Source organism: Acinetobacter higginsii (assembly GCF_000369525.1).
In the GTDB taxonomy this organism is placed as follows: Bacteria; Pseudomonadota; Gammaproteobacteria; order Pseudomonadales; family Moraxellaceae; genus Acinetobacter; species Acinetobacter higginsii.
On sequence record NZ_KB850073.1, the window covers coordinates 1 to 115,343 of the forward strand.

Consider the following 115,343-nt stretch of genomic DNA (forward strand, 5'->3'; position numbering starts at 1 on the left):
GTTTGGGTATCTGTTACATTGCTGCTGTTTCCTGCTGCATCTGTAAACGTGACATTGGCATCAATGGTTTTATTACTATCAGCCAATAAACCGCTACCTGGCACACTCACACTCCAAGTGCCATTCGATGAATTGACTGTCGCTGTATAAGTCACACCATTGACTACAACCGTGACCACTGTAGTTGCCGCATCTGCAGGCACACCTGCCAAGGTTCCAGTTAAGGTTACATTGCCCGCTGATTCTGCCGCATTCAAAACATTGTCTGCTGTCACAGAGTCAATATTGAGGGTTGTACCTGAAACATCTGGCCCAACTGTATCCACAGTCTCTGTGCCTGGTGTAGATGGATTACCTGCTGGATCTGTTGCTACTGCTGTAACGGTACTGCCGTTTGGTAAATTACCTGGATTTGGTGTGGTCCATACCCCTGTGGTTGGATCAGTTGGTACTTGAACTGTACTACCATCTGGGAATGTCACCGTCACCGTCGAACCTGGTTCTGCAGTCCCTGTAATTGGGTCTGTGCCATTGATTGGATTAATCTCTGGCGCATTTGGTGCAGTTGTATCAACTGTATACACTTGAGTATCTGTTACATTGCTGCTATTGCCTGCCGCATCTGTAAACGTAACTTTGGCATCAATGGTTTTATCGCTATCAGCCAATAAACCGCTACCTGGCACACTCACACTCCAAGTGCCATTCGCTGAATTGACTGTCGCTGTATAGGTCACACCATTCACTACAACCGTTACCACTGTGGTTGCTGCATCTGCTGGCACGCCTGTCAAGGTTCCAGTTAAGGTTACATTGCCCGCTGATTCTGTCGCATTCAGGACATTGTCTGCTGTCACAGAGTCAATATTGAGGGTTGTACCTGAAACATCTGGGCCAACTGTATCCACCGTTTCTGTACCAGGTACAGATGGGTTACCTGCTGGATCTGTCGCAACCGCAGTTACTGTACCTCCATTTGGTAAGTTACCTGGATTTGGTGTGGTCCATACCCCTGTGCTTGGATCAGTTGGTACTTGAACTGTACTACCATCTGGGAAGGTCACCGTAACCGTCGAACCTGGTTCTGCAGTCCCTGTAATTGGGTCTGTGCCATTGATTGGATTAATCTCTGGTGCATTTGGTGCTGTGGTATCAACCGTATACACTTGGGTATCTGTTACATTGCTGCTATTGCCTGCTGCATCTGTAAACTTAACATTCGCATCAATCGTTTTATCCCCATCAGCCAATAAACCGCTACCTGGTACACTCACACTCCAAGTACCATTCGCTGAATTGACTGTTGCTGTATAAGTCACACCATTCACAACAACGGTTACAACAGTGCTCGCTGCATCTGCAGGTACGCCTGTCAAGCTTCCAGTTAAGGTTACATTGCCTGATGATTCTGCCGCATTCAGGACATTGTCTGCAGTGACTGGATCAATATTAAATTTTACGGCATCCGTATTTGGTGGTGTGGTATCTGTATTGTTGTCATTATTGCCCCCACCTCCACCGCCGCCACTTGCTGCTGCGGCTATCCCGCCAATCGCAAGTACAGGTAAAGCCCACAACCATGGACTAAAACCACTCGATGCTTCACCTGCATAAAGTAATGGTTCTACTGCCTGAATTGGCTGCAATGTTGCTGCTTCAACAGGTGCCGCTGCCGCTTCGGGTACTACCGCTGGTGTTTCTTCTAAAAAGACAGCCCCTTCATGATCATCATCATCCGAGTCAGCATCTGCATCTGCGTCCGCATCGGCATCAGCATCCGCATCACTTTCCATATCCTTAAAGTGTGCCCAGACTAATTGATTATCATCACCCTGTAGTACAAGGCTGTTATCTGCTACCTCACTATTATTAAAGAAATTATGAATAACGATTGTTTCGCCATTTTTTAATACTACAACAGCATTTTCACCATCTCTCTTAACAACTGAAATATCATTTGCAGAGACCTTAATTAATACAACTGAAGGTTCAGAGGGTAATGTTGCTGTTTTTCCCGTCGTATTTACAAGGGTTTGATGACTTTCCTTGGAAATAATCTGTATTTGAGACATGGTTATATTCCTCATTATAAATTATTAATTCTTAATCAATTCTTAATTACATTATTAACTTAAGTTTAAATTATTGTTTCTAAGTGATAGAGTTCACAGCAACACTTTAAATCAAACAAAATAAATGTTAAATAGCGCACAAAATAAAAAAACAAACTTACATTGTAATATTTTTTTACAACAAAATAAGATCATGATTTAAAAGATTAAAAAATAAAAAAGCTTTTCTTAATAATTATAAAAATTACACTTCTAAACAAATATGACAAAATAAGCCATTAGATTCCTAAAAGGTATTTAAATTTAATTTAACAAACTTTTTAAATATATTATTTAAATAACAAAATACAAATTAAATTTTCAAATTGTTATTTAATTAAAATTCAAATATAGTTTAACTTTTATTTACCTAATAAAATAAAAAGCCTTTTTTATAAAAAAGGCTTTTTTAACAAAAAACAAAAATATGCAATTAAAAATTATCAGGATTCTCTAATCGCTTAACTTCTTCTCTCTTATTTGGATGGTGCATGGTTGCTACACCATCTTCAGTTTTCTGATCCAATAAAATTTCAGGATTATAGATAGTAATCGTTTCTCTCCCCAAGCTATCCTCACCAACAATATATTTAAAACCACGACGATTCATCTTATTACACATCCGCTGGTAGAACCCCTTCAGCCCTTGTGTCTCTTCACTCGGATTGTAATAGAAAGCATTCATCACGGCGGGTAAACCAAGACCACAAACCACACCTGACAGTAGTACACTAATAAAGGTATAGCCAATCAAGATACTACTGTATTGGCTCAATTCTGGAATATTCGCCACAGCAAGGATCAACGCCAGTGAAATCCCTCCGCGGACACCGCCCCACGAAAGAATAGCTAAACTGCCGTTGTAACTTTTATTACGGAAGGATGGAAATAGGGCAAAAGCAGCGAAGTTTGCTGCAAAACGAGATAAATGAAGAATAATAAAGGCAATGATGCCACCAATAATTAAGTTGGCACTTAAATCCAGAATAAACAGCTCTAAACCGATCAAAGTAAACAGGAATGAATTGATAATCCCTTCAACAGTATGCCAAAAATGGTTCACTTCACGAATTTCTCTTTGTTCGCGAATTTCCTGCCACTTGTTACCGACAATCAAACCACCAATGACACAGGCAATCGGAGCAGATGCATGCGCAAATAAAGCAACGAGATAAGAACCACTTGCAAGTAGTGCAGTAGTTAAAATCAAAGACTCCATCTCATGTTTACCTCTTAGTAAACGTAAGATCGCAAAACCAAATGCAAAACCAATAATCACTGCAACAAAGATTTCATATAATAACGTTTCAATTGTTGCCAGTAATGAAAAATGCTCCCCCTGTAAAACTTTTAATAGCGTCATAAATAAGGCAATACACATTGCATCATTAAATAAAGACTCACCTTCTAGTTTTACAATCAAATGGTGCGGTGCCCGAATAGAACTTAATACCCCTTTAACGCCAATTGGATCTGTTGCTCCAAGTGCAGCTCCTAATAATAGTAAAACACCAATTGGAACTGGATAACCAACCAACCATTGAAATAAATACAATAATCCTGCGTAAAATCCTGCACATAACACCAGTGCAATCGTGGCTAAAATACCAATTGGCTTCCAGTAACTCCTTAAATCTGAAATTCTAAATTTCAGCGCAGATGACGTTAAAATAAAACAAATCACACCATTGATTAGAAAATCATAAAAATCAATATTTCTTACAGCAGCTTCAATATTATGAATATTAATGGTAATAAATTGATTACCATTTAATAAACTTGCACCCCACTGCAAAATAAAGACAAAAATAGCCGAGACAATTGGAACACCAATGGCCTGAGGAAAACCCAAAATTCGTTTATTAAAAATGGTCGTCGCAATGGATAAGGCAAAAACAACCGTCAATGCTTGTAAAAGAAAAAAGTTACCCATATGACCTCTTTATTTATTCAATTTTAACAACATAAACTTTATTTAAATTTTAAAATTTTAATCAATGATAAAATTCAAAATACTGTGCAATTGAATAAAGAGTGAAGGCCTATGCTGCAATTCATCCATCTTATTATTTAATTTATATTAACAAATGGTTTAGGCACAACAATAAACCAATCATCCTCAATTCAGCATAGACGCTCTTATTTTACGTTAATTGTTCTTCTGATTCGTATATCTTCCGTATAAAAATCAAGGAGCAACGCTCCTTTTTTGTCCTATTTAAAGGTATTACACTGATTCACGTCACCTGATTTCAAACCGATCTGAAACCATTGCATCCGCTGTTCACTAGTACCATGAGTAAAACTATCTGGCACAACTTGTCCAGTCGCACGGCGTTGTAAATAGTCATCACCAATTTTTTCGGCTGCATCCATTGCTTCTTCAATATCACCTTGTTCAAGGAACTGCGTACGTTTTTGATTCTGATGCGCCCAGATTCCTGCAAAACAATCTGCCTGTAATTCTAAACGTACAGAGAGTTGATTACCTTGTGCTTGACTGGCCTGTGCACGTGCTTGCTGCACCTGACCTGAAATACCTAATAGGTTTTGGATATGATGCCCCACCTCATGCGCAATCACATAGGCCTGAGCAAAATCCCCAGCCTGATCCTGACGAGAAAGTTCTGTTTGATTTTGTTCTCCAGAAATACCCATTTGCTGACGCATATCTTTAAAGAATGAGGTATCAATATAAACTTTCTGATCAGCCGGACAATAAAAAGGTCCCATCGCAGCCTGTGCAGTACCACACCCTGAACGTACAACGCCACTGAAGAGTACTAAGCTTGGCGGCTTATAAGTCATCCCCAGCTGCTGAAAGATTGGTGTCCACGTATCTTCGGTATCTGCCAACACCGTTCCAACAAACTCACTGGCCTCTTTTTGTTCAGCAGTCAAGTTCTGTGGTGCACTGCCTTGTTGAGAAGACTGTGCGGTTACAGCTTGTGTCGCTTGATAGGCTTGTTGAGGGTCAACCCCAAAAAATTTCCAAGCCACAAAGGCGACCACTAGCCCAATAATACTAATACCACCTGCTTTCGCACCGCCACCACCACGACGGTCTTCTACATTGGTACTGACTCGACGACCTTTCCAACGCATAATTACCTCACATAATTCTGATGATGACGACCTAGGTTTAAGTAGATGCTTTTTTTGGCCAGAGTTTCTTAATCAAACTGACAATCATCAACACAACAGCGCCTGCAAGCAAACCAATACCTAAGTTAATCAAGGTTGGTGTTAAAGCACCAATGATTGAACCGACACTTGGAATGAGCTCTAAATGATCAACCGTTTCTTCAGTAAAATGATGCAATAAAGGAATGGTATGCGAAATAATCCCCCCACCCACTAAAAACATTGCAACCGTTCCAACAATTGAAAGTGTTTTCATTAAAATTGGAGCAAAACCAAGTAAACCACGACCGATTTTATTTTTTAATTCAGAAGCTTGTTGTGTAAGATATAAACCTAAATCGTCAATTTTTACGATCATTGCAACCAGGCCATATACCCCGACAGTCATGACGATTGCAATAATACTTAATACTGTCACTTTAGTCATAAATGCAGCTGTTGCAACTGTACCTAACGAAATCACCACAATTTCAGCAGAAAGAATAAAGTCTGTTCGAATCGCTCCCTTTACTTTTTCCTTTTCAAATTTGGCTAAATCGACTTCGACGTGTTGTAAGTTTTCACTGGCCTCCTCTGCTGTTTTGGCTTTTTTATGAAACAGCATATGCACAACCTTCTCCACCCCTTCATAACAGAGAAATAGACCTCCGATCATAAGCAACGGGTTAATCAACCAAGGGGCAACAACACTAATCAATAAGGCCAATGGAACGAGAATTAATTTATTAACAAATGAACCTTTTGCAACACTCCAGACCACTGGTAATTCTCGATCTGAACGTACACCACTGACTTGTTGGGCGTTAAGCGCTAAGTCATCACCTAAAACACCAGCAGTTTTTTTGGCTGCCATTTTACTCATGACTGCAACATCATCTAAAATTGTTGCAATATCATCTAGTAATAGTAATAAACCACTCGCCATTTTTATTTCCTGATTTGTATTTATACAGCCATTGTAGAATCACGCAGTGAAATCACAATATGATTTTAAGAAAAAGTTAAAATTATCGCTGACGAAAAAAATTTATTTCTCGTACAATAATATCAATCTTATATCTATGAAATTACTGAATCTTGGAACATATCATGAGTAATATTGATCAACGTCCCATCATTTTGACAGGCGACCGTCCAACGGGACAACTCCACCTCGGACATTTTGTCGGTTCATTACGTTCTCGTGTAGGTCTACAAGATAGTCACCATCAACATCTGTTATTGGCAGATGCGCAAGCAATGACAGACAATGCTGATAATCCAGATAAAGTCCGCAATAACATCCTGCAAGTTGCACTCGATTATCTTGCTGTCGGGATTGACCCAAGCAAAACCACAATTTGTGTACAGTCTTGCTTACCTGCGTTGAATGAATTGACCATGATTTACCTCAATTACGTGACTGTTGCACGTTTAGAGCGTAACCCTACTGTAAAAGCTGAAATTCAATTACGTAATTTTGAGCGTGATATTCCAGCAGGCTTCCTGTGCTACCCAATTGCACAAGCAGCAGACATTACCGCATTTAAAGCGACTGTCGTTCCTGTTGGTGAAGATCAACTCCCAATGATCGAACAAACCAACGAAGTGGTACGTCGTATTAATCGTCAAATTGGTCATGATCTATTACCAGAATGTAAAGCCCTGTTGTCAAATATGGCACGCTTACCTGGTTTTGATGGCAAAGCGAAGATGTCGAAATCTTTGGGCAATACCATTGTGTTGAATGCTACAGATAAAGACATCAAAAAAGCTGTCAATGCAATGTATACCGATCCAAACCATCTTCGTATTGAAGACCCAGGTCAGGTTGAAGGCAACATCGTATTTACCTATCTTGATGCTTTCGATCCAAACAAAGAAGAAGTGGAAGAATTAAAAGCACATTATCGTCGTGGTGGTCTCGGTGATGGTACTGTGAAAAAACGCTTGGAAGGTGTCCTACAAGAATTGATTGCACCGATTCGTGAACGTCGTGCCGAGCTGGAAAAAGATCCAGATTACATTATGGATGTATTGAAACAAGGTACCGAAAAGTGCCGCATCATTACTCAACAAACGCTAGATGAAGTGAAGGCGGGAATTGGATTATTTAAATTCTAATTTACGTTACTTTTCACATAAAAAGCCCTTGATTGGGCTTTTTATGTTTTAAACATTTGATTTAAGTTTAATTTTAGAACTCTTCCAAACAATCCAAAACTAACAATTATCGTCACTTCTTAACATCTATTAACAGTAGTTAACATGAATACCGATGAACTTAGTCAGGTTTTTAAATACTATGGCGTTGTAGGTTAGTTCACACTAATCTCATGACATTTCTCCTTTCAACCGAAACTGTTTTAAACAGATTCGTTGTTCAACGCAGTGATCACCCCAATCATTGCGTTTTTTTTCGTCTGCAAGAATGTGGTCAATTTAGGTTGAAATTTAGACGTGTTGGCTTTACTCTTATAACTGTTTTATTTTTATAAAAAATTTATTAATTAACGCTAAAAGAAATAAGAGTAATTACGATGATCTGGGATCTTTTAACACATCCTTCTAACCTTGTTTTTAGCATTGCTTTAATGCTATGCCTGTTTATTGGCCTACTCGAATTCATTCTATTATTATTCGGTGGTAGTTCTAGCTTTTTGGAACAATTTTTACCTGATAGTCTGAGCGATATTGATCATGCAGATGTCTCTGTAGAACAATCTGATTCTGTTTTGATCCAGTTTTTGGAATGGCTGTATTTAGGTAAAGTCCCTTTACTGATCTGGCTGATCATCTTCTTAACCGTCTATGCACTCACAGGTTTAATCATCCAAGACCTGTTTTATCAATTTACAGAACATTATCTTTCTGCGTGGATCATTGCCCCTGCCTGCTTATTTCTCTGTATGCCATTGGTACGTTATAGCGCTGCATTAATTGCCAAGATTATTCCTAAAGATGAAACCACAGCAATTCAAGCAGACGATCTAATTGGCAGAACAGCACATATTATTTTAGGGGATGCTAAACCCAACTCCCCTGCACAAGCCAAAGTTAAAGACCAATTTGGCCAAACCCATTACGTCTTGGTTGAACCCGAACTTGATCTGGTTTTCCATCAAGGACAAGACGTGATTTTAACGCAAAGAACCAAAATTGGATTCCAAGCGATTGCTGCTTAATTTTTATATTTATGACTACATGAGGGTGTTTACATGTTGAATTCAGCATTGACTGAAATTTTAATTATTACTGGTGTTATTTTTGCAGCACTGATTTTTATTGGCATTATTATCGCCCGTCTCTATACCCGTTCAAGTAAAGAAGTGTCTTTTGTGCGCACTGGTTTTGGTGGCGAAAAAGTCATTTTAAATGGCGGTGCAATTGTCCTCCCTGTCTTACACGAAATTATTCCTGTAAATATGAATACTTTACGTTTAGAGGTAAAACGTGCTGCAGACCAAGCCCTGATTACCCGTGACCGTATGCGTGTCGATGTCATGGCTGAATTCTATGTTCGTGTTAAACCGATTGCAGAGTCAATTGCAACCGCGGCCCAAACCTTAGGACGTAAAACCATGTCCCCACCAGAGCTTAAAGATCTGGTCGAAGGTAAATTTGTCGATTCACTTCGTGCCGTTGCTGCAGAAATGGCAATGGAAGAACTACATGAAAAGCGTGTCGACTTTGTCCAAAAAGTTCAACAAGTGGTATCTGAAGATTTATCCAAAAATGGTCTAGAACTTGAAACCGTATCTTTAACGGGTCTCGACCAAACTAGCTTTAAATTCTTCAATCCGCAAAATGCGTTCGATGCGGAAGGCTTAACCAAGCTGACCGAAACCATTGAAGACCGTCGTAAAAAGCGTAATGACATTGAACAAGATGCTGACCTTGCGATTCGTGCAAAGAACTTACAAGCAGAACGTGCTCGTTTAGAAATTTCGCGTGAAGAAGAATATGCAAAGTTACAGCAAGAGCGTGAAATCTCGATTCGTAAAGCTGAACAAACTGCAGAAATCGCCTCTCAAGAAGCAGGTAAAAAACGTGAGGCTGAAGAAGCTCAAATTGCTGCTGAACGTGAAGTGGAACTAAAACGAATTGCTTCTGCGCGTGATGTAGAAAATGAGAATATTCAAAAAGCACAATTGATTCAAAAAGCACAAGTTGAACAAAAGAAAACCATCGAACTGGCTGAGCAAGATCGTGCCATTGCCATTGCTGAAAAATCTCGCGCTGAATCAGAAGCCAAAGCGCAAGCTGACAAGGCCCGTGCCGAAGCGGTAAAAGCAGAGGAAGAAGTTGTGACGGTACGTGAAACACAACGTGCTGAGCGTCAAAAAGCAGTCGAGCTGGTTGCAGCTAAACAAACCGCTGAGAAAGAAGCCATTGCGATTACGGTTGCTGCGGATGCGGGTAAAAAAGCCGCTGCTGATGAAGCAGAAGCAGTACGTATTGCAGCAGAAGCAGATGCTGAAAAGATTCGCTTAAAAGCGAAAGGTGAGGCGGATGCAAAAATCCTACTTGCTCAAGCGTTGGAAAAACAATATCAGGTTGATGCGGAAGGTGCTCGTGCCGTCAATGAAGCAGCCAATACGCTTTCTGCTGAACAGGTAGAAATGCAAGTGCGCTTGGCACTATTAAAGCATTTACCAGAGATCATTCGTGAAAGTGTTAAACCAATGGAAAACATTGATGACATCAAGATTTTACAAGTGAATGGTTTAAATGGATTTGCAGGTGGCGGTACTGTCGGTAGTGATACGGTTGAAAATGGTCAAACCTCTTTATCTGATCAAGTAGTAAATAGCGCCCTACGCTACCGCTCACAAGCACCACTCATTGATAGCTTAATGAATGAACTTGGCTTACAAGGTGGTGATATTAATGGTTTAACGCAAGGGTTAAAACCTAAAGAGTAGACCAACAATCTTATGGCTAGAGAGCCGTAAGTCATTTCAAAAATCGGTTGTCTTGCAGCCGATTTTTTATTTTTATAAAGTGAATCAGCACTTCTCGCTTCTGCAAAAATTCAAATGATGTTGATGTCATCATTCATTCACTTAGGCTTCTCATACTGCAAAATCCCCACCTCAGTAAATAAATGAGATGCCAATATGTCGCAGTTTATTCAAAGCCGTCGTCGTTTCTTAATTAATAGTGGAAAATTGGCTGTCGGTGTTGCATCTATTTCAACCTTGGCTGCCTGCGGCCTAAATGACAACAAAGCCCCAGCAATTATTCTTCCAGAGCATGCCAGACCCAAACTCCCGTCTGGTATTCAAATTGGTGATGTCCGTAATGGCAATGCAACCATTTGGGCACAATCAGATCGAGCTTCGAAACTACGTGTAGAATATGACTTTACTGATCACTTTAAACAACCCAAAGTCGTATCAGGTCCAGTGGTAACCGCAGCCAGTGACTATACAGGGCGAGTGAACCTGACAGGTTTACCAAATGATCAGCATATTTTTTTGCGGGTTAGCTTTGAAGATGCGACACAAAATAATGTCACCAGTGAAATCTATACAGGTAGCTTCCGCACCATATCAACAGGCACCTCCCCCATTCGCTTTGTTTGGGGTGGCGATGTTGTAGGACAAGGTTGGGGTATTAACCCCGATATTGGAGGCATGAAAATCTGGGAAACGATGCGGCTACGTCAACCAGACTTTTTTATTCATAGTGGTGACACCATTTACGCAGATGGTCCGATCCAAAATACGGTGACTTTACAAGCAGGACAATCATTAAAGCCCGATGAGCTGCGCATCTGGAAAAATATTGTCACAGAAGAAGTCAGTAAAGTCGCTGAAAGCCTAAAAGAATTCCGTGGTCGCTATCGTTATAATTTTATGGATGAGAACTTACGAAAATTCGCTGCAGAAGTACCGCAAATTTGGCAATGGGATGACCATGAGGTGACCAATAACTGGTCTGCTACCAAAGATCTAAGCAAAAATAATGCTTATGCTGAAAAAGACATCAATACGCTGAGTTATCGTGGCAAGCAAGCATTTTTAGAATACTCTCCAATGCCATGGACAACTGAGGCATTCAGCGATCAGCGTATTTACCGTAAAATCAGTCATGGTCCATTACTAGATGTATTTGTACTCGATATGCGGTCGTATCGTGGAGGTAATAGTACCAATTTACAGACCAGTCTAAATGCAGACACGGCCTTTCTCGGTGAAACTCAAGTCAACTGGCTGGTGGATGAATTGTCTAATTCAAAAGCCGTATGGAAAGTGATTGCTGCAGATATGCCGATTGGTTTAAATGTGCAAGATAATTTTGGCGTCGCTGACGGTATTGCTAAAACATGGGAAGCGATTGCCAATGGCAACAATGGCACACCTCTCGGGCGTGAACTGGAAATTGCAGGCTTACTTCGTCGTATTAAGTCAGTAAAAAACATGATATGGCTAACAGCCGATGTTCATTATTGTGCCGCACATTATTATGATAATACCCGGGCTCAATTTACTGATTTTTCACCCTTCTGGGAGTTTGTAGCAGGTCCTTTAAATGCGGGTACTTTTGGTCCTAATCAAATGGATGCAACCTTTGGTGGACAAGTGATCTTTGAAAAAACTCCACCCGCAGGTAAAGCAAATCTCTCGCCTTTAGATGGGTACCAGTTCTTTGGTGAAGTGAATATTGATCCCCAAAGTAAAGCGTTAAAAGTTGAATTTTTTAATCTGGACGGTATTTCCCAATATACTCAAGAATTAACAGCGGTGTTGGGTTAAAGCTCAATCCTTAAAACAAAACTGAATAATAACCTAATAAAAAACCCCAATGTCTCCATTGGGGTTTTTTAAAGATTAAAATCTAACGTATTACGCTAAACCTTTCTCTTTTAAAACTTGCAACATAGTAGAACCAAGCTCAGCTGGGCTACGCGTGTAAGCCATTCCTGCACGTTCAAATGCAGCGAATTTCTCTTCAGCAGTACCTTGACCACCAGAAATGATCGCACCAGCATGACCCATACGTTTACCTTTAGGTGCAGTTACACCCGCGATGTAACCGACTACAGGCTTAGTCACGTTAGATTTGATGAATTCAGCAGCTTCTTCTTCTGCTGTACCACCGATCTCACCGATCATGATGATTGCATCAGTATCTGGATCGTCTTGGAACAATTGAAGCGCTTCAATCTGGTTCATACCTGGGATTGGGTCACCACCAATACCGATACAAGTAGACTGACCTAAACCAAGCTTAGTTGTTTGAGCAACAGCTTCATAAGTCAATGTACCTGAACGTGAAATGATACCAATACGACCTGGTTGGTGGATGTGACCAGGCATAATACCGATCTTACATTCACCTGGAGTGATCACGCCTGGGCAGTTAGGACCAACTAAACGAGTACCGTTACCGTTAGTTTCTAAGTAGCGTTTCGCTTTAAGCATGTCGATTGTTGGAACACCTTCAGTGATCACAACGATTAGGCCAACTCCTGAATCAACTGCTTCAACGATTGAGTCCAAAACGAATGGCGCTGGTACATAGATAACAGATGCATCTGCATTTGTTTCACGTACCGCTTCTTTCATTGTGTTGAATACTGGTAGGTCAAGGTGAGTTGTACCACCTTTACCTGGAGTAACACCACCAACAACTTTTGTACCGTAGTCTAAAGCTTGTGCAGAGTGGAAAGTACCGTTTTTACCAGTAAAACCTTGTACCAATACTTTAGTGTCTTTATTAATTAATACGCTCATGATTGATACTCCTTACGCTTTAACTGCAGCTACAACTTTTTCTGCGGCATCAGATAAACCGTTCGCAGAAATTAATTTCAAACCTGATTCATCAAGTAATTTAGCACCTAACTCAGCGTTGTTACCTTCTAAACGAACAACAACTGGTACAGTTACATTTACTTCTTGAACCGCTGCAATAATTGCTTCAGCAATCATGTCACAACGTACGATACCACCGAAGATGTTGATTAAAACACCTTGTACAGAAGTATCAGCAAGGATGATTTTGAACGCTTCGATTACGCGCTCTTTCGTTGCACCGCCACCAACGTCAAGGAAGTTTGCAGGCTGACCACCATAAAGTTTGATGATGTCCATCGTTGCCATTGCAAGACCAGCACCGTTCACCATACAACCGATGTTACCTTCTAAAGCAACATAGTTAAGGTCAAATTCAGATGCTTTTAATTCACGCTCATTCTCTTGAGACTTGTCACGTAAAGCAGCAACTTTAGGTAAACGGTAAAGCGCGTTAGAGTCGATACCTACTTTCGCATCTACACATAAAATATCGCCATTTTCACGAACTGAAAGTGGGTTAATTTCGAATAATGCAAAGTCATTTTCAACAAATGCTTGGTAAGCAGCAGCCATAATTTTTACAAATTGGCTGATTTGCTTGTCTTTCAAACCTAAAGCAAACGCAACTTCACGTGCTTGGAATGGTTGTAAGCCAACTAATGGATCAACTTCAACTTTGATAATTTTTTCAGGCGTTTCTTCTGCAACTTTCTCGATTTCTACACCACCTTCGGTAGAAGCCATGAAAGTAATACGACGGCTAGAACGGTCTACAACCGCGCCCAAGTAAAGCTCACGCTCAACTGGATAAACGTCTTCAGCAACGATAATGCTGTTAACTGGTTGACCGTTTGCATCTGTTTGATACGTTACAAGACGAGTACCAATGATATTGTTTGCAAATTCGATAACATCTTCTTTAGATTTTGCAACTTTAACGCCACCAGCCTTACCACGACCACCAGCATGAACTTGCGCTTTCATTACAGCGAATTTACCACCAAGCTGTTCAAATGCAGCAACTGCTTCGTCTGCATTTGTTGCCAAGATACCTTCTTGTACTGGCATGCCATATTCTTTCAATAACGCTTTAGCTTGATACTCATGTAAGTTCATTTAGTTACCTACTATGTTGTTTGTAGTGATACAGCCTTGATCTTCTTAAAATCAGACTGCTACATATTGAATCAATGATTGTCTAAATAAGACAATCATCATCATTCAAAAAAAGTGTGGCGAACCACACTTTATATTTATTTACGCTTACGTTGAATCGCGTGGATTGCACGACCGTCAACAGAAAGCGCTGCTTCATGTACAACTTCAGAAAAAGTCGGGTGACCGAAAGTCATCAATTGTAAATCTTCAACAGAAGAAACAAATTCAAGCGCGATCATACCTTGGTGTACGATATCAGATGCATTAGGACCCACAACGTGCATACCTAACAGACGATCTGTTTTCGCATCAGCAACGAATTTCACAAAACCAGCAGTATCACCAGCAGCCAACGCACGACCATTCACCGCAAACGGGAATTGACCTGCTTTAACTTCATGACCTTTTTCAGCGGCTTGTTCTTCAGTTAAACCGACCCAAGCTGCTTCTGGGTGTGTGTAAATAACGCTAATGATCGTGTCATAGTTCACTTGAGCTGCGTGACCGTGAATACGTTCAACAGCCATTACGCCCTCTTCCATTGCTTTATGTGCAAGCATTGGACCGCGTACCAAGTCACCAATCGCGTAAACACCTTCTACAGATGTTTGACATTGGTCATTTACATCAACCAAACCACGCTCAGTCAATTTAATGCCTGAATCTTCAGCCAATAAACCTTCTGCATAGGCTTTACGGCCTACACAAACGATAAGCTTGTCAAAAACTTGTTCTTTGTCTTCGCCAGCTTGGTTGTATTTAACCGTTACTTCTTGACCATTGGTTTCAGCACCAGAAACTTTTGCACCGATACGGATATCTAAACCTTGTTTTTTCAAGATTTTTTGATATTCCTTCGCCAATGCTTTGTCTGCCATTGGTAAGAATGCATCTAATGCTTCAAACACAACAACTTCTGATCCAAGACGACGCCATACAGAGCCAAGTTCTAGACCGATAACACCAGCACCAATTACACCAAGACGCTTAGGAACTTCTGAGAATTTCAATGCGCCAGTCGAATCAACAATTAAGTCTTCATCAACAGGTGCGACTGGAATATTTACAGGTACAGAACCGGTCGCAAGAATTACGTACTTTGGTTCTAAAACTTGTACTTCACCTTCAAAAGGTGTGAATTCTACTTTTTTACCTGCAAGTAATTTACCCGTACCTTGTAACCACTCGATACCATTACCTTTTAGTAATTGAGCCACACCACCCGTCAATTGATCAACAACTTTGTCTTTACGTGCCAACAAAGTGTCTAAATCAAATTTAACTTCACCCGTCGTAATACCGTGTTCAGCAAGTTCGTGAACAGTTGCTTCGTAACGGTGAGAAGAGTCAAGCAATGCTTTAGAAGGGATACAACCCACGTTTAAACAGGTACCGCCTAAAGATGGCTTACCATTGTGAATACGTTTTTCGATACAAGCGACTTTGAAACCAAGTTGAGCTGCACGAATCGCCGCTTCATAACCACCAGGTCCACCGCCAATGACAACAAGATCAAACTGTTGAGACATTTTTCTATTCCTTAAATCTCCCCCTAACCCCTCTTTACAAAGAGGGGTAGCCCTCTTTATCAAAGGACTATTTAAGGGGATTTAAATATGTTAAAGATCAAGAATGAGTTTAGCTGGCTCTTCTAACAATTCTTTGATTGTTACCAAGAAACCTACTGCTTCTTTACCATCGATTAAACGGTGGTCATAAGAAAGTGCTAAGTACATCATTGGCAAGATTTCAACTTGACCATTTACCGCCATAGGACGTTCTTGGATTTTATGCATACCCAAGATTGCAGTTTGTGGCTGGTTTAAAATAGGGGTTGAAAGCAATGAACCGAAAGTACCGCCGTTCGTGATTGTGAACGTACCGCCAGTCATGTCTTCGATACCTAACTTACCGTCACGTGCTTTGAAAGCATAGTCACGGATACCGTTTTCAACTTCCGCATAGTTCATACGGTCAGTATCACGAAGTACAGGAACAACCAGACCACGGTCAGAAGAAACTGCTACACCGATGTCATAGAAACCGTGATAAACAATATCATCGCCATCAATAGATGCGTTTACAGCTGGGTAACGCTTTAATGCTTCAGTCGCTGCTTTAACAAAGAAAGACATAAAGCCTAAACGCGCACCATGACGTTTTTCGAAAGCGTCTTTATATTGCTTACGCATTTCCATGATTGGCTTCATATTAACTTCGTTAAACGTTGTTAACATTGCAGTTTGTTGTGTCGCAGCCAATAAACGCTCAGCAACACGTTTACGTAAACGTGTCATTGGAACACGTTTCTCGATACGCTCGCCTACAGCAACGCTTAATGGTTGAACTGATGCAGCAGGTTTAGCTTGATGGCTAGCAACATCTTCTTTAGTGATGCGACCACCACGGCCTGTACCTTGTACGTCAGCAGCATTGATACCAGTTTCAGATAATGCTTTACGAACCGCAGGCGCTTGGTTTGAATCAACAGCTTGAGTTGATGCAGCCGCAGGCGCAGATGCAGCAGGAGCCGCTGCGGCTGGAGCAGCAGCTTCAGGAGCAGCTGCAGCAACAGCACCAGCTTCGAATTGAGCAATCACTTCGTCAGAAAGAACTGTATCGCCTTCACCTTTGATGATTGCAACTAAGCTACCATCAGCTGGAGCAACCACTTCTAAAACAACTTTATCGGTTTCAATGTCACAGATCACTTCATCACGTGATACAGGTTCACCTACTTTCTTGTGCCAAGTTGCGATCGTACCGTCAGCAACTGACTCTGGAAATACCGGTGCTTTAATTTCGGTTGCCATTATTTAGAATCTCCTGATTGTTCAACTTCAATCGCAAGTGCGTCATTGATAAGCTGAGCTTGTTGTTTTGCATGCAAGTATGGCGAGCCACAAGCAGGTGCGGCAGATGCTTCACGACCAGCATAGCTAATACGGATTTGTTTACCAGATTTAAGAACATCTTCATACAAACGAGGAACGATGAACAACCAAGCGCCTTGGTTCTTCGGCTCTTCTTGTGTCCAAACAAGTTCTTCAATGTTTGGATAAGCTGCCATTACTTCAGCTAAGCGTTGTTCTGGGTATGGATATAACTGCTCAATACGAACAATCGCGATATGGTTTAAACCAAGCTCACGACGTTTTTCGAGTAAATCGTAATAAACCTTACCGCCACAAAGCACTAAGCGAGTTACGTCAGCTTTGTTGATTTGATCAATTTCATCGATCACAGTTTGGAATGAACCGTTTGCTAATTCATCTAAAGTTGAAGTCGCAAGTTTATGACGCAATAACGATTTTGGCGACATCACGATCATTGGCTTACGAATCGGACGAACTGCCTGACGACGTAATGCATGGAAAATCTGTGCAGGTGTCGTAGGTGTCATCACTTGCATGTTGTCTTCAGCACATAGCTGTAAGAAACGCTCTAAACGTGCAGATGAATGCTCTGGACCTTGACCTTCATAACCGTGTGGTAACAACATGGTTAGACCACAAACACGCTCCCACTTGGTTTCACCCGAAGCGATAAACTGGTCAATTACAACTTGTGCACAGTTAGCGAAGTCACCAAATTGAGCTTCCCAAACGATCAAGCTTTTTGGCAATGTCGTTGAATAACCGTATTCAAATGCAAGTACTGCTTCTTCTGACAGTAAAGAGTCATAAACCGCAGTACGTGGCTGATTTTCTTTGATATGGCAAAGTGGAATATAAACAGAACCATCAACTTGGTTATGTAATTTGGCGTGACGATGCGAGAATGTACCACGACCCACGTCTTCACCCGTAATACGAACCAAGAAACCATCATCAAGTAAAGTCGCATACGCTAAAGTTTCTGCAGCACCCCAGTTGAGTGGCATTTCACCTGTTTGCATTTTCACGCGATCATCAATGACTTTTTGAACTTGACGCTGTAATACAAAACCTTCTGGCAATGTATTCATTTTCAAACCAAGTTCTTTCAAACGATCAATGCTGAACGTTGTATCCCAAAGATCGGTGTATTCATGGCCCAAATAAGGTGTCCAATCGACGAACATCTTTTTATTTGGTTCACGAACTAAAGCATTGGCAACGTGGTTTCCTGCTTCTAAATCAGAGCGGTAGCCTTCAACCATGGCATCAGCACTTGAACGATCAAGTACTTTCTCTTGAACCAATTGATCTGCATACAAGGTACGCGTAGTCGCTTTCTTGTTGATCACTTGGTACATCAATGGTTGAGTTGCAGATGGTTCATCTGCCTCGTTATGACCACGACGACGGTAGCAGAACAAGTCTAAGATCACATCTTTACGGAACTCATGACGGAAGTCATGGGCAATTTGAGTCGCGAAAATAACAGCTTCAGGATCATCACCATTCACATGGAAAATTGGCGACTGAATCATTTTTGCAACATCAGTACAGTATTCGGTAGAACGTGTATCGCGTGGATCAGAAGTCGTGAAGCCCACTTGGTTATTAATCACGATATGAACGGTACCGCCCACTGTGTAACCACGTGTTTGTGACATTTGGAAGGTTTCTTGGTTTACACCTTGACCTGCAAATGCAGCATCACCATGTACAATCACAGGAAGTACATCATCACCGCCAATGTCTTTACGACGAACTTGACGTGCACGTACTGAACCTTCCACCACAGGACCAACGATTTCTAAGTGGGATGGGTTAAACGCCAATGCTAAGTGAACTTCGCCACCTGGAGTCATGACGTTTGAAGAGAAGCCTTGATGATACTTAACGTCACCAGAACCTTTTTTATGTAGGCTCTTGCCTTCGAACTCACCAAACAGATCAGCTGGGTTTTTCCCCATGATGTTAACAAGAAGGTTGAGACGGCCACGGTGTGGCATACCAATCACAACTTCTTTACAACCGACACTACCTGCACGTTGAATGATTTCGTTCATCATTGGAATAAAAGACTCACCGCCTTCTACACCGAAACGTTTTGCACCAACGAATTTGTTACCAAGATACTTCTCTAGGCCTTCAGCAGCAGTTAAACGCTCCAAGAAACCTTTTTTCTGATCATTGGTATAATTGAATTTACCGCGAACACCTTCCAAACGCTGTTGAATCCAACGCTTTTCTTTAGTGTCAACGATATGCATGTATTCTGCACCAATTGAACCGCAGTAAGTTGCTTCCATGGCATCAACCATTTCAGACAATGTTGCTTCTGCTTTACCAATTGCGAGGTTGCCTGTATTAAATACAGTATCGAGATCAGACTTAGTTAAACCGTGTGCAGATAAATCGAGGTCAGGAACGTCTTCGCGTTTCGCAAGACCTAATGGATCGAGTTTAGCTTTTTGATGACCACGGTTACGGTAAGCAGCGATGAGTTGTAATACACCAATTTGACGACGCTCATGTTCTGTACTTACAGTGCTTTGTACGACAGGTTGAACTCGGCTTGCATTACGTCCCAAAAGGAGGAATTGCTCGCGCACACTGCCGTGTGGTTGATCACCTTTAGGGTATTTATCGAAATATTCACGCCAATCCTCTGACACTGAGGTTGGAGAAGTTAGGTACTGCTCGTATAGCTCTTCAATATACGCTGCACTATCAGCGGAAAGTTCAGTGTCAAGACGCGATGCGTCAGCAACTTCTTGCATTTTTGGACCCATTTCCTATTGCAAAAAATAATACAGGCTGCCTTTTAAGCACACCCATGATTCATAGTGTCAAATTGGTAAACACGACACTACTACTCAAGATCATCCAACCTTGAGACATTATTACTACACATCAGGAGTATTCCCTTTGATGTAACAAATGAGCTACGCACCTTCAATTCAAGGCACATAACTCATTTTTCATACTCGATGAAATCGAGCAATTTTTTGCAAATCATTTTAGAAAAATTAACTGGATTTTTAACTTTTCTAAATTGACTTTTTCCATGAAATCTGTACAAATCTCTAAGGCATTATCGATCGATAACATCCAGAATCTGTTTATTTTTTGATTTCATTTGTGGCAGAAATCCTATCATGTTCTCAAGCAGGGATTGATTTTTTTGACACATACCATCTATAAAGCAGCGAAATACACACATCAAATTATATTCTAATATACCGCCCTTTTGATAAAAGTTGCACTCCAATCGATCAAAAATAAACATTCTCTACAAATCTTGCACAAACCTTATTCAGTTTGATGAAAAATAAATCAATATATTTATCATATCGATTCCCATGATTTGGTTTAACAGCAAAATCTATAAATATTTAAGGCCTCATTTCTAAAATTCAAGCCCAACTTTTGCAAATAGATATTTTTTAAGCAGTCAGGAATTACAGCAACCATAAAAAAAGAAGCCCCTTTCGGAGCTTCTCTTTTTTACGCTAGAAAAAGCAGATTAACCCGCTTGATCCAACAGCATATTACGAATGTGACCAATGGCCTTTGTCGGGTTCAAACCTTTAGGACATACTGATACACAGTTCATGATCCCTTTACAGCGGAACAAAGAGAATGGATCGTCTAAACGAGCCAAACGTTCTTGTGTTGCCGTATCACGAGAGTCAATGATGAAGCGGTATGCATTTAACAATGCAGACGGCCCAAGGAACTTATCAGGGTTCCACCAGAATGATGGGCATGACGTTGAACAACATGCACAAAGAATACATTCATATAGACCATCTAAGTGTTCACGTTCTGCTTGAGACTGTAAACGCTCTTTTGCCGGTGCTGGCTGATTATTAATCAAGAATGGTTGGATCTTGTCATATTGATCATAGAACTGATTCATGTCTACAACCAAGTCTTTTACCACTGGTAAACCAGGTAAAGGACGGATCACAATCTTCTCTGGCAAGTCGTTCAAGTTCCACAAGCACGCTAAACCATTTTTACCATTGATGTTCACACCATCCGAACCACAAATACCTTCACGGCAAGAGCGACGGAATGTTAATGACTCATCTTGCACTTTCAACGCAAGTAACGCATCAAGCAACATACGATGCTTATCGGTTAACTCAAGTTTGAAAGTTTGCATGTACGGCGCTTTATCCTTATCAGGATCATAGCGGTAGATTTCGAATGTACGAGTGCCTCTACTCATCTTTGTTCTCCCGATTAGAATGTACGTGGTTTAGGTTCAATTGCTTCAACCGTTAATGGGCTGAAACGTACCGGCTTATATTCAAGACGGTTATCTGATGAATACCATAAAGTATGCTTCATCCACTCATCATCACGGCGACCGTAAGAATAAGTTGGGTGATCAGGTGCTAACTCATAGTCAACAACTGTATGCGCACCACGACATTCTTTACGTGCAGCAGCAGAAATCAGAGTCGCTTTCGCAACTTCATACAAGTTTTCAACTTCTAACGCTTCAACACGCGCAGTGTTAAATACTTTAGATTTGTCTTTCAAATGAATGTTACGAACACGCGGCTCAATCGCAAGAATTTCTTTTACGCCCTTATCAAGCAATGCTTGAGTACGGAATACACCGGCGTGATCTTGTACGATGTCACGGATTGCATCAGCAACTTCTTGTGCATTTTCACCCGTTGTTGAATCATCAAGCTTACGGATACGCGCTAAAGTGTTCACCAAGACATCAGTTGGAAGCGGTGCATAATCATCGCCATGATGTTTAGTTACATAGTCAATGATGTGCTCGCCCGCTGCTTTACCGAATACCACAAGGTCAAGCAATGAGTTGGTACCTAAACGGTTTGCACCATGTACTGACACGCAAGAACATTCACCAATTGCATAGAACCCTTTCACAGGTTTTACGTAATCACGAGTACCTTTATAAGAATACTCTTTAGTGTCTTTGTTGTAGCTTGCAGAGAATTCACCTTCTTCTACACCATGTGGTACAACCACTTGGCCATGAATATTGGTCGGAATACCACCCATTTGATAATGGATTGTTGGTACCACTGGAATTGGCTCTTTAGTACAGTCAACGTTTGCAAACTTCTTACCAATCTCAAATACAGACGGAAGACGTTTCATAATCGTTTCAGCACCCAAATGCGTCATATCCAATAAGATATAATCCGCTTTAGGGCCACAACCACGACCTTCTTTAATTTCTTGGTCCATAGAACGTGATACGAAGTCACGTGGCGCCAAGTCTTTTAAAGTTGGTGCATAACGTTCCATGAATGGTTCGCCGTCTTTGTTACGAAGGATACCACCTTCGCCACGACAACCTTCAGTCAACAATACGCCTGCGCCAGCAACACCCGTTGGGTGGAATTGCCAGAATTCCATATCTTGCAATGGAATACCTGCACGAGCAGCCATACCAAGACCGTCACCAGTATTGATATAAGCATTGGTTGATGCGCGATAAACACGACCCGCACCACCTGTAGCGAATAAGGTTGCTTTGGCTTGGAATACAGCAATGTTACCTGTTTCTTGGTCAATCGCCGTTACACCAAGTACATCACCTTCTTCGTTACGGATTAAATCTAATGCAATCCATTCAACGTAGAACTGAGTACCCATTTTCACGTTGCTTTGATACAAGGTATGCAATAACGCATGGCCTGTACGGTCAGCAGCAGCACACGCACGTGGAACTGCTTTTTCACCATAGTTTGCAGAGTGACCACCAAATGGACGCTGATAGATCGTACCATCTTCGTTACGGTCAAACGGCATACCCAAGTGTTCAAGCTCATACACAACTTTTGGCGCTTCACGTGTCATGAACTCGATTGCGTCCTGATCGCCTAACCAGTCAGAACCTTTCACCGTGTCATAGAAGTGATAATGCCAATTATCTTCTTGCATGTTACCTAACGACGCACCAATACCACCTTGAGCGGCAACTGTATGCGAACGTGTTGGGAATACTTTGGTCAATACAGCAACTTTTAAACCCGCTTGAGCAAGTTGGTAAGCAGCACGCATACCAGAACCACCACCACCAACGATAACTGCGTCGAAAGTGAGGTTTTGAATATTTGAATAATCTTCTTTAGGGTTAATTGCGCCCATGATCTCTTCCTATCAATTTGCCCAGAAAATCTGGATACCCCAGATTGCGTACACGAACACTGAAATAATGACAGCAGAAGTGAGTACAAGGCGTAAACCTGAAGCTGAAGGGCCCATTTGACGAGTCGTTACATAATCAGTAAAGACTTGCCACATACCAATCCAAGCGTGTGCAACCAGCGATAACACTGCTAATAAAGAGAAAATCTTCATTGGCAAAGTCAGCATAAAGCCAGCCCACTGTTCATAACCAAATCCGCTATTGCAAAGGATCCAGCCAAACAACACTACAGTGTATGCAGCTAACACTACAGCACTGACACGTTGGATATACCAGTCGCGAGAACCTGAACCTGTTAAACCTGTAGCACTTTTCATCAGAACATAATCCATACGAATGCTGCGACAATACCAACCGCAGACAAGATCAATGAAACTGTAGCAGCGATACGACCGCTTTGAAGTTCTTCAGCAAAACCGAGGTCAGCAAGTAAATGCTTCACACCTGCAATAAAGTGAAAAATCAAGCCAGCTACAAATACCCATACGATGAAACGTACAATGATATTTCCGAAAACGACATTTTTAACGTAGTCAAATCCTTCTGGTGAAGATAAAGATTTATCCAAAATCCATAAAAGAACTGCGACTAATAAGAATACGATTACACCTGATAGACGGTGTAGAATTGATGCAATAGCCACGGGTGAGCGTAAATTTACCGCTAACACCTGACCCATGGACAAATTGACAGGTCTGTTGCTTTTCACAGCGGGCATCCTGTAGGTAGAAACTCCATCCGGAGTTTGTTTGAATTAATTCAAAGGAAAGCTGGCATTGTTAGGCAAGCACAGCACATGCCTAACCTATAAACGACATCGAATTATAAAACGTGAAATATCAAAATACAAACAATCAACTTTCGCTTTAGTCGAAAAAAACTTTAAATAAGAATCATTCACACGCATAATAGCGGCGATTAATGCATCAAGTTTAAGCAAAAACAACTATCTGATTGTTTTGTAATGATAAAAATAAAATACTATTTTTTATAGATACTTTTTAATTTTATAAATTCTTTTCTTCATATTTCACAAAAAATGCCCTTTTCAGCGTCAAAGCAGCGCAATTTTTCAACCTTTATATATAGCCCCAAATAATACTGCTCATTTATATATTAAATATAATTAATTAATAATCTATTTTTAAGATTCCTTTTGCCAAATTCAATGAGTCATTTTTTAGGCAATTAATCGCACCAAAATGCACCAATAATGAATTTACCTAGAGCGCTTTTGATTGCTTTTTGAATGAACAGTTCACGGCAAAGTATGGCCGTTATAGGGCTTGCAGACGGGATAAGTATTTATTTTATAAGCAGCAACATCTGACCCAAATAAAAATTTACTTACAATTGGACTGATGCTTCATTTTTTTTATGCACCTGAAACTTGATTTGACATATTATACTCGACCGGTGCTGTGATTTTACTCAGTTTTTTCTTCGATACTGAATGACTAATTGACTGTAGCAACGTCATTTTTTATCCCTAAGTATAATTGACAAAATTTTAGTAACCACTAATCTTATAGCAAATTTTGACACCGTCTGATTCGCACATGACAAGATTAGTATTTCGAGTCAGATAATCATTCACCAGGACAGGAGATCTATTGAATGTCTGCAGCAACTGGCAAAAAAGCCGTATTACAGCTTGATGGCAAAGAAATTGAATTACCAATTTACAGCGGCACATTAGGCCCAGATGTAATTGACGTTAAAGATGTATTGGCATCAGGTCACTTTACTTTCGATCCTGGTTTTATGGCGACAGCGGCTTGCGAATCTAAGATCACATTCATTGATGGTGACAAAGGTGTGTTATTACACCGTGGCTATCCAATTGATCAATTAGCGACTCAAGCAGACTACTTAGAAACTTGCTACTTACTACTTAATGGCGAGCTTCCAAATGCTGAACAGAAAGCAGAATTTGATGCGAAAGTACGTAACCATACGATGGTTCACGATCAAGTAAGCCGCTTCTTCAATGGTTTCCGTCGTGACGCTCACCCTATGGCAATCATGGTTGGTGTTGTTGGTGCATTATCTGCGTTCTATCACAACGGTTTAGACATCGAAGATGTTAACCACCGTGAAATTACTGCAATTCGTTTAATCGCGAAAATCCCTACACTTGCAGCGTGGAGCTACAAGTACACTGTAGGTCAACCATTCATTTACCCACGTAATGACCTTGGTTATGCAGAAAACTTCTTACATATGATGTTTGCTACGCCTGCTGACCGTGATTATAAAGTAAACCCAGTTCTTGCTCGTGCAATGGATCGTATCTTCACGCTTCATGCTGATCACGAACAAAATGCGTCTACGTCTACCGTTCGTCTTGCTGGTTCTACTGGCGCGAATCCATATGCATGTATCTCTGCAGGTATCTCTGCACTTTGGGGACCTGCTCACGGTGGTGCAAACGAAGCTGTACTTAAAATGCTAGATGAAATTGGTAGCGTAGAAAACGTTGCTGAATTCATGGAAAAAGTAAAACGTAAAGAAGTTAAACTCATGGGCTTCGGTCACCGTGTTTATAAAAACTTCGATCCACGTGCGAAAGTCATGAAAGAAACATGTGACGAAGTTCTTGCTGCATTAGGCATCAACGATCCACAATTGCAACTTGCAATGGAACTTGAGCGTATTGCACTGAACGACCCGTACTTCGTTGAGCGTAAGCTTTACCCGAACGTAGACTTCTACTCAGGTATCATCTTAAAAGCGATTGGTATCCCAACAGGTATGTTTACGGTGATCTTCGCGCTTGCACGTACAGTTGGTTGGATCAGCCACTGGTTAGAAATGCACAGCGGTCCTTACAAGATCGGTCGTCCACGTCAGCTTTACACAGGCTCGACACAGCGCGACATCAAACGTTAATCTCGATTAGCGTTAATAAAAAAGGATGCTTCTGCATCCTTTTTTTGTTTTATCGGTTATGCTCTTGAAATAAAACTTAAACAACTTTCATTTTGCAGAACTCATTTTATCAAGCCAATGATCAAAAAAACCACTGTTTTGATGCAAGTCACACTGCCCGTCTTTCAAATAAAAATGGCGTCTTTCGCATTATTTCTATTAATGATCATACTGACTTGGCTGCTACTGGTTTACTTTAGTTATGATTTAAGCCTGTACTATCTTTATCAATTCCTGCCTTTCTTTGCCCAACTGCTCAGCATTGCTTTGATGTTTGCTTTATTGATAGCAACGCTTTACCTGTATAACCAGCTTTATCAGAAATACTTTAGCCATCCCATCACCTTTAAGTTATATCAGCAAGGCATCGCTCTGGAAGATTCCAAGCAATCTACTTTTTTCTGTTGGCAAGATTTGATCCAGATACAACTTCGACAACAGCAGGCGCAAATCCACAGTCTCAATCTACTCAGTAAAACCCAACCTTATCAGCAGTATTTTTATTTTAATTCATGGATGTGGCCTGCCACATTAACCCAGCAACATTGTGAGTTTTTACCGTTCTGGAAAAAACTGGAAGCGCTGGCAAAACAGCAACAATTGCAACGGATCAGCAATACAAGTACCCACAAGAAAACCCATATTGATATCATTCGCCTCATTGCAGATCAGCAAGCGCTAGACAGTTTTCAACAAAAACAGAGATGGTCTGCTATCGGATTAACGCTTGGTATTTTAGTCAGCTTTAGCCTATTTATTGCCTACCTACTCTGGCATGAATTTAACGATGGCAGCATTGATCTGCCCCATCAACAAACCCAGTCAATCTCTGGCACAAATTTTGAAAGCTATCAAAATCAGGTCTATATTTTTAAACAAGGCCAAGGTACTTTTTTAGTTCCCCAAGTAAAGGCTAATCAATTTACAGGTTTAGCTCTGAGTAATCTCCCTAATCGTGCAGATGAGCTATATAGCAATGTCGGTAAAACACCGCAACAGGTTTACTGGCAAGACCACATCTTGTCTCAATTAAATCCTGCGCAAACACGCTATTTAGGTAATGATTTCACCAAAGATCATCAACAGGTTTACTTTCGCGATATAGGTTTAACCAACGCGAATGCCGCTCATTTCTCGGCAATACTACATCCAAGATTCAATACACTTAGCTATTTTTACGCCAAAGATGATCAACAGGTCTATTACAAAACAAAAGCATTAACAGATTTAGATCCGCAACAGAGCCAAGCATTTCCAAATAGTAGTCAATATATCCACGATCACCGCTATGTTTATTATCAAGACAAAAAGCTGGGCAAGTTAAATGCGCAACAGACGCAAATTTTTAGTAGAAGTAACCGTTTTAGTCAGAACTTAAATCTAGCAACAGACGGTCGATCTTTTTATTTAAATGAACATCCATTACCACATATTGCTGAGCACAAGTTTTGGGGAACAACACCTGTTGATTTATCACACCTGCAACTCATTGGTAGCCAAAGCAGTGAGCCCTATCCAGGAAATTTCAGCTATCTTTTTGCAGATCAGCAATACATTTACATTTATGACGAATTTTATCAACGATTAAAAGTACTCTATCGATTTCCTCAACCAATACAGTTACAGGTTCTGGAGGATCGGCGCTTTAGTGATGGAAAAAATATGTACATCATCACTGAAAAGATCTACCGATCTAAGGGGCGCTCTTCAGGAACGACCACACATGGCTTTAAAATCAGCCTGATTCGTGAACAAGATCAACAGATCATCGCTCAATATTTTGCCCGTAATCCAAGTGCCTTAAAACTATCTAACCTGCTTCATGACAGGGAGATCAACGGATCTCAGAATTAACAAGATCAGCTGGAAGTCGATCAACACCTTGCATCATCAACAAGATTATCTACAACATGTGATTGCTTAAATCTCATCTTCTTCTAGTTCTAGCGCGCGTAATAAAGTGTTGCTAATACCATCGGCACGTAACCAAGCCAATTCATAACTCGCCTTTGCCAAGGCTAGTACACGACGTTCAAACTCATCCCAGATCGGTTTAACCTGAGCATCGCTAATCCCCAGCCCACTATCATGTGCCAAGTGTTTGTTTTTTTCACAAATCTTCAAAGCATGATAAAGCTTACGTCCTTTACTGGCACTTTCTAATACGCGTGTACGCTTGTTCTGAATAAAGCCTTCAATATGCGGTAAATTTGCATGAGGCAGCAAGGGCACCAAAATTTGATCCAGTTGCGCATCTAAGCGCTTCCACACCATCAATCGCTGCTCTGCAGTATAGGTATTCCACTGAATCACTTCATGATTAAAACGGCGACAGCCACGACAGACCAGATCACCAAATACCGTTGAACAACGCCCTGCACATGGGGTCAATGATGGGATTCGACGATCATTACTCAAAACCAACTCCTCTAAAACCATATTTATTTTATGGTTTTCTCGCTTATTTTCAGATTTCGCGCTAAAATGTGCGCCTCATTTTTCTATCTTAATACATTTGGAGTTATCCATGAACGCTACTGTAGAACAGCTTGCACCTGTAGAACAGCAAGCGACCAATAATTGGGTTGTTGCGGCACTATATCAATTTAAAGAAGTTTCAGATGCAGCAGATCTGCAACAACGTCTTTTGACCTTAGTGAATAGCATCAATTTATGTGGAACTCTGATTGTAGCGTCTGAAGGAATTAACGGAACTGTTGCTGGTGACCGTGCCGCGATTGATGCAGTTCATCAATTCCTTCTCAACGAAGGTTTTAACGCAATGGAATATAAAGAGTCTGAAAGCTCTGAAAAGCCATTCCGTAAAATGAAAATTAAACTTAAAAATGAAATTGTAACTTTAGGTGTAGAAGTCAAGCCACGTGATTTAGTTGGCCACTATCTTGATCCTAAAGAATGGAATGATCTGATTAGTCGTGATGATGTAATCCTGATCGATACTCGTAATGATTATGAATATAAAGCAGGCACATTCAAAGGTGCAATCGACCCTAAAACAGAATCATTCCGTGAATTTCCTGAATACGTAAAACAAAACCTTGAACAGCACAAAGACAAAAAAATTGCGATGTTCTGTACTGGTGGTATTCGTTGTGAAAAATCAACCTCTCTCCTTCTTCAAGAAGGTTTCAATGAGGTTTATCACCTGAAAGGCGGTATTCTTAAATATCTAGAAGAAACCCCTGCCGAAGAAAGCATGTGGGAAGGTGAATGTTTCGTTTTTGATGGCCGTACTGCTGTTACCCATGGTGTTGAAGAAGGTGAAAACATCAAGTGTCATGCTTGCGGTTGGCCATTGACCAAAGTTGAAGCTGAACTGCCAAGCTATGAACATGGTGTCTCTTGTGTGTACTGTATTGATAAAACCACAGACAAACAAAAAGCAGGCTTCCGTATGCGTCAGTCACAGATTGCTGCTGCAAAACGCAAACGTCTGTAAGCTTAACAAGTCGATTAAAAGCCATAGTTAAACTATGGCTTTTTTATTGTCTTGATAAAAATCATGTAACGATTCAACCCTTGAGCATTGCTCTCCACTTCTCTATGCTAAAAACAATAATCAAATGAACGATATAAGGGCATTATGGGACTTGAAGAGTGGGTCTTATCGATCATGGAAAAACTTGGGTATTTAGGTATCGCATTTTTAATGTTCCTAGATAATATCTTCCCGCCTATTCCCTCAGAAATCATTATGCCATCGGCTGGCTATACCGCTTCAAAAGGTGAACTCACCCTGATCGGCGTCATTATTGCAGGAAGTGCTGGTTCAATTTTAGCTGCGATGTTGTTCTATTGGATCGGTCGAAAAGTTCCACAACAACGACTGTTTCAGTTTATCGAACGTTATGGCAAATATTTACGCATTCAGGTTGCTGATTTAGACAAAGCACTGACATGGTTTAACAAACATGGGCATCGCATTGTTTTCTTCGGGCGAATGATTCCAGCAGTCCGTTCCTTGATTAGTATCCCTGCAGGGATCAGCCGGATGCCTTTTAGTAAATTTATGCTCTACAGTAGCGCTGGAACGCTGATTTGGACCAGTTTCCTTGCCTATCTGGGCTATCATTTTAGTGAAAATCAGGCACTCATGCTGGCGATTCTACAACGCATCAGCTATCTGATCTTCGCCCTAATTGCCTTGTATATCATCTGGTGGGCAATTAAAAAGTTTTACCCATCTAAATCAAATCACAACCAATAACACCAACAAAGCTTAGACCTGAGATAAAACTGCGTTAAATCCCAGTTGGCTTTTATGCATTTCATCCCTTAACCAGTCTCTCAGCAATACTTTACGAATATCCGCCTCAAAAGGCTGGGCAGACAATAAATGATAGGCCGAACCATCCGCATAAGTCGTGGTGAGTGGTTCCAGCATCTGATATTCCATTTCTCGTTCAACCATATAGGCTGAAACCACTGTTGCACCTAAACCCGCCAAGCAAGCCTCAATACAGAGATAAAAATGCTCAAGCGAAGATCGTTTTAAATCACTGAGTTGTGCTGGATGCCGACGTTTAAACTGTTGCCATAGCTGAGGTCTGGACTTGGAAATAAACAGCTGTGTCATTGCCGCATGATCACTCTTCGCCCGCACAGCGAGCATCTGTTCATCTGCAATTTTTTCACTATACAGGGCAGCGCCCCAATCAAAATCATCTCTTCTCAGCGCCACGTCGATATGCTGTGCAGTAAAATCCACCGCTCCACCACCGGTTAACAAGCTCACCTCAAATTCAGGATAGCGCTGTTTAAATTGCGCTAAACGGGGAATCAGCCATTTCATGGCCAGTGTCGGTTCACAAGAAAGTATCAGGTTCTTTTGCACTTTATTGTGTTGTTGTAATTGCACTACGCACTGCTCGATCTGTTGAAAGATCTGTTGACAGCAATCAAACAGCACTTCACCTTCTGAGGTCAAAGTTAATTTTCTGGCTTCACGTACAAATAACAGCAAGCCTAAACCTTCTTCCAAGTTTTTAAGTTGCTTGCTTACCGCACTTTGCGTCACAAATAGCTTTTCCGCAGCAAGCGTCACACTTTCATAACGGGCCACGTAATAAAAAAACTTGAGTGAATTCAAAGACAATCGCTCAATCATTCCAAAAACTCATGCATAACAAGAATTAAATTCAATTTTAAATATAGCAAGAATATGAAAAATATAAAAAATCTTTAATGATTCAGTTTAGGAATAGATGAGTGAATGAAATCATTGCCGTCGGCATCGTCACCCTGCTTGCAGTCATCAGCCCAGGTGCTGACTTCGCCTTGGTGACCCGAAACAGCTATCTCTATGGTCGCCATTTGGGCATGTGTACCGCCTACGGCATTGCAATCGGTGTCTGGGTCCATATCAGCTACAGCTTGATTGGACTCAGCTTTTTACAGCAACACCTCCCCAGTTTAATTCATCTAATTCAATATATTGGTGCAGCTTATTTGATCTATATTGGCTACAAAACCTTTACCCAAGCCCCCATTCTGTTTGATGACAATAGCCATCAAATCACACGTTGGCAGGCCATCAGGCATGGTTTTCTCACCAATAGTCTCAACCCCAAAACTACACTTTTTGTCATGAGTATTTATGCACAAGTCATGCCCAGCACCAACAACCTGCACACACTAATCGGCTATGGTTTTTTTATTTCTAGCAGTCATTTGGTTTGGTTTTGTCTTGTTGCACTTTTTTGTTCTGCTCCTTTGATTCGCAATAAAATTCTCGCTCGACAAATCAGCATTAATCGAGTGATTGGTTGTATCTTGAGTGCTTTAGGACTGAGTCTATTTTTCGCTCATTTTTAAATAATATTGATCTTTAAACGATCTAAATGTAAAGCAACAACGCCAACTGTCGGCAATAAAAAAACGCCTTCTAGAGGCGTTTTAATATTCTATTTGTTTGTCATTCTTCAACCGCAATGATCACAGTATCCGAGGTATCCTTATGCTGGCGTATGGTACATCAGATAGAGTTCATTTAAATTATTTGGAATTTCTTCCGCTAATTCATCCATCAACTGACCATTGCGACGGAAAGATTCCATTTGTGGATCTTCTTCATCAATTCCGCTAAACACCATAATTGGTAATGTTAAATCGATAAGCTGTTCTTCAAACTCAGGTGCAAACCACGCATCTTCATTAAGGAACATGGCATCAACAAAACCAACACTCCAATCACCTAAGCTCGATTCAACGTCCGCTTCTTCGATTTCAAATGGAAACTCGATTCCATTTTCATTGGCTAAATCTTGACGAATAGACTCCAACCAAAGCTTAACCTGCTCAAGCACTTCAGCAGGAAGTTTCTTTTGATTACTCTCGAAAAGCTCATCTAACCAACGATCAAATTGTGGACCAACTGCAATCGCACACAAAAAGCCATGAGTCGCTGCAAAATCTAGACCATATTCATTTTGATCGCCGTCAAGATAGTTACTCAATAAGTCTAAATCTAACGTGCTCATTCTTTAATCCAATTTTAAAAATACATCGTCAACAGCATAACATTTTCGGACATAAAGTCTTAGCAATTTTGCTTAGTCTTCGTCATCAAGATCATCGTCGTCGAAATCGTAATCAAAATCTTTGAGTTCTCGCTCTAAACGACGTTGCGCCAGAAGCTCATCAATCAAACGGCGCTTTTCTAATGATTCTTTGGCAGTAATTTTTCCAGATGACTCATCAAAACCTGCATCATCTTCACCATAGTTATCATCATCTAATTCAAAATCTGTAGAAGACACTAAGTACCTCTAATGAAAAAATATAAATGGGTCTAGCCGCTATTTATCGGTCTTAGCCAACCTTGTCAAGTTTTATTTGTTTTTTTTGTGATAAAACGATGTTTTGTACTTTTTTTCATCAGTTTTTTTGTGTATTTATAATCTAAGAACAATTGTAATTAAAAAACATCTTTAATCAGGACTGACTGCTTGAAAATTTATGACTCAACCCCATATTCAAGAAACGAACGTGAAATCAAAGCTATTTTTATTTTAAAGTTAACGGATCGAATCCAAAACATTCATCGTGAATTGTGCTATCATGCACGGTTTTTCACCGCCCCAGATTCAACAAAAGAGTAAGCAAAGATGAGCGATATGAATTCCCCTACTTCGCAAGTAGCGGCTCTGATTAGCCGAGGCAAAGAGCAAGGTTATTTAACTTACGCTGAGGTTAACGATCATCTACCAGACTCAATTACGGAAAGTGAGCAGATTGAAGACATCATTCAGATGCTTCAAGACGTTGGTATTCCAGTGCATGAACGTGCACCAGAAACTGATGACACCATGTTTGGTGAATCAACTGAAGCGGCTGACGAAGTTGCCGAAGAAGAAGCTGCTGCCGTATTAGCATCGGTTGAAAGTGAGCCTGGTCGTACCACAGACCCTGTACGTATGTATATGCGTGAAATGGGTACGGTTGAACTTCTTACACGCGAAGGCGAAATTAGCATTGCAAAACGCATCGAAGAAGGTATTCGTGACGTTTTACATTCGATTGCTTACTGGCCAAATGCTGTTGAAGTTGTTTTACAAGAATATAATGACTTTTTAACTGGTGAGCGTCGTCTTGCCGATATTCTCTCTGGTTATTTAGACCCAGAAACTGACGAAGATATTCCAGAAGTTCTTGAAGAAGAAGCTGAGCTTGAAGAAGACGAAGATGCTTCACCTAAAGCAAAAGACGTCAAACTCGATGATGATGACGAAGAAGAAGAATCTGAAGGTGATGATGATTCTGAAGGTGAATCAGGTCCAGACCCTGAAGTTGCCAAAGTTCGTTTCTCTGAATTAGAAGCGGCTTGGAATGAAACTAAATCGGTTGTAGCGAAACACGGTCGTGATAGTGATGAAGCAAAAGCTGCGCTTGAAGCGCTTGCTGCTGTGTTCATGATGTTCAAATTTACACCACGCTTATTCGACATCATTTCAGAAATGATTCGTGGCACACATGACCAAATTCGTTCAAATGAACGTGAAATTATGCGTTATGCAGTCCGTCGTGGTCGTATGGATCGTACTCAGTTCCGTATGACCTTCCCTGAGCAAGAATCAAATCCAGCTTGGTTAGACGAACAAATTGCCAAAGCACCGGCTGAAACCAAAGCACATTTAGAGAAAGTACGTCCTGACGTATTGGCATTCCAGCAAAAAATTGCAGATATTGAGAAAGATCTTGGTTTAAACGTTAAAGATATCAAAGATATCTCGAAACGTATGGCTGTTGGTGAAGCAAAAGCACGTCGTGCCAAGAAAGAGATGGTTGAAGCGAACTTACGTTTGGTCATTTCGATTGCGAAAAAATATACCAACCGTGGCTTACAGTTCCTCGACTTGATTCAAGAAGGTAACATCGGTTTGATGAAAGCCGTGGACAAGTTTGAATATCGTCGTGGTTATAAATTCTCGACTTATGCAACGTGGTGGATTCGTCAGGCGATTACACGTTCGATTGCCGACCAAGCACGTACCATTCGTATTCCAGTACACATGATTGAAACGATTAACAAGATCAATCGTGTTTCTCGTCAACTTCTTCAAGAAATGGGCCGTGAACCGACTCCTGAAGAATTGGGTGAGCGTCTGGAAATGGACGAAGTTAAAGTTCGTAAAGTACTTAAAATCGCAAAAGAACCGATTTCGATGGAAACACCGATCGGTGATGATGAAGATTCGCATCTTGGTGACTTCATTGAGGACTCAAACATCACTTCACCAGTGGATGCTGCGACCTCAGAAGGCTTAAAAGAAGCGACACGTGAAGTACTTGAAAACTTGACTGAACGTGAAGCAAAAGTATTGAAAATGCGTTTTGGTATCGATATGCCAACCGACCATACTTTAGAAGAAGTAGGTAAACAGTTTGATGTAACACGTGAACGTATTCGTCAGATTGAAGCGAAAGCGTTACGTAAGCTTCGTCACCCTTCTCGTTCAGAACACTTACGTTCATTCTTGGAAAACGACTAATCTTTGGGAAATCTTGTGCTAGATCAATGCATTGTATTGGTTTAGCGCAGCACTTGAAGTTCAACACTTCATCCCCATCTATGTATTAGATCAAAAGCGCCTGCACTGATGCAGGCGTTTCAAATTAAGAGGTTGCTCATGTTAGACCGCACTCCTTCTCGTGAATTGCAAGAACATCTTTGGGTTTTCCCGATGGACTATCCGATCAAATTGATTGGTAATGCAGGGGATGAACTTCGAGTGGCTGTTGTTGATATTTTGCAGAAGCACTTCCCTGAATTTGATGGCGACACAGTAAAAGTCCAGCCATCACGTACAGGCAAATACCACTCTTTAACGGCACAATTACGCTTTGAAGAGCTGGAACAAGTTCATGCCTTATACGCTGATCTTGCAGCCTGTCCTTTAATTAAGACAGCGCTTTAATAAAGAAGTCCAAAATACGAAAGTGTTTTGGACTTTTTTTTGCACTAAAAAATAAGCTTCAACATTTTGATAAATAGCTATTTATCCTCCCCAAATCATTACATAATTAAGCTATTGACCATTTAAAAACTGTAAAGGATGTTCTGTTGTAATGAGTGCTGCAAAACCAACTTTAATCATTCGTTGTTTCAATGATCTACAAGATTACACGACGCGTTTTGAAGCAATGAAAGACTTCACAATTCATCGTGATGAAACCACACCCGATGAAGTTTGGCTGCTTCAACATCAAGATGTCCTGACCCAAGGACAAGCAGGCAAGCCTGAACATATCCTTCTGCACAGCAACCTGCCGATTGTACATACTGATCGCGGTGGCCAAGTCACTTGGCATGGCAGAGGTCAATTGGTTGCCTATTTCCTGTTAGACCTGAATCGCTTGAAATGGCATGTGCGTACTTTGGTCAGTTTTGCAGAACAAGCCATGATTGATCTACTCAAAAAATATAATATCAATGCCTATGCCAAAGCTGATGCCCCAGGCGTTTATGTCGATGAACGCAAGATTGGTTCTCTTGGTTTTAAAATCCGTCGTGGCCGTAGTTATCATGGTCTGGCCCTGAACATCGACTGCGACCTCACTGGTTTTCAAACCATTAATCCCTGCGGTTATGCAGGTTTAGAGATGGTGCGCTTACAGGACTTACTGACAGATTATCCAAGCTTTGAACAGCTTTGCGCTGATTTTGTCCACTATCTGCAAAATACCGATTTCTTTAATGACCTTGTAGTCAAATCTGAATAATTTACTTTTCAATTCTAATAAAATAAATTAGAGTAAATACTCTAAATTAGCTTTTGCATAATTTTAACAAGGGATACGCAAGTGATTTCAACCAAAGCAGTGAAGCCCACGTTGCAATTTGCCTACGTCAAACTCATGATGGATGTTGTGGGTCGTGGCCTCGTGATGGCAAGCCAAGTGGATGATGAAGTACAACAGGAAGTGTCGAAGTTTCCTGTTGGTTTTATCCTTTCAATGAATGTTTTCCCCAATGGACCTGCATTTGTTGCTCGAGTAACCGAAGAAAAACAATTAGAGCTATTGTCCAACTACAAAGGCAAGCCTGATTTAACCATTACCTTCAAGCATTTAACCCACGCCTTTTTGGTATTTTCTTTCCAAGAAAGTACCGCGCAAGCGTTTGCCAATGACCGTATGATTGCCGATGGTGATGTTTCAAGTGCCATCCGTCTGGTGCGTTGCTTGAACAAAATGGAAGCCTTGATTTTACCTAAGCTAATCGCTTCACTTGCAGTCAAGCGCTACCCTGCTGAATTAACATTAAAAGAAAAATTCACGGGTGCAAAAAATATTTATCTTAAAGTCGCAAAATCATATCTCAAACGGAGCGCATAACATGGCTAAGCCTTATTACGAGTTTTTCTGTCCTGTAAAAGTCATTGCTGGTAACGCTGCCCTAGAGCATATCCCATTTGAACTTGCAACGCTTGGCGCAAAACGCCCAATGATCATTACCGATAAAGGCGTACGTGCCAATGGTCTACTCAGCCCAATCGAAGCAGCATTCAGCACCACTGATGCAGTGATTGGTGCGATCTTTGATGATGTCCCACCCGATTCAAGCTTGGAAGTGGTTCGCTTAGCCGCAGAACTTTACCGCAAGCAGAAATGTGATGCGATCATTGCGATTGGTGGCGGCTCAGTCATCGACACCTCTAAAGCAACCAATATCTTGGTGTCTGAAGGTGGTGATGATTTATTGCAATATTCAGGTGCGCACAATCTACCTAAACCACTTAAGCCATTCTTCGTGATTCCAACCACCTCTGGTACAGGTTCGGAAGCCACCATGGTTGCTGTCGTTTCGGATACCCAACGCAATGTCAAACTGGCTTTTGCTTCGTATTACTTGATGCCACATGCCGCGATTCTTGATCCACGCATGACCCAGACTTTACCCCCACATCTGACCGCCATGACTGGCATGGATGCATTAACTCATTGCGTGGAAGCCTATACCTGCTTAGCTGCTAATCCACTCAGTGATGCCTATGCCAGTGCAGGGATTAAAAAGATCAGCGAAAATCTTTTCAAAGTTTTAGACAATCCAAGCGATGCACAGGGTCGTTTAGAGCTTGCACAAGCATCTACCATGGCGGGGATTGCCTTCTCAAATTCAATGGTGGGCTTAGTGCACTCATTGGGTCATGCGCTTGGTGCAGTTGCCCATCTACCCCACGGCTTATGCATGAACTTATTCCTGCCATACGTGCTGGAATACAATAAAGAGATCAATGGCGACAAGATTGGTGAGTTACTGTTGCCACTCGCGGGTGCCGATATTTATGCTCAAACACCAGCCAACTTACGTGCAGACAAAGCCATTGCCACAATTTTAGCGATGCGTGATCGTCTTTTCAGTTTGACCAAATTGCCACGTACGTTACGCGAAACAGGTAAAGTCACTGAAGCGCAACTGGATGAAGTTGCAGACAAGGCATTGAATGATGGTTCCATCATTTACAATCCAAAAGAAGCAAACTTGCAAGACATTCGTGCAATCTTACAAAAAGCATGGTAATACATTGAGTTAAATCAAGTATTCCTGCTTACAAGCCCCGATATTGATTGAGTATCGGGGCTTTTTCATTTTAAGTGAATCTTTATTCATCTATTTCTTTACCCAATTGGCAAAAAAATTGCTAAAAAAAGCATAAAAGTACTGACAATTTATAGTGTTTTAGGATAGATTGGCGCACTTTCGTTTTTTGTACGGGGGATCGTTTTTGTCTCAAACGATCCTTAACACTATGGCTGATCTTTGATCAACGATTATGAGGATAACGCCGTTGACAAATTTATCTGGGACTCAACCAACAGCGAAGCTTCAAAAGAATCTTGTGCTTTGGCACATCATCATTATTGGCTTGGCTTATATTCAACCATTAACTTTATTTGATACGTTTGGTTTAGTATCTGAAAGAAGTGGTGGTCATGTACCGACTTCCTACATATTTGCCTTAGTTGCAATTCTTTTAACGTCGATCAGTTATGGTCACATGATTCGTCGTTATCCGTCTTCTGGTTCTGCATATACCTATGCCCAAAAGTCGATTCACCCTAATGTTGGTTTTATGGTGGGTTGGTCTTCGTGGTTAGACTATTTGCTCTCCCCTCTGGTGAATATCATTCTTGCTGATATTTATTTGAGAGCACTCTTCCCAGAAGTAAACAACTGGATTTGGGTGATTGGTTTAACCGTACTCATGACTGTGATCAACTTGTTTGGTGCACGTTTTGTTGCGCGTTTTAACAGTACCATTGTCGTGATCCAGCTCGGTGTGATTTTCTACTTTGTGTATCAGGTCTATATCCTGCTCACACAAGGGGTCTATGCCGACGGCACACTGAATCCAGACAAAGCTGAATTATGGTCACTTGCGCCATTCTGGAATGAAATGACCTCTGTCGGGGCTTTAATTGCTGGTGCAACTGTTCTCTGCTTCTCATTTACCGGTTTTGATGCGCTTTCTTCACTTGCAGAAGAAACCAAAGATGCTGAAAAGACTTTGCCACGTGCAATTTTCACCACAGCATTGCTTGCAGGTATCATCTTCATTGTCAGCACCTACTTTATTCAGCTTTACTTCCCAAGTAATCCGAATACCTACTTCAACCCACTGGATGAGTCTCAACCAGTTATGGTTGCAGCGATTGGTAGCCTTGCATTTAAGACCATGGTTTTATACTTTGCAGTCGTAGCAGTCATGGCATCAGGTATTTCGGCACATGCAGGTGTATCGCGTTTAATGTATGTGATGGGTCGTGATGGCGTGATCAATAAAAAGTTATTCGGTCATATTAGCCCACGCTTGCATACCCCAACTTACAACATCTTGATTGTAGGTGTTGTTGCGTTGTCTGCTGGTTTCCTTGATCTTGAGCATATCGTGAACTTGATTAGCTTCGGTGCTTTAACCGCATTTAGCTTTGTTAACTTCTCGGTGATTTCTCGCTACGCGTTACGAGATGGCAAGAACAAGACACCAAAAGACATTATCAGTTACATCATCATTCCTACGCTAGGTTTCGCCAGCGTGTTTATGATGTGGTTGGAAATTGATAAATTGGCTTTACAGATTGGTCTGGCTTGGGCAGTAATCGGTGTCGGTTATCTTGCTTATAAGACTAAAGGCTTCAAATACAATGCACCACAGCATAATGAATTTGATGACAGACATTAATCTGATGAGGTAATAAAAAAGGCGCTGAATGCGCCTTTTTTATAGCTTGAAAATCTTAGCCATGCAATTTTTCAACAATCGATTTCACACGTTTTGCATAAAGCTTCGCTGTTTCCAAGTCCCCTGTTGGGATCTCATCAGTACTTGCATCTGATGGTGACTGAACCAACAAACCAACCGAACCACCTAGGTTATTTACATCTTCACGTTTTGCATCTTTGGTATTGGCTGGCAATATTCCCAAGCTCACCCAAATACCGCCATGCTGAGAAGCCAAAGTCTGTAACTGAATCAAGGTCACTTGCTTATCGCCATTCAGGCTCGCGCTATTGGTAAAACCTGCAAACACCTTATCCTGCCAACCTCGGGTAAACCAGATTTTTGAAGAAGCATCGGCAAACTTTTTAAACTGCCAAGGGGCTGCCGCCATGTAAGTTGGCGCTCCAAACACAATACCTTGAGCCTCATTTAAAGTCTGCCAATCCTGTTCTGTAATCTCACCATTCTGATCAATTTCAATCAGAGAGGCGTCAATCGCACCCGCAAAAGTTTCAGCAACCACTTTGGTATGGCCGTAGCCAGAGAAGTAAACAACCGCAATTTGTGTCATGAGAATATCCAAAATTTTTCAAAAATTCGATTTAATGATATATTTTAGAAACTAGGTGTCAATTAGTTACCAGCTGGTAACTACTGACATTCGATTGAGAAAATGAGGGTTATCGCTATGAATCAGGCATTAAAATACGATATTTATCAACAACATTGCCCTGCTCGGTTATTTTTTGAAAAAATTGCAGATAAATGGGTACTGATGATCATCAATGTGCTTGCGCGAGAAACCCAACATTTCAATCTATTGAAAAAAAGCATTCAAGGCATATCACCTAAAGTATTGTCACAAAAGCTAAAAATGTTGGAAAGAGATGGATTTATCGAGCGCCAAGTGCAGGATACCGCTCCAATTCGAGTCGATTATTCACTCACAACACTCGGTTTAGAGGTGGCAGAAATGGCGTATCAACTCAAGGATTGGGCAGAAAGTAATATTGAACAGGTGATTTACGCTCAACGACGTTTTGATACGATACAGGAACAACAATTCGAATAATTCCGTGAGGTGTGCATGTACCCACAACCTTTAATTGCAGTTGCAGATGTCGAGAAAACTAGTCAGTGGTATCAAACTGTGCTGGGCTTAGCAAGCGGACATGGCGGCAGAGAATATGAACAGTTGCTGTTTGAGCAAAGCATGGTGCTGCAACTGCACCAATGGCAAGCCCATGACCACTCACATATCGGAGATCCGAAACGGGTGATTGGTAACGGCGTTTTGCTTTGGTTTGAAAGCGATCAATTTGATGAGATTGTACAAAAACTACAAACCCATCAAGTCGAAATTTTGGAAGGGCCGAAATATAACCCCAACGCGCATCATCGCGAAATTTGGTTTAAAGACCCAAATGGCTACACGCTGGTTGTGGCGAGTCCATATGGTGATATCTAAAGCACGATAAATCAGAGTTGTTTAAAACCCTGTTGTCTCCACGCTTCATAGACAATCACAGCAGTTGCATTGGAAAGGTTTAAACTTCTTGAATTTTCAGCCATCGGCAAACGAATCCACTGCTCTTGCGGGAACATTAAACGCACTTGCTCAGGCAGACCACGGGTTTCAGGTCCCATCAACAGGGCAACTGGACGGTTCAGATCGACGGTATGCGGTGTTGCTGTGCCTTTCGTGGTGAGCGGAAAAACATGCTCAACCCCTTTGGCTTTTAAGTCAGCAAGACAAAGTTCGATATTGTCCCAAATTTGCATTCTTGCCCATTCGTGGTAGTCCAAACCTGCACGCTTCAACTTTTTATCATCCAGCTCAAAGCCTAGAGGTTTGACCAAATGGAGTTGCGCACCGGTATTGGCACATAGACGAATGATATTACCTGTATTCGCTGGAATCTCAGGCTCGTATAGGACGACATGAATCACAAATTTTCTCTACTAAATTTTTCTAGATAAATCTTAAATATTTTACCAAGAATTAACCAATTTTACTTTGGCAATACCCCACGGAATCGCCTCAAATCCATTCGAATCATCATTTAAAAATGCTTCAATTTGATCACTTTTTGATGACTCTTCAAACAACCCAAATTCATTTAAAGTTAAATCAAATCTTTCAACTAAATTTTTAGAAAGATCATGGCAGTGAAAACTATGAAAATCACCACTTACTTCCAAGCCAATATAGTCATAACCCAAAAGCTTTTCATTTGGGTTGCAATTTTCTCTAATGTCTTTTTTTAAACACTGATAGATACCAATTTCGCTAACTTGTTCAGAGCTTGGAGCAAAAATCTCTAAAATATCACTCCTATAATCACCATCTACATAAAGAGATAGCAAATAAATATCAGCATGATCTTTAAAAAATCTTTCTTTATATTTGGTTGCGGTCTGAATATCCTGAAAGACATTAGTCCAACCCAGCAAGTTCTTCTGATGTAAGTCATTTACCCAATTTTCAAGTAAATGGAATTGTTCATTCGTTAAACTAAGTTTGGATTTTATTTCCTGAATTTCATCTTGCGTTTTTAATACCCAAGAATATGACCAACGATCAGCAAGATGATCATTTATACAAGAACTACATGTAAAAACTCTAGATGGCACATCCTTAAATAGATTAGCTGATTTCAATTGAATGAGATGATAACCAGCTAAATAGAACGCCATGATCCTACATAGACCATTTTAACTGTTCACGTAGACTGACCACTTCACCAATGATGGTTAAAGTCGGTGCTACGATCTGATGTTCAGATACTTTGGTCGCGATATCCGCCAATGTTCCCACCACCACTTTCTGATCAGGAGTGGTACCTTTAGAAATTAAGGCCACAGGCATGTTTGGACGCTGACCATGTGCAATCAATTGCTCACAAATGCGTTCCAAACCGACCAAGCCCATGTATAACACCAAAGTTTGGTTTTCATAGACCAGTTCATTCCAAGGTAACTCAGGTGAGCCTTCTTTTAAATGACCTGTCAGGAAACGTACACTTTGCGCATAATCACGATGCGTCAGTGGAATACCTGCATAGGCAGAACAACCTGAAGCTGCGGTAATGCCCGGAACAACTTGGAAAGTCACATTGGCTTGCACCAATTCCTGAATCTCTTCTCCACCACGGCCAAAGATAAAGGGATCGCCGCCTTTTAAGCGACAAACACGTTTACCTTGCTGTGCATATTCCACCAATAAGGCATTGATGCCATCTTGTGGAACCGAATGATTAGAACGGGCTTTACCGACATAAATCTTTTCAGCATCACGGCGGCACAAATCTAGAATGGGCGCAGACACCAAGCGGTCATAAATCACCACATCGGCTTGCTGCATCAAACGCAAAGCTTTTAAAGTCAGCAGTTCTGGATCGCCCGGACCTGCCCCGACCAAATACACCTCACCTTTCGGTGCAGTCCATTCTGTTAAAGCCTGCTCAATCAGATCATTGGCCACATCAATATTGTCATTGAAAACCTGTTCTTTCAGCGGACTGGCGTACAAGTTTTCCCAGAAGATACGACGTTCATCTGGATTGGCAATTTTGGCTTTCACTTGCTTACGCCATTGCCCCGAAAACTCAGCCAATTTACCCATGCCATGCGGCACGATGGTTTCAATCTGAGTACGCAACTGTCTGGATAAAACGGGTGATGCACCATTGGAAGCCACCGAAATTACCAATGGTGAGCGATCAATAATCGCAGGCACCATAAAGCGGCAGTGTGGAATATCATCAACACTGTTGACCAACAGATTACGCTGTTCACACTGTTCAAATACTGCTTTATTGACGTCGGGCTGATCTGTCGCAGCAATCACCAAGCGATAAGCTGTTGCCAGAACAGTTTCAGAAAAAGAGGCTTGAATATATTGCCCTGCCGATTGCTCAACCAGTTGGTCTAATTCAGGAAGGATCTCAGGTGCAATCACATCAACAATTGCACCCGCTTTGACGAGCAGATTTGCTTTGCGGTAGGCAATATGCCCACCACCCACAATCAGACAACGTTGCTGCTGCAACTTTAAAGAGATTGGGAAAATTTCCACGTGACGCCTCTATATTTTCAATCTGATTGAGCTTAAGCAAAAACTATGCACAAAATCGATGCAAAGTTTAGTCGATGTAGCTAACACCGCCCATATATGGACGTAAAACTTCTGGAATCTCGATTGAGCCATCAGCACGTTGGTAGTTTTCCATCACTGCAAGCAAGGTACGACCAACTGCCAAACCTGAACCATTCAAAGTATGCACCAATTCGATCTTCTTCTGATCGACACGGTAGCGTGCTTTCATACGGCGTGCTTGGAAATCGCCCACATTTGAGCAGCTTGAGATTTCACGATAGGTATCTTGGCTTGGCACCCAGACTTCTAGGTCATAAGTTTTGACTGCACCAAAGCCCATGTCACCACCACAGAGCAAAATCTTACGATACGGTAAGCCTAATGCCTGCAAAATGCCCTCTGCGTGTGCAGTTAATTCTTCCAGTGCCTGCATAGAGTGCTCTGGTTTTACGATTTGCACCATTTCGACCTTGTCGAATTGATGTTGGCGAATCAAACCACGGGTATCACGACCATAAGAACCAGCTTCACTGCGGAAACATGGTGTGTGTGCAGAATATTTCAGTGGCAAACGATCCGCATCAATAATTTCGTCACGCACGAAGTTAGTCACTGGCACTTCAGCGGTTGGAATCAGGTAATACTCTTTTTCACCTTGTAGCTTGAATAAGTCTTCTTCAAACTTAGGCAATTGACCTGTACCACGTAAGCTGTCTGCATTGACCAAATACGGTACATAAGCTTCGGTATAACCATTTTTAAGCGTGTGTGTATCGAGCATGAACTGAGCTAAAGCACGTTGTAAACGCGCCAAAGGTCCTTTCAATACGCTGAAACGTGAACCTGTTAATTTGGTTGCTGTTTCAAACTCCAGACCACCCATCATTTCACCAAGATCGGTATGGTCTTTGATCTCGAAATCAAACTGACGCGGCGTGCCCCACTTTAAGATTTCAAGGTTATCACTTTCATCTTTACCAAAAGGAACAGACTCATCTGGCAAGTTTGGAATTGCGAGAGACTTTTGCTCAAGCTCAGCTTGTAATTCAGCCAAAGCCACTTCTGCAGCTTTGATCTCATCACCAATGGCCGCCATACGCGCCATGATCTCAGAAGCATCTCCACCCGACTTTTTGATTTGACCGACTTGCTTGGCACCAGCATTGCGCTCTGCTTGTAGGTTTTCAGCTTTGGATTGTAAATCTTTACGGCGAGCTTCTAAATCAGCCCACTCTTGTACATTTAGCTGAATACCACGTTTTGCCAAAGCAGCATTGACTGCTTCAATATTATTTCTGAGTAATTTTGGGTCGATCATAATCAATCATGAATAGAGAAAAAACTGGCTATAGTGTAAGGCTTTAACCTAAAAAAATACAGCGCTTGCGCAGCATCTACACATCATATGTCAATGCTGCAGCAAAACTAGTTCGGATCTTTTGGCAGGCTTGGTAAATATTCAGCTTTTACAAACTGCTTGGCTGCGTAATACGGCAAGGTCAACTCACTCATCCCTTCAGCATAAGACGCCAATTCATACAGTGGATAAACAAAGACAATGCCATTTACCCCATAGTAATAGTTATCACTGACCTGTAATTGTTCTTTTTTAATACTGTGATCTTCCAACCAGTTTTGATTGGATGCATACAGTTCATCGCGCAGTTTGGTATTCATATCAGGTTTAAGCAATTCACTGACCGTAATATGTTTTTTATCGCTCAAGTCAAAATTCACAAATTCTTGATGTGACATGCCATGGGCAGCGCCTGCAGAATATGAATAGGTCTGAATGGCAAAAGTCGCTAGATTGTAGTTTTGCCCAACAAAGCGCACATAAGTACTGCTTTCACTTTGCGATGGTTCATCTGCTGGGACTTTGACTTTCTGATCTGCAATATTGGAAAAAGCATTCGGCTCGGCCTTTTTCATCCGATTCACGAAATATTCATCAATCCATTTCTGATTGGTTTCAACCGTTTGTAAATCATAAGTGGTACAACCATCCTCCAAACAGACTTTTTGCTTTGGAATTTTAACCGCCACCACGTTTGCATGAATCAATGGAATATCGACTTTTTCAGTTGCCGCTGCAGTATCTTTTTTAGGTTGGCAACCTACAAGTGCAACGACAGTCAGGATGGGAAGAAGTGGAATAATTTTTGATAATTGTGAAGTATTCATCGTCATGCAAGTCTCTGATGTTTTTCTTCACTATACAAAGCCTTGCCGAAATATAAAATTAAGAAATGTATCGTAATTCAAAAAATCAGTATAACTATCAGACTATAAAAAGATAAGTTAGGAGGACAAAATGAATTTATATCCTGAAGGTATCGACTGCATTTGGATTGCAATGGATCAAAATGGTGCTTTGGCGGCCTTCGTAACAGCAGGCGTGGCTCCAATCCCCACTATTGTTCTTAACTCATCTCTGCTTGAGTTAGAGAATATTGAACAAATTGTTATTGAGCAATTTCCAGTGATTGGTGAAGCAAATTTAAAAGTTGATCTACCTCGTCCAGATGATTTCATTGCTATTTCAAAACGAGGACTCTTTGTTTACGATTGGGATGATAATGAACAGCAATATGTACTCATTTCAATACCTACATATTTAAAAAATTATGCGGACTTAGCTCGGAACTTAAAAATCTATATTCAAACACTAGCTCTAAACAGCTATGATTTTTCTAAATCAAATAAAATCAATGTATATAAAGATCTAATCTGCAACATTGCAGATTAGATCTTATGCTTCAACCTTAGAGTTCAACTAAGAAATAATATTATTCAAGCATTACTGATCAATAATATCGGTACCCTTAGGTGGCGTGAAATTAAACACTGAGGCTGGAATCGCCTGATTCACTTTAATATTATTGAAACGAACATAAGTGGTTTGACCCAAAGAGTCTTGTAATACCATCAAATTCGGTGCCTTATTGCCACCAAAACTAATCGTTAAGCTTTGGAATGCGCCATCTTCCTGTTTCGGATACAAGGTGTAATACAGTTTGGTACGGTCTGGTTGAGTCACACGATAAGACTGCATGATCTGGTTGGTATTACCCGATAACAATAATGCAGGCGTATTGGCAATTTGATCATCTAAGCTTTGACGTACGGCTTGCTGTAAGTCCGGATCATAAATCCACACCACTTTACCTGTGGTCACAATGGTTTGTTTGGCTGGACTGGTGGTTTCCCAATAAAATTTCCCCGGACGCTCAACTTTCATGCTTCCTTTAAAGGTTTGATTCATATGTTGAGCAGTTAAACCTTTTTTTTGTATTGCTTTATTACTGTTTACCACTTTTGTGGTTTGTTCAAAATCTGCGGTGAATCGTTGCAAGCCAGATAACTGTTGAACCAAACTTGTGGTCGCTTGCTGAGCCGATGCAGCTACAGGTGCAGCGAATACCTGACTACTCACAACAGGAGCAAGTGTCATTGCACTTAACGTTGCAGCATAAGCCATTTTTTTTACGAAATTCATAAAAACAACCTTCTATCAGATTTCTACTGGTATGACGACATCTTACTGTTTTTGATCATTAAAAAAATGAAGAAAAGCAACGGTTTTGTGTAATTCGTGTCGCAAAGTTCTGCATTATGTATGAAGTTGCAACCTTTATGTAGAGATTGTAAGGATGAAATTCAACTTTTCGGCCATTCACCAACTAAGGACTTCAATGCCAGATTAGAGAAATTATTCATCAACAATGCTCTAGACGAAAAATAAGAGTTTGATAACCTAAAACCAATAATTTAAAAAGCATCATCCATGAAAAGCCTTGCCTTTATCCACCGTAATGACACTCGATTTGCGATTGGCGATTTTTATCCCGCCCTGTCAGTCTTTTCTTATCAGGAACTAGGGAATACCACTTCCCCATTCTTGCTTTTAGACCATATCGGACCTGGGCGTTTGCCACCTAAAAGCACTAAAAAAGGTGTCAATGAACATCCGCATCGTGGTTTTGAAACCGTCACCTTTGTTTTTGCGGGTGAACTGCAACATCAAGACTCAACAGGAAGTGGTGGTGTGATCAGCCAAGGTGATGTTCAATGGATGACTGCTGCATCGGGTATACAACATATTGAACATTTCAGTCCTGAATTTCGTGAGCAAGGCGGATTCTTTGAAATGGTGCAATTGTGGGTCAATCTACCCGCCAAAGATAAAATGTCTGCACCACATTATCAAAGCTTGCTGAATCACAATATCCCAAAAATCTTACTCGAACATGATGCAGGTTATGTCAGGATCGTTGCCGGACAGTTTCAGAATATTCAAGGTGTTGCCCACACTTATAGCCCAATGAATGTCTTTGATGTACACCTAAATAAAGGACAACAACTCACTCTGTCTGCCAATCATGGCGACACGACTTTAATTTATTTACGTAATGGAAAGCTTCAATTCTCAGCGGATGAAGAAATTTTAGAAGAACAAGCTTTGGCAATCATGTCTAGTTTCGACAATGATGTAGCAATTACCGCTTTAGAAAATTGCGATTTGCTATTTTTATCCGCCCCACCACTACAAGAGCCGATCAACGGGCATGGCTTTTTTGTTATGAACAGTTATGAGGAAATTCTGCAGGCCTATGAGGATTTAAAAACAGGGCAATTTGGAAAACCATAAAATCCCCCACCTTAAAATCCAGCAGATATAAAAAAACCCGCTAAAAGCGGGTTTTCTCGAACTATTAAAACTTAAGCTTCAACAGTTACATAGCGACGGCCAAATTGACCCTTCACTTCAAATTTTACTACGCCGTCAGCAGTAGCAAATAAAGTATGGTCACGACCCATACCAACATTTGCACCAGCGTGGAACTCTGTACCACGTTGACGAACGATGATGTTACCAGCAGTTACAGTTTGACCACCGTAAACTTTAACACCTAACATCTTAGGATTCGAATCACGACCGTTCTTCGTCGATCCACCGGCTTTTTTAGTTGCCATGTCTATTTACTCCTCGTGTTAGCCTGCGATACCAGTAATTTTCAACTCGGTAAACCATTGACGGTGACCTTGTTGCTTACGGTAGTGTTTACGACGACGCATTTTGATGATGCGGATTTTGTCGTGACGACCATGGCCAACTACTTCTGCAGTTACTTTTGCGCCAGCAACAACTGGAGCACCGATTTGAATGTTGTCACCGTTAACAACCATTAATACGTCATCAAACGTAATAGTCGCGCCAGTTTCAGCTTTCAATAATTCTACTTTAAGGGTTTCACCCTCAACAACACGGTGCTGTTTACCACCGCTTTGGATTACTGCGTACATAATGTACTCCAACTTGCCCGTGTCGTCGTGCCGATAAAGGGATATACCGATCTTAAGACGAACGCCACTGGGGTTATACAAGGGGACAAATTTTAAGTGAAAATTGATCAAACGACAAGTGATTTTACATAAACACATGTATATCGATAACTTGCTTGGATTTTTAAGCAAAATCAATTAGATTGATGGCGAACTGTTTTGATTGATTCTGATCAAAATTTGAAATACATTTTTGAAAACAAATTGTGACAATAACAAACTGTGTTTTTACAGTGCCATAAGTAAAGTAATGGCGCTTGGTGGGAACTTCCCTTTTTTCTGTCTAATTTAAGACCAAAGAGCTCATCATCGTGTTTTAAATGACAGATTACGCAGTCTGTATAACTGTTTAGTCACAGATTAATTGATACACTTGGCAACACTACCCACCTATACGAGGTTTTTCTTCATATGGTTATCGATTTTAAGCAAGACATTCTCTCCCCTGTTGCGACAGATTTTGCTGCGATGGATCGCCTGATTAATGAAGGAATTAGTTCAAAAGTGGGCCTCGTCATGAGTGTCAGCAAACACGTGGTAGAAGCAGGCGGCAAACGCATGCGCCCGATTATGTGCTTATTGGCAGCGCGTGCTTGTGGACTCGCCAATATGCAACAGGCACAGCATTTGGCTGCGGTGATTGAAATGCTGCACACCGCAACTTTGGTTCATGATGACGTGGTAGATGAATCGAACTTGCGCCGTGGTCGTCCAACAGCAAATGCCACTTGGAATAATCAAACAGCAGTTTTAGTCGGTGACTTTTTAATCTCGCGAGCTTTTGATTTATTGGTCGACTTAAACAATATGACCTTATTAAAAGATTTTTCGACAGGTACCTGTGAAATTGCAGAAGGTGAAGTACTGCAACTGCAATCGCAGCACCAACCAGAAACCACAGAAGAAACTTATTTAAGAATTATCCACGGTAAAACCTCTCGTTTGTTCGAACTTGCCACTGAAGGTGCAGCTATTCTGGCGGGAGCAGAAGAATACCGTGAACCTTTGCGTCGCTTCGCAGGTCATTTTGGTAATGCCTTTCAGATTATCGACGATATTTTAGATTACACCTCTGATGCTGAAACATTAGGTAAAAATATTGGTGATGATTTAATGGAAGGAAAACCAACTTTACCGTTAATTTCGGCATTAGCTCATTCAACTGGCGAGGATCACGAGATCATTCGTCGCAGTATTGCAACGGGTGGTGTTGAGCATTTAGATAAAGTGATTGAAATTGTTCATCACTCGGGTGGCCTAGATTACTGTCAAAAACGTGCCCAACAGGAAACGGATGCCGCTTTAGAAGCGTTAAAAGCGCTGCCAGATAATGAATATCGCCAAGCACTGATCAATTTGACCTTAATGGCTTTACATCGACTACAATAATTTTCTGACCGCCTATGCATTTAACCTTATCTGATCTTTTTCTAAAAATGCAGGAACAGCTTGACCAACCTCAAGCTATTCTTGACGAACAACTGCTGATTGAACTAGTCAATCGGATCCGTCCCAAAAATTCAAATGATGCGGATGAAGTCAAACAGCGTATTCATGCGCTGATCAAAATATTATTACTGACTCCAACCTCTGCAATCCTGCTGCAAAATTTCCTACTCAAGCTCATTAGCCAATATAAACAGTTAAGCTTATATGCTGACAGCGGGATTCTATCGCTGGATGGTTTTTGGAACCAGCTGGGACAACGTCTAGGTGCGCATTTCCTCCCTTTAGTCGAAGACGGTCAACAGCTTAAAACCCTGATTGGGAAAGTGTTCCATCAAGAAAATGACAGTGAATGGCTCGATCTGATTGAGAATCAGGACTGGATTAGGCTATTCAACCTATTAGGTGAAAGCCAAAGCAATACCAAAGAAAAGCAGGTTTCAAAAAATGAGCTGATTAAAGCGATTACGGTATTGTCCTATCGGATTAGCGGTATCGGTTTATATCCTGAATTTATTAATGCTCAACCCGAAATTACCGAATATGAATCACCTTTTTTGGTACAAAACCGAGAAATCGTAGAATTCATCGAAAAATATAAAAAACAGATTGATGATCAAGATGCGGTTGTTGTTTTGCCGCCACCAGACGCTTCACAAGCCTTTGTAATGCTGGATCAGTGTCGTGAAGTGGTGCTCAAAATTCGCCGTGCCACCAAACGGATTGGGGTTAGTATCAGCCTGACCTATTTATTATCACTATTAGAACAGGCGATTGATCGGATTGAACTGCTGCTGACTTTATTAGCCAGTCAAAATGATGCACGTTATACCGCATTGGGTGAGCTGATCGTCGATTTGACCAAAGCTCATTACAATGAAAAAAGTGTTCGTCATTTACTGACTTCAACCAGTGAATTGATTGCCTTACAGGTAACTGAAAACGCCAGTAAAACAGGCGAACATTATGTAAGTACCGACAAAGCTGGCTTCTTTGGTATGTACAAGGCAGCTGCGGGTGCAGGTGCAATCATTGCCACCATGGCAACGCTGAAAATTTTAACAGCCCGCTTGGTACTTGCACCGTTTGGTCATGCCTTTTTATATAGCATGAACTATGCGCTTGGTTTTATGCTGATCCATGTATTGCATTTTACCGTCGCGACTAAACAGCCAGCGATGACTGCTGCAGCGTTGGCATCAACCGTACAGCAGCAAAAAGGCAGCAAGACCGCACAAATTGCCGAACTTGCCGCACTGATTATTAATATTATCCGAACCCAGTTCATTGCGATTCTAGGCAATATCTCGATTGCAATCCCAACTGCGGCACTGATTACCTTTTTATGGCAATACAATCTCGGTGAACCGCTGCTCAATCATGCCAAATCAGCCGCATTGCTACATAGTCTCAACCCCTTTACCTCATTGGCGGTTCCACATGCTGCAATTGCAGGTGTTTGTTTATTTTTCTCAGGCCTAATCGCAGGATATTTCGATAACTTGGCGGTTTACCGTAAAGTTGGCCCACGCTTAAAGCAGCATCGACGTTTAAAACGCTGGATGGGACAACAACGGTTGGATAAATTTGCCAACTATATTGAAACCAATCTTGGCGCATTGGCGGGTAACTTCTTGTTCGGGATCATGCTGGGTAGTATGGGAACGATTGGATTTATCTTAGGCTTGCCTTTAGATATTCGTCATATTGCCTTTGCTTCTGCCAACTTTATCCAAGGTTTAATGACCATTGGTGGTCCTGACATTGGTTTAATTTTAGTGTCATTCTTAGGTGTGATGCTGATCGGCTTAACCAACTTATTTGTCAGCTTTACCTTGACGATTATTGTTGCTCTACGTGCACGTCGTGTTCGTTTTGCACAATGGAAACCTTTAGCTAAGTTAGTGACAACGCATTTCTTAACTCGACCAAGTGATTTTTTCTGGCCACCTAAGCAACCCGTAGAAGTTGAAGAGCAAAGCAAAAACGTATCTTCACATCACTAACTTTGTACAGAAAAAACAGCGAAGTACAAGTCTAACATTTGAACTATTTTTACGTATAATCAAACCACCAAAAATAGTTCAAATGGGTTGGTATTCCCAGCGTCTATTGTTCAATAGATCACTTCTCAGCCATGGTATCCCCTTTACCCGAAGGAGATACGATGACGTGAGTTCGTATCTCAATTTGAATGATAGAGATCAAAAAATGCTTCTATATTACTAACTATGTAAGAATTTTATGATGTATTTTGAATAAGTGGTTTGTTATTTCACTTTCGTCGAATCATGTTATATGGCAGATATTGTGATTTTCATGATGAATCGGATACGTAAAAAAACAGCTTCTTTCAATAAATACTGATGTCAATTGAAAATGAGATATACATCAAATTTTGTTATGTTTTTTTACTAGACCTTAAAAAAACACAGAAATGAAATTATCATAAAATTTCAAGACTTGACCAAAAGTGTACTCGCGAGTACACTTTCTAACACTCAACAACCCTGAACAATGGTTAAGCAAATAATGAGTAGCGCATGCAATACCTATTGCTTTGTATTGGTTGCTTTTTTTTAGGACTCGGTGTGATTGGGTTAATGAATTCCAACGCATCAACTTTAGACCTTTTTAGTGTTCAAGCTTTTTTTGAACACCGTTCATTTACGCTTAATCATGTGACAGTTCTGCTCTCTCGGCTCGGTGGAATGCCTTTTTTACTATTTTTAACAACATTTTTGTGTATTTACCAAACGTGGATTAAAAATTATAAGAATGTGACGTTTATCGCTTTAAGTGTCAGTGGCAGCATTGTGATTGGTTGGCTTCTGAAATGGGGCATTGATCGGCCAAGACCAATGGAGTTTTATCACTTGGTTCAAAGTTATGGTGCATCCTTCCCAAGTGCCCATAGCCTTTATGCTGCAACCCTTGCGAGTCTAGCTATGTTGTTGTGTCAACAACATAAATATCGCACCAGTGTCATTTTAGTATCTACTTTATGGTTTATCTTCATGGGGATATCTAGAATCTATGCGGGGGTTCACTACCCAACTGACGTACTTGCCGGTTGGGGAATTGGGTTGATTTGGACTTCGTTGCTTTGGTTTGGGCTGTATCAAAGCACTTTCAGCAACAATTTGTTTTTAGATAAAAAATCTAAATTGAGGTGGAATAATGATGTCGGCTAAGCTTTGGGCTCCTGCCCTAACTGCTTGCGCATTAGCAACAAGCATTGCGCTTGTTGGTTGTAGCAAAGATCCTAAAGATGCACAGCAAGCTGCTGCTGCTCAAAAAATGCCACCTCCAGAAGTTGGTGTCATTGTTGCGCAACCACAAAGCGTTGAACAAAACGTCGAACTGTCAGGACGAACCTCTGCATATCAAGTTTCGGAAGTACGCCCTCAAACAGGTGGCGTAATCTTAAAACGATTATTTGCTGAAGGAAGCTACGTTCAAGCAGGTCAAGCACTTTATCAAATTGATGCAAATACCAACCGCGCAACAGCAGACAATGCTCGTGCAACGTTATTGCGTCAACAAGCAAACTTAAATGCATTACGCGTGAAAGAAGGCCGTTATCGTCAGCTTGTGGGAACCAATGCGGTTTCTAAACAAGAATATGATGATATCAATGCTCAAGTAAAATTAGCTGAAGCTGATGTCGCTGCATCTGAAGCTGCATTAAAAAATGCTGAAATTACATTGGGCTACTCAACTGTTCGCGCACCAATTTCTGGTCAATCTAGCCGTTCTTCGGTGACGCCAGGTGCATTGGTGACTGCAAACCAAGCTGATCCATTGGTCACAATTCAACAACTAGATCCAATCTATGTTGATATCAATCAATCGAGTGCTGAATTATTGCGTTTACGCCAACAACTCAGCAAAGGCAGCTTGAATAACAGTAACAATACCCGTGTCAAAATCACGCTGGAAGATGGTTCTGAATACCCAGTGGAAGGTCAACTCGCTTTCTCTGATGCAAGTGTGAATCCGGATACAGGTACTGTGACTTTACGTGCAGTCTTCTCAAATCCAAACCATTTGTTATTACCAGGTATGTATGCAACGGCTAAAATTTCGCAAGGAGTTTTGCCAAATGCTTATCTGATCCCTCAAGCAGCTGTGTCTCGTTTACCAACAGGACAAGCAATTGCTTTAGTGGTAAATGCAAAAGGTGCGATCGAAACACGCCCAGTTAAAACTGTAGGTGTCAAAGGTCAAGACTGGATTGTAACTGAAGGCTTACAGGCTGGTGATAAAGTTGTTGTTGATGGTGTTGCCAAGGTAAAAGAAGGCCAAGAAGTGTCGGCTAAACCTTATCAACCAAAAGCAGCTGAAGGTCAAAATGCAGCACCAAAAGCTGCTGAACAACAAAAGCAAGCCAATTCACCAAAAGCTGAACAAAAAGCAACTTCAGAAGCTTAAGGGGTAGATTGCATGGCTCAATTTTTTATCCATCGCCCAATTTTCGCTTGGGTGATTGCACTGGTCATTATGTTGGCGGGTATTATCACGCTTACAAAAATGCCAGTTGCACAATATCCGACAATTGCCCCCCCCACGGTAACCATTTCTGCAACTTATCCTGGGGCTTCTGCTCAAACTGTTGAAAATACCGTCACCCAAATCATTGAACAACAAATGAATGGTTTGGATGGCTTACGTTACATTTCATCGAACAGTGCGGGTAATGGTCAAGCATCAATTAACTTAAACTTTGCACAAGGTATCGATCCAGATATCGCGCAGGTTCAAGTTCAAAACAAACTGCAATCAGCAACAGCGCTTTTACCTGCTGACGTACAACGTCAAGGTGTAAAAGTGACTAAGTCTGGCGCAAGCTTCTTGCAAGTTATTGCTTTTTACTCACCAGATAACAGCCTTTCTGCATCTGACATTAAAGACTATGTGAACTCAAATATTTCTGAGCCACTGAGTCGTGTGGCGGGTGTGGGTGAACTCCAAGTATTTGGTGGTTCATATGCAATGCGTATCTGGTTAGATCCAGCAAAGCTGACGAGCTTTAACTTAACGCCTAATGATGTTGCAACAGCCATTCGTGCACAAAACTCTCAAGTTGCAGTTGGTCAGCTCGGTGGTGCGCCATCTACTGCGGGTCAAGTACTCAACGCAACCGTGAATGCACAAACCATGTTGCAAACCCCTGAACAGTTTAAAAACATCTTCCTGAAAAATACTTCAGGTGGTGCTCAAGTTCGTTTAGGTGATGTTGCACGTGTGGAATTGGGTTCTGATAACTACCAATTCGACTCGAAATTTAATGGTAGCCCTGCAGGTGGTGTTGCAATCAAACTTGCAACAGGTGCAAATGCACTGGATACCGCTGCCGCAGTTGAAAAGCGTTTATCTGAGTTACGTCATAACTATCCAAGCGGTTTAAAAGACAAGCTTGCGTATGACACCACACCATTTATTCGTCTATCAATTGAAAGTGTTGTCCATACACTCATTGAAGCAGTCGTCTTGGTATTTATCGTAATGTTCTTGTTCTTACAGAACTGGCGTGCAACGATTATTCCAACATTGGCTGTACCTGTAGTGGTATTGGGTACCTTTGCCGTGATTAATATCTTCGGATTCTCGATCAACACCTTAACCATGTTCGCAATGGTACTGGCCATCGGTCTGTTGGTGGATGACGCCATCGTTGTGGTTGAGAACGTTGAACGGGTGATGCAAGAAGAACATCTCGAACCGATTCCAGCGACTGAAAAGTCAATGAGTCAGATTTCGGGTGCCTTAGTCGGTATCACCAGTGTATTAACAGCGGTATTCGTACCGATGGCATTCTTCAGTGGAACCACTGGGGTGATTTATCGTCAGTTCTCGATCACGCTGGTTACGGCGATGATCCTGTCATTACTTGTAGCATTAACTTTTACCCCTGCCCTGTGTGCGACCTTGTTAAAACAACACGATCCAAACAAAGAAGAAAGCAACAATATTTTCGCGCGTTTCTTCCGTTGGTTTAACCGTAGCTTTGAAAAACTTTCAGAGAAATACCAAGGCGGCGTCAATCGTATGACCCACCACAAGTTATTCTCTGGTGTGCTTTATATTGTTGTGATCGCAGCGTTGGTTGGTATCTACAAAGTATTGCCATCTTCTTTCTTACCAGAAGAAGACCAAGGTGTGGTCATGACCTTAGTTCAGTTACCACCGAGCGCGAGCTTGGAACGTACTGATAAAGTCATTGATACCATGACGGGTTACTTCTTGAATAAGGAAAAAGAAAATGTAGAGTCGATCTTTACAGTTGCTGGTTTCTCATTCACAGGGGTGGGTCAAAACGCGGGTCTTGCCTTTATTAAATTAAAAGACTGGAGTGAACGTACCACACCAGAATCACAGATTGGTGCCATCATTCAACGTGGTATGGCATTGAACATGATTGTGAAAGATGCGTCTTACATCATGCCATTGCAATTACCAGCAATGCCTGAATTGGGTGTCGCTTCTGGTTTCGATATCCAGTTGAAAGATGCAAGCGGTCAAGGGCATGAAAAACTGATTGCTGCACGTAATGCGATTTTAGGTATGGCCTCTCAAGACAAACGTCTTGCAGGTGTACGTCCAAATGGTCAAGAAGATACACCGCAGTACCAGATCACCATTGATCAAGCGCAAGCAGGTGCAATGGGCGTCAGTATCGCTGATATTAACAGCACCATGAGCATGGCTTGGGGTGGTTCATATATCAATGACTTCGTTGACCGTGGTCGTGTGAAGAAAGTTTATGTCCAAGGTGAAGCGGATACGCGTATGATGCCTGAAGACTTGAACAAGTGGTATGTGCGTAACAACAAAGGTGAAATGGTTCCTTTCTCTGGCTTTGCCAAAGGTGAATGGACTTATGGTTCACCACGCCTAGAGCGTTATAACGGCGTATCATCTGTTAACATTCAAGGTACTCCTGCACCAGGTGTCAGCTCTGGTGATGCAATGTTGGCGATGGAAGAAATTATTGGTAAGTTGCCATCTATGGGCTTAACAGGTTTCGACTATGAATGGACAGGTTTATCTTTAGAAGAACGTGATTCTGGTAGCCAAACAGCTCCTCTGTTGGTTCTTTCATTATTAATCGTATTCCTGTGTCTTGCTGCACTCTATGAAAGCTGGTCAGTACCTGTTTCGGTATTACTGGTTGTACCTTTAGGTATCGTCGGTGCATTTACATTGACATGGTTAGGTATGATTATTAAAGGTGATCCAAACTTATCCTTTAACATTTACTTCCAGGTTGCGATTGTTGCCGTAATTGGTCTATCTGCGAAGAATGCGATCTTGATCGTCGAATTTGCGAAAGAATTACAGGAACAAGGCGAAGAACTATTTGAAGCAACATTACATGCTGCAAAAATGCGTTTACGCCCAATTATCATGACTACACTTGCATTTGGTTTTGGTGTATTACCATTAGCCTTGGCAAGCGGTGCGGGCGCTGGTAGCCAACACTCAGTCGGTTATGGTGTACTTGGTGGTGTAATTTCTTCAACTCTTTTAGGTATCTTCTTTATCCCTGTATTCTTCGTGTGGATTCGTAGTATCTTTAAGTACAAACCTAAAACTTTAAATACTCAGGAGCATTGATCGTGATGCAAACTGTATGGTCTATTTCCAGTCGTGGCATTGCAATCTCTGCACTCGCGCTATCTTTGGCTGCCTGCCAAAGCATGCGCGGGCCAGAGCCTGTTGTGAGTTCAGATGTTCCTGAAAGCTTCGCGTCTTATGGCAATGCTTCTGGAAAATCAATTGCGGAACAAGGTTACAAAGACTTCTTTGCTGACCAACGTTTACTGCAAGTACTTGATCTAGCACTTGCCAATAACCGTGATTTACGTACTGCTACGTTGAACATTCAAAAAGCGCAACAGCAATACCAAATTTCGGAAAACAACCAATTGCCAACAATTGGGGCAAGTGGCAGTGCTGTTCGTCAAGTCACCCCTACCCGTGACCCAAATAATCCTTATTCAACCTATCAAGTTGGTTTGGGCCTAACTGCATATGAGTTAGATTTTTGGGGTCGTGTACGTAGCTTGAAAGATGCAGCTTTAGATAGCTACCTCGCAACACAAAGCTCACGTGATGCAACGCAGATCAGTTTAATCAGCCAAGTGACTCAAGCATGGTTAAACTACTCATATGCGAATGCACAATTGAAACTTGCGGATCAAACGCTGAAAGCCCAACAAGACTCGTTTAACTTGAACAAGAAACGTTTCGATGTGGGTATTGATAGCGAAATCCCTGTGCGCCAAGCACAAATTTCGGTTGAAACGGCGCGTAATGATGTCGCGAACTACAAGACTCAAGTTGCTCAAGCTCAAAACTTGTTGAACTTACTTGTTGGTCAGCCAGTTCCTCAGAACTTACTCCCTCAACAACAAGTGGCGAGTATCACGCAACAAAACGTGTTTAGCGCTGGCTTACCAAGTGACTTGCTCAATAACCGTCCAGATGTGAAAGCATCTGAATACCAGTTAAGTGCTGCGGGTGCGAATATTGGTGCTGCTAAAGCCCAACTCTTCCCAACTATTAGCCTGACTGGTTCTGCTGGTTATGCATCAACTGACTTGAGTGACTTATTCAAATCAGGGAATGCGTTATGGTCAATTGGTCCAAGCTTGAATATCCCAATTTTTGACTGGGGTACTCGTAAGGCCAATGTCAAAATCTCTGAAACTGATCAGAAAATTGCACTTGCTAACTATGAGAAGTCAGTACAGTCAGCTTTCCGTGAAGTAAATGATGCTTTGGCAACACGTGCTAACATTGGTGACCGTTTAACCGCTCAACGTCGTTTGGTTGATGCAACTAATACAACATACAAGCTTTCAAATGCCCGCTTCCGTGCTGGTATTGATAGCTATTTAACCGTATTGGATGCACAACGTTCTGCTTATTCAGCAGAACAAGGTTTATTGTTATTACAACAAGCAAACCTCAACAACCAAGTTGAACTTTACAAAACACTTGGCGGTGGTCTCAAAGCCTCAAGCAGTGAAACGGTAACGCATCAGCCATCGAGCTCTGAACAACATTACGCAAAAAAATAATTTCATCTTTTGCGCATAAAAAAGCTCACTTCGGTGAGCTTTTTTATTGCAACCATTGCCAATATTTCTTATCTTCAAACTGAATATATTGATGATTTAGAAAATACGATGTTACTAAGCAGTTTAGAGTCTGTACCGGGCCATGAAATCTTACGCCAGCTAGATGTGGTGTATGGCAGCACCGTTCGTAGTAAACATGTTGGTCGTGATTTGATGGCAGGTTTAAAGAATATTGTGGGTGGTGAGTTGACGGGTTATACCGAATTGCTGGAAGAGTCACGTCAGGAAGCCACTCAACGTATGATTGATAAGGCCAAAGGTTTAGGTGCCAATGCCATTGTCGGTATTCGTTTCTCAACTTCAAATATTGCCCAAGGCGCATCAGAGTTATTTGTCTATGGTACAGCGGTAGTAGTACAACCCGTTGCGCCTAAACTTCCTGATCCATTTGGCGCATAGGCAAAATTATGGATGGATTAATTTTTCAGATTGTCCTGTTTCTGATCCTATTTTCAGTCGGTTGGGGTTTTGGTCGTCATATCGAGCAAAAACACTTACGTGAGCTGGATCAGAAAGAAAAGCAATTTTCCCATATCCGTATTGATACCAATCGCTTTGTAGAAACCTCAGCCTATGGGCAAATGGTCAGCAGCAATGTGGTGATCTCCCACGATTATTTTAAGTATGTACTGGCAACCATTCGAAACTTCTTTGGTGGGCGTTTGGTCAGCTATGAAAGTGTGGTGGAACGGGCGCGTCGTGAAGCTGTGGTTCGCCTGAAGCAAGAAGCCCATGCCATGGGTGCAAATCATATTATGGGGGTTCGACTCAGTACTACAGAATTAGGGATGCAAGGTGGTATGGTTGAAGTGTTTGCTTATGGAACTGCCATCGTAAACGCTCCACATTGATGACAGTAGCCTATTAGGGAATTACTGTAGTACCCATAAAATAAAAAATGCCTCAAATCATGAGGCATTTTTTATCGCTTAGATTTTAAAATTAATGAAATAAAACAATCGCCTTTTGTAAGGTAAACCAAATCCCTGCCAATAAAGGGAGACCTACCACCAACCAAGCAAGTACCACCGTAATGGTCTTGGATGGCGCATGTGCTACATTATTTTCTATGCTTAGATCTTGTGATACTTTCTCATGAGCTAAAGCCTTTTCTGCGGCTAATTCCGCATCTGTCATATATTGATCTTCATCAACAGGTTTGATCAAGAGATTGAGCACAAATCCAATCGCTAACATAGCCGCCAAAATATACATAGCAACATCATAAGATTGAGCCTGAGTCACGCCATGTGCCAGTTGATAATCACGTATATTGGTAATCAATAAGGTCCCCAATATCCCTGCGACAGACCATGCGGTAAGCAAACGCCCATGAATGGCCCCAACCATTTGTGTACCAAAAATATCAGCCAAATAAGCAGGTACAGTGGCAAAACCGCCACCATACATCGACAGGATGACACAGAAGGCTAAAACGAATAATGGTAAATTTTCTGCATACGCCAAGTGTGGAATCGAGACATACAACAAAAAGCCCAATGCGAGAAAAATAAAGTAGGTATTTTTACGACCAATAAAGTCCGATGTCGATGCCCAAAAGAAACGCCCAGCAATATTAAACAAGGACAGTAAACCGGTGAAACCTGCAGCAAAGGTTGCTATCTGCATTTTTTGCTCTGCGTTTAATTCATTAATCCCCACATCTAAACCGATGAGGCGTCCGCCAAATACCTCCTGTAGCAACGGCGAAGCCATTGCTAAAATCCCTATACCAGCAGAAACGTTTAAACAGAGTACACCCCAGATCAACCAGAACTGCTTGGTTTTCCATGCCTTATTTAAATGCACATGACGATTGGTCACAAGGCCCGTCGCCTGCGTTACTGTCGGTTGCCAGCCACTCGGCTTCCAATTTGAGGGCGGAATGCGGTAACCGAAGGCACCACCAATCATAAAAATAAAATAAACGGCAGCCAGTACCAAAAACGTTTGCCAGACACCCACAGAGGTATCCGTTGCAAAGAACTTCATTAGCTTATCTGCCAATGGCGCACCAATCATGGCGCCTCCACCAAAGCCCATAATGGCAAGACCTGTTGCTAAACCACGACGGTCTGGAAACCATTTAATCAGGGTAGATACAGGTGAAATATAACCAAGCCCAAGCCCTATACCCCCTATTCCACCTCCCAACCACAATAACCACAACTGATGCGTATAAACACCCAGCGCAGATAAGATCAAACCACTTGCCCAGCAAAATGCAGCAACCACACCTGCCTTTCGCGGTCCTGCATGTTCAAGCCAACCACCAAACAAAAATGCGGATGAACCCAAAAAGACAAAAAATAGCGTGTACATAATGCTTAATGTAGACACACTCCAGTCGCAGGTTGTAGTGAACAACTGCTCAAGCAGACCTATATTTTTACATTCGATCGGGGCATCAATTCCCAATGCTTTGGATAATGGCAACCAGAACACGGAAAAGCCATAGGCCATACCAATACTGAGATGAATCGCTAACGCGGCAGGAGGCAATAGCCAACGGTTATAACCAGAATGGGCAATCGTGCGTTCCTTGGCCAGAAGTGAAAGTCGTCTTTCCATGTACAATCTCCATACCTTCACTGCTAAAGAGAAGTTAGTATTATTCATTTGGGTCTAGGCAGCGATTCGCGCTGATGCCAGAGCTTGGTATTATGCTTATTTTTCAGTGAAGGCCAATCAAATGATTGTGCAAAAAATATCTTGTTCTTATCAAGTAGCTTTTTTTAATAAATAGTACATAACAGATTTAATGATTTAAAAAAAAATCCTGTGCCATGCACAGGATTTTTGCTTAGGATTCGGCAAAGATCGCTTGCCAATAATGATAGGTTTTCTCTTCCCCATCTTCTAACTTAAACTGGTATGACATCTGACGAATTTCAGCAATTTCAAATTCAACAGGATGTTTGAATAAACCGCCTGCATAAGCAAAGGTATGGTATTCGCCATTTTCACCACAAACATCAACATCGCTGGGCATCCGCTCAAGCAAAGCTGCATCGATATCCTGTCCAATAAACGACTCATCCAATTTACTGGCATCGGTCACGATGATTTTGGTTTGAATGCCTGAATCCAAGAAATCCTGCATCACTTCAAGCGAGTTCAGATTCCATATCGGCTCAACCACTTCAATACCTAAAGGATGCAAACGGTCTTCACGATATTTGCGTACATCGCTGAGGTAAATATCACCAAAGATAAAGTGCTCAACACCCTGTGCCTTAAAATGATTGGCTGCATCGAGCATACGTTGCTCATAGACAGGCAGACTTTTTGGTAGAAATACAGGATAAAGTGGAATACCAATACTTTCAGCCTGCTTTTCAAGCAATGCATGTGGAATGGCATGCATAGATGACAACGCTGTTTCTTCATTGACCGTGGTTAATAAAGCAACTACCTCAAATTCATTTTGCTGTAAGACTTTATACAGTGCCAATGAAGAGTCTTTACCACCGCTCCAATTAAAAACAGCTTTCTTACGATTATTCACACTCATTTCACTTTCATTTTGCGAATCATCTTATACAACAAGTTTGGTGACAATCGAGAAACCAACACACCCAATTGTTCTTTTTTCCCACCGACCACAATATATTGCTCACCTGCCATCAAGGATTCCACCACACGCTCAGCAAATACATCGGCATCTAAACCATTTTCAATCGCTTCATCCTGATGGCCTTGAGGCTTGCCTTCACCATTTAAGGCATTAAAAGAGACATTGGTTTTGACAAAGCCCGGGAAGACCACCGAAACTTCAACACCTTCTGGTGCAACTTCAGCACGCAAACTGTTGGCCCACATATGAATCGCTGCCTTAGCCGCAGAATAAGTGGCACGATATTGTGTTCCTAATAAGCCCGCGACACTGGAAACGAACACTACTCGACCTGATTTTTGTTGCAGAAAAGTCGGTAACACGGTTTTAGTAAAAAAGACCTGTGAAAAGTAGTCGACTTCCATGATGGCACGTTCAGTTTGCATGGTGGTGTCTTGAATTAAAGCACGTTGACTTAAACCGGCATTATTGATCAGCCAGTCAATACGTCCTTTACAGGCCAAGACCTGTTCATGCGCATGGCGGACTTGAGCTTCATCGGTAATATCTGCGGCAATCGAAAGATGCTGTTCGGGCTTGAGTAATCCAACGCGTACCGCTTCCAATTCATCATAGCGGCGGGAGGTCAGCACCACTTGTGCGCCTTGCAATGCACACTCCCGCGCCAAGGCTTTACCTAAGCCAGACGAAGCACCCGTAATCCACACCACTTTATTTTCAAGAGTTTTGAGTTTTGCCATTTCCATGCCCTACCTATGCTTGATGACGCATAAATTTCAGGAAGTAATCTACATACGTTGCCGCGACTTGCTGATCAATTTGCGTGCCTAATTTTTCCAAACGCTTATAACCCAAATGTGTAGTCATATTAATGACCCCATTAAGGGTTTTATCGACCACGAAATTAAACTTGAGACATTTCTTTGGTTCACGAATCAAATGGGTCACACCAGCATCAATCACTTCAGTGAGAAGTTTGAGTGCATTTGAAATTTCTCGATGATCTCCGCCTGCCAACTTTTGGCTAGAAGCGATGACCTTCTGAGCCAAATGCTGCTCAACAGGATAAGTCATATACACCTGTTCATCTTCAAGTTGCAGGGTTTTAGAGAGATATTCCACCAAAGGAATTAAGCGGTCATTGCCAAAAAATGAAATCGACCATGGCATATATTTGCGAATTGCTTCCAAAATTTGCTGAATGACTTTTTCAGATTCACCCGTTTGTGAATACTGCTGATTTTCTTGTAACAGCACCATAAACACTTGTTCAATCACTTCACAAGCCATTTCAGACAATACGCTGCCTAAGGCACTGGCCTGACTTTCTTTATGTCCTTGCAATAATTGCGCTCGAATATGTGCAAACCTTGCATAAGTATCCGTATGAATATTTAAAAAAACGGCGGTGTTCATTTTAATAACCCTAATTGTAAGATTCCATAAAAAAAGAGCTTGTTAAACAAGCCCTTTTATCAAATCTATTTTTCTATCATTTTTGGCATTGTACACGCCGAATTTAGCACAATCTATTCTGTATCGACATGCATAAATGCTAAAAAATGATTGACGCAATCGGTTGCTGCATTGCTATCCACTTGATTACCCATTTTCTCTAAACGCTTATAACTTAAATGGGCAGTCATATTGATCACCCCATTTAAGGTTTTATCCACCACAGTATTAAAGTTGAGACATTTTTTCGGTTCACGGATCAAACTGGTCACCCCCAAATCCACGATTTGAATCAGGGTTTGAAACACATCGACCATATCACTGATTTCATTATTCTTGAGTTGGGTGACCAATGTATGTGCCTGCTGTACCAATTGTCGATCAATCGGATAAGATACATAAACCCGCTCATCGTGATACTTGATCATATTGGAAAAGTAATTGGCAAAGGGACACAGACGCTCATTCCCAAAAAAAGCAATCGACCACGGCATATATTTACGCACCGCAGCAATGATCTGTTGAATCACTCTTTCAGATTCAGCAGTATTTTTCTGGGTGAGCTGCGTCGGCTGACGATTTTGAATCAAGAGTACTGAAAACACTTGCTCGACAATCTCACAGGCAATTTCGGATAACACCTCACCCAAGATACGGGATTGACTCTCATGCGTACCAGCATTGAGCTGCTGGCGGATGGTTTCAAATTGTCCATGTGTGACGTCATTAATTTTCAACAGGATTGAATAACTCATGAGAAGCATCCCTTTTTTAGTTTTTTGCATTCTTATATTGTTGTTTTGAGCATCAATATTTTTAAGTTATGTGATGCATTACACAAATCTAATCCTATTTGTATAAAAATCCAACGCCTTTCATCGGCTTTTTTCAAAAAAATGAAGTCTATAAAGACTTTATCTTGATTGAGCTGTCGATCATCAGGCATAAAAGCCACATGATGAAGCTGTACTAAACGTCTCCTTTATAAAAGCTCAAAAAACAGCAATTCAGACATTATTTAAGCAGCTTTTCGCATTAACACTTGGCGCGGCTGAAATGCCTACAGAAGCGAGGATTTTTTGCTACAATAGATCTAATTTTTTATTCAATTTTAATCTTCTGTACTATGACTGACGCTCAATCTGCTCAAAATATTGCAACCACTTACGATCCAACCGAGATCGAAAAGAAATGGTATCAAATCTGGGAACAACAAGGTTATTTCAAACCATCAGGTCAAGGTGAATCATTCTGTATCATGATTCCACCACCGAACGTCACCGGTAGCTTGCACATGGGACATGGCTTTAACAATGCCATCATGGATGCACTGACCCGTTACAACCGTATGATGGGTAAAAATACCTTATGGCAACCAGGAACTGACCATGCGGGGATTGCAACGCAGATGGTGGTCGAGCGCCAATTGGGTGCACAAGGTGTCAGCCGCCATGACTTAGGTCGTGAAAAATTCATCGAAAAAATCTGGGAATGGAAAGAGCAATCAGGCGATACCATCACCCGTCAGATCCGTCGTTTAGGTTCTTCAGTGGACTGGTCGCGCGAACGCTTCACGATGGATGAAGGTTTGTCGAATGCAGTAAAAGAAGTGTTCGTAAAACTGCATGAAGATGGTTTGATCTACCGTGGTAAACGTCTCGTCAACTGGGATCCGAAACTACAAACGGCGCTTTCAGACTTAGAAGTTGAATCGGATAAAGAAGAAGCAGGTTCATTGTGGCACTTCAAATATTTCTTTGAAGATAAAAACCTCCGTACCCATGATGGTAAAGACCACATCGTTGTCGCGACCACTCGTCCTGAAACCTTGTTAGGTGATACCGCGGTTGCTGTGGCACTTGATGATGAACGCTATACGCATCTTGTAGGTCAGAACATTATCCTGCCAATTACAGGTCGTGCTGTTCCAATCGTTAAAGATGAATATGTAGATAAAGAATTCGGTACAGGCTGTGTGAAAATCACCCCTGCACATGACTTTAACGACTATGAAGTCGGTAAGCGTTGTGAATTACCAATCATTAATATCTTCAATAAAAATGCAGAAGTATTGGCTGAGTTTGAATACATCGCCAAAGCGGGCGAGCAAATTTCTAAAACCATCCCTGCCCCTGCGGACTATATTGGTTTAGAGCGTTTTGAAGCACGTAAAAAACTGGTTGAACAAGCAGAAGCTGAAGGCTGGTTAGATCAAATCCAACCTTATACGCTTAAACCACCACGCGGTGACCGTTCAGGTGTAATCGTTGAGCCATTATTGACAGATCAATGGTATGTAAAAATTGCTCCATTGGCGCAACCTGCAATTGAAGCGGTTCAAGACGGTCGTATCAAGTTTGTTCCTGAACAGTACAGCAACATGTACATGGCGTGGATGAACAACATCCAAGACTGGTGTATCTCTCGTCAGCTTTGGTGGGGTCACCGTATCCCAGCTTGGTACGACGCTGAAGGCAACATCTATGTGGGTCGTGACGAAGCCGAAGTCCGCACCAAAAACAACATCCCTGCCGATGTTGCGTTAAATCAAGATGAAGACGTACTGGATACATGGTTCTCTTCTGCGCTGTGGACCTTCTCAACCTTAGGTTGGACTGGCGATGCCAAGAAAGATGCGGAGAACTATTTCCTTAATACGTTCCACCCAACTGATGTATTGGTGACTGGTTTTGACATCATCTTCTTCTGGGTTGCGCGTATGATTATGTTTACGATGCACTTCATGAAGAATGAAGATGGTACGCCACAAGTACCGTTTAAAACGGTCTATGTTCACGGTCTGGTTCGTGATGGCGAAGGTCAAAAAATGTCGAAGTCTAAGGGTAACGTACTTGACCCATTAGACCTGATTGACGGTGTTGACCTTGAAACCTTGGTACAAAAACGTACGACAGGTCTGATGAATCCAAAACAAGCAGCGAAGATTGAAAAATCAACCCGTAAAGAATTCCCTGAAGGTATTCAAGCTTATGGTACTGACGCAGTTCGCTTCACGTTCTGTGCGCTTGCCAATACGGGTCGTGACATTAAGTTCGATATGAAACGTGTTGAAGGCTACCGTAACTTTGCCAACAAAATCTGGAACGCTACCCGTTTCGTATTGATGAATGTTGAAGGTCAAACCGTTGCTCAAGAAGCTCGTCCTGAGTTATGGGAACTTCCAGAAAAATGGATCATGAGCCGTCTGCAAAAAGCAGAGGCTGCGGTACATCAAGCATTTGCGACTTATCGTTTAGACCTTGCTGCACAAGCAATCTATGACTTTATCTGGAATGAATACTGTGATTGGTATGTTGAGTTAACCAAACCCGTTCTGAACGATGCCAATGTCTCTGAAGAGCGTAAAGCGGAAGTTCGTCGTGTGTTACTTGCGGTGATGGAAGCATCTTTACGTTTGGCACATCCATTGATGCCGTATTTGACAGAAGAAATCTGGCAAACCCTTGCGCCGATGTTAGGCAAAGGTGGTGCTACAATTATGACTGCCCAATACCCTGTTCCTGATCAAGCGAAAGTGAATGATCAAGCTGAAGCAGATATGCAGTGGTTACAAGGTTTGATTGGTGCGGTACGTAACATCCGTGGTGAAATGGGCTTAGGTAATGCGCGTTTATTGCCTGTATTACTCAAGAATATTTCTGATGCTGAGCGTGAGCAAATCATCCGTATCGAAGCTTTATTCAAAGCATTGGCTAAAGTTGAAAGCATCGAGTTCTTAAGCAATGAGCAAGAACCACCGTTGTCTTGTTCTAGCGTTGTCAGCCATGCTTCGGTATTTGTACCAATGAAAGGCTTGATTGATCCGAAAGCTGAATTGGGTCGTTTGCAGAAGGACTTGGATAAGGTTCAAAAGCAACATGATCAAATTGCCAATAAACTTTCAAATGAAGGTTTTGTTGCTAAGGCACCAGCAGCGGTTGTTGAGGGTGAAAAAGTGAAATTGGCTGAGTTTGCTGATCAGTTAGTGAAAATTAAGCAAAGTATGGAGCAAATTGCTGCGCTTTAAGCAGCAATTTGATTCAAAAAATCCCCTCGAATGAGGGGATTTTTTACTTCACTCTTTGATTAATTCTTTCAAATGGAGAATCATGAAATACGTTACCTAATGTCATATAATCTTTTTCAAAAATATTAAAAAGATCTCTAACTTTGGACTCAGTAAATGTGACTCTTACTAAATGTGAACTACTCACATTAATATTAAACTCATCATATTTTTCTGCAAGCCTTGGAGTTGATAATCTTTTTGTCGTTTCTCTATCTAAAGGATTTTCATTTCCATCGATAAATTTTTCTAAATACTCCCAATCATGGAAAAAGGAAAAATCAAGCATTTTATCTAATCTTGAATTATTTTCACATATTTGTTGTTGCAGCAAATCATCAGACAATAACTCTGAAGAAAAAAAACTTTTATTTTTCTTAAAAGATTCATTTCTAACCCAATACTGCAACACCATGGATACGTGATGTTGTAACGTACTATACATAATAGTGATAGGCAGATTATAGTCAGCCTCATCCGTGGTAAAACCGTTAATTTTTTGAGAGCTTGATACTTTAGTATAATATGTTCCTGCACCATAAATATCTTTTGCCCACTCATATTTTTCATTGAGTTTAGACATTATCTGAGGGTAGACAGTACTCCAAATCCCACTCACAGCGGGACCTTGATCCTCTGTATAAAGTTTTTTAACCTCGATTAATGTACATTGTTGCATACCTATATACTGGTCAAGAATTCTTCTATATTCAGGTTTAATTTTCTCACCATTTTCATCAACTATCAGAATTAAATAGAAGTTATTAAGATCATTTGCATTAAAGTGATCAATAATCTCACAAATAGCTTGTCCCGAAACTACAGTGTCAATAAAAATAAATTTATCATTAGGCAAATTATAGTGAAGCGAATGATACCACTCTTCATGAGCTACTTTTTCAACTAAGAATCTGTAAAATTTTAAATACATGCTATTTTTTTTAGCATCAATTAAATCTTTAAGTACTTTTACCCAGAAACCCCTTATAGATTGAGAATTAAATTCGTCAAAAGGGTCTGCTGAGAAAGGTAATACACAGTAGTTACCCAAACAATCCTTTAAACTTTCCATTTTAAAAGCTAATCTTTCATCTCTACTTTCAAATGTCTGCAATTTTAAATAATTTAACGAAGATGCATTTCTTAAAAATGGCATAGCTCCACGACTTGGAACTACAATACTACTGTAATCACCATCTAAAGTTTTTAAATATTCATATAAATCCATTGAAGCCTTAGCATAACTATAAACATTCTCTTTATTAAAAAAATCTTTCCAAGTATTATTCAGCTCAGCCACATTACCCTCTTTTAATGAGTTGTATAAAAATTTAATAAATTAATTATATAATTAATTTTATTAAAATTAATTTGGAAAGATATTTTTTAATTTAGAACATCTCCGCCACAAATCCTCCAACATCAAATCCGTCCTTCCCAACACATCATGATTCCAATACCTCACCACATTTATACCCAAATCGTTCAGTATCATATTCAATCGCATCTTTAGCTCCATGCTGACTGCCATCTAGTTCGATCACCAAACCCAATTCATGACAGTAAAAATCGACAATATAGGGGGCAATCACATGCTGTCTGCGAAATTTAAGATTCATAAATCGTTTAGCACGAAGTAGTTGCCACATCAGGTGTTCTGCACCTGTCGCATTACTACGCATGGCTTTGGCGAATTCTAATAATTGTGGGTCTAGTTTCATTTTTTATTTTCCATTTTAATTACCCTCACCCCAGCCCTCTCCCTGAGGGAGAGGGAGCATCCTTTGTGAATTTGATAGTTATTCGATACGCAACATGCCCTCTCCTTCTAGGAGAGGTTACAGCACCCCATGCCCCAACAACATCTCCACCCCACTCAGCTTTTTCATATGCTTTAAACGCTCTTTTTCCCACTTCAATTGCTGCTTTAACTCAGCACAATCCGCATCTATGGCTTTATACACATCACTAATATGCACATGCTCGGCTTTTACTTTTTTCGCTAACTGAAAAGAATCTAAAATCTCTTCAATTTGACTTTCCAACTGCTGACTTTGTGCATCCAAAGCCAGTTTATAAAACTTCACTTGCTCGGCCGATAACTCTTTAACTCCAACACCTTTGTTCTCTTCAAGCTGTAATTGAAGCTTAAGTAAATAAAACAAATCCTGCTGTTCATAAGCCTGACTTGCCTGTTGGAACAACTCAGTTTTTTCTTCTTTCTTGGTCTCGTCTTGCTCTCGGTCAGGATGAATCATGGCAGCAATTTTTAAATACACTGTTTTTAGCGACTGTGCTGCCATCTGCTCAGCTTGTTCACGTTTCTGCTGTTGTCTAAGTTGCTTGGCCTGTTCACGTGCCTGTTGCTGCTCGGCCGCATATTGCTCAAAGTCATCTTGTTCTAATTCTGCACTTTGCTCAGAACTTTCATCTTGCTCAAATTTAACTGACCCTACTTTTTTATTCTTTTTCACAGATTGCTGTACATGTTGCTGATAAAAAGTATCGATCTGCTTGACTAACTTTAACTGTTCATCCTTCAACATTTTAGAACGCTTTAATATTTGGGCAAGCTGGGCAATTTTTTCATCCAGCTGCTGCATATCGGCTTTGGAAAACTCATGCTGTTGTAACAGCAACCAAAGCTGATCTAACTGCTGAAACAAAATTTCATGCAATTCACTATACGAAGGCATCAGCTTTAGCCGTGTGTGCTGTTGAATCTCGGCTTGAGCGTTTTGCCATGTGGCAAGGCTAATTTTTTGCTGTTCTATTTTATCAATCAGGCGATTCAGCTTCTGCTGCTGCGAGGAAGATTCAGCCCTTTGCTTTAAACTGACTTTGAGATCAAAGGACATAATGCTTCCGCCTAAAAATTAAAAAGTGTAGCAATAATCAACCAACAAAGTCAGCAAACACTTTCAATATCGTGTTTGGACAAACAAATCGCTTAACTAAGCTTTACTCATCGCCAAATAAGGCATTGGCTGAAACGACTTTGGTGATTTTAACTTTATCTTGTTTCAGCAAGGGATAGATTTTTTGTCTAAGTGCATCACTGGTCATGCTGCCATTCAAATTCAGTAACACTGGCTCTTCACTCAGAGAGCCTTTGCCTAAGTACTCTTGATTCAAATCATTAGTGGTTACTTGATTCACCACCACAAAAAAGCCTGAAATGCCTTTGACCTGACCACAAGCCAAACTTTGCGGAGACCAATCCCCTTGGCGAATCACTTTTTGCAACGTATAGCCTTTGCTTTTTAATTGCTGCGTTTGTGCTGCGGTTGCGATTGGAAAATCAATCCGCTTTTGCTGTCCTTTCCAATTCACCAGCAAATGACTCGATTGACAAGATTCACGCATGACACCCCCACTTCCTCTCAATGCGCCTTCATCTGGATCAAAACAGGATGAAATCACTTGAAAAGTCGCTTCACCACAATGCAACGACTCGGATTGATACGTCTTGAATGGCGTTGCTTGGGCTTGGTTTATTTGAGTTAAACAGACTGATAAAAGACAAAAACTGATAAATTTATTGTTCATATGAAGTCATATTAGAATTAAAGACAGACTCATTCTAACTCAAAAATTGAGTGACTAAAGAAAGCTCTCATCCTCCTCAATTTGAATTAAACATTAAAAATGACAAACCCAACTTTTAAGCTAAAATCCGTTATATACATCATCATTTAAATACTCGAATTGTATGAAGAATAAAGTCCTATTGATCACCTCATTTATTTTGCTCGCCGGATGTCATGAAAAACAAAAAACATCATCAGAAAGCGATCAACCCACACAAAAGGCAGCTCAACAGACTCAAGCCGTATCAGAACCTGTGCTTATTCCCGCTACACCCGAATCCGATTATCTCGCCAATAATTCAACTCCACTACCAAAAGGTTATTCAGTTGATACAACCCATCTCAAAAAGCCTTTGTTTATTGACTTTGATGGCGATGGAAATTTGGATACCTTTCGAGTACTGAAAAACTCAAATAAAAAAGGAATGAAATATCTCTTTGAATTCCGTATCTCAAATAGCAACAAAGTTTATTACTACGAAAATACAGATAAAGATTATGACCTCGATATTTTCGGAACTTTTGAAGTTGCACCTAAAACAGATATTTACGTGGATGAAGACTATCGCTTTGATGAAGATGGAAATATCCTAGCTGATGAGCAAATTGACCCAAAACATTATCTAAAGTTCAAGGGTGATGGTATTTCTGTCAATGTTTTAGAAGAAACCTGTGCAACATCTGTATTTTTCTTAACAGATGAAAAAATTAAACGAATTGCGCTGTGCTAAATCCTAATTTCCATTTCATAACAAAAGCCGCCCAATTGAGCGGCTTTTTCAATCACGTAAACGGATTACTGTGCGGTATAACCACCATCCATCACCACCGCCTGTCCTGTAATCCCTGCGCCTTTGTTACTGGCTAAGAAAATCGCATAGTCGGCAATTTCTTCAACGCTAAGTAGACGCTTCTGCGGTACCATCGCCAAAATCACATCTTCCAAAGCACTTTCCAGACTGACATTACGGGTTTTGGCTAAGTCAGCAATTTGCCCACGCACCAATGGCGTATCCACATAACCCGGACATAAAGCATTCACAGTAATGCCGTCACGCGCACATTCCAGAGCCGCCACTTTGGTCAAGCCAATCACCCCATGCTTAGCACTGTTGTATCCCGCCTTACCTGCAAAGCCAATCAAGCCATTGATCGAAGACATATTGATAATACGGCCATATTTCTGCGCTTTCATAATCGGAAATGCGTGCTTAATTCCGATAAATGAACCTGTTAGCATCACCTGTACCAGTTTCTGATAAATATCTGTGGAGAAGTCTTCAATTGCTGCAACATGCTGAAAACCTGCATTATTGATCAGGATATCCAAACGCCCAAACGTTTGTGTGGTCAAATCAATTGCCGCTTTATAAGCCTGTTCATCAGTCACATCACAAGGCGCAGACAAGGCTTCAAAACCCTGCTGTTTTAACTGCTCCACTGCTTGCTGGCATTTCTCTGCATTGACATCAGAAATCACTACTTTCGCGCCTTCCTGCGCAAATTTTTTCGCAATTTCTAAACCAATACCGCTAGCGGAACCGGTAATAAAGGCTACTTTGGCTTCGAGTTGTTGAGTCACTGTACTACTCCTATTCTTAATCATTTTGATTGCTCGCCAGTCAATACGGACAAGCTGAAATTAAAATTCAACTTAGACAATGCCGAACCATGTAAATGCAGCAATCACCACAAATACCGCCAAGGTTTTAATAATGGTGACTGCAAAAATATCTTTATAGGATTGCTTATGGGTTAAGCCTGTGACCGCAAGCAAGGTAATCACCGCGCCATTATGCGGCAGCGTATCCATACCACCGGATGCCATCGCCACCACACGATGCATCACTTCAGGTGGAATACCCGCTGCTACAATGGCTGCGTTATAGGTTTCTGCCATCGCACTCAAGGCAATACTCATCCCCCCCGATGCCGAACCAGTAATCCCTGCCAATACGGTCGTGGTCACCGCACCATTGACCAAAGGATTGGTAAAGGTGGTACCGAGTGCATGGCTAATCAAAGCAAAGCCCGGCAATGCCGCAATAATCGCACCAAAACCATACTCCGACGCGGTATTCATCACCGCCAATAATGAACCACTGATACTGGCATTGACACCTTCTTTAAAGTTAGTCACCACGCGTTGATAATCAAATAAAATTGCTGCAATAATCCCGACAATCAAGGCCAAACCGACCGCCCAAATTGCCCCTGTTTTTGCCACATCAACCGTGTAGTTAGCGAGGCCAATTGCATTAAAATCAAAGCCATTCGGATACCATTCTTTGATGGCTGTGGACAGATACCGGTTCATCACCGCAACCAGAATCAACGGCACAAAGGCCATGCCTTGACGTAGTACTGAACCATTGTGCTGCGTAGATTGTTCAACATCGGCAGTCGCTGGTGTGACTGCATCTTCAGCAGCAAAACCAGCATAACCTTCACCTGCACGAGCCGCAGCTTTACGGCGTGATTCCAGATACAGTAGCCCCATGCTCAAGACGAAAATCGCCCCAATGACACCTAAAAACGGCGCTGCATAAATATTGGTGCCAAAGAAGGTGGTTGGAATCACGTTTTGAATTTGCGGTGTACCCGGCAAAGCATCCATGGTGAATGTAAATGCGCCTAGGGCAATAGTGCCGGGAATCAAACGTTTTGGAATATTGGCTTGTTGGAACAACTGATTGGCAAATGGATAAATCGCAAATACCGCCACAAACAGACTGACACCACTATAAGTCAGAATGGCACCGAGTAAAACGACGGTTAAAATGGCTTTTTTTGCCCCAATTAAATTGACAATGGTGCGGGCAATCGACTCAGCAATACCCGACATTTCTACCACTTTGCCAAAAATCGCGCCCAGCAAGAACACCAAGAAATAGTCTTTAATGAAATTGACCATTTTCGGCATGAAAACGCCCGAATAAAACGGCAGCACATTGGCGGGGTTAATCAGAAAAACCGCCAATAATGCACATAACGGTGCCATCAAAATCACAGAAAAACCACGATAGGCCGTGTACATCAGCAAGCCTAAAGACAACAGAATGACAAATAAGTCCCACATATTCTTTTACTCCATTCCAAAGAATATATGTCAGGGTCAACCAAATTATTTTTTTTATACTGTGTGGTGGTTATCCTAACCATAAATAAAATCAAAATACTACCAATTGCAGCACATAATCCAAAGTAAAGACGCATACTAAAACGTATTTTAAAATAGCATTAAAATCACAAAAAACAAGATGATTAAAACAAAATAAATAATTTTAATTATTATTAAAAATCAATATATTATAATAATTAACACCAAACAATTTAATTAATTAATAAAACAAATTAACTATTCAAAAATACTCATCAATACCATCAAATTATATTTAGCTTATTCTTTTTAAAATCCATTTTTCGATATTGAGATAAAATAAATCAATAATCGCATGTGGGGTTTTTAAAAATAAACGGCTTGCCTCTCGCTACCGAATTAACAAAAATGCCAGTCACAATGTGCTGTTTTTTTTATAAATTACAGCATATAAATCAAAAACTTTCCGCATAGGTCGTCCACCATGACTTTAAAGCAACTCAAAGCATTTCTGGCTTTGACTCGTACCCTGAATTATGCAAATGCCTCTGCTGAATTGCATCTCAGTCAATCTGCTTTAAGTCTCAGTATTAAATCACTGGAAGAAGAACTGGGCGGCAAGCTGTTTAAACGCAATACTCGTCGGGTTGAGCTGACACAGGAAGGAAAATCACTGATTCCCTATGCCAAAAAATTACTGGCCAATTGGGAAGATATGGAAAAAGACGTTAAACAACGTTTTAAACTCAATCGCGGCACACTCAATATTGCCTCGATGCCCTTTGTCACCCATGCGATTTTGCCGCAAGTGATTCATAGTTTTTTAGCCAAGCACCCCAATATCAGTTTTTCTATTCATGACATTCCCAATGAAAAAGTATTGGAAAATGTTCAGGATGGCATTTTTGAAATTGGGATTTGCTTTGAGCCACCGCGCAATGATCAACTGGAATTTAAGCCTTTATTTGAGGAAGATTTCCTTGCGCTCTTACCGAAAACACATCCACTAGCAAGCGCGGATTCGATCAGTTGGAAACAGCTGTGTGCCAATCCCTTTGTGACCTTGCAGCATCCCTCGATTGTTCGGCATCTGATTGAAGAAAACTGTCTTAAAAACCATCTGACTTTAGATTTAAAAGTCGAATGTCATCAGATCAGTTCCCTCTCCAGCTTTGTGGCATTGGATATGGGGGTTAGTGCCATACCCCGTCATTTTCAGAATTTTATCGACAAGGAACATAATGTCTTAATCGAAATTGAGGACGGCAAACTGCCCCAAGCGATTGGCATTGTCTATAAAAAAGACTTTGAGCTTTCCAATATTTCAGCCGAGTTTATTGAGATATTGCTACAACATGATTTTGGCTAATGCATTTCGGCCGCTACACCAAAATAGATTCGCCCCATCATCCTGCCCTTTTAAGTGAAATAGATGAAATTTGTTGTATTAATGAGTTTCCCTCATTAATCCTTTAAAAATTTAAACTTCTGTAAATAATCCCTGAGTGCTAAAACTATTAGAAACCAAGGAATTTACAGGTGAAAAAAATGAATAAAGTCTATTCAACCGCAGCACTGGCACTGCAAGATGTAGTGCAAGATCAACAAACATTTGCGGTTGGCGGTTTTGGCCTATGTGGTATTCCTGAAGCATTGATCCAAGCACTGAAAGAAACAGGTGTAACAGGCCTAACTTGTATCTCAAATAATGCAGGTATTGATGATTTTGGCTTGGGTGTCTTGCTCAAGACCCGACAAATTAAAAAAATGATCTCGTCTTATGTGGGCGAAAATAAAGAATTTGAACGTCAGTATTTGAATGGCGAACTTGAAGTTGAACTTACGCCTCAAGGCACACTAGCCGAAAAACTACGCGCTGGTGGTGCGGGCATTCCTGCCTTTTATACCGCAACAGGTGCAGGCACCTTGGTGGCTGAAGGTAAAGAACAGCGTGAATTTAATGGTCGTACCTATATCCTTGAACCGTCACTGACCGCAGATGTGGCACTAGTTAAAGCCTATAAAGCGGATAAAGCTGGCAATCTGGTGTTCCGTAAAACAGCTCAAAACTTTAACCCAGAATGTGCGATGGCTGGAAAAATCACCATTGCCGAAGTTGAACAGATTGTTGAAATTGGCGAACTTGATCCAGATGAAATCCATTTAGCGGGCATTTACGTCAATCGTGTGGTGCTGAACGCCACCCCAGAAAAACGTATCGAACAAAAAACCCTAAAAGCACAGGACGCATAATCATGGCATGGACACGTGAACAAATGGCACAACGTGCCGCGCAAGAATTACAAGATGGTTTCTACGTCAATCTTGGTATTGGTCTTCCAACATTGGTTGCCAACTACATACCAGAAGATATGGATGTGTGGTTGCAATCGGAAAATGGTCTGCTCGGCATTGGCGAATTTCCAACGGAACAACAACTCGATCCTGATTTAATCAATGCAGGTAAACAAACCGTTACTGCTCGTGCAGGTGCGGCATTTTTCTCAAGCAGTGAATCCTTTGCCATGATTCGTGGCGGACACGTCAATATCGCCATTCTGGGTGCCATGGAAGTCTCTGAACAAGGCGACCTCGCCAACTGGATGATTCCAGGCAAAAAAGTCAAAGGTATGGGCGGTGCGATGGACTTGGTTGCAGGCGTTCAACGTGTGGTGGTGCTGATGGAACACAATGCCAAAGATGGTACCGCTAAAATCGTCAAACAGTGCAGCTTACCACTCACAGGTCAAAAAGTGGTTCATCGTATCATTACCGACCTAGGTGTTTTGGATGTACTGGCTGACGGGATCAAACTGGTGGAGTTAGCTCCCGATGTCACTGAACAACAAATTCAAGATGCCACAGGTGTTGAGCTGTTGGTTGAAGCCAAAGCTTAACGCTACACACCCTTTTATTTTTCTCGTTGAAGTGATGCTGTAATGGCATCACTTTTCGCTGTTTTCTCAACAGCAAAAACTCATTTAGGACAAATGAGTAAGCTACAACAAAATTAAAAATGGATGCTCAAGATGAATAAACAACCTGCCCTGTTAGAACGGTTTGCCCTGCGTATTAGTAACTGGTCGGAAAAATGGTTTCCAGACTCTTATATCTTTGCCTTACTTGGCGTGATTATCGTTTCCTTTGCTGCCATTGGCATTGGTGCATCGGTACAAGATGTAGCCAGCTCCTTTGGTAATGGTTTTTGGAGCTTAATTCCCTTCACCTTACAAATGACCATGCTGATTATTGTTGGCTATGTGGTTTCTGTTTCTGCGCCTGTGAAAAAGCTAATTCAAAAGATGGCACGCATTCCCCATTCGGGACGCAGTGCCATTGTCTTGGTCGCCACGGTCAGTTTATTGATTTCTTTGGTCAATTGGGCAGTCAGTACTATTTTGACGGCGTTATTGGTGATTGCGTTGGCAAAGCGTAAAGAACTACAGATGGACTATCGTGCTGCCGCCGCCGCTGCAATTATTGGTATGGGCGCAACGTGGGCACTCGGCATCAGTTCTTCTGCGGCACAATTACAGGCCAATAAAGCCAGTTTACCTGAGTCGATCTATAACTTAACCGGTGTGATTCCATTTACCGAAACCATCTTCCTGTGGCAATCCATGTTAATGACTTTAATCTTGGTGATTGTTTCGATTGCGATTGCCTATTGGTCTGCACCCAAAGGTGACAATGTCAAAACCATGCAGGATTTTGAACTGAGTTTTGAGGAAGAGGAAAAAACTGAGGTCAAATCCACTCGACCTGGGGATTGGTTGGAGAACTCACCGCTTTTAACCATTATTGTGGTGGCATTAGGCTTGATTTGGATGTTTATCGAGTTTTCTAAAACCAATCCAATCATCGCCATTTCCAGTCTCAACACCTATAACTTTGTATTCTTAATGCTAGGTCTTGCACTACATCGTACCCCACGTAATTTTCTCAATGCGGTGAGTCAGGCTGTTCCTGCGGTCTCAGGGATTCTGATCCAGTTTCCACTCTATGGCAGTATCGCCTTTATTATGACCCAAGCGCTGAATAGTCAGGATTTATCGCTGTCGCACTATATCGCTGAATTCTTTGTGTCGATTGCCTCCAAAGAGACCTTTGCGATTGTGATGGGCATCTACTCTGCGGTACTCGGTTTCTTTGTACCCTCAGGTGGTGGTAAATGGATTATTGAAGCGCCTTATGTGATGCAGGCAGCCAATGATTTGCAAGTGCATTTAGGTTGGTCGGTGCAGATTTATAATGCGGCCGAAGCATTGCCAAATCTGATCAATCCCTTCTTTATGCTGCCGATGTTGGGTATTTTAAAACTCAAGGCCAAAGACGTGATTGGTTTTACCGTGACTCAATTGGTGTTCCATCTTCCGTTAGTGCTGTTCTTATTGTGGATTTTAGGACGTACCCTCACCTATAGCCCACCTGTTATGTAAGACCAGCAACAATTGTACAGCGCTGCTATTTATATTGAACATCAGAGATATGAAAAGTGGCGTGAGCTGTTCTTGAACACAGCAAAAACCATCTCCCCATTTGCATTGAAATCACCCACGACTCCTTTCATTTAGAAATGCCCAGAACTGTGCTATTTTTAGGCGAATTGCACCACTTTTCACCAAAATTACAATTTAATTTCTAAATTGGTGCGTTTTTTGCTTTATAAATTTCATCAAATTGAGTTGTTTCAATACAGCTTGAGTTTTTAGATTTACTAAATCTATTTTGGTGCAGAAAATGAATCAAATATTTGCATCAGAATAAAATTTAGCACTTTTTTTGAGCACCACTATGCAAAACGTAGATCTATTTTTCTTACTGCTCGGTGCAGTACTGGTATTAGCAATGCACGCTGGCTTTGCGTTCTTGGAATTGGGCACGGTACGCCATAAAAACCAAGTCAATGCATTGAGTAAAATCCTCACCGATTTTGCCATTTCAGCGATTGCCTATTTCTTTGTAGGCTATTGGATTGCATATGGTCAAAACTTTTTCCATGCAGGCAGCACCTTAGCAGCCGATCATGGCTATAACTTAATGCGTTGTTTCTTCTTACTGACCTTTGCTGCTGCAATTCCTGCGATTATTTCGGGTGGTATCGCAGAACGTGCCAAGATGCGTGCTCAAGCGATTGCAACATTGATCTTGGTGGCACTGATCTATCCTTTCTTCGAAGGCATGATCTGGAATGGTAACTATGGTCTGCAAAAGTGGTTAGAGAACTCTTTTGGTGCAAGTTTCCATGACTTTGCAGGTTCTGTTGTGGTTCATGCAATGGGCGGCTGGATTGCCCTTGCTGCGGTGATTTTACTCGGTGCTCGTCATGGTCGTTATAAAAATGATGGTCGTGTCAGTGCCCATCCGCCTTCATCTATTCCATTCCTTGCTTTAGGTTCATGGATTCTGATTGTTGGTTGGTTTGGCTTTAACGTGATGAGTGCACAACGGGTTGAAGCCATCTCTGGTCTGGTTGCAATTAACTCTCTCATGGCAATGGTGGGTGGAACTTTAGCTGCCAATTTCATGGGCAAAGATGACCCTGGTTTCTTACACAATGGTCCATTGGCTGGATTAGTCGCAATCTGTGCAGGTTCCGATATTGTGCACCCAATTGGTGCGTTAGTAATTGGTGGTACTGCGGGTGCACTGTTTGTTTACCTGTTTACTTACACTCAAAACAAACTCAAAGTCGATGATGTGCTTGGGGTATGGCCATTACACGGTGTATGTGGTGCATTAGGTGGCATTGCAGCAGGAATCTTTGGACAACAAGCTCTCGGTGGTCTAGGTGGTGTTTCCATCATTTCACAAATTATTGGTACCAGTTTAGGTATTGGCGTTGCGTTTGCAGGTGGTTTCATTGTCTATGGCCTACTCAAAGTAACCATAGGAATTCGTCTTTCTCAAGAAGATGAATACCGTGGTGCAGACCTTTCCATTCATAAAATTTCAGCGAATTCTGAAGAATCAATGTTCTAGTTTTTCCATCAATTTAAGCGGCTATCTATGCCGCTTTTTTTATATATGATTAAAAAGTATAGACTCAAATTTACGGGTTCATTGCAACACAAAAAGCGGGTTGATTGGTCATCGCCAGCGTTTGAAATACACATTCCCATATCGCTTTTGATGGTTGAATTAGAAATCTAAATCTACTTCATGGCACACATTATGCTTTATGTTTCTTGCAATTTTTACTGTAATTCATTCATTTAAAAATTGCTTAATTCATCGACAGTTACTATTAACAAAACGGTAAAGAATATCGCTTGAGCAATCGTATTGAAGTCTATTAAGATGAAAAATAATGTATTTTTTATGCATAAAAAAGAACACATTATTTTTCATAACAATGAACGGTTAAACCGCAACAATTACGAATGCGATCATAACGATACAAAAGGAGTTTTGTATATGACACCTAAACGCACCATGACCTCCCTGCTTTGTGCAAGCGCCCTGATGCTCGGATTAAGTGCTTGTAGTGACAATAAAGCACCCGCTGCGGGTGAAAAAGCCGCTGAAGGTAGTGCTTCCGCCTCTGGTACGTTAAACAAAATCAAAAGCTCTGGCACGATTGTGCTGGGTTATCGTGATTCATCTATTCCATTTTCCTATATTGCGTCCACCCCAAATCAGCCAGTAGGGTACGCACACGATCTGCAACTTAAGGTTGTTGAAGCCGTAAAGCAGAAGCTCAACATGCCAGATCTGAAAATCCGCTATAACCTCGTCACCAGTCAGAACCGTATTCCATTGGTTTCGAATGGTACGGTAGATCTGGAATGTGGCTCAACCACCAATAATAAAGAGCGACAACAACAGGTTGATTTTTCTGTTGGTTTCTTTGAGGTCGGCTCTCGACTGCTGACTGCTAAAAACTCTGGAATTAAAGATTTTGCAGATTTAAAAGGCAAAAAATTGGTGACAACTGCAGGAACCACATCTGAACGCTATATCCGTCAACATCAACAAGAACTTGGTATTGGTGAAATCATTTCTGCCAAGGACCATGCTGAATCTTTCTTAATGCTGCAAAATGGCCGTGCTGTGGCATTTATGATGGATGATATTCTGCTTGCAGGTGAAAAATCCAAAGCCAAAGATCCAAATCAATGGGACATCGTAGGTACCGCGCCAATTCATGAAATCTATGGTTGTATGTTACGTAAGGGTGATACTGGTTTTAAACAGGTCGTAGATGATGCCATCAAGGCAACCTATGCTTCTGGTGAAATCAACAAGATGTATGAAAAATGGTTCCAACAACCGATTCCACCAAAGAACATTAATCTAAACTTTGCAATGTCCGATCAACTCAAAGCATTAATCAGCAATCCGCATGATCGGGATCAATAATTTGTCCTTATAACCAAAATCTTATTATGGAACCGGGGAACAGTGGATGTTCTCCCGCTTCTTCTCAGGAGTTATTATGAATTATAGCTGGAACTGGGGAGTTTTGTGGCAATCTACAGGTATCGGGGATACAACCTACCTGAGCTGGATAATAACGGGTTTGGGATGGCTTGTGGTGATTGCTATTGTCGCATGGAGTATCGCCATGCTTCTCGGCAGTATCCTTGGCATTATGCGAACGCTCCCAAATAAAACAGCCAGAGCCATTGGTACAGCCTATGTCACACTGTTCAGGAACGTACCCTTACTTGTTCAGTTATTTATTTGGTTTTATGTGGTTCCCAACTTTCTCCCTTCACCAATCAAAAACTGGTGGATGAATGATCTGGGTGCCAATACCACTGCCCTGATTTCTGCCAGTGTTGGACTCGGACTGTTCACCGCAGCGCGTGTTTGTGAACAGGTGAGAACGGGTATTGAAGCCTTACCCAAGGGGCAAATTAATGCTGGCTATGCCATAGGATTTTCTACAGCACAACTGTATCGCTATATCATTCTGCCACAGTCTTTTCGTACCATTTTACCGCCACTGAGTTCAGAGCTGACCAACTGCGTGAAAAATACCTCGGTTGCCTCTCTGGTTGGGGTCGCGGAAATTATTTCACAGATGAAAACCATCAGTGAATATACCCAGAACACTATCGAAATTTATACCTATGTCACAATCATATTCATTGTGATCAATGTCTGCCTTATTTTTACCATGAACCTGCTGGAAAAACGTCTACGTATTCCTGGTTTAATATCAGGAGGAAAGTAGTATGGAATGGTTAACTTCTTTTCTAAATGATTTACAACAGTCTGGACCAGCGCTCTGGTACGGTTTCAGCATTACCCTAAAAGTGGTTGTTCTGGCAACGATTGGCGGTATTGCCATTGGTACAATATTGGCCCTGATGCGTCTATCTTCGATCAAGATTCTAAATTGGGTTGCTCAGGCTTATGTGGACCTGTTCCGGTCTATTCCCCTGCTGTTGGTGTTGATGTGGTTCTATTTCGCAGTTCCGTTTCTTTATACCGCGATCACAGGTCAATACCTGACCATTGATACTGCTCTGGTCTCAAGTATCGTAGCCTTTATGCTGTTTGAAGCTGCTTACTTTTCAGAAATTGTACGTGCTGGTATTCAGTCTATCCCCAAAGGTCAAGCTGCTGCGGCTTCTGCATTGGGCATGAGCTATGGCCAATCCATGCGACTGATTATTCTGCCACAGGCTTTCAGAAAAATGACGCCGTTACTGCTTCAGCAAACAATTATCCTGTTTCAAGATTCGACCATGGTTTATGCCATTGGTTTACTTGACTTTTTCAGAACAAACTATGTTCGTGGCGATTTAATGTCCTTACTTACTCAATATATTTTATTTGCAGGGCTGGTGTACTTCACCATCAGTGCTTTAGCGACATTCACAGTGAAACGTTTACAAAGGAGGTTAAGTGTATGAGCGACAATAACGTAATGATTGACCTCCAAAATGTCAGTAAATGGTACGAACAATTTCAGGTACTCACTGAATGTACCACTCAAATCTGTCAAGGCGAAGTGGTGGTGGTCTGCGGTCCATCAGGTTCGGGAAAATCAACCCTGATTAAAACCGTCAATGGGCTAGAACCATTTCAACAAGGTAAAATCTTTGTCGATGGCGTGCCAGTTCACGATCCAAAAACTGATATGACTAAACTACGTAGTCGTGTCGGCATGGTATTCCAGCACTTTGAACTGTTTCCTCACCTGAGCATTACCGAAAACCTGACTATTGCACAGATTAAGGTGCTTGGTCGTTCAGAAGCGGAAGCCAATAAAAAGGGACTGGCTTATCTGGATCGTGTCGGTCTGAGCGCCCATGCCAATAAATACCCTGCTCAGCTTTCTGGTGGACAACAACAGCGAGTTGCGATTGCCCGTGCACTCAGTATGGACCCGATTGCGATGCTGTTTGATGAACCGACCTCGGCACTTGATCCTGAAATGATCAATGAAGTATTGGATGTCATGGTCGGACTGGCCAAAGAAGGTATGACTATGATGTGTGTAACACATGAAATGGGCTTTGCCCGTCAGGTCGCCAATCGAATTATTTTCATGGACCAAGGTAAAATCGTAGAAGACTGTTCTAAAGATGAATTCTTTGGGGCGCCACGTGGCGAACGTGCACAGCAATTCCTAAATAAAATTCTGCACTAATCAGTTCTGGCTTACAGCAGAAATAAAGCAGCCAAATGGCTGCTTTATGCTGAAATGGAACAAGGAAGAATCATAAAATATACTTTAAAAAAATTAAAATAAATATTTAATAAATAAACTTACACTTATTTTTAACTCCCCTCCACTAACATTTTTTTATAATAATTTAAGAGCCAATTAAGCTTATTCACATTAAATAACACAATTGTCATCTGATTTTAATAATACGTTCCATGATTTTGAAAACACCTTTCTTCGCATTGATGAGCTTTCTATTATTGATCAGCTTTTTCATCTTGTTGTTCGTGTTTCCAGTCGGTGGAACCATTGACATGCAACTGATTCAACCTTGGGTCAGTCAACATGGTGGCTTCCCTTATAAAAATGATTGGTTTCTCGATAAACTTAACCATACTTACGTCAAACAACTTTTAACGCTTGTTTATGTGGTTTTTTTCTTTTTGTGGTGCGCCTCTTTTAAAGTCGAAAAGCTGAAACCACAACGTTGGCAATATGGTTATATGTTTTGGGTCAGCATGCTCTGTACAGGTATCGTAGGACTACTCAAAGCCCATTCTTATCACGCTTGTCCATGGTATATGACCCATGAAACGCCAACAGGCTTTATCTGGGATTTCTCTGCAACTGCTGGACACTGTTTTCCTGGTGGGCATGCTAGTACAGGCTTCGCACTGGTCACAGGCTATTTTGTCTATCGTTTGCATCAAACACAACGTGCTTGGTTTTATCTCGTTGCAGCAATGATCATTGGCTTTGCGATGGGTTGGGCACAGATGATGCGTGGCGCCCATTTTTTGAGTCATAATTTGTGGACTGCATGGGTTTGTGTTGCTGTGAACCTTGTGTTGTATGCGTTCACTTATAAACGCCACCAAGCCATTACAAATCGTAATTCTATACCGTTATCGACAATTGATGTGGTAAAGTGAACGCCCGTACTCAAACAACGAGTATGTTTGACGCTCACATTAGGATTATTTTTGCTGCCGTATGTCTGACTATCAATCTTTTTTGGAATCCACTTTAGCAACGCAATCCGACTCTATTCAGTCTTATGAACTAGATTCACGTAAAGTATGGCTTAAAAAAGCATCTGAACGTCATGGTTTGTGGTTATATACGCCTCTGAAATGGCTAGCAAAAATATTTAATCTCGGCTCCATTACCCCAGTTCCCAACCAAGGGGGATCAGTTGCAATCCAATGTGAATTCAAACGTATTCAGCAGCTCAAAGCATTAGGGATTTCAACACCGAATGTATTGGCGCTCTCAAAAAAAGGCATTCTGCTCGAAGATGTCGGCTCACAACGTCAAAGCTATGTCAGCCAACTAGACCAGAAAATTGCAAGCCTTAAAGATCATCCAGAACAACAATTCGGCTTATTTCATCAGGCCATTCAGGCCATTCGCAAGTTGCATGCGAATGATGGTTATTTAAGTGAAGCCTTTGCGCGGAACATTCTGGTCGATGAACAAAATCAGTTTACTTTTATTGATTTTGAAACAGATCCGCGAGATGTGCTCAGCCTGCATGATTGTTTTGTTCGTGACTGGTTACTATTTATCTTCTCGACAGCCTATCATTTTGAATTTGAACGACTCGAGCCAGCCAGCCAACTGCTTTATCAAGCTTTACTGGATGAACCTCAAGTCTATAAAGATATTTGTAAGGTCGGTAAACGTTTAAACTGGGTATTACGCTTGAATGTCAGCAAAGTCGGCAATGATGGTAAACGTATCCAGAAATGTGTGTTATTTCTGCGCGATCTGAAACAGCAATCTGAAGCCAATACTCAGTCAAATTAAGCCCTCGTTATATTCAATGCGGTTCATGATGCGCAAGTTTCTTTGGTAATCTGACCAATACGCTCAAACCGCCTAATTCAATACTCCGAGATAAAGTCAAAACCCCACCTAAACGTTGGGTGGCTTTATCTACAATTGAAAGTCCAAGCCCACTACCCACTTCTAAGTGATGGTGGACACGATAAAAACGTTTTAGTACTTTGTCGTATTGTTCAGGATCAATTCCATTACCACTATCTTCGATTTGAATATAGGCAAAATCATCGGTATCGCTATAGACTGAAATATTAATAATGCCTTGATTCGGGGTATATTTAATTGCATTGTCAATCAGGTTAAAAATAATCGAATGTACCGTTGATTCAAGACTCTGCATTTCAATCGGATCATTGCGCTCAAAGCCTAAATCAATCTCCTTTTGCATGGCTAAATTCACCAATTGCTCAACACAGTTGAGTGCAACATCGTTCAATCTGAAATTAGTATTGGGTTCAATCAGGCTTAGTGCAACATCCTGCTTAGCCAATGCCAAAAGCTGGGTGACTAAATGTTGAATACGGGCTAAGCCTTTACTCAGATTTTGCAAAGCCTCATGTTCTGGAAACTGACTGATCAAAATTCGGGTTTGCAAATTCAGTGCAGTCACAGGTGTTCTAAGTTCATGCGCGGCATCGGCAATAAATTGCTTTTGCTCAGTTTGAGCATGCTGAATACGCTCAAATAAACGATTCATTTCTTCAATGGTGGGTAACAGTTCTTGTGGATAATCTTTCACATCTATCGGTGATAAACCATCCGAATCACGTTGGGTCAATTCCGTTTTAAAATCATCTAAGGGTTTTAAGCTCAAACTGATAATAAATGCTAACACCAAAATCGCAATCGGCAATAAGAGCAGATAAGGGACAAACATACTCCCGGCCAACTCCCACGCAAACGCATGGCGTACCTCTTCTTGTTGACTGACTTGAATCTGATAGTCTTTTAATGGAATCACATACACACGCCACTTTCCTTGCGGTGTGTTTTGGGTATAAAAACCAGCTTGTTTCACAGGCGGGAGCAAGAGATGGGTCTGATGCCATAAATGACTTTGATCTTTATAGGCCCAAATATCAATCAACAAATCCTCTTCGTGGTAGGTTCTGTGCAACTCCACCCGACTTGCCGTTGGCGTTACTGGCTGAGAACTTGAACGTTCCGCCATATACTGCATTTGGGTATCTAAAATTTCATCGACTTCATGCAATGAAATTTTATATGCGGCTAAAATCAAGAAACAACCCAGCACAATACTGAAAATAGAGGTCCCCCAAATCAGTCTTTTCTTGAGTGAATAATGCTGAGTTTTTTTCATAAGTTTAAGCTTGCCCCAAACGATAACCTAGACCACGAATGGTTCGAATAAAGTCTTTTCCAAGTTTGGCTCGTAAATGGTGCACATAGACTTCAATGGTATTACTGGTCACTTCACTGTCAAAATCATACAGTTTGTCTTCCAAATTAGCTTTCGAGAAAATTTTATTTGGATGAGAAACCATCGGGATCAGAATGGCCCATTCCCGATTAGAAAGTTCAATCTGTTGTCCTTTAAATGTCGCCAAGTGCTGTTCAACATCAAGAATCAACTCACCACTTTTTAACAATTGTGACTGACTTTTCAATTGTGCTGTTTCTACACTGCCACGACGTAATAACGCATTGATTCGTGCAAGTAATTCATCAAACTCATACGGTTTGATCAAATAATCATCTGCACCTTGATTGAGACCATCAACACGATTTTGTAACTGATCTCGTGCAGAAATAATCAACACAGGTATTGAACTACGTTGACGAATCTGTCTGAGAATTTGCATCCCATCCATCAAAGGTAGACCTAAATCCAACAAGATTAAATCAAAAGACTGTTTGGTTAACAAAGCTAGTCCATCGACCCCGTTATTGACCCACTCCACCTCAAACTGATGATATCGCAATAAAGTCAATGTTGACTCAGCAATCATAAAATCATCTTCTATCATCAAGATCTTAGTCATGATTTCATTACACCTTATGGGTTAGGACATGTCTGCAACATGTCATTTTTAGCATTAATTACCTTGGTTTTGATATCAAGCAAACTCAGCATGGTTGGGAACAAGTTATCTTGGCTCAGCTTATTTTTACTTTGTTGTGCCAAACATTTGACTTGCTTCGCTGCTTGTTGTTGCCATGCCTGAGAGAACCACATCACCATCGGGACATGGGTTTGTTGCGTCGGTGCAATCGCATAAGGTGCACCATGCAAATACATCCCACTCTCACCTGTTGATTCACCATGATCAGACAAATACCACAAACCTGTTTGATATTTCGTTGTATTTTTTAATGTTTCAATCAATGAATCTAAAACATAATCGGTATAAAGCAAAGTATTATCATAGCTATTCACGAGTGCTTCTTGAGTACAGCCCTGAATCGCATTGGTATCACAGGTTGGTTTAAATACACGGTATTCAGCAGGTACCCGCTTATAATAGGCTGGTCCATGGCTGCCCATTTGATGCAATACCACTAAATGTGGACGGGTATCATCTTTCGGGATGGTTTCAATATAAGCTTTCAGACTATCAATCAAAATGTCATCCAGACATTCGCCATCCTTACACCATTTCTGTTGAATTGGCTCAGGGATTTTGAATTGCTCAACACGGTCACAAGTCCCTTTACAACCCGAATTATTATCAATCCAAGTCACTTGGTAACCCGCTCGTTTTGCAATATCCAGTAGGCCTTCTCGATGACTCGCAAGACGTTCATCGTAATCTTCTCTTGGCATACCAGAGAACATACAAGGTACTGAAACTGCCGTTGCTGTACCACACGAACTCACCTGAGAGAAATTTAAAATATCCTGTTTGGCGAGTTTGGGATTAGTATCTTTTGCATAACCATTTAAAGAAAAATTTTCTGCACGTGCCGTTTCACCCACCACCAATACCATCAGTTTGGGTACAGTTGTTGATGATTGCGTTGCTTGAGCATCTTCGCCATAAGTCACCAGAGGAAGATTTTCCTTAGGCGCTTTCTTTTTATAATACGATACAAATGAAGCAATCATATTTTGAGGAGAAATCATGCCTTTTAAATCGCGGTTTTCACGAAAGATTGCAGCAAAATCGACATAAAAGACAAATAGTAAACCACCAACCATAGCTAAAGAAACAAGTGAAGCCAGCACCTTTTTCCAAATTTGTCGAATAACAGGTTCAGGTTTTAATTTAATCAGCAAAATCACAATAATCGGCACAATCACCATACCAATGATCCAAACCAGCAAATGCCAAGACCAGGTATCTTTTGCTTCAGCGATATCCGTTTGCATCAGGTTTTGAATTTGGTCTGAGGTGATCCAGACCCCTAGAGTATTAACCGCATAAGAGGCAAAACCACCAATAAAAACTAAGGCGATTGCAATTGGTTTTGCGGTCCATTTCCAATTCAAAACTTGAAAAAGAAAAGTATAGAATGCAGTTACCACACCGACTGAGGCTAAAACAAATAGTCCTGCTTTAAAACCTGTATAAGGGGTCAGTGTCTGCATCTTTTCATAAAATGCAAAATTCAGAAAAACCCCTAACCAAACTGCGAGTAACACATTGAAGGTAAGTAATGAAATGGTCTTGGTTTTGAGTCTTTTTAGCAACATAAGCATCACAATCTAAAAATAAATTTCTTAGCTTTTTTTAAGATAAGAATAAAAACTTAAAAATGACTTAAACAAAACAATAGCAACCCAACAAAATGACAGGTTAAAAATTGAGTTAATTAAGAATTGGAGTAATTAAAGTATGAATAAGGTCCTATTTTTATAAATCCTTGGCGAAGCAATTCCCGATCCTTGTAGCCTAGCGTTTTATGAAAATAAATAATTCTATTTAAAGAAAAAACAATATAAACAAAAATGCCCTTTAAGCAAACTTAAAGGGCATTTTTAAATAAAAGCAGATTAGAATTTGAACTCTAAACCTAAGCCTGCAACAGGTTGTTTATCCTTTTTGCTTGCTTGCTCAAGCGTTAGATAACCTGCATAACCATAAGTCTTAACTTGTTTGTTAAATGCATAATCTGCACCAGCAATAATTTGTTTTGCTTTAAAGTCAGCAGTATTGGTTTTAAAGCTCGTATCATTCTGACTATATTGACCTTTCACCGTCCAGTTCTTCGCTTGAGGGATATTATATTCCGCGCCTAACAACCAACCTTGTGTATCATCAATATTTTCTGAACCTGGCGCATTACCAGACACAGCTTCTACTTCTGAAGTCTGATACAGTGCTTTAAGTGCCAAGCCTTCAAGCGGCGTGACTTTACCAATTGCACGTACCGTATTTGCCGCTGCAAACAAGCCACCACCAGCAATTGCAGGCTCAGCCGCATTTAAGAAACCACGACCAAGGAAGGTGCTTGGAATCGCTTTGTCATAACCAAGACCAGCTACCACCAATGGATTTTCATAAGTTACAGATGCTGACCATGCATCACCTAAACCACGACCAGCAACTTTTGCGCCGCCACTGGTTGCTTTAATACCAGAAGACTCACCTGTTGCAAGTAACGCATTAAATTTAAATGCACCATCAAGCAATTTCACTGCTGGTGATTCATAAATCACTGCATTATCAATACGGTTTTCACCTGTGAAAATACCTGTGATATCGGCCTTATTGGCAACATAGTTGTTAAAAGTATCTACAACACTCGATAATTGTTTTACAGGCGTATCGTGCTTACCAATTTTCAAAGTACCCAATTGCGCATCTTTCAAACCGACAAAACGGTTACGCTGTACCCAATCATTGCTATCACCATCAGCGCTAAAGCCCCATTCGATTGCATAAACTGCGCTTAAACGCTCAGTTAGCTTTTCATCACCTTTAAGTCCAAGGAATGAACTGTTTGAGCTGATTTCCCAAACGTCTTTGTTTGACTTCGTTGCATTTTTTTCTGGTAAATAATCAACACTGGCATCAATCTCGCCATAAAATGTTGGTGCAGCAAAAGTGGTTGTTGCAAGTAAACTAAGCACTGCTGCTGTTACAATTTTGATTTTCATTGTTTACATCCTGGTTAAATTTGTAACAAATCCTACACATTAACTTTATATGACAAAACGATTAAAATCTTATTAATTTATTCCAATTTCGACTAAAGTTTAATTTTTATACATTTAGTTATTCATTCTAATTGACTTATTTACGACAATATACACTCTAAATTTAATATCTATATCAATTAATTATCGAAATATTTCTATATTCTTATTCACAGAAATCTCTATATTCATAAAATGATAAAATCCGACGAAAATCATTCCATTCCTATATAAGCTGAGTCATGTACCCAGATTATTTGTTTCAACATATATCGTTTAAACACAAAAATTGTAATAAAAAGTGACCTTTATCTTGCTTTATTTTTCCAATAAAAGATCGGACTCAAACACAGCATCGAAATGACACAGATCACCAGTAAATAATCTGCATAGCCCAGCCAATCGCCAACCATACCACTGAATAAATACAATAAACCACTGACCGTTGCCATGATCGATACCTGAAAGGTAAAGTCCGTTCCTGCAAATTGTTTACGGCTATATTGCATGACCAGTGTCAGCATCGCGACCAGCAGCATTGCAGAACAGGCATCTTCAACTGCATTTACCACATACAACCAAAGTGGAGCAATTTGATAACGAGATTCATAGGCATAGCCGAGAATGGCATACGCCCCCAAACTTATAATTTTCAAAAATGAGAATACGATTAAACAACTTGTTCTAGAGAAATATTTTAATAATAGCCCAGCGACAGCCGCTCCCAATAATGCCGCAACTGCTCCAAACATGGTAATAAACACCCCAATCTGAGTGAAATTCAGCCCCATATCCACCATCAACGGTTTCAATAAAGGTCCTGCTAGACCATCAGCCACTTTAAAACTGATCAGTACGAACAGCCATGCTTTTAATTCTGGAGAAGACTGGAAATAATTTAAATAAGCTTTAATTGCCTGAGTAAAGGATTGAACATTCGCTTTATTGAGTGCGTCTTTGCTTTCATGTTGCGGCTCGGAATGAAATAAAACAGGCAATGTGTTTAAAAAAACCAAACCTGCCAAAGCCAGAAATGTGCTTTGCCAATCCAGCCAATCCAAACACCAAAGTACAGCTCCGCCCCCAACAATAAAACCTAAACGTGATCCGATCACTTGGAAGGTATTGCCCCAATGCTGCTGATCACTTTTGAGTAAATTGACAGCCAAACCATCTGTGGCAATATCTTGGGTTGCCCCTGTTAAATTCATCAACAAGAGTAAGCCAAAGAAAATCAGTAGATAACTCGGTTGATCCAAGGCATGGATAGGGAAAAATGAGAGAATAATTAGAATAACAACGCTGCAAAGTTGCGTCGGAATGATCCAGCTACGGTAGTGCCCGAATCCAAATAAGGCAAACCGATCCACATAAGCAGCCCAAAAAATCTTAATCGACCAAGGCAACATCAATAAGCCGAAACCACCAATATGCGCCAGCGACACCCCTTGTGCCCTTAAAATCACAGGTAATGCATGCGTCATAAAGCCAACAGGCAAGCCCTGTGCCCAATACAAAGAAAACAATAAAATGTAAATCTGTCGAAGATTAGGCATTCCGCGTTTTCCATGGCAGTACAATAAGGTCGATCAAGTATCCAATCCTTTCATCTGTAAGGCAATAAAATCTTATTTTTTGCCAATGCAGGCGCTGTCATGAGTGTTTAACATAATTGTAGTTGTCATTACATATCGTGATTTATGCCACAGCATTTTCCAGATTTACCTCCGCTGGTTCCACAACGTGGTACAGCTTATAGTCGTGCATTGTGTAAAAAACTTTTTCTCGGCCAAGGCTGGACGGTTGTTGGTGAAATTCCCAATCTACCTAAAGCTGTTGCCATTATCTCGCCACATACTTCCAATATTGATGGTTGGTATGGTTTTCTCGCTATAGGTGGCTTAGGCTTAAAAATTACGGTTTTAGGTAAAGATACTTTATTTAAACCAGCTTTGAAGCCACTTTTAAACTGGGCAGGACTCATTCCTGTTCATCGTGATAGTGCTCATGGTTTGACAGAACAAGTTGTTGCCACGATTCATCAACACGATAAAATCTGGATTGGGATGGCGCCTGAAGGAACACGTAAAAAAGCAGAGAAAATGAAAAGTGGTTTCTATCATATTGCCCATGCTGCCGGGATTCCCATCGTAATGTTTGCTTTTGATTACGACCATAAAACCATTTACTGCTTAGGTGCTTTTACCCCAACAGGTCACTATCAACAAGACTTAGAGCACATCATGCAACGTTATGTCGGACACTTCTCGCCCAAAAACCCAGATTGGCTGGCAGAACCCTTACAAAAACTTGTGAAAAAAAACTAGAAAGTTAAGGGCAAATCTGCTCTGATGTGCCCATCTTTTTGTACATTTTATCTGCACCTGATATGAAAATTGCTCGACTGTCTTGCTTGGCTGTTCTAAGTCTCGCTTTATTTGGTTGTGATCAAACAGCAAAGAAAACACCTCAAACTACGGCGATTAAAGCACGTGAACCTGTCATTGCACTCGCGTTGGGTGGTGGCGGTGCCAAAGGCTTTGCCCATATTGGCGTGATCAAGGTATTAGAGTCACATGGCATTAAAGCCAAAATCGTGACGGGCACCAGTGCAGGGAGTTTCGTGGGCAGTATTTATGCCAGTGGACAAACCCCTTATCAAATGCAGAATCTGGCGTTAAAACTGCAAGAATCTGATTTACGCGATTTAACTTTGAATAGTCAAGGTATTATCCTCGGCCAAAAGCTACAAAACTATGTAAATACGCAAGTGGGCAATAAACCAATTGAGCAATTCCCAATTCGTTTTGCTGCGGTCGCAACGCGCTTAGATAATGGAAAAAAAGCAGAGTTTATTAAAGGCAATGCAGGTCAAGCTGTACGAGCTTCTTGTAGTATTCCAAACGTGTTTGTGCCTGCAGTAATTGGCAATACCAAATATGTAGATGGTGGCTTAGTCAGTCCAATTCCTGTCAAAACAGCCAAAGATATGGGGGCCGATATTGTGATTGCCGTAGATATCTCTGCACGTCCAGTGGGTGGTAAACCTTTAAGCATGTGGGGTTTATTGGACCAAACCATTAATATCATGGGACAGCAAAGTATTAATGAAGAGTTGAATCAAGCCACCGTCGTGATTCAGCCTAAAGTGGGCCATTTAGGCGCATTAGACCTAAAATCCAGTAATGAAGCAATTTTAGAAGGTGAAAAAGCGGCTCAAGCCAAGATCACTGCGATTCGAAATGCGATTACGACATTTAAAAACTCCCCTGCTGCCCTTAAGCCTGCACCAAAGTCTAAATTCTAAACATCCGCTCAAGGGCTGTTGATCTGCATAACGACTTGCAATCCAAGCAAGATTTCTCATGACCATCAGCCCCAAATTCTAAAAAAACAATCTTTGTATATTCATAAAGATAATGATCTGCTAGAGTGCTAAAGGTGAATATTTTTTCACCTCCACTCCGTTTAATGATGCGAGCAAATCTATGGAATTTGTAGTTGAACCTTGGCACTGGTTTGTATTAGGGATTTTACTCATTCTTTCAGAGTTAATTTTGCCTGCTTTTGCTGCATTATGGTTTGGCATAGCAGCAGTCATGGTCTGTATTTTACTGTGGCTTTTCCCGATGATGGGCTTTACCACCCAAGTCATTACTTGGGGAATTTTATCTATTTTATGCACGATTCTTTGGTTCAAATTTATCAAACCTCTCTCCATTGATAAAACCAAAGCAGGACTTCCTCGTGAAGCAACCATTGGTCAAGTCGGTATGGTGATCCAGACTGGTCTTGAACATGGACAAATCATTGTACGCTTCTCGATGCCTGTTTTAGGTTCTGATGAATGGAATTGTCGTTGTACTGTACCTGTACAAGTCGGCGATCGCGTTCGAGTCGTTGATATTTTGGGTAATGATTTAGTCGTTCAACCGCATAGCACGTCATAAACACAAAAGAGGGTTTTCAATGTCTGTCGGTACTATTGTTGTTTTAGCTTTTTTAGCTTTTATTGCTATAACCATCTTTAAAGGGGTTCGTATTGTTCCCCAAGGTTATAAATGGATTGTTCAACGTTTAGGTAAATACCATACCACGTTGAATCCTGGTCTCAATTTCGTGATTCCATATGTAGACGAAGTTGCTTATAAAATTACCACGAAAGATATTGTTTTAGATATTCCTTCACAAGAAGTCATTACCCGAGACAATGCTGTACTGGTGATGAATGCCGTAGCTTATATCAACCTGACAACACCAGAAAAAGCGGTGTATGGGATTGAAAACTATACTTGGGCCATTCAAAACCTTGTTCAAACTTCACTCCGTTCAATCGTTGGTGAAATGGATTTGGATGATGCGCTTTCTTCACGTGATCATATCAAAGCGAAGTTAAAAGCAGCCATTTCTGATGATATTTCAGATTGGGGCATTACCCTGAAAACGGTTGAAATCCAAGATATTCAGCCATCTCACACCATGCAAGCTGCGATGGAAGCTCAAGCGGCGGCTGAGCGTCAACGTCGTGCGACGGTGACTAAAGCAGATGGTGAAAAACAGGCTGCGATTTTAGAAGCAGATGGTCGTTTGGAAGCTTCGCGTCGTGATGCAGAAGCTCAGGTTGTTCTTGCAGAATCTTCACAACGTGCGATTGAAATGGTCACGACAGCTGTCGGTGATAAAGAAATCCCTGTTGCTTACTTACTCGGTGAGCAATATGTAAAAGCGATGCAAGATCTTTCTAAATCAAGCAATGCAAAAACTGTGGTACTTCCAGCCGATGTACTCAATGCCATTCGTGGAATTATGGGCAAACACTAAGTCCTGTTTCCAATCAAAATAAAGCAGCGTTATCGCTGCTTTATTTTTTATACATTCTGAATTCGCTTTCGATCTTTAAGTGGGAGTTTTCCCACCACTAAATCATAAGAATCTTTAATCAGGTCTTGCAGCAAATCTGCGGTGATCTCTGGACGACTTGCAATCGAAATCCAGTGTTTCTTACTCATGTGATAACCTGCGGAAATTGAAGGATACAGCTCCTGATATTCCAAACTTTTCTCAGGCTCACATTTAATTGTCACCAGCAACTTGCCAGAATAAGCACCAATCAACATAAATACCTTATCAAAGACCTTAAAGACCTCACAGTCTGGACCAAAAGGTTGTGATTGGATGGAAAAAGCCAGTTGTTGTCCATATTCAAGCGCACATTGTTCTAATTGATCGTCATTCATAAAGTGATGCTCTGTTGTTATTTCTATGGATCATCTATTTATCTTAGATTCACTTTTATATTAAAACAATGATTTATAAACTGCTTAAATCTATTCTGTTGATCATCTTAAGGTATATACCGACTCCAAAAATAAAGACCATACAAGGATGGTCTTTTATAACACTCAATAATTGATCAAAGCTGACGAAAGATTAACTTTTCCGTGCCAGTAAAAACTGCGAAATTTCGACCAGCTCTTTGGCATCAGCACCAAAATAAGCCAAGGCTTCAAAGGCTTGATCATGTAAAGTTTGTGCATAAGCCTGTGCTTGTGCTAAGCCCATCAACGATGGATAAGTTGATTTTTGAACTTGCTCATCTTTACCCGCAGTTTTACCTAAAGTCTCAGTGCTTGCCGTCACATCTAGAATATCATCTTGCACTTGGAAGGCTAAACCAATCGTTTGCCCAAATTGGCGTAATTTCGGAATGGCCTGATCAGTCCCATTAAAAATGGTCACCGCGCCCATCATAATCGCCGCTTGAATCAAAGCCCCTGTTTTATTGCGGTGAATATTTTCCAATTCAGCTTGATCAACTTGTTTTCCTTCCCCTTCGGCCTGTAAATCCAATACCTGACCACAAACCATTCTTGAACTTGCTGTTGCCAAGATTTGCACTTGTTTTAAGACAATGGCAGCTTCAGTTCCTTGGCCCTGCTCATCAAACAAACGGCTGCCCAAAATCTCAAATGCCATCGACTGCAATATATCACCCGCCAATAAGGCCGTATCTTCGCCAAATGCAACATGACAGGTTGGTTGTCCACGACGTAGTAAATCATTGTCCATGCATGGTAAATCATCATGTGCCAACGAATAACAATGAATCAATTCAACCGCAACTGCGGCACGGCGTGCTGCTGCAAAGTTGTGATTCGGCTGTAATGACGCTGCTGCATAACAGAGTGCAGGACGAACCCGCTTACCACCTAACATCACGGTATGATGAACGGCTGCTTTTAAAGGTTCTGGAATTGAAAATGCAGCCAATGCTGTCAATAAATCTTGTTGAATACGTTGTTGAGCTTGTTTTAGAACATCCGCATTAACTTGAGAGATAGATGACACAGTTGTTGCCTCAGGAAATCTGAATGGAAGAGTAAAATGACAAGACTTGTCAGAATTGCCACATCATAACATTATTTATCTCATGAAATTGTGTTTGTATTTTTAATAGACCTAAAATAATAAGGCCTTCAAATGAAGGCCTTACCTATAAAACTCAAAAAGAAAATAAACTAGAAGGTATCCCCTGGTACACGAACCCAGCCTTCCATCAACACACGCGCACTGCGACTCATAATGGCTTTTTTAACAGACCACTTACCATCAATCAATTCAGCTTGAGCACCCACACGTAAAGTCCCAGATGGATGACCGAAACGAACGGCTTCACGCTCACCGCCACCAGCAGCCAAATTCACTAAGGTTCCTGGAATAGCGGCTGCCGTACCAATCGCAACTGCTGCCGTTCCCATCATGGCATGATGTAATTTGCCCATCGACAAAGCACGTACCAATAAGTCCACATCACTCGTCTCGACGGGTTTACCACTTGATGAGGTATAGCTCTTTGGTTGTGATACAAAAGCAATTTTAGGCGTATGCTGACGCGCAGCTGCTTCTGAAATATCTTCAATCAAACCCATATGTACTGCGCCATAAGCACGAATTTTCTCAAAACGTGCTAAAGCTGCAGCATCACCATTAATCTGATCTTGTAATTCTGTACCTTGATAACCAATATCTTCTGCATTGAGGAAAATGGTCGGAATACCTGCATTGATAAATGTGGCTTGGAATGTGCCAATTTCAGGAACAACCAGTTGATCCACAACGTTTCCTGTCGGGAACATATCGCCGCCTTCTTCGCCATCATCCGCCGGGTCTAAAAATTCAATCTGAACTTCAGCTGCGGGGAAAGTCACACCGTCCAGTTCAAAATCACCTGTTTCCTGAACTTGACCATTGCTCACAGGAACATGTGCAATAATGGTTTTTTGAATATTCTTCTGCCAGATCCGTACCGTACAAATCCCATTTTCAGGAATACGCGCTGCATCGACCAAACCATTTGAAATGGCAAAGGAACCCACTGCTGCGGTTAGGTTGCCACAGTTACCACTCCAGTCGACAAATGGCTGATCAATTGATACTTGACCAAATAGATAATCAACGTCGTGTTCTGACTCAGAACTTTTTGCCAAAATGACCGTTTTACTGGTGCTTGAGGTCGCCCCACCCATGCCATCAATCTGTTTGCCATAAGGGTCTGGACTACCAATCACACGCAGAAGAAGTTGATCACGTGCCTTGCCCGCTATTTGTGCCGCTTCAGGTAAATCATCCAGTTTGAAAAACACACCTTTACTTGTCCCCCCACGCATATAGGTTGCTGGGACTTTTATTTGCGGTACTGAGCTCATGTCAATGTCTTCCTTTTATCATATTCTTGGTGCAGATTGGTTTTGAATCTAAAGGTACTGCACGGTCATCAAAAATACCATACGACCAATGGTTTTGGGATTGGTCATAATGTGTAAAATCTGTGCATTATAGTGAGTAGATTTCAAGCCTTTCACAATGGCAAAAATACCATTCCATCCGTCGGGAAAAACAAGGGCATTCTCCAACTGTATAAAATTGCAGCATATTTCATTTTAATATTCATATAAATATAAGATTTTAAATAACTTTTAAAAACAACTTTCCAGTCATAGCATCGCTGTACTTTTACTAGGCGAAAATCTTTGAATCTATTAGAATAATCCAGTTAATTCCTCGTCGAGCTCAGTCCTTTGAACAACGATTCTTCTCAACTTCAGCGTGGACTAAAAAACCGCCATATCCAACTCATCGCGATGGGTGGAGCGATTGGTACGGGCTTATTTTTAGGTTCTGCGCAAATTATCCAGTCTGCTGGACCATCTATTATTTTGGGGTATGCGATTGGCGGCTTGATTGTTTTTCTAATCATGCGTCATTTAGGTGAAATGATTGTTGAAGAGCCTGTTGCAGGTTCATTTAGCCATTTTGCTTATAAGTATTGGGGTAAATTTCCAGGCTTTATCACAGGCTGGAATTATTGGGTACTGTATATCCTTGTCGCAATGACTGAGCTAACGGCAGTAGGTAAATACATTAATTACTGGTGGCCACAAATCCCCGCTTGGCAGTCTGTATTGTTCTTCTTTGTCGTGATTACGGCAGTGAACCTGACCAATGTTAAATTCTATGGTGAATCAGAGTTCTGGTTAGCCATCATCAAGGTGACTGCTGTAGTCGCTATGATCTTGTTTGGCTTGTTCTTACTCTTCACTGCGGATGCAAACTCAACAGCCTCTTTTAGCAACCTGTGGTCACATGGCGGCTTTTTCCCGCATGGCTTCGATGGCTTGTTCTATATGCTGGCTTTCTTGATGTTTGCCTTCGGGGGTATTGAACTGATTGGTATGGCAGCCGCAGAAGCCAAAGATCCAAAAACCACGATTCCTAAAGCGATTAACCAAGTGGTGATTCGTATTTTAGTGTTCTATGTGGGTTCTCTTGCTATTCTCTTGTCACTTGTGCCTTGGAATCAGCTGGATCTCGGTGGCTTAGATAAAAGTCCATTCGTGATGATTTTCAGTCAAATGGGGATTGGTTGGGCAGCGCATTTACTTAACTTTATTATCCTGACCGCAGCATTATCCGTATATAACAGTGGTATGTATGCCAATAGCCGTATGGTGTTTGGTTTGGCTCAACAAGGTAATGCACCAAAAGTATTTACCAAAACCAATAAGCAAGGCGTCCCTGTTCCAGCAGTTCTCCTTTCAGCGTTCCTAATCTTTGGTTGCGTATTACTCAACTACTTTGTGCCTGAAGATGCGCTTGGACATTTGATGTATGTGGTTGTTGGTGCTTTAGTTTTAAACTGGGCAATGATCAGTTTGACCCATTTGAAATATAGAAGTCATATCAAAAAAGCTCAAATTAAAACCTCTTATCCTGCTTTGTGGTCTCCATTTAGTAACTATTTGGTATTAGGTTTTATTGCTGTGGTGCTTTACATCATGTGGCAACAAGGCTTCAAAGAATCTGTACTGATGATTCCGATCTGGATCGTATTAATGTTTATTTTCTATAAGTTTTTAAATCGTAAAACTGAAAGTTAACAGCTGATCGGTTTCATTAAAAAGTGATTGCTTCTGCAATCACTTTTTTGTTTATAATCATAAAATTATGCGCTTATAGCTTAACTGGATAGAGCAGTTGCCTCCTAAGCGACCGACGTGGGTTCGAGTCCCGCTGAGCGCATAACCCATTAGCATTTTTGTTATATTGCAACAGCACATCGAGCGGCTAAATATCCCAACTCTTTTCGATCGCTGTAATCTGGCTATAGACACTTTGATATTCAGCCTGCTTTAGCGTACACCAAAGCGTGGCAAAGTCCTTTCCTAAGTATTCGATTAAAACCGAATTGGCTTGGAATAATTGTAATGCTTGCATTTGCTCAGTTGGCAAGAACACATGCTCACTTTTCAGTTTTAACTGATGCGCTTGCTTTGGAATATCTAATCCCTGTGTTAGACCATGCAATGTACCTATCAAAATTATAGCGACAGCCAAATAAGGATTACAATCAGCTCCTGCCACGCGGTATTCCAGTCTCTGATTTTCTTGATCTGAACATGGAATTCGAATCGCCACATTTCGATTATTCAGCCCCCAATTGGCTTCGAGTGGCACATGATGACCAAGTTTAAAACGTCTAAAAGAGTTTAAATTAGGCGCTAAAATCGCCATCGAATCAGGCATCAATAACAGTAATCCACTCACCGCTTTTAATAAATTATCAGAGATATTCTCTTGTGCCGAACTAAAAAGATTCTGCTGATGTTGATCTAAAAGACTCATATGGAAGTGCATACCACTCCCCGCCTTATGCATATCAGGCTTGGCAAGGAAGTTTGCACGCAGTCCATGCTTATTCGCAATCTGCTTGATGCTTCTTTTCAGCAACATAATCTGATCACATAAGCTCAATAGATCCGTTGTATGTTGCAGATTAATCTCATACTGACCTGAAGAGGATTCAGAAACGATTCCTATAATTTGAATACGCTGTCGTTTTGCGACTGCTTCGATCTCATTCAGAATATTTTGGTAATGATCGGAGGTATTAATATCAAAGCATTGGCTTACCGATTCTTCAACCTCATCAGCCTCACTTAAAGGCTGTAGATAGAACTCGACTTCGGCAGCAAGACAGGGAAAGTAACTTTTATCATGAAGTTGAGAGAGGATTTTTTTCAACATATTGCGAGGTTCAAATACGCAATCTTGCTGATGATCATCCTTCATACTGAGCAATAGCTGAGCTGTTGTTTCGGGCTCAAGCGCATGTGGTTTCAATGTGCCTAAAACAGGTTCACATAAATGATCAGGCTCTCCAATATACTTACCGAGTCCTGTCTCCTCAATCACTTTGCCATCCAGACTCATGGCATAAATCGACAATGGGAAATAACAACCTTTACTCAGATTTTTGAGGCAACCGACATCTATACGTTTACCGCGTAAATGTCCATTTAAGTCACATAAATAAATATCGACGTGTTGTGTCTGTGGATAATGTTTTAAATAAGTTTCAACTTCTTCTATAAATCGTTTTTTTAGCGTAAGGCCATCAATCTCATTGTTGCAGATTGCCGTTTGAATATACTTTTTAAGCGCAGATGGATGATTGATCTCAACAAGTACAGCACTCATCGCTGAAAGCTCAAGTTATATAGATAAATTTAGCTTAGTTGAGGCTTGGGTAGAAGTAACGTAAACAGTGCGTAAACTCTTGGGGTAATCGAATAAATTTCTTATAACTCGGACAATAAAAAACGGAGCAATGCTCCGTTTTTTATAAATTCATTTAGGCCAGATATCAATCCATCAATTGAACTGGCTTTATACGTCTAATTCTAATTGCCAATTCTTTCAGTGCATAATTGACTGATACCACCAGCATAAAACCAATCACAAAAGAACCAATGACATCAAAGGGAAAATGAACACCGACAAAAACTCTCGATAGACCGACAACTACACTACACAATAATCCGATCAAACCAATCTTTTTAAAACCCGCCATCCAATAAGAAAACCCAATGATCACAACCGTGATGGTATGTTGACTTGGAAAGGATGACGTTGAACCATGGCCAATTAACTTATGACCTAAGTCAATTTGAAATGGGCGAGGATGATGATAAAAGAATTCAATAATGTCGCTTAAAAGTAAAGAAAACAGCACAATCACTAAAGTTTTGGCAAATAAAAGATGATATGTTTTCCATTGGATGACCAATAAAAATACCAGAAAACTGATCAGTACCGTATTTAAATCCTCCGCCAAAAGGGACTGTTCTAAATTTTGTGTAAGTACTTAATTTTCATTTATCCTTCAGAGGATAATTACAAAAGGTACTTCACATGGATGAAGCAACAATCAAAAGTATGGCTGCCGAATTGGCTAAAGGTCTAAAAACACCAGAAGACTTAAACCAAATGACAGCAGTCTTTAAAAAATTCATGATTGAAACTGCACTCAATACTGAACTTTCAGACCATCTCGGTTATGAAAAGCATCAGTCCAGGAAAGGCTCAAATAGCCGTAATGGGTTTAGTTCTAAAACCATTACAACTCAAGATGGACAACTGGCTTTAGATATTCCCCGTGATCGAGAAGGTTCATTTGAGCCACAAATTATCAAAAAGCACCAAACACGCATCACCAGTATGGATGACCAAATCCTCTCACTGTATGCAAAAGGAATGACTAATAGGGAAATTGTAGCCTTCTTCAAAGAAATGTACGATGCCGATGTCTCAGCATCTCTCATCAGCAAAGTTACCGATGCTGTGATTGAGCAAGTGACTGAGTGGCAAAATAGAGCCTTAGATAGCCTTTATCCTGTTGTCTATCTTGACTGTATTGTTGTCAAAGTCCGTCAGCACTCCAATGTGATTAACAAGTCCGTATACCTTGCTTTAGGCATCAATATGGATGGACAAAAAGAATTACTGGGTATGTGGATTGCTCAGACAGAAGGTGCCAAATTCTGGCTGTCAGTCATGACAGAGCTAAAAAATCGAGGAGTACAGGACATTCTTGTTGCTTGTGTAGATGGATTAAAAGGCTTTCCTGACGCGATAGCCTCCGTTTACCCTCATACTGATATTCAACTGTGTATCGTGCATGTTGTACGCAATAGCCTGAGATTTGTAAGCTGGAAAGACTACAAGGCTGTTACCTCGGGTCTGAAAGCGATTTATCAGGCAAGTACAGAGGAAAATGCTTTAAAGTCCCTAGACATCTTCTGTGATCAATGGAATCACCAGTATCCCAAAATTGGAGAATCCTGGCGGGCCAATTGGGAAAATATCCGAACGATCTTTAGCTATCCAGCCGAAATACGTCATGCAATTTATACAACAAATGCGATTGAGTCGTTGAATAGCGTAATACGCCATTCAACGAAGAAGAGGAAAATCTTTTCATCTGATGACTCAGTAAAGAAGGTCATTTACTTAGCAACATCAAATGCTGCGAAGAAATGGACGATGCCAATTCAAAATTGGCGTTTAGCAATGAATTGGTTTACGATTCAGTTCGATGATCGATTAAAAGATCATTTATAAAAAATGGAACTTACACAAAATAATTTACAGGCTCCGCCAAAAAAATTGCGGCCTTGTCTAACGCGGCATGCTCCTTTGCAAAAGAATTTATACTATTAAACAAAGAGATATTTAAATCTTTAAAAATCATTTCCTTTTCTATCCACACTATCCATGAAGATCAATGCGCTCAATATACAGGAGAATAATGAAGAAATTATTAATAATTTTTATATTTTATTATTCACATATTCTAAAAGGAATTAAGTCAAGCCTTGCTTTATCAACGAGAAAAACACTTCAAAAAAATCATCAATAAATAGGATAAATTTATCCTATTTATTGATGTTAATTCACTGAAATTTAGAATTTAAATTCTAGACCAGTCCCCGCAATCGGTTGCTTGTCTTTAGCACTTGCTTGCTCGAATGTTGAGTATCCAGCATAGCCATAGACTTTCACTTGTTTGTTAAATGAATAGTCTGTACCAAGCAATACCTGCTTGGCATCGAAATCAGCTTCATTGCTTTTAAAACTGGTGCTGTTTTGGCTGTATTGTGCTTTTACCGTCCATTTCGATTGATTCGGTAGCTTATATTCAGCACCAATGAGCCAGCCTTGTGAATCATCAATATTACGAATAAATCCTTCTGGATCTAAAGTTGTTGGATCAACAACTTTATTGCCTGGCTTATCTACAATCTTTGATGTCTGATAAAGAGCCTTTATGGCAAGCCCTTCAATTGGTGTCAAACGACCAATCACACGCATGGTATTCGCAGCAGCGAACACTTCATCCACTTGTGTTTCAGTCTGAGCTGCATTTAATAAACCATGCCCCAAGAAATCACTTGGAATCGCTTTGTCATAGCCAACACCCACTAAGAATACCGGATGACTATAGCTCAATGATGCAGACCATGCGTCTCCTAAGCCACGCCCTGCGGTATTCACCCCACCACGTTTGTCATCTTCAATCCCACGGCTTTCCCCTGTTGCAAGCAAGACACTGGCTTCCAGATTACCGCCATTCAAGGCAATTTCAGGAGAATCATATACCACCGCATTATTGACACGGTTTTCACCCGTCATAATCCCCGTGATATCTGCTTTATTACTAATATAGTTATTAAAACTATCTACAGGACTGGATAAATCTTTTAACGGTGTATTATGTTTACCGATTTTGACTGTACCAAAACGATCATCTTTTAATCCGACAAAACGATTACGTTGCGACCAATCAGTTTTGTCGCCATCCGCATAAAATGCCCATTCTGCTAAATAAACTGCACTCAAATTTTCGGTTAATTTTTCTTCACCTTTAATTCCAACAAATGAACTATTACTATTTACTTTCCAAACATCATGATCTGCCGAATTTGCATTTTTTTCTGGTAGATAATCAATACTGGCATCAATCTCTCCATAAAATTTTGGTGCTGCAAATGCAGAACAGGTCGCAATACTCATCATTGTCGCGAGTGCAATTTTCATCTTCATTGTTATGTTCCTAACCATCTAAAAAAAGTGTAAAAAATCTCTATTTCGCTGTGTTTCAAGCAAAATTTAGAATTAAGTGGGAATGCGTAAATAAGTATGCTTTTATATTCTCATGAATATAAAAGCATTATAACAAATTGATTTACATATTATAAAATGGAAATACACCGAATATTAAGGCGCTACCCATCAACACGCAGCAGGTAATAAATGCCCATTTCAACGTGAATTTCTGATGATCCCCCATTTCTACCGCAGCCAAACCACAAAGTAAGTAGGTTGAAGGAACCAATGGCGATAATAAATGAATCGGTTGTCCAATAATCGACGCACGTGCGATTTCAACGGGTGCAATGCCATAGTGTGATGCTGCTTCTGCCAAAATCGGTAGAACACCAAAATAAAAGGCATCATTCGACATAAAGAAAGTCAAAGGCATACTCAATACACCGGTAATTGGCGCTAGATAAGGTCCCATGCTTGGTGGAATCACCGCAACGAAACCTTTAGACATGGCCTCAACCATACCTGTGCCTGATAAAATCCCTGTAAAAACACCCGCAGCAAAGATTACACCCACTACCGCTAAGACACTGTCTGCATGCATGGCGATACGCTTTTTCTGCATGTTGACACACGGATAGTTCACCACCAATGCAATACAGAAACCCAGCATAAATAAGATCGACATTGGTAAAATCCCTTTTACCAAAGATGCCATCAAGACTAAGGTCAAAATACCGTTAAACCAACGTAAATGTGGACGTTGTGCTTCTGGATCTTTTGAAATCGAAATATCATCGGCATGGCTGATGTCTACAAGTTCAATCACGCCTAAACGTTTGCGTTCATACATGCCATACATATAAGCCAAGAAGAATAACCAAGCAGCCGCCACAATCATTGATGGGATCATTGGAATAAAGACTTCACTGGCATCAACTTGTAATGCACTTGCAGCACGGGCTGTTGGTCCACCCCATGGCGTCAAATTCATCACACCACTACAAAGCAACATCAAGCAGGTCATGATCAGTGGATTCATACCGACTCGTTTATAAAGCGGCATCATTGCTGCCACACAAATCATATATGTGGTTGAACCATCGCCATCTAAAGAGACCAATAATGTGAGAAAAACTGTACCCAAAGTGATTTTTAATGGATCGCCTTTTACTTTCTTTAAAATCCATCTTACCGAAGGGTCAAATAACCCAGAATCAATCATTAAGGCAAAATATAAAATAGCGAAAAGAAGCATGACGCCTGTTGGTGCGAGCTTTTTAATACCCTCTAACATGGTATTGCCAAGTTCGGCCAATTGAATATGACTTAAGCTGTCAAAATAAAAACCTAAGCCCCAAGCGATAATAGCGAATATGAATGGGATTAAAATTAATGCAACTAATGCACTGAGACGTTTTGACATGATCAAATACATAAAGCACATGATCATGCTGATACCTAAAAAAGTCAGCATTGAATGCAATCCTTAGCATAATAAGTTTTTTTAATGGGTACACCTACCCTAATCCAGCACAGATTCTATGCGATTTAACTTTAGCTAATTCATTTAATTTAATTATATAGTGAACACAGCCATTCACATGAAAAATACCTTAAAAGTATACAAATATACTTTTAAATATAAGACTCTAATTATTAATATGTTTTTATTAAAAAATATAGATCAATCAATCAAAACACCTGAAGAATAACTATTCAAAGTGCTATATATTTAAAATCACAATGCAATATTATGGTGCATTTTTTGATTAAAAAATAACATATTTAATTAAATGATAATTAAAACAAATATCATTCATTTATAAAACTTCTATTGTATTTAAATAAATATCTGTTTATGAGCATTCCAGTAATTATAATAGTTATTATTATCGCGCGACATTAAAATTAAATTAAAAAATTCATATTTTGAGAATAAACATAATTATTTAAACTCAATTTCCGTATTCTTATGCACTCTATACTCATTTGGTGAAATCCCCACCCAATTACGATAGGCTTTTCTAAAATTTGAGGTATCTGAAAATCCTAAGCGTTCTGCGATTTCATCAATGCTCAAACTTGTTGCCAAATATTCATCTGCAAGCCGCCTTCTGGTACTGTCTAAAATCTCTTGATAACTGATATCCACATCGGCTAAACGGCGATACAAAGTCCGCTTGGATAAATGCAATTGATCTGCCATCTGTTGTGCCGTTGGAAAGCTTCCCACTGCATCTAATAAAATGAGTCGAATGCTACGAACTAATTCAGGTTCTTGTTCATTGTCATCTGTAGCTAACATGCGCTCACAAAAAGATTGGCACATATCTGCAGTAATCGGATTGGCATTCGGACAAGGTTTATCGAGCCAATCAAGATCAAAATGCCATTGCATCACATCAGCATCAAACTCGACTGGACAGCGGAAGACTTTTTCATACTCTGCCGCATACGCTGGGGCAGGATAAGGCAGTAATAATTTTTTCGCTTGAAAGGGTGCTTCCAAAACACATTCAATCAAGGTTTGCATCGAACTAAACCAAAATTCACACACCAAAGGCAATAGCTTGCCGAGTGCAATAATTTCATGACCTTCAAAAATGGCAACTTGCTTTTGAATTGAAAAGCTTTTCTTAAGGACGGGTGCCGCGAGTTTGATATGGCGAATACCAAACTCTACGGCTTGTTGAAAATTACGAGAGGAAGACAGCGCATAACCATAAACCCCAAAGTCCGATAGCCGCTGTTTTTGCCCAGCCCGCATACCGATCAGCGGATCTTTAGTTAAATGCTGAATGGTTTGAAACAGTTGTAATTTTTGAAAGGGGGAAATATGAGAGGCCGCACTATTCAGCGCATCTTGAGAAATGCCTGTGCCCGCTAAAACCTCATCCAAACGATAACCTTGCTGTTGCATGGCTTCTAGCAGACTAGTTAAACCGAGGATCGGCGTACCTTGAGCCAATTGATTTTGATCATAACGTGCTTCGACCAATGTTGAGCTCAACTCCTGTTTACGCATTTTTTCACCTCATCCCTTGAGTGATGATGCATAATGGCACTAAATTACCTTTTGTTGTCTCAATTTAACATCGACTACAAATCTCATCAATCATAAAGTCTATTCTACTAATAAGCATGAAAGGAGCAACAATGACACTTTCAACTTCACAACAATTCAGTGATCCTGCAACCGAACATATGTATTCGGTGTTTAAGCAACAGCGTGCTGCTTTTGATGCTAAACCCTACCCAGATCTCGATGATCGACGTACCAAATTATTGCAAATAAAAAAACAAATTATCCGTTATCAAGATGTGATTGCGACTGCAATTAATACCGACTTTAGTTCACGCTCAGTGGATGAATCAAAACTGCTTGATTTACTCGGTTCAGTGCTTGAAGCAGAACATGCCATTCGTCATTTAAGACGTTGGATGCGACCAAGTAAACGTAGCACTGAACTACTATTTTTATCGAATCGCCTACGTGTGCAATACCAGCCTAAAGGTGTAGTGGGTGTTATTGTTCCATGGAACTTCCCTGTTTATTTAGCCTTGGGACCCTTAATTGCCGCAATTGCAGCAGGCAATCGGGTGATGATCAAGTTACCTGAAGTGACTCCAGCAACCAATGCTGTAGTTAAACGGATGCTGGCTGAAATTTTCAGTGAAGATGAAGTAGCTGTTTTTGGTGGAGAGATCCTTGATCCAGCACAATTCACCTCGCTGCCCTTCAACCATATTGTATTTACAGGTTCACCAGCAATTGGTCGGGTGGTGATGCGTGCGGCAGCAGATAATTTAACCCCAGTCACCTTAGAACTTGGTGGTAAATCCCCAGCATTAGTCAGCCGCAACTATCCGCTTGCTGATGCAGCGAAACGCGTTTTACATGGTAAAGCGACCAACTGTGGTCAGATCTGCGTTGCGCCCGACTATGCACTGGTGCCAAAAGAAAAAGTAGATCAATTCGTTGCAGAATGCCAAGCGAATTTCACTGCGATGTATGGCAATAATATTAGCCAAAATACAAACTACACTTCGATTGTGAATGAACGTCATCTAAAACGTTTACTCGATATCTTAGATGATGCCAAAGCCAAAGGCGCTCAAATCATTGCCTGTGGTGAATATGATCGTGACAAAGATGCGCGTCGTATGCCAGTGCATATCGTCCTCAATTGCACCCCAGAGATGCGGATTCTTAAAGAAGAGTTATTTGGCCCAGTTTTGCCTGTGGTTGCTTACGGTACAGTGGATGATGCAATTGATTATATTCAAGCGGGTGAACGACCATTAGCCTTATACCTCTTTACCCACGATGCTAATGAACGTGATTATGTCTTAAAACAAACCCATTCAGGGGGTGTGACCTTGAATGATTGGGGCTGGCATGTGGTCAATCATGATGCACCTTTTGGGGGAATCGGAAACTCGGGAATGGGCACATATCATGGCGAAGAAGGTTTCCGTGAGCTTTCCCATGCAAAAACTGTTTTTGCACGTCATCGCTTCTTCCCAACCCAACTGTTCTATCCACCTTATGGGACTTGGGTACAGAAACTCGCCTTACGTTTCTTCTTGAAACAAGGTGATCCAAATATTAAATAAGATTCGATAATAAAAAAGCCTCATCAAGAGGCTTTTTTATTCTGCAAATGAAACATGAATTACTTCACTACGCCATCTTGTTGGTATTTCGGTGAACGAGGTCCGTAAAGCAAACCCAAACCAGGGTTATGCTGCGTCGGGGTAAAGAGTTGGGTATTTACAATCGTTGCCAAGGGATAAGCACGATCATTTAAGCTCCCCGCAATTTGTTCAACCAATGCCCCGACCAGTGCTGTGAGTAAGTCATTGTTGCCACTATTGCTCGATTGCACGGCTTTCTTTTCACCCGACCAAAGCGTCTCATTGGTGTTTAAATCGACCAGTTTTGCTTCCACACTCACCGTTGCAACACTTTGAATGACTTGATACTGAGAACCATATTCTTTAATTCGAATATACAAAGCCGCATCAGCACCAAAGATTTCCTTCAATTTCTGTGTTGAAATGCTTTGCGCGTCATGACCATTGGTCACGCCATTCTCTTTAAACATCGAATCCACAACAGAAATTGGAAAGACATAGTAACCCGCTTCAGCAACAGGCATAACGACTGTCGGCCAATAGCTATAAGTTGCCTTTACATCAGGAGAATCGTTAACGGGCGGTAATACCAAAATAGATTTCGGCATATGCTGTTTATACACCGTCATATCCTTATTTACCGCTGGAGATGAAGCACAGCCTGTAACCAGTAAGCCTGCAAGCACAAGGTTTGAAACTAAAAATGCCTTGATCATGGCTTTGCAATTCCCCCATTGGCACCCATCTTCTGCAACAACCGATCCATCAATACCGTAGATTCAGGATAAACTTGTCGTTCCAATTGAAAATATTCAACTGCTTTTTGCGCATTATTCACTTGTAAAGATAGCCATCCTAGATGTGCATATAAGCCTGGTGGAACAGCCAAATTTTTCGCTTTGGCTTTTTCAATTTCCGCTTCTAACTTAATGATTTGTGCACTGGGTGTGGCTTTTTCTGGCTGGCTATACATCAGATAGGTCTGTTGTGTATAAGAGCCCCAACTATATAAAGGTTGAGGCCCCGCAGCGCAGCCAACCAAGCCGATCGTCATCAGACTGCTGAACAGAATTTTTTTCATTTTACAGCGGTCCAGCCTTATTGCGCAGTCCAACGATTATTTTGAATATCAGTCACCAAATTGTTGACCGCTTCGCGTACCGCTAAGTCAAGCACCTTACCATTCAAGGTTGAGTCATAAGAGGCTGTAGAACCAAAACCGAGTACTTCACGCGCACTCAATGCATACTGACCCGCGCCTTGTACTGAATGTACAATCTCTGAGGTTTTTACATCCACAATATTCAAGTTCACTTTGGCATAAGCAATTTGCTGTTTACCGCGCCCTAAAATCCCAAATAATTGCTGATCACCCACTTCTTTGCGACCAAATTCAGACACATCACCAGTGATCACATAACGTGCACCTTTAATGCTTTGAGTGCTGTTGCTAAATCCCACTTCTTGTTTAAGTTCAGACAAATTATCACGATTTAGAACCGAGAAATAACCCGTTTGCTGTAAATGCGTTTCTAAAATAGTTTTCGCCTGCCCACCAAGACGGTCAACATTATCAGAGAAGATACCTCTCATATAACTTGAACGGTTATCAAACTTACCAATCGAAACAGGTACTTTTACCCCGTTATATTTAATCTGTTGTACTGCTGCTGTCACTTGAGGACTTTGAATTGATTTGGATGTTTCTGTTGTTGAGCAGGCCATTAAGCCGAAAGCACTGAATACTGTAACCGCTAATAATTTTTTCATTGTCGCTCGATCAAAATAAAGATTAAAAAACGTGAAAATTATAGCTTAAAAACTGTGAACTATCTAACATTTTACAATTCAAGCTCCACCTTTAAATCATCATAAATAATTTTATAATCCAACCAATTAGCTCAACTTAATCCAGATTATTCGCAAAAACGTAACCCTACACCCGCAATAGTAAAAATATACTTGGGCGTCACAGCAGAATCACCGATTTTGGTTCTAAGCTTTTTCACCAAGATACGAAGATAATGGGTATCCTCTTCATGCGTAATGCCCCATAGCTCGGTCATGATTTGTTTTTGTGTGACAATCTTACCCTGATGACGAATCAATAAAGTCAGCAACTGAAATTCTTTTTTGGTTAAAGTAATGTCCTCGCCCGCCAGTTTGGCTGCATGTTCAGCCACGTCAACCCAGAGCTGTCCATCATTAAACATCAGATTGTGTTCTGCCTGTTGTGGCTTATTGCGGAACATCACCCGAATACGCGCACAGAGCTCCTGAATGCTAAATGGCTTGGTGACATAATCATTCGCGCCTGCATCCAACAATTTAATTTTTTGATTTTCATCTGGACGGGCCGACAAGACAATCACAGGAATATCTGACCATTGTCGCAACTCAAGCAATACCGCCTGTCCTTCCATATCCGGCAGGCCCAGATCCAGAATCAACAAATCAGCACCACGCGTCGCCAAAACCTCTAGTCCTTTCATACCATTTTCCGCGACATGTACCTGATAGCCCTGTGCACGTAAGGCGATATCCAAAAACTTCCGAATTTGTGGCTCATCATCAATAATCAGAATTGATGCTTGAGAATTTAATGTTTGTGGCATAGATGCTAATTTTAATCCTGATGCAGTGGTAATCGTATTCTAATTAAGGTGCCCTGACCATATGTACCAGCCAAAGCTTCAATACTGCCCATATGTGCACCGATAATGGCTTTGACAATGGCGAGGCCTAAGCCCGTTCCTGTTTTGCCCCGATCACCACGTTGCATGGTATAGAACATATCAAAGATTTGCTCTCTCTCCTCTTCAGGAATGCCAACACCTTGGTCGATAATATCAATTTGAAGATAACCGTCATCCTGCTGAATATGTACTTCAATCGGGATATCATCTGGTGAAAACTTGGCTGCATTTTCTAGCACGTTAAATATCGCTTGCTCAATCAAAGCAGGATGCACATGCAATTGCGGCAAGTCATCTGTCATTGTGACATCAATATTGACCTTGGGTTGATAGCGTTTCAGGCGTTGTGTCGCAGAACCTATCAGTTCTTCCACCCCAATCCAGTCGCGACTGAGACTCAAACCTTGATGGCCAAGTCGGGTCATATCCAGTAGATTTTGAATATAACGATCCAACCGTTCACCTTCAACATGAATGGTATCTAACAATTCGTGTCGGTCCTCCTCGGACATTTGCTCGCCATAGTATTTCAGACTATCAGCAGAACCGATCATTGCCGCCAAGGGTGAGCGTAGGTCATGCGAGACTGACGACAATAATGCAGAGCGTAACTTTTCAGTTTCAGCCACCACACGGGAATTTTCCAACTGTAAGGACAACTGTACACGAGAAGCGGTTTGAGCAATATCATCAATCATCAATTCGGCAAGGCGTTGTTGTTCAAAACTAATGCTGTCTGTATTTTGATTAAATCGAATGGCAATTACCCCAAATCCACCAACCAGATTCAATGGATTAAACCACCATTCGGATTGCGTTAATGTATTGGTAAAACGTCCACAAGGTTTAGCATTTTTCTGAGTCCAATTTGCTGCAATCTGATCTTTTTCATTAAATAAAGAGTGACCACCTAACTCTTGTGTTCCGATCCGAAGCCAAACGGCTGCATTTAAAGAACTTTCTAAATGCTGCTTAGCGACATTTAAGACTTGTTCAATATCAACGCAACTAGATAATTTCCGCTCCAATTCTTGTAGCTGCAAAGAAACTGAATTTGCTGCACGTAAACTCAGTACCTGAGCACGTAATTGATTGGCTAAACGCCCTACTAACAATGCCGAAATGATAAAGATGATGATGGTCATCACCCCACGCTCAGCACTAATTCGAAGCGTAAATCGAGGTTCAATAAAGAAATAGTTATACAG

General features: G+C 41.0%; 100 protein-coding genes, 1 tRNA gene and 3 pseudogenes (1 of these 104 running past the window's edge). 48 read left to right on the forward strand and 56 right to left on the reverse strand.

Annotation, left to right across the window (positions count from 1 at the left end):
* The 5 genes and pseudogenes from F902_RS18480 to F902_RS18495 all read right to left on the reverse strand — a co-directional run.
* Positions 1-1,487, reverse strand: a pseudogene (locus F902_RS18480) (Ig-like domain-containing protein); the annotation flags it as partial.
* A 327-nt stretch (positions 1,488-1,814) separates the two neighbouring features.
* Positions 1,815-2,087 (reverse strand): annotated as a pseudogene (locus F902_RS23140) (BapA/Bap/LapF family prefix-like domain-containing protein); the annotation flags it as partial.
* 457 nt (positions 2,088-2,544) lie between these two features.
* On the reverse strand, positions 2,545-4,044 hold the full coding sequence (locus F902_RS18485; RefSeq protein ID WP_004803187.1) for a cation:proton antiporter: 1,500 nt from the start codon (positions 4,042-4,044) through the stop codon (positions 2,545-2,547).
* Between the two features lie 281 nt (positions 4,045-4,325).
* Positions 4,326-5,216, reverse strand: a complete 891-nt coding sequence (gene ypfJ, locus F902_RS18490; RefSeq protein ID WP_005205856.1) for a KPN_02809 family neutral zinc metallopeptidase — start codon at positions 5,214-5,216, stop codon at positions 4,326-4,328.
* A gap of 37 nt (positions 5,217-5,253) precedes the next feature.
* Positions 5,254-6,180: a DUF808 domain-containing protein gene (locus F902_RS18495; protein WP_004803183.1), complete on the reverse strand. Its 927-nt coding sequence runs from the start codon at positions 6,178-6,180 to the stop codon at positions 5,254-5,256.
* A gap of 164 nt (positions 6,181-6,344) precedes the next feature.
* Between F902_RS18495 and trpS the strand changes: the two genes are divergently transcribed.
* The 4 genes from trpS to F902_RS18515 all read left to right on the forward strand — a co-directional run bounded on the left by trpS (position 6,345) and on the right by F902_RS18515 (position 11,995).
* Positions 6,345-7,358 (forward strand): tryptophan--tRNA ligase, encoded by a 1,014-nt coding sequence (gene trpS, locus F902_RS18500; RefSeq protein WP_004652187.1) that lies wholly within the window; start codon positions 6,345-6,347, stop codon positions 7,356-7,358.
* 416 nt (positions 7,359-7,774) lie between these two features.
* Positions 7,775-8,419 carry a YqiJ family protein gene (locus F902_RS18505; RefSeq protein WP_005205862.1) on the forward strand — a complete coding sequence of 215 codons (645 nt, stop codon included), beginning with the start codon at positions 7,775-7,777 and terminating at the stop codon, positions 8,417-8,419.
* Between the two features lie 33 nt (positions 8,420-8,452).
* The gene (locus tag F902_RS18510; RefSeq protein ID WP_005205870.1) at positions 8,453-10,159 is read left to right on the forward strand and encodes a flotillin family protein; all 1,707 of its coding nucleotides are present in this window, start codon (positions 8,453-8,455) and stop codon (positions 10,157-10,159) included.
* A gap of 195 nt (positions 10,160-10,354) precedes the next feature.
* Positions 10,355-11,995 carry an alkaline phosphatase D family protein gene (locus F902_RS18515; protein WP_005205871.1) on the forward strand — a complete coding sequence of 547 codons (1,641 nt, stop codon included), beginning with the start codon at positions 10,355-10,357 and terminating at the stop codon, positions 11,993-11,995.
* Positions 11,996-12,085: 90 nt separating this feature from the next.
* Here the strand turns inward: F902_RS18515 and sucD are convergent, their stop codons facing one another.
* The 9 genes from sucD to sdhC all read right to left on the reverse strand — a co-directional run bounded on the left by sucD (position 12,086) and on the right by sdhC (position 23,996).
* The gene (gene sucD / locus F902_RS18520) at positions 12,086-12,976 is read right to left on the reverse strand and encodes a succinate--CoA ligase subunit alpha (RefSeq protein WP_003655479.1); all 891 of its coding nucleotides are present in this window, start codon (positions 12,974-12,976) and stop codon (positions 12,086-12,088) included.
* Between the two features lie 12 nt (positions 12,977-12,988).
* Complete coding sequence (sucC, locus tag F902_RS18525) at positions 12,989-14,155, reverse strand: ADP-forming succinate--CoA ligase subunit beta (protein WP_003655470.1); 1,167 nt, start codon at positions 14,153-14,155, stop codon at positions 12,989-12,991.
* A gap of 137 nt (positions 14,156-14,292) precedes the next feature.
* A complete protein-coding gene (gene lpdA / locus F902_RS18530) occupies positions 14,293-15,726 on the reverse strand; it encodes a dihydrolipoyl dehydrogenase (protein WP_004803172.1) in 1,434 nt (477 codons plus the stop codon).
* Between the two features lie 90 nt (positions 15,727-15,816).
* On the reverse strand, positions 15,817-17,010 hold the full coding sequence (gene odhB, locus F902_RS18535; protein ID WP_005205873.1) for a 2-oxoglutarate dehydrogenase complex dihydrolipoyllysine-residue succinyltransferase: 1,194 nt from the start codon (positions 17,008-17,010) through the stop codon (positions 15,817-15,819).
* Positions 17,010-19,850 carry a 2-oxoglutarate dehydrogenase E1 component gene (locus F902_RS18540; protein WP_005205875.1) on the reverse strand — a complete coding sequence of 947 codons (2,841 nt, stop codon included), beginning with the start codon at positions 19,848-19,850 and terminating at the stop codon, positions 17,010-17,012. Before F902_RS18540 ends, odhB begins: the two co-directional genes overlap by 1 nt.
* A gap of 746 nt (positions 19,851-20,596) precedes the next feature.
* The gene (locus tag F902_RS18550) at positions 20,597-21,307 is read right to left on the reverse strand and encodes a succinate dehydrogenase iron-sulfur subunit (RefSeq protein ID WP_004664446.1); all 711 of its coding nucleotides are present in this window, start codon (positions 21,305-21,307) and stop codon (positions 20,597-20,599) included.
* 14 nt (positions 21,308-21,321) lie between these two features.
* On the reverse strand, positions 21,322-23,217 hold the full coding sequence (sdhA, locus tag F902_RS18555; protein ID WP_005205877.1) for a succinate dehydrogenase flavoprotein subunit: 1,896 nt from the start codon (positions 23,215-23,217) through the stop codon (positions 21,322-21,324).
* A 12-nt stretch (positions 23,218-23,229) separates the two neighbouring features.
* Entirely contained in the window at positions 23,230-23,595 is a 366-nt protein-coding gene (gene sdhD, locus F902_RS18560; protein WP_004652198.1) for a succinate dehydrogenase, hydrophobic membrane anchor protein, read from the reverse strand.
* Positions 23,595-23,996, reverse strand: a complete 402-nt coding sequence (gene sdhC, locus F902_RS18565) for a succinate dehydrogenase, cytochrome b556 subunit (protein WP_017401997.1) — start codon at positions 23,994-23,996, stop codon at positions 23,595-23,597. Before sdhC ends, sdhD begins: the two co-directional genes overlap by 1 nt.
* Before the next feature lie 899 nt (positions 23,997-24,895).
* Here sdhC and gltA point away from each other — a divergent pair.
* The gene (gene gltA, locus F902_RS18570; protein ID WP_004652200.1) at positions 24,896-26,170 is read left to right on the forward strand and encodes a citrate synthase; all 1,275 of its coding nucleotides are present in this window, start codon (positions 24,896-24,898) and stop codon (positions 26,168-26,170) included.
* Positions 26,171-26,287: 117 nt separating this feature from the next.
* Entirely contained in the window at positions 26,288-28,063 is a 1,776-nt protein-coding gene (locus tag F902_RS18575; RefSeq protein WP_005205880.1) for a DKNYY domain-containing protein, read from the forward strand.
* Between the two features lie 66 nt (positions 28,064-28,129).
* Here the strand turns inward: F902_RS18575 and F902_RS18580 are convergent, their stop codons facing one another.
* Positions 28,130-28,627, reverse strand: a complete 498-nt coding sequence (locus F902_RS18580; protein WP_026057483.1) for a DUF1289 domain-containing protein — start codon at positions 28,625-28,627, stop codon at positions 28,130-28,132.
* A 109-nt stretch (positions 28,628-28,736) separates the two neighbouring features.
* Between F902_RS18580 and trhO the strand changes: the two genes are divergently transcribed.
* Together trhO and F902_RS18590 are read left to right on the forward strand one after the other, a co-directional pair.
* Positions 28,737-29,669, forward strand: coding sequence for an oxygen-dependent tRNA uridine(34) hydroxylase TrhO (gene trhO, locus F902_RS18585; protein WP_005205884.1), 933 nt, complete (start codon positions 28,737-28,739; stop codon positions 29,667-29,669).
* A 144-nt stretch (positions 29,670-29,813) separates the two neighbouring features.
* Positions 29,814-30,437, forward strand: a complete 624-nt coding sequence (locus tag F902_RS18590; protein ID WP_005205886.1) for a DedA family protein — start codon at positions 29,814-29,816, stop codon at positions 30,435-30,437.
* A gap of 12 nt (positions 30,438-30,449) precedes the next feature.
* On the opposite strand, the gene F902_RS18595 is transcribed toward F902_RS18590, so the two are convergent.
* Complete coding sequence (locus F902_RS18595) at positions 30,450-31,337, reverse strand: LysR family transcriptional regulator (protein ID WP_005205888.1); 888 nt, start codon at positions 31,335-31,337, stop codon at positions 30,450-30,452.
* 101 nt (positions 31,338-31,438) lie between these two features.
* Between F902_RS18595 and F902_RS18600 the strand changes: the two genes are divergently transcribed.
* The gene (locus F902_RS18600; RefSeq protein ID WP_005205890.1) at positions 31,439-32,044 is read left to right on the forward strand and encodes a LysE family translocator; all 606 of its coding nucleotides are present in this window, start codon (positions 31,439-31,441) and stop codon (positions 32,042-32,044) included.
* Positions 32,045-32,184: 140 nt separating this feature from the next.
* Here F902_RS18600 and F902_RS18605 read toward each other — a convergent pair whose 3' ends face one another.
* Both F902_RS18605 and F902_RS18610 read right to left on the reverse strand, forming a co-directional pair.
* The gene (locus tag F902_RS18605; protein WP_004803148.1) at positions 32,185-32,709 is read right to left on the reverse strand and encodes a YecA/YgfB family protein; all 525 of its coding nucleotides are present in this window, start codon (positions 32,707-32,709) and stop codon (positions 32,185-32,187) included.
* A 72-nt stretch (positions 32,710-32,781) separates the two neighbouring features.
* On the reverse strand, positions 32,782-32,988 hold the full coding sequence (locus tag F902_RS18610) for a PA3496 family putative envelope integrity protein (RefSeq protein WP_004803146.1): 207 nt from the start codon (positions 32,986-32,988) through the stop codon (positions 32,782-32,784).
* A gap of 348 nt (positions 32,989-33,336) precedes the next feature.
* On the opposite strand from F902_RS18610, the gene rpoD reads away from it, so the two are divergent.
* The 6 genes from rpoD (at position 33,337) to F902_RS18640 (ending at position 39,915) form a co-directional block, all read left to right on the forward strand.
* Entirely contained in the window at positions 33,337-35,220 is a 1,884-nt protein-coding gene (rpoD, locus tag F902_RS18615) for an RNA polymerase sigma factor RpoD (RefSeq protein ID WP_005205892.1), read from the forward strand.
* A gap of 138 nt (positions 35,221-35,358) precedes the next feature.
* Positions 35,359-35,646: a YbeD family protein gene (locus F902_RS18620; protein WP_004652212.1), complete on the forward strand. Its 288-nt coding sequence runs from the start codon at positions 35,359-35,361 to the stop codon at positions 35,644-35,646.
* Between the two features lie 151 nt (positions 35,647-35,797).
* Positions 35,798-36,451 (forward strand): lipoyl(octanoyl) transferase LipB, encoded by a 654-nt coding sequence (gene lipB, locus F902_RS18625; RefSeq protein ID WP_005205893.1) that lies wholly within the window; start codon positions 35,798-35,800, stop codon positions 36,449-36,451.
* A gap of 81 nt (positions 36,452-36,532) precedes the next feature.
* The gene (locus F902_RS18630; protein WP_004652214.1) at positions 36,533-37,066 is read left to right on the forward strand and encodes a hypothetical protein; all 534 of its coding nucleotides are present in this window, start codon (positions 36,533-36,535) and stop codon (positions 37,064-37,066) included.
* A gap of 1 nt (position 37,067) precedes the next feature.
* Positions 37,068-38,252, forward strand: coding sequence for an iron-containing alcohol dehydrogenase (locus F902_RS18635; RefSeq protein ID WP_005205894.1), 1,185 nt, complete (start codon positions 37,068-37,070; stop codon positions 38,250-38,252).
* A gap of 268 nt (positions 38,253-38,520) precedes the next feature.
* Positions 38,521-39,915, forward strand: coding sequence for an APC family permease (locus tag F902_RS18640; RefSeq protein WP_016541349.1), 1,395 nt, complete (start codon positions 38,521-38,523; stop codon positions 39,913-39,915).
* 55 nt (positions 39,916-39,970) lie between these two features.
* Here F902_RS18640 and F902_RS18645 read toward each other — a convergent pair whose 3' ends face one another.
* A complete protein-coding gene (locus F902_RS18645) occupies positions 39,971-40,525 on the reverse strand; it encodes a flavodoxin family protein (protein WP_005205895.1) in 555 nt (184 codons plus the stop codon).
* A 117-nt stretch (positions 40,526-40,642) separates the two neighbouring features.
* Here F902_RS18645 and F902_RS18650 point away from each other — a divergent pair, with 117 nt between their 5' ends.
* Both F902_RS18650 and F902_RS18655 read left to right on the forward strand, forming a co-directional pair.
* The gene (locus F902_RS18650; RefSeq protein WP_005205896.1) at positions 40,643-41,026 is read left to right on the forward strand and encodes a winged helix-turn-helix transcriptional regulator; all 384 of its coding nucleotides are present in this window, start codon (positions 40,643-40,645) and stop codon (positions 41,024-41,026) included.
* Between the two features lie 15 nt (positions 41,027-41,041).
* Entirely contained in the window at positions 41,042-41,422 is a 381-nt protein-coding gene (locus F902_RS18655; RefSeq protein WP_005205897.1) for a VOC family protein, read from the forward strand.
* An 11-nt stretch (positions 41,423-41,433) separates the two neighbouring features.
* On the opposite strand, the gene F902_RS18660 is transcribed toward F902_RS18655, so the two are convergent.
* The 5 genes from F902_RS18660 to F902_RS18680 form a co-directional block, all read right to left on the reverse strand.
* Entirely contained in the window at positions 41,434-41,904 is a 471-nt protein-coding gene (locus tag F902_RS18660; protein ID WP_004803126.1) for a tRNA (cytidine(34)-2'-O)-methyltransferase, read from the reverse strand.
* Positions 41,905-41,946: 42 nt separating this feature from the next.
* Positions 41,947-42,651 (reverse strand): hypothetical protein, encoded by a 705-nt coding sequence (locus F902_RS18665; protein WP_005205901.1) that lies wholly within the window; start codon positions 42,649-42,651, stop codon positions 41,947-41,949.
* A 4-nt stretch (positions 42,652-42,655) separates the two neighbouring features.
* Positions 42,656-44,032: a siroheme synthase CysG gene (gene cysG / locus F902_RS18670; RefSeq protein WP_005205902.1), complete on the reverse strand. Its 1,377-nt coding sequence runs from the start codon at positions 44,030-44,032 to the stop codon at positions 42,656-42,658.
* 67 nt (positions 44,033-44,099) lie between these two features.
* Positions 44,100-45,371, reverse strand: a complete 1,272-nt coding sequence (gene serS, locus F902_RS18675; protein ID WP_005205904.1) for a serine--tRNA ligase — start codon at positions 45,369-45,371, stop codon at positions 44,100-44,102.
* Positions 45,372-45,478: 107 nt separating this feature from the next.
* Complete coding sequence (locus tag F902_RS18680; RefSeq protein ID WP_005205906.1) at positions 45,479-46,243, reverse strand: RsiV family protein; 765 nt, start codon at positions 46,241-46,243, stop codon at positions 45,479-45,481.
* 124 nt (positions 46,244-46,367) lie between these two features.
* Here F902_RS18680 and F902_RS18685 point away from each other — a divergent pair, with 124 nt between their 5' ends.
* On the forward strand, positions 46,368-46,802 hold the full coding sequence (locus F902_RS18685; protein ID WP_005205908.1) for a hypothetical protein: 435 nt from the start codon (positions 46,368-46,370) through the stop codon (positions 46,800-46,802).
* 51 nt (positions 46,803-46,853) lie between these two features.
* Here F902_RS18685 and lolA read toward each other — a convergent pair whose 3' ends face one another.
* Positions 46,854-47,552: an outer membrane lipoprotein periplasmic chaperone LolA gene (gene lolA / locus F902_RS18690; RefSeq protein WP_005205910.1), complete on the reverse strand. Its 699-nt coding sequence runs from the start codon at positions 47,550-47,552 to the stop codon at positions 46,854-46,856.
* A 288-nt stretch (positions 47,553-47,840) separates the two neighbouring features.
* On the opposite strand from lolA, the gene F902_RS18695 reads away from it, so the two are divergent.
* The gene (locus tag F902_RS18695; protein WP_005205912.1) at positions 47,841-48,704 is read left to right on the forward strand and encodes a pirin family protein; all 864 of its coding nucleotides are present in this window, start codon (positions 47,841-47,843) and stop codon (positions 48,702-48,704) included.
* 71 nt (positions 48,705-48,775) lie between these two features.
* On the opposite strand, the gene rpmA is transcribed toward F902_RS18695, so the two are convergent.
* Positions 48,776-49,030, reverse strand: a complete 255-nt coding sequence (gene rpmA, locus F902_RS18700; protein WP_004640422.1) for a 50S ribosomal protein L27 — start codon at positions 49,028-49,030, stop codon at positions 48,776-48,778.
* 18 nt (positions 49,031-49,048) lie between these two features.
* Positions 49,049-49,360: a 50S ribosomal protein L21 gene (rplU, locus tag F902_RS18705; protein WP_004652230.1), complete on the reverse strand. Its 312-nt coding sequence runs from the start codon at positions 49,358-49,360 to the stop codon at positions 49,049-49,051.
* Positions 49,361-49,810: 450 nt separating this feature from the next.
* Between rplU and sdsA the strand changes: the two genes are divergently transcribed.
* The 8 genes from sdsA to F902_RS18745 all read left to right on the forward strand — a co-directional run bounded on the left by sdsA (position 49,811) and on the right by F902_RS18745 (position 60,845).
* Positions 49,811-50,788: an All-trans-nonaprenyl-diphosphate synthase gene (gene sdsA / locus F902_RS18710; protein ID WP_004803115.1), complete on the forward strand. Its 978-nt coding sequence runs from the start codon at positions 49,811-49,813 to the stop codon at positions 50,786-50,788.
* 14 nt (positions 50,789-50,802) lie between these two features.
* Positions 50,803-52,851: a site-specific recombinase gene (locus tag F902_RS18715; protein WP_005205914.1), complete on the forward strand. Its 2,049-nt coding sequence runs from the start codon at positions 50,803-50,805 to the stop codon at positions 52,849-52,851.
* A 537-nt stretch (positions 52,852-53,388) separates the two neighbouring features.
* On the forward strand, positions 53,389-54,039 hold the full coding sequence (locus F902_RS18720) for a phosphatase PAP2 family protein (RefSeq protein ID WP_005205915.1): 651 nt from the start codon (positions 53,389-53,391) through the stop codon (positions 54,037-54,039).
* Positions 54,026-55,279, forward strand: coding sequence for an efflux RND transporter periplasmic adaptor subunit (locus F902_RS18725; protein WP_005205916.1), 1,254 nt, complete (start codon positions 54,026-54,028; stop codon positions 55,277-55,279). Before F902_RS18720 ends, F902_RS18725 begins: the two co-directional genes overlap by 14 nt.
* 12 nt (positions 55,280-55,291) lie before the next feature.
* A complete protein-coding gene (gene adeJ / locus F902_RS18730; RefSeq protein WP_005205917.1) occupies positions 55,292-58,465 on the forward strand; it encodes a multidrug efflux RND transporter permease subunit AdeJ in 3,174 nt (1,057 codons plus the stop codon).
* A gap of 5 nt (positions 58,466-58,470) precedes the next feature.
* Positions 58,471-59,934, forward strand: a complete 1,464-nt coding sequence (gene adeK, locus F902_RS18735; protein ID WP_005205918.1) for a multidrug efflux RND transporter AdeIJK outer membrane channel subunit AdeK — start codon at positions 58,471-58,473, stop codon at positions 59,932-59,934.
* A 108-nt stretch (positions 59,935-60,042) separates the two neighbouring features.
* Positions 60,043-60,393, forward strand: coding sequence for a YbjQ family protein (locus F902_RS18740; RefSeq protein WP_005296351.1), 351 nt, complete (start codon positions 60,043-60,045; stop codon positions 60,391-60,393).
* Between the two features lie 8 nt (positions 60,394-60,401).
* Complete coding sequence (locus tag F902_RS18745) at positions 60,402-60,845, forward strand: YbjQ family protein (protein ID WP_005205921.1); 444 nt, start codon at positions 60,402-60,404, stop codon at positions 60,843-60,845.
* A gap of 91 nt (positions 60,846-60,936) precedes the next feature.
* Here the strand turns inward: F902_RS18745 and F902_RS18750 are convergent, their stop codons facing one another.
* From F902_RS18750 to F902_RS18770, 5 genes are all read right to left on the reverse strand, one after another.
* Entirely contained in the window at positions 60,937-62,565 is a 1,629-nt protein-coding gene (locus F902_RS18750; RefSeq protein ID WP_005205927.1) for an OFA family MFS transporter, read from the reverse strand.
* A gap of 232 nt (positions 62,566-62,797) precedes the next feature.
* Positions 62,798-63,508: a Dph6-related ATP pyrophosphatase gene (locus F902_RS18755; RefSeq protein ID WP_005205929.1), complete on the reverse strand. Its 711-nt coding sequence runs from the start codon at positions 63,506-63,508 to the stop codon at positions 62,798-62,800.
* On the reverse strand, positions 63,505-64,311 hold the full coding sequence (locus F902_RS18760; RefSeq protein WP_017401995.1) for an SDR family NAD(P)-dependent oxidoreductase: 807 nt from the start codon (positions 64,309-64,311) through the stop codon (positions 63,505-63,507). Before F902_RS18760 ends, F902_RS18755 begins: the two co-directional genes overlap by 4 nt.
* A 13-nt stretch (positions 64,312-64,324) precedes the next feature.
* Positions 64,325-64,987 carry a hypothetical protein gene (locus tag F902_RS18765; RefSeq protein ID WP_005205933.1) on the reverse strand — a complete coding sequence of 221 codons (663 nt, stop codon included), beginning with the start codon at positions 64,985-64,987 and terminating at the stop codon, positions 64,325-64,327.
* A gap of 113 nt (positions 64,988-65,100) precedes the next feature.
* Complete coding sequence (locus F902_RS18770; RefSeq protein WP_005205934.1) at positions 65,101-65,781, reverse strand: hypothetical protein; 681 nt, start codon at positions 65,779-65,781, stop codon at positions 65,101-65,103.
* Positions 65,782-66,152: 371 nt separating this feature from the next.
* On the opposite strand from F902_RS18770, the gene F902_RS18775 reads away from it, so the two are divergent.
* Positions 66,153-69,053, forward strand: coding sequence for a valine--tRNA ligase (locus F902_RS18775; RefSeq protein ID WP_005205946.1), 2,901 nt, complete (start codon positions 66,153-66,155; stop codon positions 69,051-69,053).
* Positions 69,054-69,096: 43 nt separating this feature from the next.
* Here the strand turns inward: F902_RS18775 and F902_RS18780 are convergent, their stop codons facing one another.
* The 4 genes and pseudogenes from F902_RS18780 to F902_RS18795 form a co-directional block, all read right to left on the reverse strand.
* Positions 69,097-70,392, reverse strand: a complete 1,296-nt coding sequence (locus F902_RS18780) for a hypothetical protein (RefSeq protein ID WP_005205948.1) — start codon at positions 70,390-70,392, stop codon at positions 69,097-69,099.
* A gap of 66 nt (positions 70,393-70,458) precedes the next feature.
* Positions 70,459-70,813, reverse strand: a pseudogene (locus F902_RS18785) (endonuclease domain-containing protein).
* Positions 70,814-70,930: 117 nt separating this feature from the next.
* The gene (locus F902_RS18790; protein ID WP_005205952.1) at positions 70,931-71,950 is read right to left on the reverse strand and encodes a coiled-coil domain-containing protein; all 1,020 of its coding nucleotides are present in this window, start codon (positions 71,948-71,950) and stop codon (positions 70,931-70,933) included.
* A gap of 103 nt (positions 71,951-72,053) precedes the next feature.
* On the reverse strand, positions 72,054-72,641 hold the full coding sequence (locus tag F902_RS18795) for a hypothetical protein (protein ID WP_005205954.1): 588 nt from the start codon (positions 72,639-72,641) through the stop codon (positions 72,054-72,056).
* Positions 72,642-72,804: 163 nt separating this feature from the next.
* Between F902_RS18795 and F902_RS18800 the strand changes: the two genes are divergently transcribed.
* Positions 72,805-73,413 (forward strand): hypothetical protein, encoded by a 609-nt coding sequence (locus F902_RS18800; protein WP_005205959.1) that lies wholly within the window; start codon positions 72,805-72,807, stop codon positions 73,411-73,413.
* A gap of 65 nt (positions 73,414-73,478) precedes the next feature.
* Here the strand turns inward: F902_RS18800 and F902_RS18805 are convergent, their stop codons facing one another.
* Positions 73,479-74,264 (reverse strand): 3-hydroxybutyrate dehydrogenase, encoded by a 786-nt coding sequence (locus tag F902_RS18805; RefSeq protein WP_005322678.1) that lies wholly within the window; start codon positions 74,262-74,264, stop codon positions 73,479-73,481.
* 72 nt (positions 74,265-74,336) lie between these two features.
* On the reverse strand, positions 74,337-75,761 hold the full coding sequence (locus F902_RS18810; RefSeq protein WP_005205964.1) for a GntP family permease: 1,425 nt from the start codon (positions 75,759-75,761) through the stop codon (positions 74,337-74,339).
* 505 nt (positions 75,762-76,266) lie between these two features.
* On the opposite strand from F902_RS18810, the gene F902_RS18815 reads away from it, so the two are divergent.
* From F902_RS18815 to F902_RS18865, 11 genes are all read left to right on the forward strand, one after another.
* Complete coding sequence (locus tag F902_RS18815; protein WP_004803082.1) at positions 76,267-77,151, forward strand: LysR family transcriptional regulator; 885 nt, start codon at positions 76,267-76,269, stop codon at positions 77,149-77,151.
* A 179-nt stretch (positions 77,152-77,330) separates the two neighbouring features.
* Positions 77,331-78,035, forward strand: a complete 705-nt coding sequence (locus tag F902_RS18820; RefSeq protein WP_004652254.1) for a CoA transferase subunit A — start codon at positions 77,331-77,333, stop codon at positions 78,033-78,035.
* A 2-nt stretch (positions 78,036-78,037) separates the two neighbouring features.
* Positions 78,038-78,679 carry a CoA transferase subunit B gene (locus F902_RS18825; protein WP_005192654.1) on the forward strand — a complete coding sequence of 214 codons (642 nt, stop codon included), beginning with the start codon at positions 78,038-78,040 and terminating at the stop codon, positions 78,677-78,679.
* Between the two features lie 132 nt (positions 78,680-78,811).
* Positions 78,812-80,221 (forward strand): short-chain fatty acid transporter, encoded by a 1,410-nt coding sequence (locus tag F902_RS18830; protein WP_005192657.1) that lies wholly within the window; start codon positions 78,812-78,814, stop codon positions 80,219-80,221.
* A 355-nt stretch (positions 80,222-80,576) separates the two neighbouring features.
* A complete protein-coding gene (locus tag F902_RS18835) occupies positions 80,577-81,764 on the forward strand; it encodes an ammonium transporter (protein WP_005192659.1) in 1,188 nt (395 codons plus the stop codon).
* A 435-nt stretch (positions 81,765-82,199) separates the two neighbouring features.
* The gene (locus F902_RS18840; RefSeq protein WP_005192663.1) at positions 82,200-83,144 is read left to right on the forward strand and encodes a transporter substrate-binding domain-containing protein; all 945 of its coding nucleotides are present in this window, start codon (positions 82,200-82,202) and stop codon (positions 83,142-83,144) included.
* Positions 83,145-83,220: 76 nt separating this feature from the next.
* Positions 83,221-83,964, forward strand: a complete 744-nt coding sequence (locus tag F902_RS18845; protein WP_005192665.1) for an amino acid ABC transporter permease — start codon at positions 83,221-83,223, stop codon at positions 83,962-83,964.
* Between the two features lies 1 nt (position 83,965).
* On the forward strand, positions 83,966-84,649 hold the full coding sequence (locus F902_RS18850) for an ABC transporter permease subunit (RefSeq protein ID WP_005192667.1): 684 nt from the start codon (positions 83,966-83,968) through the stop codon (positions 84,647-84,649).
* A complete protein-coding gene (locus tag F902_RS18855; RefSeq protein WP_005205966.1) occupies positions 84,646-85,389 on the forward strand; it encodes an amino acid ABC transporter ATP-binding protein in 744 nt (247 codons plus the stop codon). The genes F902_RS18850 and F902_RS18855 overlap by 4 nt, the downstream gene beginning before the upstream one ends.
* Before the next feature lie 233 nt (positions 85,390-85,622).
* On the forward strand, positions 85,623-86,339 hold the full coding sequence (locus F902_RS18860) for a phosphatase PAP2 family protein (RefSeq protein WP_004803064.1): 717 nt from the start codon (positions 85,623-85,625) through the stop codon (positions 86,337-86,339).
* Between the two features lie 61 nt (positions 86,340-86,400).
* A complete protein-coding gene (locus tag F902_RS18865) occupies positions 86,401-87,216 on the forward strand; it encodes a BUD32 family EKC/KEOPS complex subunit (protein WP_005205967.1) in 816 nt (271 codons plus the stop codon).
* 13 nt (positions 87,217-87,229) lie between these two features.
* Here the strand turns inward: F902_RS18865 and F902_RS18870 are convergent, their stop codons facing one another.
* The 5 genes from F902_RS18870 to F902_RS18890 all read right to left on the reverse strand — a co-directional run bounded on the left by F902_RS18870 (position 87,230) and on the right by F902_RS18890 (position 93,909).
* The gene (locus F902_RS18870) at positions 87,230-88,573 is read right to left on the reverse strand and encodes an ATP-binding protein (protein ID WP_005205968.1); all 1,344 of its coding nucleotides are present in this window, start codon (positions 88,571-88,573) and stop codon (positions 87,230-87,232) included.
* Positions 88,574-88,577: 4 nt separating this feature from the next.
* Positions 88,578-89,255, reverse strand: coding sequence for a DNA-binding response regulator PmrA (locus tag F902_RS18875; protein ID WP_005205969.1), 678 nt, complete (start codon positions 89,253-89,255; stop codon positions 88,578-88,580).
* Between the two features lie 14 nt (positions 89,256-89,269).
* Positions 89,270-90,907: a phosphoethanolamine transferase gene (locus F902_RS18880; protein ID WP_005205970.1), complete on the reverse strand. Its 1,638-nt coding sequence runs from the start codon at positions 90,905-90,907 to the stop codon at positions 89,270-89,272.
* Between the two features lie 300 nt (positions 90,908-91,207).
* Positions 91,208-92,314, reverse strand: a complete 1,107-nt coding sequence (locus F902_RS18885) for a porin (RefSeq protein WP_004803055.1) — start codon at positions 92,312-92,314, stop codon at positions 91,208-91,210.
* Positions 92,315-92,661: 347 nt separating this feature from the next.
* Positions 92,662-93,909: an MFS transporter gene (locus F902_RS18890; RefSeq protein ID WP_005205972.1), complete on the reverse strand. Its 1,248-nt coding sequence runs from the start codon at positions 93,907-93,909 to the stop codon at positions 92,662-92,664.
* A gap of 144 nt (positions 93,910-94,053) precedes the next feature.
* Between F902_RS18890 and F902_RS18895 the strand changes: the two genes are divergently transcribed.
* From F902_RS18895 to F902_RS18910, 4 genes are all read left to right on the forward strand, one after another.
* A complete protein-coding gene (locus tag F902_RS18895) occupies positions 94,054-94,680 on the forward strand; it encodes a 1-acyl-sn-glycerol-3-phosphate acyltransferase (RefSeq protein WP_004803051.1) in 627 nt (208 codons plus the stop codon).
* A 62-nt stretch (positions 94,681-94,742) separates the two neighbouring features.
* On the forward strand, positions 94,743-95,660 hold the full coding sequence (locus F902_RS18900) for a patatin-like phospholipase family protein (RefSeq protein WP_004803049.1): 918 nt from the start codon (positions 94,743-94,745) through the stop codon (positions 95,658-95,660).
* A 181-nt stretch (positions 95,661-95,841) separates the two neighbouring features.
* Positions 95,842-96,303 carry an NfeD family protein gene (locus tag F902_RS18905; protein WP_004803047.1) on the forward strand — a complete coding sequence of 154 codons (462 nt, stop codon included), beginning with the start codon at positions 95,842-95,844 and terminating at the stop codon, positions 96,301-96,303.
* A gap of 19 nt (positions 96,304-96,322) precedes the next feature.
* On the forward strand, positions 96,323-97,174 hold the full coding sequence (locus tag F902_RS18910) for an SPFH domain-containing protein (protein ID WP_004803045.1): 852 nt from the start codon (positions 96,323-96,325) through the stop codon (positions 97,172-97,174).
* 47 nt (positions 97,175-97,221) lie between these two features.
* Here F902_RS18910 and F902_RS18915 read toward each other — a convergent pair whose 3' ends face one another.
* From F902_RS18915 to prpF, 3 genes are all read right to left on the reverse strand, one after another.
* Complete coding sequence (locus F902_RS18915) at positions 97,222-97,590, reverse strand: MmcQ/YjbR family DNA-binding protein (RefSeq protein ID WP_005205974.1); 369 nt, start codon at positions 97,588-97,590, stop codon at positions 97,222-97,224.
* Positions 97,591-97,783: 193 nt separating this feature from the next.
* Positions 97,784-98,701, reverse strand: a complete 918-nt coding sequence (locus F902_RS18920) for a polyprenyl synthetase family protein (protein WP_004803041.1) — start codon at positions 98,699-98,701, stop codon at positions 97,784-97,786.
* 170 nt (positions 98,702-98,871) lie between these two features.
* A complete protein-coding gene (prpF, locus tag F902_RS18925) occupies positions 98,872-100,059 on the reverse strand; it encodes a 2-methylaconitate cis-trans isomerase PrpF (RefSeq protein ID WP_005205976.1) in 1,188 nt (395 codons plus the stop codon).
* A 372-nt stretch (positions 100,060-100,431) separates the two neighbouring features.
* Here prpF and F902_RS18930 point away from each other — a divergent pair, with 372 nt between their 5' ends.
* Positions 100,432-101,790 carry an amino acid permease gene (locus tag F902_RS18930; protein ID WP_005205978.1) on the forward strand — a complete coding sequence of 453 codons (1,359 nt, stop codon included), beginning with the start codon at positions 100,432-100,434 and terminating at the stop codon, positions 101,788-101,790.
* A 69-nt stretch (positions 101,791-101,859) separates the two neighbouring features.
* Positions 101,860-101,932: transfer RNA gene (locus F902_RS18935), tRNA-Arg, on the forward strand.
* 45 nt (positions 101,933-101,977) lie between these two features.
* On the opposite strand, the gene F902_RS18940 is transcribed toward F902_RS18935, so the two are convergent.
* Both F902_RS18940 and F902_RS18945 read right to left on the reverse strand, forming a co-directional pair.
* Positions 101,978-103,390 carry a glutamine synthetase family protein gene (locus F902_RS18940; RefSeq protein ID WP_005205980.1) on the reverse strand — a complete coding sequence of 471 codons (1,413 nt, stop codon included), beginning with the start codon at positions 103,388-103,390 and terminating at the stop codon, positions 101,978-101,980.
* Positions 103,391-103,556: 166 nt separating this feature from the next.
* Positions 103,557-104,027 carry a phosphatase PAP2 family protein gene (locus F902_RS18945; protein ID WP_005205982.1) on the reverse strand — a complete coding sequence of 157 codons (471 nt, stop codon included), beginning with the start codon at positions 104,025-104,027 and terminating at the stop codon, positions 103,557-103,559.
* A gap of 77 nt (positions 104,028-104,104) precedes the next feature.
* On the opposite strand from F902_RS18945, the gene F902_RS18950 reads away from it, so the two are divergent.
* The gene (locus tag F902_RS18950) at positions 104,105-105,313 is read left to right on the forward strand and encodes an IS256-like element ISAba26 family transposase (protein ID WP_005202188.1); all 1,209 of its coding nucleotides are present in this window, start codon (positions 104,105-104,107) and stop codon (positions 105,311-105,313) included.
* Between the two features lie 342 nt (positions 105,314-105,655).
* On the opposite strand, the gene F902_RS18955 is transcribed toward F902_RS18950, so the two are convergent.
* The 3 genes from F902_RS18955 to F902_RS18965 all read right to left on the reverse strand — a co-directional run bounded on the left by F902_RS18955 (position 105,656) and on the right by F902_RS18965 (position 109,826).
* Positions 105,656-106,795, reverse strand: a complete 1,140-nt coding sequence (locus tag F902_RS18955) for a porin (RefSeq protein ID WP_005205986.1) — start codon at positions 106,793-106,795, stop codon at positions 105,656-105,658.
* A gap of 142 nt (positions 106,796-106,937) precedes the next feature.
* Positions 106,938-108,275 (reverse strand): CitMHS family transporter, encoded by a 1,338-nt coding sequence (locus F902_RS18960; RefSeq protein WP_005205988.1) that lies wholly within the window; start codon positions 108,273-108,275, stop codon positions 106,938-106,940.
* Positions 108,276-108,746: 471 nt separating this feature from the next.
* Positions 108,747-109,826 carry an AraC family transcriptional regulator gene (locus F902_RS18965; RefSeq protein WP_005205990.1) on the reverse strand — a complete coding sequence of 360 codons (1,080 nt, stop codon included), beginning with the start codon at positions 109,824-109,826 and terminating at the stop codon, positions 108,747-108,749.
* A gap of 131 nt (positions 109,827-109,957) precedes the next feature.
* Between F902_RS18965 and F902_RS18970 the strand changes: the two genes are divergently transcribed.
* Positions 109,958-111,418, forward strand: coding sequence for a coniferyl aldehyde dehydrogenase (locus F902_RS18970; RefSeq protein WP_005205992.1), 1,461 nt, complete (start codon positions 109,958-109,960; stop codon positions 111,416-111,418).
* 59 nt (positions 111,419-111,477) lie between these two features.
* Here F902_RS18970 and F902_RS18975 read toward each other — a convergent pair whose 3' ends face one another.
* The 5 genes from F902_RS18975 to F902_RS18995 form a co-directional block, all read right to left on the reverse strand.
* Complete coding sequence (locus F902_RS18975; RefSeq protein ID WP_005205993.1) at positions 111,478-112,155, reverse strand: DUF799 domain-containing protein; 678 nt, start codon at positions 112,153-112,155, stop codon at positions 111,478-111,480.
* Positions 112,152-112,520: a DUF4810 domain-containing protein gene (locus F902_RS18980; RefSeq protein WP_005205995.1), complete on the reverse strand. Its 369-nt coding sequence runs from the start codon at positions 112,518-112,520 to the stop codon at positions 112,152-112,154. The genes F902_RS18975 and F902_RS18980 overlap by 4 nt, the downstream gene beginning before the upstream one ends.
* 17 nt (positions 112,521-112,537) lie before the next feature.
* Entirely contained in the window at positions 112,538-113,209 is a 672-nt protein-coding gene (locus F902_RS18985) for a CsgG/HfaB family protein (protein ID WP_005205998.1), read from the reverse strand.
* 146 nt (positions 113,210-113,355) lie between these two features.
* Positions 113,356-114,054, reverse strand: coding sequence for a response regulator (locus F902_RS18990; RefSeq protein WP_005205999.1), 699 nt, complete (start codon positions 114,052-114,054; stop codon positions 113,356-113,358).
* Between the two features lie 11 nt (positions 114,055-114,065).
* Positions 114,066-115,343, reverse strand: the 3' portion of a protein-coding gene (locus tag F902_RS18995) for a sensor histidine kinase (RefSeq protein WP_005206002.1). Its footprint extends 1,374 nt past the window's final position; only the last 1,278 of its 2,652 coding nucleotides appear in the window; its start codon lies off the right edge, out of view; its stop codon occupies positions 114,066-114,068.

Coding starts and splice junctions, on each gene's coding strand:
- adeJ (WP_005205917.1), top strand. CDS start 55,292: ATGGCTCAATTTTTTATCCATCGCCCAATTTTCGCTTGGGTGATTGCA.
- F902_RS18850 (WP_005192667.1), top strand. CDS start 83,966: ATGGAATGGTTAACTTCTTTTCTAAATGATTTACAACAGTCTGGACCA.
- F902_RS18795 (WP_005205954.1), bottom strand. CDS start 72,641: ATGAACAATAAATTTATCAGTTTTTGTCTTTTATCAGTCTGTTTAACT.
- adeK (WP_005205918.1), top strand. CDS start 58,471: ATGCAAACTGTATGGTCTATTTCCAGTCGTGGCATTGCAATCTCTGCA.
- serS (WP_005205904.1), bottom strand. CDS start 45,371: ATGATCGACCCAAAATTACTCAGAAATAATATTGAAGCAGTCAATGCT.
- F902_RS18650 (WP_005205896.1), top strand. CDS start 40,643: ATGAATCAGGCATTAAAATACGATATTTATCAACAACATTGCCCTGCT.
- F902_RS18910 (WP_004803045.1), top strand. CDS start 96,323: ATGTCTGTCGGTACTATTGTTGTTTTAGCTTTTTTAGCTTTTATTGCT.
- sdsA (WP_004803115.1), top strand. CDS start 49,811: ATGGTTATCGATTTTAAGCAAGACATTCTCTCCCCTGTTGCGACAGAT.
- F902_RS18970 (WP_005205992.1), top strand. CDS start 109,958: ATGACACTTTCAACTTCACAACAATTCAGTGATCCTGCAACCGAACAT.
- F902_RS18505 (WP_005205862.1), top strand. CDS start 7,775: ATGATCTGGGATCTTTTAACACATCCTTCTAACCTTGTTTTTAGCATT.
- F902_RS18515 (WP_005205871.1), top strand. CDS start 10,355: ATGTCGCAGTTTATTCAAAGCCGTCGTCGTTTCTTAATTAATAGTGGA.
- F902_RS18830 (WP_005192657.1), top strand. CDS start 78,812: ATGAATAAACAACCTGCCCTGTTAGAACGGTTTGCCCTGCGTATTAGT.
- F902_RS18990 (WP_005205999.1), bottom strand. CDS start 114,054: ATGCCACAAACATTAAATTCTCAAGCATCAATTCTGATTATTGATGAT.
- F902_RS18820 (WP_004652254.1), top strand. CDS start 77,331: ATGAATAAAGTCTATTCAACCGCAGCACTGGCACTGCAAGATGTAGTG.
- rplU (WP_004652230.1), bottom strand. CDS start 49,360: ATGTACGCAGTAATCCAAAGCGGTGGTAAACAGCACCGTGTTGTTGAG.
- F902_RS18510 (WP_005205870.1), top strand. CDS start 8,453: ATGTTGAATTCAGCATTGACTGAAATTTTAATTATTACTGGTGTTATT.
- F902_RS18620 (WP_004652212.1), top strand. CDS start 35,359: ATGTTAGACCGCACTCCTTCTCGTGAATTGCAAGAACATCTTTGGGTT.
- F902_RS18745 (WP_005205921.1), top strand. CDS start 60,402: ATGGATGGATTAATTTTTCAGATTGTCCTGTTTCTGATCCTATTTTCA.
- F902_RS18825 (WP_005192654.1), top strand. CDS start 78,038: ATGGCATGGACACGTGAACAAATGGCACAACGTGCCGCGCAAGAATTA.
- F902_RS18695 (WP_005205912.1), top strand. CDS start 47,841: ATGAAAAGCCTTGCCTTTATCCACCGTAATGACACTCGATTTGCGATT.
- F902_RS18595 (WP_005205888.1), bottom strand. CDS start 31,337: ATGATTGAGCGATTGTCTTTGAATTCACTCAAGTTTTTTTATTACGTG.
- F902_RS18770 (WP_005205934.1), bottom strand. CDS start 65,781: ATGAGTTATTCAATCCTGTTGAAAATTAATGACGTCACACATGGACAA.
- F902_RS18855 (WP_005205966.1), top strand. CDS start 84,646: ATGAGCGACAATAACGTAATGATTGACCTCCAAAATGTCAGTAAATGG.
- F902_RS18645 (WP_005205895.1), bottom strand. CDS start 40,525: ATGACACAAATTGCGGTTGTTTACTTCTCTGGCTACGGCCATACCAAA.
- lipB (WP_005205893.1), top strand. CDS start 35,798: ATGAGTGCTGCAAAACCAACTTTAATCATTCGTTGTTTCAATGATCTA.
- F902_RS18750 (WP_005205927.1), bottom strand. CDS start 62,565: ATGGAAAGACGACTTTCACTTCTGGCCAAGGAACGCACGATTGCCCAT.
- F902_RS18655 (WP_005205897.1), top strand. CDS start 41,042: ATGTACCCACAACCTTTAATTGCAGTTGCAGATGTCGAGAAAACTAGT.
- F902_RS18985 (WP_005205998.1), bottom strand. CDS start 113,209: ATGAAAAAATTATTAGCGGTTACAGTATTCAGTGCTTTCGGCTTAATG.
- F902_RS18860 (WP_004803064.1), top strand. CDS start 85,623: ATGATTTTGAAAACACCTTTCTTCGCATTGATGAGCTTTCTATTATTG.
- sucC (WP_003655470.1), bottom strand. CDS start 14,155: ATGAACTTACATGAGTATCAAGCTAAAGCGTTATTGAAAGAATATGGC.
- F902_RS18960 (WP_005205988.1), bottom strand. CDS start 108,275: ATGCTGACTTTTTTAGGTATCAGCATGATCATGTGCTTTATGTATTTG.
- F902_RS18880 (WP_005205970.1), bottom strand. CDS start 90,907: ATGTTGCTAAAAAGACTCAAAACCAAGACCATTTCATTACTTACCTTC.
- F902_RS18810 (WP_005205964.1), bottom strand. CDS start 75,761: ATGTGGGACTTATTTGTCATTCTGTTGTCTTTAGGCTTGCTGATGTAC.
- F902_RS18940 (WP_005205980.1), bottom strand. CDS start 103,390: ATGAGTGCTGTACTTGTTGAGATCAATCATCCATCTGCGCTTAAAAAG.
- lpdA (WP_004803172.1), bottom strand. CDS start 15,726: ATGTCTCAACAGTTTGATCTTGTTGTCATTGGCGGTGGACCTGGTGGT.
- F902_RS18845 (WP_005192665.1), top strand. CDS start 83,221: ATGAATTATAGCTGGAACTGGGGAGTTTTGTGGCAATCTACAGGTATC.
- F902_RS18870 (WP_005205968.1), bottom strand. CDS start 88,573: ATGAAAAAAACTCAGCATTATTCACTCAAGAAAAGACTGATTTGGGGG.
- rpmA (WP_004640422.1), bottom strand. CDS start 49,030: ATGGCAACTAAAAAAGCCGGTGGATCGACGAAGAACGGTCGTGATTCG.
- sdhC (WP_017401997.1), bottom strand. CDS start 23,996: ATGCCCGCTGTGAAAAGCAACAGACCTGTCAATTTGTCCATGGGTCAG.
- F902_RS18720 (WP_005205915.1), top strand. CDS start 53,389: ATGCAATACCTATTGCTTTGTATTGGTTGCTTTTTTTTAGGACTCGGT.
- F902_RS18550 (WP_004664446.1), bottom strand. CDS start 21,307: ATGAGTAGAGGCACTCGTACATTCGAAATCTACCGCTATGATCCTGAT.
- gltA (WP_004652200.1), top strand. CDS start 24,896: ATGTCTGCAGCAACTGGCAAAAAAGCCGTATTACAGCTTGATGGCAAA.
- F902_RS18875 (WP_005205969.1), bottom strand. CDS start 89,255: ATGACTAAGATCTTGATGATAGAAGATGATTTTATGATTGCTGAGTCA.
- sdhA (WP_005205877.1), bottom strand. CDS start 23,217: ATGGGCGCAATTAACCCTAAAGAAGATTATTCAAATATTCAAAACCTC.
- F902_RS18900 (WP_004803049.1), top strand. CDS start 94,743: ATGAAAATTGCTCGACTGTCTTGCTTGGCTGTTCTAAGTCTCGCTTTA.
- F902_RS18665 (WP_005205901.1), bottom strand. CDS start 42,651: ATGGCGTTCTATTTAGCTGGTTATCATCTCATTCAATTGAAATCAGCT.
- F902_RS18975 (WP_005205993.1), bottom strand. CDS start 112,155: ATGATCAAGGCATTTTTAGTTTCAAACCTTGTGCTTGCAGGCTTACTG.
- F902_RS18495 (WP_004803183.1), bottom strand. CDS start 6,180: ATGGCGAGTGGTTTATTACTATTACTAGATGATATTGCAACAATTTTA.
- odhB (WP_005205873.1), bottom strand. CDS start 17,010: ATGGCAACCGAAATTAAAGCACCGGTATTTCCAGAGTCAGTTGCTGAC.
- F902_RS18890 (WP_005205972.1), bottom strand. CDS start 93,909: ATGCCTAATCTTCGACAGATTTACATTTTATTGTTTTCTTTGTATTGG.
- sucD (WP_003655479.1), bottom strand. CDS start 12,976: ATGAGCGTATTAATTAATAAAGACACTAAAGTATTGGTACAAGGTTTT.
- F902_RS18980 (WP_005205995.1), bottom strand. CDS start 112,520: ATGAAAAAAATTCTGTTCAGCAGTCTGATGACGATCGGCTTGGTTGGC.
- trhO (WP_005205884.1), top strand. CDS start 28,737: ATGAACGCTACTGTAGAACAGCTTGCACCTGTAGAACAGCAAGCGACC.
- F902_RS18955 (WP_005205986.1), bottom strand. CDS start 106,795: ATGAAGATGAAAATTGCACTCGCGACAATGATGAGTATTGCGACCTGT.
- F902_RS18965 (WP_005205990.1), bottom strand. CDS start 109,826: ATGCGTAAACAGGAGTTGAGCTCAACATTGGTCGAAGCACGTTATGAT.
- F902_RS18485 (WP_004803187.1), bottom strand. CDS start 4,044: ATGGGTAACTTTTTTCTTTTACAAGCATTGACGGTTGTTTTTGCCTTA.
- trpS (WP_004652187.1), top strand. CDS start 6,345: ATGAGTAATATTGATCAACGTCCCATCATTTTGACAGGCGACCGTCCA.
- F902_RS18715 (WP_005205914.1), top strand. CDS start 50,803: ATGCATTTAACCTTATCTGATCTTTTTCTAAAAATGCAGGAACAGCTT.
- F902_RS18755 (WP_005205929.1), bottom strand. CDS start 63,508: ATGAGTGTGAATAATCGTAAGAAAGCTGTTTTTAATTGGAGCGGTGGT.
- F902_RS18685 (WP_005205908.1), top strand. CDS start 46,368: ATGAATTTATATCCTGAAGGTATCGACTGCATTTGGATTGCAATGGAT.
- F902_RS18895 (WP_004803051.1), top strand. CDS start 94,054: ATGCCACAGCATTTTCCAGATTTACCTCCGCTGGTTCCACAACGTGGT.
- F902_RS18800 (WP_005205959.1), top strand. CDS start 72,805: ATGAAGAATAAAGTCCTATTGATCACCTCATTTATTTTGCTCGCCGGA.
- F902_RS18865 (WP_005205967.1), top strand. CDS start 86,401: ATGTCTGACTATCAATCTTTTTTGGAATCCACTTTAGCAACGCAATCC.
- F902_RS18815 (WP_004803082.1), top strand. CDS start 76,267: ATGACTTTAAAGCAACTCAAAGCATTTCTGGCTTTGACTCGTACCCTG.
- F902_RS18680 (WP_005205906.1), bottom strand. CDS start 46,243: ATGACGATGAATACTTCACAATTATCAAAAATTATTCCACTTCTTCCC.
- sdhD (WP_004652198.1), bottom strand. CDS start 23,595: ATGAAAAGTGCTACAGGTTTAACAGGTTCAGGTTCTCGCGACTGGTAT.
- F902_RS18885 (WP_004803055.1), bottom strand. CDS start 92,314: ATGAAAATCAAAATTGTAACAGCAGCAGTGCTTAGTTTACTTGCAACA.
- F902_RS18765 (WP_005205933.1), bottom strand. CDS start 64,987: ATGAACACCGCCGTTTTTTTAAATATTCATACGGATACTTATGCAAGG.
- F902_RS18740 (WP_005296351.1), top strand. CDS start 60,043: ATGTTACTAAGCAGTTTAGAGTCTGTACCGGGCCATGAAATCTTACGC.
- F902_RS18590 (WP_005205886.1), top strand. CDS start 29,814: ATGGGACTTGAAGAGTGGGTCTTATCGATCATGGAAAAACTTGGGTAT.
- F902_RS18760 (WP_017401995.1), bottom strand. CDS start 64,311: ATGGCAAAACTCAAAACTCTTGAAAATAAAGTGGTGTGGATTACGGGT.
- F902_RS18725 (WP_005205916.1), top strand. CDS start 54,026: ATGATGTCGGCTAAGCTTTGGGCTCCTGCCCTAACTGCTTGCGCATTA.
- F902_RS18905 (WP_004803047.1), top strand. CDS start 95,842: ATGGAATTTGTAGTTGAACCTTGGCACTGGTTTGTATTAGGGATTTTA.
- F902_RS18605 (WP_004803148.1), bottom strand. CDS start 32,709: ATGAGCACGTTAGATTTAGACTTATTGAGTAACTATCTTGACGGCGAT.
- F902_RS18835 (WP_005192659.1), top strand. CDS start 80,577: ATGCAAAACGTAGATCTATTTTTCTTACTGCTCGGTGCAGTACTGGTA.
- F902_RS18540 (WP_005205875.1), bottom strand. CDS start 19,850: ATGCAAGAAGTTGCTGACGCATCGCGTCTTGACACTGAACTTTCCGCT.
- F902_RS18775 (WP_005205946.1), top strand. CDS start 66,153: ATGACTGACGCTCAATCTGCTCAAAATATTGCAACCACTTACGATCCA.
- F902_RS18635 (WP_005205894.1), top strand. CDS start 37,068: ATGGCTAAGCCTTATTACGAGTTTTTCTGTCCTGTAAAAGTCATTGCT.
- lolA (WP_005205910.1), bottom strand. CDS start 47,552: ATGAATTTCGTAAAAAAAATGGCTTATGCTGCAACGTTAAGTGCAATG.
- prpF (WP_005205976.1), bottom strand. CDS start 100,059: ATGAGCTCAGTACCGCAAATAAAAGTCCCAGCAACCTATATGCGTGGG.
- F902_RS18575 (WP_005205880.1), top strand. CDS start 26,288: ATGATCAAAAAAACCACTGTTTTGATGCAAGTCACACTGCCCGTCTTT.
- F902_RS18790 (WP_005205952.1), bottom strand. CDS start 71,950: ATGTCCTTTGATCTCAAAGTCAGTTTAAAGCAAAGGGCTGAATCTTCC.
- rpoD (WP_005205892.1), top strand. CDS start 33,337: ATGAGCGATATGAATTCCCCTACTTCGCAAGTAGCGGCTCTGATTAGC.
- F902_RS18915 (WP_005205974.1), bottom strand. CDS start 97,590: ATGAATGACGATCAATTAGAACAATGTGCGCTTGAATATGGACAACAA.
- F902_RS18950 (WP_005202188.1), top strand. CDS start 104,105: ATGGATGAAGCAACAATCAAAAGTATGGCTGCCGAATTGGCTAAAGGT.
- ypfJ (WP_005205856.1), bottom strand. CDS start 5,216: ATGCGTTGGAAAGGTCGTCGAGTCAGTACCAATGTAGAAGACCGTCGT.
- F902_RS18840 (WP_005192663.1), top strand. CDS start 82,200: ATGACACCTAAACGCACCATGACCTCCCTGCTTTGTGCAAGCGCCCTG.